Source organism: Prosthecobacter fusiformis (assembly GCF_004364345.1).
Taxonomy (GTDB): domain Bacteria; phylum Verrucomicrobiota; class Verrucomicrobiia; order Verrucomicrobiales; family Verrucomicrobiaceae; genus Prosthecobacter; species Prosthecobacter fusiformis.
Map to the genome: position 1 here is coordinate 1,038,086 of NZ_SOCA01000001.1, position 115,343 is coordinate 1,153,428.

At 56.2% G+C, this 115,343-nt stretch carries 105 protein-coding genes (2 of these 105 running past the window's edge); 58 read left to right on the forward strand and 47 right to left on the reverse strand.

Annotated elements, in window-relative coordinates:
* The 5 genes from EI77_RS04040 to EI77_RS04060 all read left to right on the forward strand — a co-directional run.
* Positions 1–2,205, forward strand: partial view of an ABC transporter permease gene (locus tag EI77_RS04040; RefSeq protein ID WP_133793458.1) — the 3' portion only. The gene continues 1,002 nt to the left of window position 1, outside the view; only the last 2,205 of its 3,207 coding nucleotides appear in the window; its start codon lies off the left edge, out of view; it ends in the stop codon at positions 2,203–2,205.
* A gap of 132 nt (positions 2,206–2,337) precedes the next feature.
* Positions 2,338–3,675 (forward strand): glycosyl hydrolase family 28-related protein, encoded by a 1,338-nt coding sequence (locus EI77_RS04045; protein WP_133793459.1) that lies wholly within the window; start codon positions 2,338–2,340, stop codon positions 3,673–3,675.
* Positions 3,676–3,985: 310 nt separating this feature from the next.
* On the forward strand, positions 3,986–4,546 hold the full coding sequence (locus EI77_RS04050; protein ID WP_133793460.1) for a hypothetical protein: 561 nt from the start codon (positions 3,986–3,988) through the stop codon (positions 4,544–4,546).
* Positions 4,539–5,126 carry a hypothetical protein gene (locus EI77_RS04055; RefSeq protein ID WP_133793461.1) on the forward strand — a complete coding sequence of 196 codons (588 nt, stop codon included), beginning with the start codon at positions 4,539–4,541 and terminating at the stop codon, positions 5,124–5,126. The genes EI77_RS04050 and EI77_RS04055 overlap by 8 nt, the downstream gene beginning before the upstream one ends.
* A gap of 497 nt (positions 5,127–5,623) precedes the next feature.
* Entirely contained in the window at positions 5,624–6,838 is a 1,215-nt protein-coding gene (locus tag EI77_RS04060; protein WP_133793462.1) for a S1C family serine protease, read from the forward strand.
* 99 nt (positions 6,839–6,937) lie between these two features.
* On the opposite strand, the gene EI77_RS04065 is transcribed toward EI77_RS04060, so the two are convergent.
* The 5 genes from EI77_RS04065 to hisC all read right to left on the reverse strand — a co-directional run bounded on the left by EI77_RS04065 (position 6,938) and on the right by hisC (position 11,889).
* Positions 6,938–7,891 (reverse strand): PEP-CTERM sorting domain-containing protein, encoded by a 954-nt coding sequence (locus tag EI77_RS04065; RefSeq protein ID WP_208300257.1) that lies wholly within the window; start codon positions 7,889–7,891, stop codon positions 6,938–6,940.
* Between the two features lie 451 nt (positions 7,892–8,342).
* Entirely contained in the window at positions 8,343–8,621 is a 279-nt protein-coding gene (locus EI77_RS04070; RefSeq protein WP_133793464.1) for a hypothetical protein, read from the reverse strand.
* A gap of 94 nt (positions 8,622–8,715) precedes the next feature.
* Entirely contained in the window at positions 8,716–10,101 is a 1,386-nt protein-coding gene (locus tag EI77_RS04075) for an MFS transporter (protein ID WP_133793465.1), read from the reverse strand.
* Between the two features lie 164 nt (positions 10,102–10,265).
* Complete coding sequence (locus EI77_RS04080) at positions 10,266–10,754, reverse strand: Uma2 family endonuclease (protein ID WP_133793466.1); 489 nt, start codon at positions 10,752–10,754, stop codon at positions 10,266–10,268.
* Positions 10,755–10,794: 40 nt separating this feature from the next.
* Positions 10,795–11,889, reverse strand: coding sequence for a histidinol-phosphate transaminase (gene hisC / locus EI77_RS04085; protein WP_133793467.1), 1,095 nt, complete (start codon positions 11,887–11,889; stop codon positions 10,795–10,797).
* 107 nt (positions 11,890–11,996) lie between these two features.
* On the opposite strand from hisC, the gene EI77_RS04090 reads away from it, so the two are divergent.
* Entirely contained in the window at positions 11,997–12,938 is a 942-nt protein-coding gene (locus tag EI77_RS04090) for an NYN domain-containing protein (RefSeq protein ID WP_133793468.1), read from the forward strand.
* A 26-nt stretch (positions 12,939–12,964) separates the two neighbouring features.
* On the opposite strand, the gene EI77_RS04095 is transcribed toward EI77_RS04090, so the two are convergent.
* Entirely contained in the window at positions 12,965–13,792 is an 828-nt protein-coding gene (locus EI77_RS04095; RefSeq protein ID WP_133793469.1) for a hypothetical protein, read from the reverse strand.
* 229 nt (positions 13,793–14,021) lie between these two features.
* Between EI77_RS04095 and gnd the strand changes: the two genes are divergently transcribed.
* From gnd to EI77_RS04115, 4 genes are all read left to right on the forward strand, one after another.
* Positions 14,022–15,464 (forward strand): decarboxylating NADP(+)-dependent phosphogluconate dehydrogenase, encoded by a 1,443-nt coding sequence (gnd, locus tag EI77_RS04100; protein ID WP_133793470.1) that lies wholly within the window; start codon positions 14,022–14,024, stop codon positions 15,462–15,464.
* A 171-nt stretch (positions 15,465–15,635) separates the two neighbouring features.
* Entirely contained in the window at positions 15,636–16,376 is a 741-nt protein-coding gene (locus tag EI77_RS04105; RefSeq protein WP_133793471.1) for an RNA ligase family protein, read from the forward strand.
* Positions 16,373–17,491, forward strand: a complete 1,119-nt coding sequence (locus EI77_RS04110; RefSeq protein WP_133793472.1) for an AAA family ATPase — start codon at positions 16,373–16,375, stop codon at positions 17,489–17,491. The genes EI77_RS04105 and EI77_RS04110 overlap by 4 nt, the downstream gene beginning before the upstream one ends.
* A 251-nt stretch (positions 17,492–17,742) precedes the next feature.
* The gene (locus EI77_RS04115; protein WP_208300258.1) at positions 17,743–18,117 is read left to right on the forward strand and encodes a hypothetical protein; all 375 of its coding nucleotides are present in this window, start codon (positions 17,743–17,745) and stop codon (positions 18,115–18,117) included.
* 2 nt (positions 18,118–18,119) lie between these two features.
* Here the strand turns inward: EI77_RS04115 and EI77_RS04120 are convergent, their stop codons facing one another.
* Entirely contained in the window at positions 18,120–25,151 is a 7,032-nt protein-coding gene (locus EI77_RS04120) for a beta strand repeat-containing protein (protein ID WP_166647018.1), read from the reverse strand.
* Positions 25,152–25,582: 431 nt separating this feature from the next.
* Here EI77_RS04120 and EI77_RS04125 point away from each other — a divergent pair, with 431 nt between their 5' ends.
* From EI77_RS04125 to pheA, 3 genes are all read left to right on the forward strand, one after another.
* The gene (locus EI77_RS04125; RefSeq protein ID WP_133793475.1) at positions 25,583–26,311 is read left to right on the forward strand and encodes a hypothetical protein; all 729 of its coding nucleotides are present in this window, start codon (positions 25,583–25,585) and stop codon (positions 26,309–26,311) included.
* A 127-nt stretch (positions 26,312–26,438) separates the two neighbouring features.
* The gene (gene scpB, locus EI77_RS04130) at positions 26,439–27,128 is read left to right on the forward strand and encodes an SMC-Scp complex subunit ScpB (protein WP_133793476.1); all 690 of its coding nucleotides are present in this window, start codon (positions 26,439–26,441) and stop codon (positions 27,126–27,128) included.
* A 7-nt stretch (positions 27,129–27,135) separates the two neighbouring features.
* A complete protein-coding gene (gene pheA / locus EI77_RS04135; RefSeq protein ID WP_133793477.1) occupies positions 27,136–28,224 on the forward strand; it encodes a chorismate mutase in 1,089 nt (362 codons plus the stop codon).
* An 8-nt stretch (positions 28,225–28,232) separates the two neighbouring features.
* Here the strand turns inward: pheA and EI77_RS04140 are convergent, their stop codons facing one another.
* The 3 genes from EI77_RS04140 to serS are packed head-to-tail and all read right to left on the reverse strand — an operon-like array spanning position 28,233 to position 30,604.
* Complete coding sequence (locus EI77_RS04140) at positions 28,233–28,943, reverse strand: MOSC domain-containing protein (RefSeq protein WP_243838658.1); 711 nt, start codon at positions 28,941–28,943, stop codon at positions 28,233–28,235.
* The gene (locus EI77_RS04145; RefSeq protein ID WP_133793478.1) at positions 28,940–29,320 is read right to left on the reverse strand and encodes a hypothetical protein; all 381 of its coding nucleotides are present in this window, start codon (positions 29,318–29,320) and stop codon (positions 28,940–28,942) included. The genes EI77_RS04140 and EI77_RS04145 overlap by 4 nt, the downstream gene beginning before the upstream one ends.
* A 12-nt stretch (positions 29,321–29,332) precedes the next feature.
* Positions 29,333–30,604, reverse strand: a complete 1,272-nt coding sequence (gene serS, locus EI77_RS04150; RefSeq protein ID WP_133793479.1) for a serine--tRNA ligase — start codon at positions 30,602–30,604, stop codon at positions 29,333–29,335.
* A gap of 425 nt (positions 30,605–31,029) precedes the next feature.
* Here serS and EI77_RS23255 point away from each other — a divergent pair, with 425 nt between their 5' ends.
* From EI77_RS23255 to EI77_RS04170, 5 genes are all read left to right on the forward strand, one after another.
* A complete protein-coding gene (locus EI77_RS23255) occupies positions 31,030–32,301 on the forward strand; it encodes a hypothetical protein (protein ID WP_166647019.1) in 1,272 nt (423 codons plus the stop codon).
* A gap of 37 nt (positions 32,302–32,338) precedes the next feature.
* Positions 32,339–33,715, forward strand: coding sequence for a surface lipoprotein assembly modifier (locus tag EI77_RS04155; protein ID WP_166647020.1), 1,377 nt, complete (start codon positions 32,339–32,341; stop codon positions 33,713–33,715).
* A 26-nt stretch (positions 33,716–33,741) separates the two neighbouring features.
* Positions 33,742–34,014 (forward strand): hypothetical protein, encoded by a 273-nt coding sequence (locus tag EI77_RS04160; protein ID WP_133793481.1) that lies wholly within the window; start codon positions 33,742–33,744, stop codon positions 34,012–34,014.
* Between the two features lie 63 nt (positions 34,015–34,077).
* Entirely contained in the window at positions 34,078–34,746 is a 669-nt protein-coding gene (locus tag EI77_RS04165; protein ID WP_166647021.1) for a hypothetical protein, read from the forward strand.
* A gap of 57 nt (positions 34,747–34,803) precedes the next feature.
* Complete coding sequence (locus EI77_RS04170; protein ID WP_243838659.1) at positions 34,804–35,316, forward strand: peroxiredoxin; 513 nt, start codon at positions 34,804–34,806, stop codon at positions 35,314–35,316.
* Positions 35,317–35,450: 134 nt separating this feature from the next.
* Here the strand turns inward: EI77_RS04170 and EI77_RS04175 are convergent, their stop codons facing one another.
* A complete protein-coding gene (locus EI77_RS04175; RefSeq protein ID WP_133793484.1) occupies positions 35,451–36,902 on the reverse strand; it encodes a Gfo/Idh/MocA family protein in 1,452 nt (483 codons plus the stop codon).
* A gap of 159 nt (positions 36,903–37,061) precedes the next feature.
* On the opposite strand from EI77_RS04175, the gene EI77_RS04180 reads away from it, so the two are divergent.
* From EI77_RS04180 to metX, 5 genes are all read left to right on the forward strand, one after another.
* Positions 37,062–39,194, forward strand: coding sequence for a tetratricopeptide repeat protein (locus EI77_RS04180; RefSeq protein ID WP_133793485.1), 2,133 nt, complete (start codon positions 37,062–37,064; stop codon positions 39,192–39,194).
* A 58-nt stretch (positions 39,195–39,252) separates the two neighbouring features.
* Complete coding sequence (locus tag EI77_RS04185; RefSeq protein ID WP_243838660.1) at positions 39,253–39,960, forward strand: DUF1003 domain-containing protein; 708 nt, start codon at positions 39,253–39,255, stop codon at positions 39,958–39,960.
* 47 nt (positions 39,961–40,007) lie between these two features.
* Entirely contained in the window at positions 40,008–42,551 is a 2,544-nt protein-coding gene (locus tag EI77_RS04190; RefSeq protein WP_166647022.1) for a phosphatidylglycerol lysyltransferase domain-containing protein, read from the forward strand.
* A 57-nt stretch (positions 42,552–42,608) separates the two neighbouring features.
* Positions 42,609–43,625, forward strand: a complete 1,017-nt coding sequence (locus tag EI77_RS04195; RefSeq protein ID WP_133793487.1) for an A/G-specific adenine glycosylase — start codon at positions 42,609–42,611, stop codon at positions 43,623–43,625.
* A gap of 62 nt (positions 43,626–43,687) precedes the next feature.
* Entirely contained in the window at positions 43,688–44,893 is a 1,206-nt protein-coding gene (metX, locus tag EI77_RS04200; RefSeq protein WP_133793488.1) for a homoserine O-acetyltransferase MetX, read from the forward strand.
* Between the two features lies 1 nt (position 44,894).
* Here metX and EI77_RS04205 read toward each other — a convergent pair whose 3' ends face one another.
* The 10 genes from EI77_RS04205 to EI77_RS04250 form a co-directional block, all read right to left on the reverse strand.
* Complete coding sequence (locus tag EI77_RS04205; protein WP_133793489.1) at positions 44,895–45,320, reverse strand: type II toxin-antitoxin system VapC family toxin; 426 nt, start codon at positions 45,318–45,320, stop codon at positions 44,895–44,897.
* Positions 45,321–45,562: 242 nt separating this feature from the next.
* Positions 45,563–47,869, reverse strand: coding sequence for a UDP-N-acetylmuramate--L-alanine ligase (gene murC / locus EI77_RS04210; RefSeq protein WP_133793490.1), 2,307 nt, complete (start codon positions 47,867–47,869; stop codon positions 45,563–45,565).
* A gap of 75 nt (positions 47,870–47,944) precedes the next feature.
* Complete coding sequence (locus EI77_RS04215) at positions 47,945–48,349, reverse strand: HNH endonuclease (RefSeq protein WP_133793491.1); 405 nt, start codon at positions 48,347–48,349, stop codon at positions 47,945–47,947.
* Positions 48,346–48,609: a hypothetical protein gene (locus EI77_RS04220; protein ID WP_133793492.1), complete on the reverse strand. Its 264-nt coding sequence runs from the start codon at positions 48,607–48,609 to the stop codon at positions 48,346–48,348. Before EI77_RS04220 ends, EI77_RS04215 begins: the two co-directional genes overlap by 4 nt.
* A 98-nt stretch (positions 48,610–48,707) precedes the next feature.
* On the reverse strand, positions 48,708–49,031 hold the full coding sequence (locus EI77_RS04225; protein WP_208300259.1) for a Smr/MutS family protein: 324 nt from the start codon (positions 49,029–49,031) through the stop codon (positions 48,708–48,710).
* Positions 48,997–49,746, reverse strand: a complete 750-nt coding sequence (locus EI77_RS04230; protein ID WP_133793493.1) for a sulfite exporter TauE/SafE family protein — start codon at positions 49,744–49,746, stop codon at positions 48,997–48,999. Before EI77_RS04230 ends, EI77_RS04225 begins: the two co-directional genes overlap by 35 nt.
* Positions 49,743–50,276 (reverse strand): rhodanese-like domain-containing protein, encoded by a 534-nt coding sequence (locus EI77_RS04235; RefSeq protein WP_133793494.1) that lies wholly within the window; start codon positions 50,274–50,276, stop codon positions 49,743–49,745. Before EI77_RS04235 ends, EI77_RS04230 begins: the two co-directional genes overlap by 4 nt.
* Before the next feature lie 12 nt (positions 50,277–50,288).
* The gene (locus tag EI77_RS04240; protein WP_166647023.1) at positions 50,289–50,717 is read right to left on the reverse strand and encodes a DsrE family protein; all 429 of its coding nucleotides are present in this window, start codon (positions 50,715–50,717) and stop codon (positions 50,289–50,291) included.
* An 84-nt stretch (positions 50,718–50,801) separates the two neighbouring features.
* Positions 50,802–52,253, reverse strand: a complete 1,452-nt coding sequence (locus EI77_RS04245; protein WP_166647024.1) for an MBL fold metallo-hydrolase — start codon at positions 52,251–52,253, stop codon at positions 50,802–50,804.
* Positions 52,254–52,288: 35 nt separating this feature from the next.
* On the reverse strand, positions 52,289–52,843 hold the full coding sequence (locus EI77_RS04250; protein WP_133793497.1) for a rhodanese-like domain-containing protein: 555 nt from the start codon (positions 52,841–52,843) through the stop codon (positions 52,289–52,291).
* A gap of 83 nt (positions 52,844–52,926) precedes the next feature.
* Between EI77_RS04250 and EI77_RS04255 the strand changes: the two genes are divergently transcribed.
* Genes EI77_RS04255 through EI77_RS04270 form a run of 4 tightly spaced genes read left to right on the forward strand, consistent with a single transcriptional unit; the run spans position 52,927 to position 55,882 of the window.
* The gene (locus EI77_RS04255; protein ID WP_208300260.1) at positions 52,927–53,292 is read left to right on the forward strand and encodes an ArsR/SmtB family transcription factor; all 366 of its coding nucleotides are present in this window, start codon (positions 52,927–52,929) and stop codon (positions 53,290–53,292) included.
* A gap of 13 nt (positions 53,293–53,305) precedes the next feature.
* A complete protein-coding gene (gene queG, locus EI77_RS04260; protein ID WP_133793498.1) occupies positions 53,306–54,373 on the forward strand; it encodes a tRNA epoxyqueuosine(34) reductase QueG in 1,068 nt (355 codons plus the stop codon).
* A 43-nt stretch (positions 54,374–54,416) separates the two neighbouring features.
* Entirely contained in the window at positions 54,417–54,671 is a 255-nt protein-coding gene (locus EI77_RS04265) for an acyl carrier protein (protein ID WP_133793499.1), read from the forward strand.
* Positions 54,668–55,882, forward strand: a complete 1,215-nt coding sequence (locus EI77_RS04270; protein ID WP_133793500.1) for an FAD-dependent oxidoreductase — start codon at positions 54,668–54,670, stop codon at positions 55,880–55,882. The genes EI77_RS04265 and EI77_RS04270 overlap by 4 nt, the downstream gene beginning before the upstream one ends.
* Positions 55,883–55,910: 28 nt before the next feature.
* On the opposite strand, the gene ggt is transcribed toward EI77_RS04270, so the two are convergent.
* Positions 55,911–57,581 (reverse strand): gamma-glutamyltransferase, encoded by a 1,671-nt coding sequence (ggt, locus tag EI77_RS04275; protein WP_133793501.1) that lies wholly within the window; start codon positions 57,579–57,581, stop codon positions 55,911–55,913.
* Positions 57,582–57,631: 50 nt separating this feature from the next.
* Here ggt and EI77_RS04280 point away from each other — a divergent pair, with 50 nt between their 5' ends.
* On the forward strand, positions 57,632–58,402 hold the full coding sequence (locus EI77_RS04280; protein WP_133793502.1) for a DUF3313 family protein: 771 nt from the start codon (positions 57,632–57,634) through the stop codon (positions 58,400–58,402).
* Here the strand turns inward: EI77_RS04280 and EI77_RS04285 are convergent, their stop codons facing one another.
* From EI77_RS04285 to EI77_RS04295, 3 genes are all read right to left on the reverse strand, one after another.
* Positions 58,403–58,627 carry a PEP-CTERM sorting domain-containing protein gene (locus tag EI77_RS04285; RefSeq protein ID WP_166647025.1) on the reverse strand — a complete coding sequence of 75 codons (225 nt, stop codon included), beginning with the start codon at positions 58,625–58,627 and terminating at the stop codon, positions 58,403–58,405.
* 90 nt (positions 58,628–58,717) lie between these two features.
* Positions 58,718–60,250: an OpgD/OpgG family glucan biosynthesis protein gene (locus EI77_RS04290; RefSeq protein WP_133793504.1), complete on the reverse strand. Its 1,533-nt coding sequence runs from the start codon at positions 60,248–60,250 to the stop codon at positions 58,718–58,720.
* A gap of 68 nt (positions 60,251–60,318) precedes the next feature.
* Entirely contained in the window at positions 60,319–60,996 is a 678-nt protein-coding gene (locus EI77_RS04295) for a YceH family protein (RefSeq protein WP_133793505.1), read from the reverse strand.
* Between the two features lie 164 nt (positions 60,997–61,160).
* Here EI77_RS04295 and EI77_RS04300 point away from each other — a divergent pair, with 164 nt between their 5' ends.
* Positions 61,161–61,454, forward strand: a complete 294-nt coding sequence (locus tag EI77_RS04300; RefSeq protein ID WP_133793506.1) for an FmdB family zinc ribbon protein — start codon at positions 61,161–61,163, stop codon at positions 61,452–61,454.
* Between the two features lie 6 nt (positions 61,455–61,460).
* Here EI77_RS04300 and EI77_RS04305 read toward each other — a convergent pair whose 3' ends face one another.
* From EI77_RS04305 to mtnP, 3 genes are all read right to left on the reverse strand, one after another.
* The gene (locus tag EI77_RS04305; RefSeq protein ID WP_133793507.1) at positions 61,461–61,946 is read right to left on the reverse strand and encodes an 8-oxo-dGTP diphosphatase; all 486 of its coding nucleotides are present in this window, start codon (positions 61,944–61,946) and stop codon (positions 61,461–61,463) included.
* Between the two features lie 62 nt (positions 61,947–62,008).
* Positions 62,009–62,869 (reverse strand): D-hexose-6-phosphate mutarotase, encoded by an 861-nt coding sequence (locus EI77_RS04310; protein ID WP_133793508.1) that lies wholly within the window; start codon positions 62,867–62,869, stop codon positions 62,009–62,011.
* A 10-nt stretch (positions 62,870–62,879) separates the two neighbouring features.
* Positions 62,880–63,752, reverse strand: coding sequence for an S-methyl-5'-thioadenosine phosphorylase (gene mtnP, locus EI77_RS04315; protein WP_133793509.1), 873 nt, complete (start codon positions 63,750–63,752; stop codon positions 62,880–62,882).
* A gap of 94 nt (positions 63,753–63,846) precedes the next feature.
* Between mtnP and EI77_RS04320 the strand changes: the two genes are divergently transcribed.
* Together EI77_RS04320 and EI77_RS04325 are read left to right on the forward strand one after the other, a co-directional pair.
* Positions 63,847–64,251 carry a DUF2721 domain-containing protein gene (locus EI77_RS04320; RefSeq protein ID WP_133793510.1) on the forward strand — a complete coding sequence of 135 codons (405 nt, stop codon included), beginning with the start codon at positions 63,847–63,849 and terminating at the stop codon, positions 64,249–64,251.
* A gap of 102 nt (positions 64,252–64,353) precedes the next feature.
* Positions 64,354–64,815: a DUF3592 domain-containing protein gene (locus EI77_RS04325; RefSeq protein WP_133793511.1), complete on the forward strand. Its 462-nt coding sequence runs from the start codon at positions 64,354–64,356 to the stop codon at positions 64,813–64,815.
* Here the strand turns inward: EI77_RS04325 and EI77_RS04330 are convergent.
* Positions 64,812–67,481 carry a DEAD/DEAH box helicase gene (locus EI77_RS04330; RefSeq protein WP_133793512.1) on the reverse strand — a complete coding sequence of 890 codons (2,670 nt, stop codon included), beginning with the start codon at positions 67,479–67,481 and terminating at the stop codon, positions 64,812–64,814. The genes EI77_RS04325 and EI77_RS04330 overlap by 4 nt on opposite strands.
* A 269-nt stretch (positions 67,482–67,750) precedes the next feature.
* Between EI77_RS04330 and EI77_RS04335 the strand changes: the two genes are divergently transcribed.
* From EI77_RS04335 to EI77_RS04410, 15 genes are all read left to right on the forward strand, one after another.
* Positions 67,751–68,995, forward strand: a complete 1,245-nt coding sequence (locus EI77_RS04335; RefSeq protein WP_133793513.1) for an argininosuccinate synthase — start codon at positions 67,751–67,753, stop codon at positions 68,993–68,995.
* Positions 68,996–69,315: 320 nt separating this feature from the next.
* Positions 69,316–70,125 (forward strand): TIR domain-containing protein, encoded by an 810-nt coding sequence (locus EI77_RS04340; protein WP_133793514.1) that lies wholly within the window; start codon positions 69,316–69,318, stop codon positions 70,123–70,125.
* Positions 70,126–70,249: 124 nt separating this feature from the next.
* Entirely contained in the window at positions 70,250–70,531 is a 282-nt protein-coding gene (locus EI77_RS04345; RefSeq protein ID WP_133793515.1) for a hypothetical protein, read from the forward strand.
* 58 nt (positions 70,532–70,589) lie between these two features.
* Positions 70,590–71,258: a DUF6348 family protein gene (locus tag EI77_RS04350; protein ID WP_133793516.1), complete on the forward strand. Its 669-nt coding sequence runs from the start codon at positions 70,590–70,592 to the stop codon at positions 71,256–71,258.
* 594 nt (positions 71,259–71,852) lie between these two features.
* Positions 71,853–72,407, forward strand: a complete 555-nt coding sequence (locus EI77_RS04355; RefSeq protein ID WP_133793517.1) for a hypothetical protein — start codon at positions 71,853–71,855, stop codon at positions 72,405–72,407.
* Between the two features lie 152 nt (positions 72,408–72,559).
* Complete coding sequence (locus EI77_RS04360) at positions 72,560–73,060, forward strand: hypothetical protein (RefSeq protein WP_133793518.1); 501 nt, start codon at positions 72,560–72,562, stop codon at positions 73,058–73,060.
* A gap of 56 nt (positions 73,061–73,116) precedes the next feature.
* Positions 73,117–73,623, forward strand: coding sequence for a hypothetical protein (locus tag EI77_RS04365; RefSeq protein ID WP_133793519.1), 507 nt, complete (start codon positions 73,117–73,119; stop codon positions 73,621–73,623).
* A 61-nt stretch (positions 73,624–73,684) separates the two neighbouring features.
* Positions 73,685–73,978 carry a hypothetical protein gene (locus EI77_RS04370; RefSeq protein ID WP_133793520.1) on the forward strand — a complete coding sequence of 98 codons (294 nt, stop codon included), beginning with the start codon at positions 73,685–73,687 and terminating at the stop codon, positions 73,976–73,978.
* Positions 73,975–74,367 (forward strand): hypothetical protein, encoded by a 393-nt coding sequence (locus EI77_RS04375; protein WP_133793521.1) that lies wholly within the window; start codon positions 73,975–73,977, stop codon positions 74,365–74,367. The genes EI77_RS04370 and EI77_RS04375 overlap by 4 nt, the downstream gene beginning before the upstream one ends.
* Positions 74,368–74,657: 290 nt before the next feature.
* The gene (locus EI77_RS04380; protein WP_133793522.1) at positions 74,658–74,873 is read left to right on the forward strand and encodes a hypothetical protein; all 216 of its coding nucleotides are present in this window, start codon (positions 74,658–74,660) and stop codon (positions 74,871–74,873) included.
* Positions 74,874–74,897: 24 nt separating this feature from the next.
* Complete coding sequence (locus EI77_RS04385; protein WP_133793523.1) at positions 74,898–75,473, forward strand: DUF4303 domain-containing protein; 576 nt, start codon at positions 74,898–74,900, stop codon at positions 75,471–75,473.
* 32 nt (positions 75,474–75,505) lie between these two features.
* Complete coding sequence (locus EI77_RS04390; RefSeq protein WP_133793524.1) at positions 75,506–75,859, forward strand: DUF2200 domain-containing protein; 354 nt, start codon at positions 75,506–75,508, stop codon at positions 75,857–75,859.
* Between the two features lie 35 nt (positions 75,860–75,894).
* Positions 75,895–76,401 (forward strand): GNAT family N-acetyltransferase, encoded by a 507-nt coding sequence (locus EI77_RS04395; protein ID WP_133793525.1) that lies wholly within the window; start codon positions 75,895–75,897, stop codon positions 76,399–76,401.
* Between the two features lie 195 nt (positions 76,402–76,596).
* Complete coding sequence (locus EI77_RS04400; RefSeq protein ID WP_133793526.1) at positions 76,597–78,222, forward strand: FAD-dependent oxidoreductase; 1,626 nt, start codon at positions 76,597–76,599, stop codon at positions 78,220–78,222.
* Positions 78,223–79,268: 1,046 nt separating this feature from the next.
* Complete coding sequence (locus tag EI77_RS04410; protein ID WP_166647026.1) at positions 79,269–79,799, forward strand: DUF1801 domain-containing protein; 531 nt, start codon at positions 79,269–79,271, stop codon at positions 79,797–79,799.
* 6 nt (positions 79,800–79,805) lie between these two features.
* On the opposite strand, the gene EI77_RS04415 is transcribed toward EI77_RS04410, so the two are convergent.
* Genes EI77_RS04415 through EI77_RS04445 form a run of 7 tightly spaced genes read right to left on the reverse strand, consistent with a single transcriptional unit; the run spans position 79,806 to position 87,542 of the window.
* Positions 79,806–81,896, reverse strand: a complete 2,091-nt coding sequence (locus EI77_RS04415; RefSeq protein WP_166647027.1) for a BamA/OMP85 family outer membrane protein — start codon at positions 81,894–81,896, stop codon at positions 79,806–79,808.
* A complete protein-coding gene (locus EI77_RS04420) occupies positions 81,886–82,926 on the reverse strand; it encodes an ABC transporter ATP-binding protein (RefSeq protein ID WP_208300261.1) in 1,041 nt (346 codons plus the stop codon). The genes EI77_RS04415 and EI77_RS04420 overlap by 11 nt, the downstream gene beginning before the upstream one ends.
* A complete protein-coding gene (locus EI77_RS04425) occupies positions 82,904–84,649 on the reverse strand; it encodes a hypothetical protein (RefSeq protein WP_133793529.1) in 1,746 nt (581 codons plus the stop codon). The genes EI77_RS04420 and EI77_RS04425 overlap by 23 nt, the downstream gene beginning before the upstream one ends.
* Complete coding sequence (locus EI77_RS04430; RefSeq protein ID WP_133793530.1) at positions 84,646–85,662, reverse strand: AAA family ATPase; 1,017 nt, start codon at positions 85,660–85,662, stop codon at positions 84,646–84,648. Before EI77_RS04430 ends, EI77_RS04425 begins: the two co-directional genes overlap by 4 nt.
* Positions 85,663–85,714: 52 nt before the next feature.
* Entirely contained in the window at positions 85,715–86,452 is a 738-nt protein-coding gene (locus EI77_RS04435) for an ATPase (protein WP_133793531.1), read from the reverse strand.
* Positions 86,453–86,506: 54 nt separating this feature from the next.
* Entirely contained in the window at positions 86,507–87,079 is a 573-nt protein-coding gene (gene rlmB / locus EI77_RS04440) for a 23S rRNA (guanosine(2251)-2'-O)-methyltransferase RlmB (RefSeq protein ID WP_133793532.1), read from the reverse strand.
* A gap of 58 nt (positions 87,080–87,137) precedes the next feature.
* Positions 87,138–87,542 carry a Dabb family protein gene (locus tag EI77_RS04445; protein WP_133793533.1) on the reverse strand — a complete coding sequence of 135 codons (405 nt, stop codon included), beginning with the start codon at positions 87,540–87,542 and terminating at the stop codon, positions 87,138–87,140.
* A gap of 77 nt (positions 87,543–87,619) precedes the next feature.
* Between EI77_RS04445 and EI77_RS04450 the strand changes: the two genes are divergently transcribed.
* The 5 genes from EI77_RS04450 to EI77_RS04470 all read left to right on the forward strand — a co-directional run bounded on the left by EI77_RS04450 (position 87,620) and on the right by EI77_RS04470 (position 93,697).
* Complete coding sequence (locus EI77_RS04450) at positions 87,620–89,056, forward strand: outer membrane protein assembly factor BamB family protein (RefSeq protein WP_166647028.1); 1,437 nt, start codon at positions 87,620–87,622, stop codon at positions 89,054–89,056.
* A 158-nt stretch (positions 89,057–89,214) separates the two neighbouring features.
* A complete protein-coding gene (locus EI77_RS04455; RefSeq protein ID WP_133793535.1) occupies positions 89,215–89,952 on the forward strand; it encodes an RNA polymerase sigma factor in 738 nt (245 codons plus the stop codon).
* Positions 89,953–90,016: 64 nt separating this feature from the next.
* Entirely contained in the window at positions 90,017–90,619 is a 603-nt protein-coding gene (gene msrB, locus EI77_RS04460) for a peptide-methionine (R)-S-oxide reductase MsrB (protein WP_133793536.1), read from the forward strand.
* Between the two features lie 39 nt (positions 90,620–90,658).
* Positions 90,659–91,294, forward strand: a complete 636-nt coding sequence (locus EI77_RS04465) for a tetratricopeptide repeat protein (protein ID WP_133793537.1) — start codon at positions 90,659–90,661, stop codon at positions 91,292–91,294.
* An 84-nt stretch (positions 91,295–91,378) separates the two neighbouring features.
* Positions 91,379–93,697 (forward strand): ComEC/Rec2 family competence protein, encoded by a 2,319-nt coding sequence (locus EI77_RS04470; RefSeq protein ID WP_166647029.1) that lies wholly within the window; start codon positions 91,379–91,381, stop codon positions 93,695–93,697.
* A 16-nt stretch (positions 93,698–93,713) separates the two neighbouring features.
* Here EI77_RS04470 and EI77_RS04475 read toward each other — a convergent pair whose 3' ends face one another.
* The gene (locus tag EI77_RS04475) at positions 93,714–95,141 is read right to left on the reverse strand and encodes a pectate lyase (protein WP_166647030.1); all 1,428 of its coding nucleotides are present in this window, start codon (positions 95,139–95,141) and stop codon (positions 93,714–93,716) included.
* 209 nt (positions 95,142–95,350) lie between these two features.
* A complete protein-coding gene (locus tag EI77_RS04480; RefSeq protein ID WP_133793540.1) occupies positions 95,351–96,673 on the reverse strand; it encodes a Gfo/Idh/MocA family protein in 1,323 nt (440 codons plus the stop codon).
* 115 nt (positions 96,674–96,788) lie between these two features.
* On the opposite strand from EI77_RS04480, the gene EI77_RS23260 reads away from it, so the two are divergent.
* Genes EI77_RS23260 through EI77_RS04490 form a run of 4 tightly spaced genes read left to right on the forward strand, consistent with a single transcriptional unit; the run spans position 96,789 to position 100,109 of the window.
* A complete protein-coding gene (locus tag EI77_RS23260; RefSeq protein ID WP_166647031.1) occupies positions 96,789–96,938 on the forward strand; it encodes a hypothetical protein in 150 nt (49 codons plus the stop codon).
* Positions 96,939–96,944: 6 nt separating this feature from the next.
* Positions 96,945–99,332 (forward strand): cytochrome-c oxidase, cbb3-type subunit I, encoded by a 2,388-nt coding sequence (gene ccoN, locus EI77_RS04485; protein ID WP_133793541.1) that lies wholly within the window; start codon positions 96,945–96,947, stop codon positions 99,330–99,332.
* A 10-nt stretch (positions 99,333–99,342) separates the two neighbouring features.
* Positions 99,343–99,498 (forward strand): hypothetical protein, encoded by a 156-nt coding sequence (locus tag EI77_RS23265; protein WP_166647032.1) that lies wholly within the window; start codon positions 99,343–99,345, stop codon positions 99,496–99,498.
* A gap of 14 nt (positions 99,499–99,512) precedes the next feature.
* Complete coding sequence (locus EI77_RS04490; RefSeq protein WP_133793542.1) at positions 99,513–100,109, forward strand: cbb3-type cytochrome c oxidase N-terminal domain-containing protein; 597 nt, start codon at positions 99,513–99,515, stop codon at positions 100,107–100,109.
* Positions 100,110–100,221: 112 nt separating this feature from the next.
* Here EI77_RS04490 and EI77_RS04495 read toward each other — a convergent pair whose 3' ends face one another.
* Positions 100,222–100,455: a hypothetical protein gene (locus EI77_RS04495; protein ID WP_133793543.1), complete on the reverse strand. Its 234-nt coding sequence runs from the start codon at positions 100,453–100,455 to the stop codon at positions 100,222–100,224.
* A 213-nt stretch (positions 100,456–100,668) separates the two neighbouring features.
* On the opposite strand from EI77_RS04495, the gene ccsA reads away from it, so the two are divergent.
* Positions 100,669–101,445, forward strand: coding sequence for a cytochrome c biogenesis protein CcsA (gene ccsA / locus EI77_RS04500; RefSeq protein WP_133793544.1), 777 nt, complete (start codon positions 100,669–100,671; stop codon positions 101,443–101,445).
* 2 nt (positions 101,446–101,447) lie between these two features.
* Positions 101,448–102,527: a glutamyl-tRNA reductase gene (gene hemA, locus EI77_RS04505; protein ID WP_133793545.1), complete on the forward strand. Its 1,080-nt coding sequence runs from the start codon at positions 101,448–101,450 to the stop codon at positions 102,525–102,527.
* Between the two features lie 146 nt (positions 102,528–102,673).
* Here hemA and EI77_RS04510 read toward each other — a convergent pair whose 3' ends face one another.
* From EI77_RS04510 to EI77_RS04540, 7 genes are all read right to left on the reverse strand, one after another.
* Positions 102,674–103,588: a diacylglycerol/lipid kinase family protein gene (locus EI77_RS04510; protein ID WP_133793546.1), complete on the reverse strand. Its 915-nt coding sequence runs from the start codon at positions 103,586–103,588 to the stop codon at positions 102,674–102,676.
* A gap of 69 nt (positions 103,589–103,657) precedes the next feature.
* Positions 103,658–104,158: an NADH-quinone oxidoreductase subunit NuoE family protein gene (locus EI77_RS04515; protein ID WP_133793547.1), complete on the reverse strand. Its 501-nt coding sequence runs from the start codon at positions 104,156–104,158 to the stop codon at positions 103,658–103,660.
* A gap of 48 nt (positions 104,159–104,206) precedes the next feature.
* The gene (nuoD, locus tag EI77_RS04520; RefSeq protein WP_133793548.1) at positions 104,207–105,466 is read right to left on the reverse strand and encodes an NADH dehydrogenase (quinone) subunit D; all 1,260 of its coding nucleotides are present in this window, start codon (positions 105,464–105,466) and stop codon (positions 104,207–104,209) included.
* Between the two features lie 268 nt (positions 105,467–105,734).
* A complete protein-coding gene (rpsU, locus tag EI77_RS04525; RefSeq protein ID WP_133793549.1) occupies positions 105,735–105,965 on the reverse strand; it encodes a 30S ribosomal protein S21 in 231 nt (76 codons plus the stop codon).
* A gap of 294 nt (positions 105,966–106,259) precedes the next feature.
* Positions 106,260–106,691: a hypothetical protein gene (locus EI77_RS04530; protein WP_133793550.1), complete on the reverse strand. Its 432-nt coding sequence runs from the start codon at positions 106,689–106,691 to the stop codon at positions 106,260–106,262.
* 261 nt (positions 106,692–106,952) lie between these two features.
* A complete protein-coding gene (locus tag EI77_RS04535) occupies positions 106,953–108,449 on the reverse strand; it encodes an ATP-binding protein (protein WP_166647033.1) in 1,497 nt (498 codons plus the stop codon).
* A complete protein-coding gene (locus EI77_RS04540) occupies positions 108,436–112,578 on the reverse strand; it encodes an N-6 DNA methylase (RefSeq protein ID WP_133793552.1) in 4,143 nt (1,380 codons plus the stop codon). Before EI77_RS04540 ends, EI77_RS04535 begins: the two co-directional genes overlap by 14 nt.
* 92 nt (positions 112,579–112,670) lie before the next feature.
* On the opposite strand from EI77_RS04540, the gene EI77_RS04545 reads away from it, so the two are divergent.
* Positions 112,671–113,624: a LysR family transcriptional regulator gene (locus EI77_RS04545; protein WP_133793553.1), complete on the forward strand. Its 954-nt coding sequence runs from the start codon at positions 112,671–112,673 to the stop codon at positions 113,622–113,624.
* A gap of 542 nt (positions 113,625–114,166) precedes the next feature.
* On the opposite strand, the gene accC is transcribed toward EI77_RS04545, so the two are convergent.
* Positions 114,167–115,343, reverse strand: the 3' portion of a protein-coding gene (gene accC / locus EI77_RS04550) for an acetyl-CoA carboxylase biotin carboxylase subunit (protein ID WP_133793554.1). Its footprint extends 185 nt past the window's final position; the window shows 1,177 of its 1,362 coding nt (coding positions 186–1,362); its start codon lies beyond the right edge, outside the window; the stop codon is at positions 114,167–114,169.

The window sequence follows — 115,343 nt, forward strand, 5'->3', positions numbered from 1 at the left end:
ATTTACTACGTCGTCGGCATTGGTCGTGAGCTCAAGGAGCAGACCGCCACCTTCACCGTCAGCGGTATCCTGCCCATGGACGATCCCAACGTCACCCGCGCCTGGACACCCGATTTCCCCGGCGTCTCCGATGTGGATAACTGCCGCGACTGGGATCCCGGCATTCCCATGGATACCAAGAAGATCCGTGACAAGGACGAGAAGTATTGGGACGACTACAAAGGCACTCCCAAAGGCTTCATTAGCCTGGAAGATGGCAAAAAACTCTGGGCAAACCGCTTCGGAAATTTGACCTCCATTCGTTTTCCCAATTCCGGCCAGGATGAAGCCGCCCTCCAGGCAGAAGTCGTCTCCAGACTTGCCCTTGCCGATATCGGCCTCACCCCCACGGACTTCAAAGGTCAGGCCACCGCCGCTGCCAAAGGCAGCGTGGACTTCGGCGGTCTCTTCATCGGCCTCAGCATGTTCCTCATCGCCGCCGCCCTCATCTTCGCCGCCCTGCTTTTCCTCTTCACCTTGGAGCGCCGCTCCGCCCAGGTCGGCCTGCTTCTCGCCATGGGCTGGACCTCCAAAATGGTACGACGCTCCCTGTTAGGCGAAGCCGGTGTCCTCGCCATTATCGGGGCCGTCCTCGGCGTCTTCGGCGGCGAGCTTTATACCAAGCTCGCTCTCAAAGGCCTCAGCGGAGCCTGGTCCGGTGCCTCCCAGGGTCTCCCCCTCATTTATTCCGGCAGCGCCGCCACCAAGGCCGGTGCCGGCGTCGGAGCCGTCATCGTCGTCCTGCTCACCCTCTGGTGGGCCAGCCGACGTCTTTTCAAGCAGCAGGCCCGCGATCTTCTCGGCTCATGGAGCGCCGATGATGCTGCCGCAGGCCAGGCCTCCAAACAGCCCCTCTGGAGAAAGCTCATGCCCTTCCTCTGGCTCGGCGGAGCCGCCGCCCTCATGGCCGCAGGCACCCAGGCCACCGCGCCGGAAGCTGTCGCTGGCATGTTCTTCGGCAGTGGTTTCCTCCTCCTCATGGGCGGCCTCTCCCTCGCCCGCCGTTGGATGCTCCGTTCCTCCGGCCTCGCCCACAGCCTCTGGCAGATCGGCGTCCGCAACGTCACCCGCCGCCCATCCCGCAGCCTCGCTGTCATGGGCATGATGGCTGGCGGCATCTTCCTCGTCACCGCTGTCAATGCCTTCCGCATGAGCGCTGGCGATGTCTCCAATCCCGCCTCCGGCACGGGCGGCTTCGCCCTCATTGGCGAGTCCTCCCTGCCCATCTATGAAGACCTCAACACCCCCGCTGGCCGTGATGCCTTCGGTCTCGATGAAGAGCTTCTCAAAGGCGTCACCATCGTCCCCTTCCGCGTTCGCCAGGGGGATGACGCCAGTTGCCTCAACCTCAACCGCGCCCAAAAACCCGTCCTTGTCGGTGTCGATCCCGCTAAGCTCGAAGGCCGCTTCAGCTTCGCTGGCCAAGGCGCCTGGACCGGCCTCAACGAACCCCTCCAGGCAGTAGCCGATCAAGCCACCGCCATGTGGGGCCTCGGCCTTGGCATTGGCGGCTCCCTCGATTACCTCGACTCCTCCGGCAACCCCATTCAGGTCAAGCTCCACGCCATGCTCGCCGGATCCGTGCTCCAGGGAAAAATGATCATCAGTGAGCAAGCCTTCCTCACCACCTACCCCGACGTCGCCGGTTACCGCTCCTTCCTCATTGATGCCCCCGCTGATAAGAGGGACGAAGTCAGCGCCCACCTCACCCGCCAGTTAGAGCCTCGCGGTCTCGCCCTCCAGCCCGCCAAGGACCGGCTCGAAACCTTCATGTCCGTGCAGAACACCTACATCGGCATCTTCACCGTCCTCGGCGGCCTCGGTGTCCTGTTAGGCACCGCCGGCCTCGGCATCCTCGTCGCCCGCCACGTCCTCGAGCGTCGCGGCGAGCTCGGCCTCATGCAAGCCGTCGGCTTCCAGCCCGCCTCCCTCCGCCGCCTCGTTCTGGGTGAGCACGTTGTACTCCTCATCGTCGGTGTCCTGTTAGGCGTCCTCAGCGCCCTCCTCGCCGTCTGGCCCAGCCTCCAGCAAGGCGGCACCTCACTGCCACTCCCCTTCCTCACCGCCCTCATCACCACCATCATCCTCTTCGGCATCCTCATCTGCTGGATCGCTGTTTCCAGCGCGGTGAAAGGCAAGCTCATCGAGTCCATCCGGAGAGAATAATTCAGCGCTCTGTAGTCCCGGCTTCAGCCGGAATGCCTCGCCCCCCGGCCTGCGAACAGGGCACAAGCCGTTAGGATTCGCGGAAGAGCACCGCTTAAACCGCCGTTTGTTTAACTCTCTCCTCCTCCCACCATGCTTCGCTTCAAGCCACCTCACTTTCTTACTCAATCCTTGTGCTGCACTTGGGCAGCACTGGCGGTAGGTTTCTTATCTGGCCCTGTCCAGAGCGCAGAGAAGAACGCCGAAAAAATCGTCAATGTTCGTGATACAGGGGCCAAGGGAGATGGCTTGGCCGATGACACGGAAGCTATCCAGAGAGCCCTTGATGGAGGTGGACGCACGGTGGTGATTCCTGCAGGCACTTACAAGATCAGCGCGGCGCTGCTGCTGGACTCGGCCACGACCCTCAAGTCCGACGATAAAGCCGTTATCCGGCTAGCCGATCACGCAGGCAATGATGTGGACCTGTTTCTCCTGACCAACCGCGACCGCACCCAAGGGAACAAGGACATCACCGTGGAAGGCGGCATCTGGGATGGCAACAACGAGCACAACACGCGCGGGTTGAAAGAACAGATGCCTTGTTATACCGGGGTTGCGATCAACTTCATCCGGGTAAGCGGGCTCGTGCTGCGAAACCTTGTTGTACGCAATCCGGACGCCTATGCCATCCGTGCCTGCCACCTGGAGGACTTTGTCATGGAGAACCTCGGCTTTGACTTCAGCAGCCTGCGCATGAACCAGGACGGAGTACATCTGGATGGCTTTTGCCAGCGTGGGGTCATCCGCCATCTCAAGGCTCTTTCGCCCTTCGCCACCAATGATGACATGGTGGCGCTGAATGCCGACGACGGTAGCGCCACCGAGTATGTCATCCAGCAAGGCATGGTGCCTGGCCCCATTCGCGACATCAGGGTGGAGCACCTGCGAGCGGAAAGCGCCTTCACGTTTGTGCGAATTCTCAGCCACAAGGAACTGATTGAGAATGTCACCATCAGCGATGTGGTCGGCGGCTGCCGTTTTTACGCCATTAACATGGACCGCTGGCGCTTCCCCGAAGGCGGAGGCAACATCAGAAATGTCACTCTCCGTGACTTCACCATCCGCAAGATGCCGGATGACTTTAGCGAGCAGCGTGGTGCTGGCCAGCGCCCGCTGATCCACATTGAAACAGCGGTCAAAAACCTTCGCATCGAAAATTTCAACCGCCCTCCGCAGGATGAACAAACCGCCCCCACTCTGGTGCTCGACACAGAAAGGGAGAACCGCGTGCGGCTCGAAGGACTGACCGCCCAACAGGCGGCCGAATTGAAAGCACTTTCTCCCGCCCTCACACCGGACATGTTTGCGAACGATGATGAAAAAGCAGGCAAAGCAAACCACACTCTTCAGCTGAAGGCCACGGATGCCAAGGTGACCCTGCCGGGCGGCGGATTCTCGCGGCTGCATGTGGATGACACGGGCGCATGACCACTCCAGCCTCCCTGTCCCCCGGCCCAAATCCCCCTTTCAAGCCACCACCTGCCCCACCATGGATGATTTCCTCTTCGCCCTCATCCGCCTCATGACCTGACCCTACTGTGCCTGGAAAACCTCTCTCGAAAACTCGCGCATCGGCATCTCCCAATCAGACCGAGACACTCTCCGTTTCTGGAAGTATTTCGCCATCTTCGGAACCTTGTTCATCCTGCTCTGTATGGTCGGCCTCATCGCCTTCCTCATCCTCAACGCCTGAAACCAGCCACGCCTCCACAACTAGAAGGCACCACCTCCGTCGAGAATGAACGACCGTTTGACACTCGCCCCACCTACGATGCCGACAAGGCTGTTGATGGGCTTTTGTTGCCTGTTCATTATCACCTTTGGATGCAGTTTCGCCGCCCTTCCGCTGTGGCACATCATCCATGAAGGGCTTATCGGCAAAATCCCCTGGCCACTCGTCGCCTTTGCCACGCCCGCCGCTTTCCTCGGTCTTTTGATAATCTGGGCAGGATGCCGATTACGCGTCTGGATCCTACCCTACTGTTTCACCGTTGACCGTCAGGCTATGATTTGCGGTTATCTGTGGAAGGAAAACTGGGTGGGCAAGATCTCTCTCAACGGAATCCAAGCTTTGACAGCGGAACCAGGATGGTCTCGGCGATCTTGGCCGTGGGTCCTTTACGCGAGATTCGCAAATGGAAAAAAACGCCAATGCATCTTAAACTCCCTCTCACATCATGGAACGGAACGGGCGGCCTATGAGGAATGCATAAAAATCAGCCAAAAAATAGCCCACCATCTTTCCGTAAATCTTGAAATGGCCGCTTGGTCGGACAAGCTGCACCCTCCCCATGCATAACTTTGGCTTCGCCCTCTTCCCTGAGACCATTGCGGATGTTCGTGCGTGGCTGGACCCATTGATCAAGCCTTACTGGTGTGAGTTGGAGGTCCCAGAATACAAGAGGTTCTGGTCAGACAAACAGGCGCTTTTGACCGCAAAACATCGTGGGGCCGGGGACGATCTGCAAAAATTGGTTAGCATCCTGCATGCGGCGGGTGAAACCGACTGTGGCCTGGAGGACGGACGTTTTTATCAACTGTCCACCTACAATCCCAACGCCCATTGGGATTACCGTCTCATCGGCGGGGGTTATGACCGGCGGATTTTTCATGAAGAAACCGCCCAGTTAGGTAAACAAAAAGGCTGGGATGAAGACATCTGCGAAAACATCTGCCGTGTCCAACTGCTCCCGGAAAATGTGCACGCCTCCATCATTATCACGCCGGACGGACAATGGCACACCAGCGAGAATTTCGGCTGCTGGTTGCTAGAGGGTCCAGAATACGACAGGGCTTGGAGTGCTTGGCTGGCTCATGCACAGTCCTTGCTCATCCAATATCCCACCTACATCGCGCTAGGGCTGGACATTCATTCCTAGTTTACAGTCTGGCCATGAGCCGCTGAACATCCCAAAACGGTTTCCCAACAAAAAAACCGACTTAGCCCAAGTCAGGGCCTCACCTGCTTGCGCCACCCATTCAAACACACATAAAGTTAACCCGGCACTCTCATCTGCCAATGCCAGCAATCCCCATATACCTTACATTGAATAACATCCGTAAACATCATTCTGTAAACTCTCAAACAGGGCCTGTATTTGGCCTTCATCCCGCTATTCCTATGACCCATCACATTTCCCCAATCCTTCCCCATGGGGAGCCTATGGGGATGCATGGGGAAACGCTTCCCCATGCGCAATCCATTGATCCTCAGAACATTAACCCCCAAATCCCCTCCATGGGGAAAAATTACATTTCCATCCCCATCCCCCTTTGCTCCTCACGGAACACATTCCCAAACCCTTCATAGGCCTCAGCAGATTCCGCTCACTATTCGTTTGACGATCACCTTTTCATCTAGGAATAAAACCATACCATGTCCCTGTCCCGACGGCTCTTCATTTTAACCCTGATGATGGTGGGCTTGAATGCCCAACTCGCTGCCCGACAATGGGCGAGCTCGGATGGCCGACGCACATTCGAGGGGGAATTGGTGAAATATACTCCACCTTATGTCACGGTAAAAAAGCCCAATGACGAGCTCATCACCTTTCAAGATACTATCCTCAGCAGCAGAGACCTTGAATACTGTCAATTCGCCAGCCGAATACTCAAAGAGGCGGCCTATGACACGACCTTAAGCGTCTTGGACTTTTATGACGGCGGCATGGTCTGCCAGACATTCTCAAAACCATTTGAGCACAAAGAGCATATCTTTGTATGGGGGAAGGGCTTTCAGAGCCAACTGAGGAAAGGACAGAGCATCCAAACGACCCTCTTTCGCTCAGGCATCTGCACGATTAACGATGGCACCCGCCGCAGGGACGTGCGGGCTTATTCTCTGGAGCTGGACGAAGCCATTCTCCGTTCTCCAAGCCTGAACTCGAAACCCGAGTTCATGAATACTCCCACCCAACCCTCACCTGAACGCCGCGCCCCGCCACCAGCGGATACGCCTGATTCCGAGAAGGGCCCAAAGGGATTTGGCACAGGGTTCGCCATTACCAGCAACGGCTGGGTGGTGACCAATGAGCACGTCATCCATGGTCATACCCATGTGACCCTGCTCCACAATGACAACGTCTACCAGGCCAGGGTGGCGGTCGTTGATGCCGAAAATGATCTGGCCCTGCTCAAAACAGAGGCAACGACCATTCCCCTAGCGCTTGCCTTTACACAAACACCCAGCCTGGGAGATGAGGTCACAGTCGGGGGATTCCCCAACCCAGAAATTCAAGGCAGGAGTCTAAAACTCACCCGGGGCATTATCAGCAGCCTCAACGGTTATTTAGACGATGAGCGTCTTTATCAAATGGATGCTGCCATCCAGCCAGGAAATTCTGGCGGCCCGGTCATTGATCATCATGGCCGTGTCGTCGGCGTCGTCACAGCATCGCTAGTCGATAACCCCGAGCTTGGAATTCGTGCTCAAAACGTTAACTACTCGATCAAGCTCCCTCTTCTCATCACATTGATGGGTAAAGTGGAAGGCCTCGTTCCGATGGTGAGGGACGTTGATGCATCCTCCTCCAGCGGGAAGCTTGGCGATCTCCTCCAAGATAGTACCTATCTCATCATTGTTGGCCTTTGAGTGATCCCGTCTGAAAGGATGCAGAGCACCCGCGATGTAAGTGTATAAACAAAAGGCCCAGGCTGGCAGCCTGGGCCCTCCGTCAATTGTTACTAGTTTTTAGATCCGACAAAACCTCCGGCGACGTGTCAACATGATAAAGCCCACAGAAGCCAGAGCCAGGCTTCCGGGCTCCGGCACGGGGGCCACCGAGAAGTTTGAAAACTCCATCACCGTCTGATTACCACTGATACCGCCGAGCAATTGGACATTGGCGATGGTATCCGCATCAAAGACAAAGGTCAGCTCATCCGCACCTCCTACCGGCGCATAGAACTCGAAGGCAATGCTCGTCGTTGAACCCCCTATACCAATCAGATCCAGCAGGTTCAAAGTTTCCACCGAGTTGATGTTTTCTATCGCCACCCCTCCGCTCAAAAGCGAAAAGTTGGCAGAGCTCAATGCATTGAGATTCAGACCCGCACCAGTCGCCACATTAAAGCTGGCTGAATACAGGACCCCTTCGCTTAAACTGATCCCGGAGACATCAGCCACAGAATTCCACTGGTTGATGGCACTGGCACCGACCACATTGCTCACCACTCCGTTAACCAGAGCATTGTATCCGCCCAGCAGGGTATTCACATTCAGTTCCCGTCCAAAGACCAATGTATTGCCTTGGGTGGCTGTGTATGCAGCCAGGGACACGTCGGCGATTTGGGTTTCAATAAACAGAATGTCCACACGCAAGCCTGCTTGGACGAGTCCCTGTGCTGTATGCGTCCAGGAAACATTTCCCGCTGTCTGGGTAGGCACTGCATTTTGGAATTGGGTGCTCGTATCGACCTGCAAGTTTAATAGATCGCTACCCGCAGTGCCTCGCGCTTCAAAATCAGGATTAAAGAAACTAGGTGAGGATATCAGACTTTGGGCCTGGGAAGACCCAGGATGGCAAGCGATCACCGCCACCAAGATCATTGAACGCCAAGGTCCAACCAACGTATCAACTGTCATTTTCATATTTTTCATAGGTGTATTGGATTTAATTCGCAATCGATTCGCGAATTCCTCCAACTAAAACCCTAGTACTTTTTGTACTAAATCATGAAAATGTAAGCATTGTGTTAATGTTTATGTACAATACATACTTATTGCTATTGACATAAAACGGAAAAACAAATTATTCGCTGATTTTACGACTCGTACGAGGAACAATGATATTTCTCTTTTTTATCGTACGAATCACAATGTAACGCCTGTCATTTGGCGCGTAAGAATTACCTGCTTAATCAAGACTTTACTGCGATTTACATAAGCATACAAACTGTACGCCAACCCCTAACCTGGGTTTAAAATCTTGTATTAAACACTATTTAATGATAAATCCCAAGGTGTCTTAATTTCGCAACAACTGCGGACACCGACTTGAAGGCTTTGCGAAGATACCTTTTCAGATATCCATCAATGCCTGGATGCAGAACTTCATATCTTACCTGAGCCAAGCAACCCGGCTCACATGCCGAACTCAGAGAACCGCAAGTGCGATCTCCTCCCAAAGCACATCAATGTCCTTGGGCCCGTGAGAGGGTTTCTTTGCTTTCGTAAACCAATAGTCCGCGTTCCATTGGTCACCCTCAATGACATGCAGCAGGGCATGGATCCAAGAGCCCATCGCCGTATGAATGTCCTGCGCGATGTTATGGGCCTCCTCCCAGTTTCCCTGCTTCGTATGCCACAGCGCCTGTGCCTCCGCACTCAGATGAGAAGGAAGCACAGGGGCGGCGGCGAGTTCAGCGGGCGTCATGATCCTTGAAGGATTCCAAGAAACCCCGGTCTGGCAAATACAAAGGGCCCAGACCTATGAAAGCCTGAGCCCTTTGAGATGAGATAATCCAGGATCAATCCTCTGGCAATGGCTGTCCTTTGGTCTCAGGAGCAAATGGAAGAACCAAAATGCCCATGATGAAAATAGCACACATCGTCATGGCTGCATATCGCAACGGTAAAGCTGGATCTTGAGCAGCAAATTTTCCGTAAACCCCAGAGGTTAATGTTGCTGAAAAGAAACTTCCCCCGGCAGCTGCAAAGCGACCTAAGTTGTAACAGAAACTGGTCCCAGTGCTGCGGAGTTTGTTTGGGAAAATTTCTGGCAAGTAAATCGCGAAGCCTGCAAAGACGCTTAATTGTACCATACCCATCAAGAACATCATCCACCTTGCAGCAATCGGGTCACTCATTTTCCAATACACCAAAAACGTGACCACCAAAGCCGCACTAAAACCAATGAAAAAAGCTGGGCGACGGCCAATTTTAGCAATGTTGGTAAACAAGGTCATTCCCACAGCCGCTCCAAGCATGTTGAAGAGATAAGCCACCGAAATCGCATTGTTTACCTCTGCCGGAATCAGGTCGGCTGCGATACCTGCTTTTTCAAAGTGCTGTTTGAATACCACTTTTTGCAAATCCACGGCATATTCTCCAATAGCCCAAAGACCTATCACTCCGGTGCTAGCAATGATTGCACCCACTATCAAATTCTTCCTCCAGCGAGAATTAGCCAACAGACTAGCATACGGTGCAAAAATGCTGCCCTTGGGAAGCTGCCCCATATCTTTAAGCCGCTGCCAAGATTCAGGCTCTTTCAAATATCCGCGTGTGAAAATGATAAGCAAAGCAGGCAATGCACCAATGAGGAACATCCAACGCCAACCTGAGCCAGCCGTGATCGTCTGGTTTGCCTCTAATGCATCGATACCCATTTTGGCGAATCCCGCCGTCAAATTCCCAATCGTTGACAGAATCTGTAGAAGGCCAAGACACTGGATGCGCGCGCCACTCGGCACAGTTTCTGCAATAAGAGAAACTGCCAACCCAAAGACACCACCCACACCAATCCCTGTCAAAAAGCGAAAAATGGTAAAATCAGTTTGTGTCTGGCTGAAAAAGCTTAGCCCTGTGAACGCCGAATAAATTAGGATCGTCAGCGTTAGCATTCTCGCTCGCCCATACTTATCTCCTAACGCACCGAATATCATACCACCAATCCCCCAGCCGATGAGGAAGCAAGCAGTCACCACCTTACCAAAAGATTGCAATGATGGATCCGACGGCGGGAGTTTCATCAGCTCCACGAGTGCTGGAACACGAGCAAGGGAAAACAAACGCTGGTCAAGGCAGTCAAAAAACCATGCAGCAGAGGCCACAATAAGAACAAACCAATGATACCTATTCATTTGTTTGTACCACGGGGCGGTCGAATCAGGAGGAGAGGCAGGAAGGCTCATGGGCGCGCAGAGTGAAGCACACACGCCAGTGAGGCAAACAGGAAATTCTACCCTCACGGCAATCCACCGGGTTTTCAGTGCCTTTGCAGCGTGAGATCACAGGTTTCGATACTCACGGACATGTTTGTCCAAAAAAGCCAGGCCTCGCCTGATGAACTCATCCATCATTCCCAGCCGATCTTTAAAGGAAAATCCGGGCAGAGGCGGGATTTGGCCACAGGGCCTTCTGAGTCATGCAGGAAAAACTCCATGTTTCCCTGGTCATCGCACAGCCATACTTCTTGGGCTCCTTGGGCAAAGTAGAGCTGCATTTTGCCTTGAATTTCATACTTCCGATTCCCAGGGGAAACAACCTCCACACAGACTTCAGGAGCCACCGGAAGATATGAAGCGCGACGATATGGACGAAAACGTTCAAGGCTAATCCACGCAGCATCAGGCACTTTTACTCCATCTGTGGTCTGCACCGCCACCTCGCTTAACGCACGCCCATCCGGCATCAGTTTCCGCAGGAGAAAGGCGATCTCACTTTGATAATCACTGTGCCAATTGTTTGCAGGACTCATAACGATCTGATCAAACCGGTTCGTCTCGATCTTATAGGGCAAGTCTTGCAAAGACTTGTCAGCGCAGATGTCAGCCCAGGATCTCATAGTAAAAGTTAATCGTCCCGCAGCCCGCTGGCAAGCGGGCTTATTTCCCTAACACGCCCTTCAGCTCGGCGATGCACTTCTGGTTTTGCTCCATTGTGCCGACGGAGATGCGCACCCATTCAGGCAGCTTGTAGGAGGCCATGGCGCGCAGGATGATGCCCTTTTGCATCATGGCTTTGAAGACCGCATTGCCATCTCCCACCTTCACCAGCACAAAATTGGCGTAGCTGGGGATGTATTCCAGGCCCATGGCTTCAAACTGCGCCTGGAGATAGGCGCGGCCTTCATCGGTGATCGCCTTCGTTTTATCCTGGTGCTCCTGGTCGAGCAGTCCAGCCAGCGCACCTGCCTGGGCGATGGAATTGATATTGAATGGCTGCCGTGTGCGCTGCAGCACATCAATGAGTTCCTTATTGCCGATGCCGTAGCCTACGCGAGTACCGGCGAGTCCCTGGATTTTTGAGAACGTCCGCAGCACCACCACATTGCGACCTTCACGCACGTACTTCAGCGTATCTGGCGGGTTGTCCAAGAACTCATAGTACGCCTCATCAAAGACCACCACCACATGCGGGGGTACCTGGTCCATAAAACGGTCGATGGCCTCCTGGGTCACCAGTGTCCCGGTGGGATTATTTGGGTTGGCGATGAAGATCTTTTTTGTCTTTGGCGTCACTGCCGCAGCCATGGCATCCAGATCATGGACGTACCCAGGATCATCCACCTCGATGGTCTCTGCACCGAAGACCTTGGCCATCAGCTTATAGACCAAAAAGGCATGTTTGGCGGTGATGATGTTATCCCCTGGCTGCAAGAATGCGTGGCCGATGAATTCGATGATCTCATTGCTGCCACAGCCGATGATGATATTTCCCATTTCCAGGTCAAATTTCTTCGCCAGAGCTTCGCGCAGTCTGTAGGAAGCTCCGTCTGGATAAATATGTACGTCCTTCACTGCCTCCTGCATGGCTGTGATTGCTTTTGGCGAAGGCCCCAGAGGGTTCTCATTGGAGGCCATCTTGATGATGTCCTCCGGCTTCAGACCTAGCTCCCGTGCCACATCCTCGATGGGCTTCCCAGGTTCATAGGCGACGAGGTCTTTAAGCTGCGGGTTGGCGTAGTTCCAGATGGACATGGTAGGCGGAAAAGGGAGGCAGTTCTTCGCCCGAAATACGTCAGCTGGCAAGTCTTGGTCACAATGACGCGCCTTGACCTTTGCCCCACCCACCCTGACGCTGAGCGATGCGCAACCCTGACCGCACCCACACCATGGCCGTCTTCTGTGACTTTGAGAACCTGGCCATCGGCGTCCGGGACGCCAACTATGACAAGTTTGACATGGGCAAAGTCCTCGAGCGACTGCTCGTCAAGGGCAGCATCGTGGTCAAAAAGGCCTACTGTGACTGGGACAGGTATCGCGACTTCAAAAAAGCCATGCATGAGGCCGCCTTTGAGCTCATCGAAATTCCCCATGTGCGCATGTCCGGTAAAAACAGTGCGGATATCCGCATGGTCGTGGATGCTCTGGACCTTTGTTATACCAAGGCGCACGTAGACACCTTTGTCGTGGTCAGCGGTGATTCCGATTTCTCCCCGCTCGTCAGCAAACTGCGTGAAAACAATAAAACCGTCATTGGCGTCGGCGTTAAAAATTCCACCAGCGATCTGTTCATCGGCAACTGCGATGAGTTCATCTTTTACGATGACCTCGTCCGCGAGCAGCAGAAACGCCGGTCCGCCCGTCTTCCTCGTGCCCCTATTGCCGGAAATCCAGCGCCTGAGGCCAAAAATGAGCCCAAGGCCACCGGCAGAAATGGCTCGGCCAAATCCTCATCAACCGCCCCTGTCTCGGCCGAAGCTCCCAAACCCGCCCCTGTCAACGACCCCAAACCGGCTGGCGACCCGGAAAAAGCCATCGAAATGCTGATGGAAACCGTGGACGCGCTCATTGGTGAACAAGGTGGGGACCAGGGGGTCTGGGGTTGGAAGGTCAAGGAAACCATCAAGCGCCGCGCCCCTCAATTCAGCGAGCGCTTCCATGGCTTCCGGTCCTTCAACGCCCTCCTGGAGGCCGCAGGCAAACGCGGTCTCCTGGACTTGGTCTTTGACGAACGATCCGGCGGCTATCGCCTGCGACCTGGTGCCGTCATTGAAGCGGGCGAGGTGGCCTTGGGTGAAGAATAGAAAATGCCGGGTTCATCGGGCAGTTGTCATTTCTTGTCAGCTGCACGTCTGTGCAGCGCAAGCCCACCCAGAATCATTCCAACAGGGAGTAGAAATTTAAGCAGCTCGGCCGATTTTTCTATAATGGCGAGGAGATTTCCCTTCCATTCAAAACGAGCACCTTCCGGGGTGCTCATGTAAAGATGGTTTCCACGGTTTCTAACCAGATCTGCCATTCCGGGGTGTGGTCCGTAATACTTTTTTAGCAAGGTTTCATCTTCCGCCAATTCGTTGAGGCTGAGTACTTTGCCCGTGGCATTGACAGGAATGATCTCAAGGTCGGGGTCATAGAGATGCCAGTCATTGTCATACCAGGCCTCCATGACAACGTGGCCTTGCAGCCCCACGTGGCGTGCTTTGATGTCATGTGCCAAGGCCAGATGCAGAAGCAGGTAGGAGGACTGATCGCAAAGAAGGGAGTATCCTTGAGAGACAAAGCGATCCGGATTCCACATGTGCCGAAAGGTGGGGTGGAGAAATCCGGCGGTGTAGAGGATCCAATTGCTGGCCAGATTATGCTGCGCTTCGTTGTGCGTGAAGCGGTTGACGATGAGGTCATACATGACCTGCATTTTCGCAGCTTCGGTGACAGGTTGACCGGCCATCTTGGCATCGACGGTTTTCACCAAAGTATCATAATCCTGGACCTGGGTGACGAGGCCGGGTTCGAAATGCTCCCAATCCCGCTTGGGGTCGCTGGCACCATTGCCAAAGGAAGTCCAGTGCCCGAGAGAGGCGATGCCTAACAGCAGCACACCCATCATGGCGGAGACGGAACCGATGATGCGGTGTGATTTGCGGGAGCAAGCTGGCATTTTGCAAATCTAAGGCGGCGGAAAGAGTGGACGAGTAAAAATTGCGTAAATCACAAGAGCAGGAAAAGGCTTTATTTGCACTGCCACAGGCCTCCGAGGACGGTGCGGAGTACCCTCTATCAGCAGCATTCATGCAAGGCATGAACAAAATCCCCTTTGCGAACAGCCCCCTTGGCAGGTATGACTTCCGCCCCCGCCCAGGCGGCCTAACTTACCTTACAGACTGAAAATGAGCCAAAAAAGTGACTTCGGATTGATCGGCCTTGCCGTGATGGGCCAAAACCTTGTGTTGAACGTGGAAAGCCGTGGCTTCCAGGTTTCTGTTTTTAACCGCACCACCGCTACCACGGATGAGTTCATCGCCAAGCACCCTGGCAAGAAGCTCGTCGGAGCCAAGACCCTGGAAGAATTCGTCCAGTCCCTGGCCACTCCCCGGAAGATCCAGATCATGGTGAAATCCAACGCCGTCAAAGACAGCGACCGTGACGCCGTGGACGCCGTGATCGAGCAGCTCATCCCTCTCCTGGAGAAGGACGATATCGTCATTGACGGTGGCAACAGCTACTATTTGACCACCGAGCGCCGTGACAAATACTTGGCCGAAAAAGGCCTGCGCTTCATCGGCGCTGGTGTTTCCGGTGGTGAAGAAGGCGCCCGCAAAGGCCCCTCCATCATGCCTGGTGGCCCTGCCAGCACCTGGGAAGTGATGAAGCCGATTTTTGAAAGCATCTCCGCCAAAGTGGACGGCGAGCCTTGCGTGATCCACATCGGCACCGGTGGCGCTGGCCACTACGTGAAGATGATCCACAACGGCATCGAATACGGCGACATGCAGCTCATCTGCGAAGCCTATAACATCTTCAAGGCCGCAGGTTTCACCACCGACGAGATGGCCAAGGTCTTCAACGACTGGAACGAAGGCGACATGCAGAGCTACCTGATCCAGATCACTGGCAAGGCGCTCGAGCAGAAGGACCCTGAGACTGGCAAGTCCATCGTGGAACTCATCGTGGACAAGGCTGGCCAGAAAGGCACTGGCCAGTGGACACTTCTCAACGCCGCTGAAAACGCCGTCGTCATCAGCACGATCAACGCTGCTGTGGAAGCCCGCATCCTTTCTTCCAAGAAGAAGGCCCGCGTCGCCGCCAGCAAAGAATTGACCGGCCCAACAGTGAACATCACCACGGAGAAAGCCGAGCTGGTGAAGAAGGTGCATGACGCCCTCTACGCCTCCAAGGTCATCTCCTACGCTCAGGGCCTGGACCTGATCAAGACCATGGGCGAAGCGAAGAACTGGGGCCTGGACCTCGGTCGCATCGCCTCCATCTGGCGCGGCGGTTGCATCATCCGTGCCCGCTTCCTCAACAAGATCACCGATGCTTATCGTGAAAACGCTGAGCTGAGCAACCTCATGCTGGCCCCCTTCTTCAAGGACCTGCTGAGCAAGACCCAGCAGAACTGGCGCGAGATCGTCTCCCTGGCTACCCTCAACGGCATCCCGGTCCCGGCTTTCTCCGCCTCCCTGGGCTACTACGACAGCTACCGCGCAGAGCGCCTGCCAGCTAACCTGCTGCAGGCCCAGCGCGACTTCTTCGGCGCCCACACCTACGAGCGCACCGACAAGCCTGAAGGTGAATTCTTCCACACGGAATGGCCTGAGGTGATCGGGTAAGTTCGAATCATCTAAAGCGTGAAGGCGTTCCGCCCTCACCATGAGGCCAGGATGGCCTCACTCCTTGAAGGCGGCTGAGGCAACTCAGCCGCCTTCTTGCTGTCGTGATTAGACGTGCGCCGATGTTTTCTAAGAAAGACCGGCTCCATCCGTTCTGCTCTTCCCTCAGCCATGGGTGCTTCACATGACAGTTTTATCAAATATCCGCGCACCCCGCACCTCTTTGGTTCGAAGGGTACGGAGGACGACCGTCATCTGGGTGCAAAGGCATCGGCGGCTTTCATTGCTAATCCATCGCTGATCGTGGAAGAGAAGCTGGACGGCACGAATGTGGGCATCCATTTCACCACCCAAGGACGCATGGTGCTGCAATGCCGGGGACATGAGATCACCGAGGGCATGCATCCGCAGTATGACCTGTTCAAACAATGGACGGCCTACAAGAGGCCGGTCTTGGAGCAGATGCTTTCATCGCGTTACATTTTGTTCGGGGAATGGCTGTATGCCCGCCACAGCGTGGCTTATCTCTCCCTGCCGCATTACTTCTTCGAGTTCGATATTTATGACAAGGAAGAGTCGTGCTTCCTATCGCTGGCACGGCGTCTGGAGATGCTCGAAGGAACCGGGGTGCACACTGTTCCCGTGGTTCATCAGGGCGCAGCCAAGCCTGAGGTCCTGCTAGAAATGATCCAGGAATCTGCCTTTGAAGCTGTCTTTGACAATCCGCTGACGGGCAGGCCTGATGCACGAATGGAAGGTCTGTACCTGCGCATCGAAGCCGAAGGAAAAGCCATCGGACGCGCCAAAATCGTGCGGCCTGAATTTGTGGAAAAGGTCAAACAAAGCGAACATTGGCAGCATCAAAAAATGGTGCCCAATGAGCTGGCCGAGGGGGCGGACATCTGGTTATGAGATCGTGGGCAAACATTGAAAAGGCATCCAATGCTGAAATCATTGCCTGGGCGGAAGAGCAGCCCTGGGCAGGGCCAATGCGCCTATGCGGGCAGGATGCCGGATGGCATGCTGAAGGGGATGTGTGGACTCACACCCTCATGGTGTACGAACAGGTAGAACAACTGGAGGTTTACTGTGAACTGCCACGGGCAGACCAATTGAAACTTCTGTTCACCGCCCTGCTTCATGATGCCGGAAAACCGGCGACCACAGTCCTGGATCCCGAGACGCGCCGGACGCGCTCGCCCCGACATTCGATCATCGGCGCGGCCATGGCACGCGAGGTCTTGAGGGAGCTGGGCTGTCCACTGGCCATGCGTGAGCACATCGTCAATCTGGTGCGCTACCATGGGCGACCGCCTTTCCTGCTGGAGCAGAAGGAGCCGGAACATGAAGTGATCCGCCTTTCCTGCCTGCTTTCAAACAAGCTGCTTTATCTTTTTGCACTCGCCGATACCCGAGGGAGGAAAACGGCTGAAGTGACGCGGCCAGAAGACCGTCTTCACCTCTGGCGCGACCTGTCCATGGAGCACGGTTGTTTTGTGGATGCCTATCCTTTCATCAATGCCCATGCGAGATTTCTGCTGTTCCGCCGGACGCTGAGCAACCTGCACTATGCACCCCATGAGCAGTACCGCTGCACGGTCACGCTGATGAGCGGGCTGCCGGGAGCAGGCAAAGACACTTGGCTGAAAAGTCACAGATCCGAATTACCGGTCGTCTCACTGGATGGCATCCGCGAAGATCTCAAAATCGATGCCACAGACAATCAGGGTCAGGTCATCCAAGCAGCCCGGGAGCAGTGCAGGGAACATCTTCGGGCCGGACGTGATTTTGCTTTCAACGCGACTAACATCACGGCCCAGATGCGCCAGCGCTGGGTGGACCTGTTCGCAGATTATGAAGCAAGGGTGGAGATGATCTATGTCGAGCCGCCCATGGCCACGATTCTCCGCCAGAACAAAGAACGCACCGACGCCATCCCTGAGAGCGTCATTCATCGCTTGCTGAGCAAAATTGAGGTGCCCACGCTCGCAGAGGCTCATCAGGTGAGCCTGGTAGGAGTTGAGTAAATTCATGCCACAACCCTTGCATTTGACTAGATATAGAAGGGGCATCGGGACTCTACCTTTTCTGGCATTTTGCCATTCATTGAAATGAGCCACCCGGCATCTTGCAAGCAGGGTAGCCACTCGGAAAAGGCATCTACCCAGGTAGAAGCTCGTTTAAACGGTTGGCACAACGATTGCACAGGAGGAATCCGAATTCCCACTGCGCCATGATTACCCCAGCAACACTCCCTACCCTTCAGAATTTTCTGTTCATGCTGCCTGCCACCACGACATCGTCCGAACAGGAAGTCATTGTTAACCTGGCGCGTCGTCTGACGACACTGGGCTATGTTTACATCGCCAGTGCTCATGAGCGGACGATGGAAGATCGGGAAGACATTCGGTTCATGCCTTTTCATCAGGATTTGCTTCCTTCATTTGGCGTGATGGCCGGAGTGTTTGTTGTGCGGGATCAAAACATTGCCTCCGCTGCGCGCGAAGCTTATCCTGAAGCTCATGTGCTGGTGATCGACCCGGACCGAGTGGAAGAAGATCTGCCTGATTTTGAGCCTGAGGTGATCCGCTCCTGGCCTGTGCCACAAGCTTCACGTCCTGCTCTTCTGCGCGACTTGGCCGTTGCAGCCTGATCTTATTCCCGCCGCCGACGGCGGAATAACAGACCCATCATTCCACCCAAAAGCAGCAATGCACGGGAAGGCTCAGGGATGATGGTGACAGATAGGATACCACTGCTGTTAAAAAGGGTGGTATCCCATTTCAGGCCGTCCGCCAGTATGGCATTGCTGAAGTCGAGATTATTGACCCAGTTGGTATCGCTGAGAGCACCGAGACTGGTCCAATCAAAGAGATCAAAGATGTCACCTTCTTCCGCAGCGTAATTCAAAAGAATGCGCAGGCTGGCATTGGAATCGATGGTTAGAATATTGAAGACGAGCTTGTCATTGCTGCCATCGGCGGTGAGGCGGAAATCGGTCTTGCTACCATTTTCCAACCGGGTCTGGCCAGTGAAAGTCAGGGTGCCCCTAGCTGCGGCGGTGCCGCCCTGGAGCGTGGCACCGCTGCGCAGGGTGGTATCCCCGGAAATGCTGCCAGTGCCCATGAGCCTGCCACCGCTGCCGATGACCACTTGCCCACTGCCCGTACCGCTTCCAGTGGTATTGGCGATGATGAGGGTGCCTGCGTTGATGAGGGTGCCGCCTTGATAACTGTTAGCACCTCCTGTCAGCAACAGAGTCCCGGGACCTTTTTTGGTTAGGCCACCGACACCGGTGACATTGCCCGTGAAGGAGATGGTGCCGTTAATGGCCTCGGTACTGATGAGGGTGCTGGCACTGTTCAGGACGACTTCTTTGTCAAAAGCGCTCGTAAACACTTCGGGGGCATCTTCGACTCCCGCATTGTATTGGCGAAGGACTCCCTCGCCGCCACCATCTCCATTGAAGGTAAACTTACCGTTGGTGGCCAAGGTCCAGGTGCCAGCCACATCGTCATTGATGATGAGCTGAGCACCGCTCTGGATGGTCATGTTTGTGGCTCTGGGAAGAACATTTCCAGTGAGCAGCAAGGAACCTTCGCGGATGTCGATGCTCCCAGCAAAAGCAGAAGTGCTGGAACTGACTTGAAGCCTTCCGCTGCCGATCTTGATCAAGTCACCTGAACCCGCGAAGCCGTTGCCGCCGAAGGTCTGGTTCACCCGGAAGTCCAACGTGCCACCAGATGCACCGATGGTGATGGTCCGCCCAGTGGCAGTGTTGTTGACATTGCCAAGAGTGCTGGCTGTGAGCTGCAGGGTACCTCCATTGATGAGGACATCTGCGGCTGCATTGCCCAGGGCGGTGGTGGACGCCACAGAAACGGTGCCGCTGTTGATGATGGTGAGGCCGGTGAAGGTATTCACCCCTCTGAGGAAGAGGGTGCCGCTGCCATCCATCTGCAGAGGCCGGGTGGCCGCTCCGCTGATGATTCCGGATAATGTGACATCACCGCTGCCGATGATCTGGATGGAGCCTGGTGCGCTGGATGAAGCACTGGTATTGGCAGTCACACTGATGGCACCTGAATGCGTGACGGCATCCGAACGATTGAAGATCAAAGCGCCGCCGCTAAGAGTCACCGGGCTGGTGATGCTGCCAGTGGTGCCTCCAGCTCCCAGTTGAAGTTTACCTGCACTCACGGTGGTGGCCCCTGTGTAGTCATTGTCCGTGGTCAGGGTAAGTGTGCCTGTGCCGGATTTGGCAAGGGTAGTCAAGCCTGTTATCTTGCCGGCACCACCGAAGGTATAACTGGATGTTGAATTAACAAAGACGCTGCCCGGAAGGAGCGCGGAGGTCAGGTTAACATTGAAAGTGGAAGCGGTGTCTGTGAAATAAACGACGTCCGTGGAAACAAAATTTGTGGAGGCCAGACTCGTATTGGTGATCCAGTTTTGCGTGCCGCCCACATTCACAGCCGTGCCAGCATCCCAATCCCCACTGACCGCGCCCGTCCAGCGGATGTCCTCTCCCTTCGTAATGGTGGCGGTAATCTGCGTATTGGCGGTGTCATAGTTCAGCGTTCCTGTATAACGCCCTGCGACCTGCAAGGTATAACCGGAAGTGATGGCAGTGCCAGCATAGTCCAGAAGCCGGTAAACGCCATTGGCTAACACGCTGTTGTTGGTCAGGTAAAGAAGGGTATCACTCATGCCGGTGCGAGTGAGTCCGTTACTGCCAGTGACGCTGATCAAAGGGATGGTTGGCAGGGTGCTTGAATTGAGTTCAAAAGCCAGGGTGGAGCCTCCAGCGAGGGTGAGGGTGGGCACGGACAAGGAGGTGATGACGGCGTCGCTGTTGACGGCCAGCATGGTTCCATTTGAAAGGCTTAGCGAGCTGGCAACTGCAGTCGGCTTGAGACGCAGAGTGCCACCTGTGACGGATAGAGAACCCGTGGAGTTGAAGGCACCATTGATGTTCAACGTGCCGGCGCCAGATTTGATCAGCGGCCCAGTCCCGGAGACAGCACCTGTGAAAGTGAGGGCGTTCCCGGATTCCACAATGTCCACCCGTCCACCACCTGCGGCAACGGTGATGCCACGGGAGGTGGATGAAGTGCCTGTGCCCTGGATCTGTAGTGTGCCCTGGGTGGTTGCTGTACCAAACTCGATCTTGGCCAGTACACCTGTGGTGAAGGTGGTGCCGGTGGCTGGCACGGAAGATGACTGCATGGCCAGGATGCCTTCACGAATTTGCACAGGCATTGAGGAACCAAACGTGGTGCCGCTGCCGACGGTGACAGTGCCGGAGGTTGTTTTGGCCAGCACACCACCGCCACCCTGGCTCAGAGCACCACCCGTACCCGATGCTGTGAGAGAACCGGAACGGAGGTCAAAAATAATATCTCCCACATTGGCCGCAGTGCCGCCGCTGTTAGCGCTCGAAGCACGATACTCCCCGCCATTGAGAATGAAGCCGCCATAAGATTCACCCGTGAAGATTTCGAAAAGGCCACCGGTGTTAATGGTAATGAATGTGCTGGTGGGCAGGTCTGGATTGGCATCGGGACCAAAGATAAACGTGCCCCCATTATTCACGACAATGGAGACGGCATCGATATCCCCCGCAGCGCCACGGTCGGTGAGCTGAACAATGCCACCATTGATGTTCAGCGTGCCTGTAAAGTTGTGGTTCCCCAGTAGGGTGAGCTGACCTGTACCATTTTTGTTGATGATCCCACTCCCTGTGATGCCACCGACCATATCCAGAGTGCCGGTGCCATCAAAGGTGAGCGTATTCAGCCCAAGGGCCAGGGTTGAATTCAACCTAACCGTGCCCGCCCCGTTCTGCCGGATGGTATTGGAACCGGTCAGTGTCACCGCATTGGCAAAGGTGATGTCGTCCGAGCGATTAAATGTCAGCGTACTGTTGGTTAGGGAAAGTGCACCTGCGATGCTGCCCTGAGTGCCTCCATTCCCCAATTGCAAGGAGCCACCCGTCACGGTTGTACCGCCGGTGTAGTCGTTGTTGGTGGCTAGAACCAGTGTGCCAACCCCCGATTTGGTGAGGGAGGTGCTGCCGCTTATTTTCCCCGTGCCGACGAACTGATATTCAGAGGCCGTATTCACGGTGACCGACAACGGCTGCACGGCAACGTCCAACTGCACAGTTCGATTGGCAGCCGTATCGTCAAAAAGGACGGTATCCCTGACGATGTAATTGGTGGCCGTGCCGCCAGTATTGAGCTTCCAGTTTTGAGTGCCTCCCACATTGGCCTCTGTGCCCTCATCCCAGGTACTGTTGACCGCGCCGGTCCATTTGATGGTATCCGTGCCGGTGACATTCATCTGAATTTGGGTGTCAGCCGTGTTATAGATCAGAGTCGCTGCGGTGCGGCCAGCCAGCCTCAAATCAAATCCGCTGGTGATGCTGCTGCCCGCATAATCAATCAGGGTATAAAGACCGTTGGCAAATGGCTGCGAATTGGTCACGCGCAGGGTCACGTCCCCTGCAAGGGTCAACCCGTCGGTGCCTGTGACATTAGCTAGAGTCACACCAGGCAGGGTGGAAGAAGCCAGCTCCAGTTGAAGGGTAGAGCCATCGGCCAAGTCAAGCGCAGGCACATTCAAAGTGACCGCCAGAGAACCATTTCCAACTGCCAGGACACCCGATCCCGAGGCACCCAAAGCACCGGTGACGGTGCCCGGCTTGATGCGCAGGATGCCTTCATTCACTGTGGTGAGGCCCGTGGAACCCAGACTACCGGTTAGGCTCAGAGTACCCGCACCCGTTTTGGTCAATGTTCCGCTACCGGTGATTGCGCCACTGAATGTCAGCGCGGTGGCAGCTTCCACCACATCCACGCGGCCTCCGCCTAAGGCGACAGAGATGTTGCGCGAACTGGTTGCACTGCCAGCACTGTGAATCTGCAAGGTACCTTCCGTGGTAGCGGTGCCGAAAACAATATTGGCAAGAGGCGTTCCTGTACCGTCCACCACCGTGCCAGTGGTCGGCACTGAGACTGTCGGCATGGAAAGTGTCCCTTCGCGGATCTGCAATGCTAGTGCAGAGTGAATCGCGGCCGTGCCTGTGAGTGTCACTGTTCCTGATGTGGTCTTTGCAAGCACCCCGCCGCCGCCTTGGACTAAAGCTCCCGTGGCCGTTCCGGTAAGTTCTGTGGTGATCGTGCCGGAACGCAGATCAAAAACGACATCCCCTATCGCAGCCGCCTCACCCGTGGAATTAACAGCAGCGGATGCCGAAGTGATGCGATATTCACCACCATTGAGGATGAAGCCACCGTAACTTTCACCCGTGCGCATGTTATAAAGACCGCCTGCATTCACCGTGACGACGGTCGTCGTAGGAAGGTCAGGATTACCGCTGCCGCCGAAGATGAAAGTGCCGCCATTATTAACCACAATGGACTTGGCATCGAGATCCCCTCCTGCCCCGTCATCGGTGAGTTGAAGAATGCCGCCATTGATGTTGAGCGTACCGGTAAAGCCAACGTCACCGAGGAGATTGAGCTGACCGGTGCCGTTTTTATTGATCGTGCCAGTGCCACTGATAGGCCCCATGATGTCAATGATACCACTGCCATCAAAAGTAAGTGTGTTGCTTCCAACAGACAGGCGGGAATTTAGAGTCACCGTGCCTGTTCCATTTTGCCGGATGGTATTGGAATTGGTTAGGTTGACCACATTGTCAAAAGTGAAGTCCGCAGAACGGTTGAATGCGAGAGTGCTGGCTGTGAGTGAAAGTGCGCTGGTGAAGCTGCCTTGTGTACCGCCGTCTCCAAGTTGCAGGGTGCCCGCAGTCACACTGGTCGCTCCGGTGTAGTCATTATCCGTGGCGAGGATGAGTGTGCCAGTGCCGAGCTTGCGCAAAAGGGTGCTGCCACTGATTTTTCCAGTGCCGCTAAAGCTGTATTCCGCAGCAGTATCCACCGTGATCGAAAAAGGCAGAACGGTGCCTGCGATCTGAACGGATTTATTTGCGGCTGTGTCATCAAAGCGCACTGTGTCTGTGCTGATGAAATTTGTGGCCGTGCCACCTGTGACGAGCTGCCAGTTTTGAGTGCCGCCCACATTGGCCGCGCTGCCGGTATCCCAGGCGCTGCTGACAGCACCGCTCCATTTGAGCGTATCCGTTCCGGTGATGGCCATCTGGATACGGGTATTCTCGGTATCATAAATGAGGCTGCCGAGTGTGCGGCCTGCCAGGTGCAGGTTGAGGCCCGATTCGATGGGCGAACCACTTTCATAATCGAGGAGTGTGTAAGTCCCGTTTGCAAAATTCTGCGCATTTGTCACGCGGATGGTGGCACCATCGGAAAAGGTGAAAGCGCTAGAATTACGCACTGTGACCAATGAGTTCGAGGGAACGCTGGCCGTATTCAGTTCCAGCAAAAGCGTGCCTGTGCTCAATGAAAGTGTGGGGACGCTGAACTCACTGCTGACGCTGCCTGCATTGACGGCCAGGGTAGTGCCGGAATTCAAGAAAAAGCCGCCCATTGCTGTCCCCGGATTCACTCGCAATGTTCCTTCGGAAACAAGCGTGAAGCCAGTACCACTCAGCGTGCCGGTCAGATTCAAAGTCCCTGGACCCGTCTTCGTCAAGGACCCGGATCCAGTCTGATTTCCCGATAGAGTCAGGATGGTCGTCGGCTGGGTGACTTTCACAAAACCGCTTCCACCCGAGGCGCGGGTCAAAGCGCCCGTTTGGCTGCCTGTGCCGCCCTGGTATTCCAAAGTCCCTGTTGTACCGCTGCCGCCCAGGGAAAGAGGAGCGTTCGCCAGGTTGGTCGCATGGGACATGATCACGGTGCCTTCCATGATGTTCAGCCCACCTTGATTCGTCATGGCGACTGCACCGCTGATGGTAACAGTTCCAGATGTCGTCTTATTGATCGGGGCTGTGCCGGCCATGTTGTAAATGGTGCCCGTGTAAGCATTGCCAGTGACATTGCCATGGGTCCAAGACTGGGCAGCCAACCCGTTCGCCGTAGCCGTACCGGAAGTCAGAGAAAGCGTTCCGCCAAGCAAATGAAAGCCACCAAAGGTCTGCGTCTCCTGCCAACTGACCAGACCGCCTTCATTGGCGGTGATGTAGGTGGATATCGGCAGGTCGGGATTACCCGCTCCAATATTCCCAAACTGATAAGTACCGCCGTTGTTAACGATGATGGCAGCCGGAGTGAAATTGGTAACCGTGTTGGTTTCAGAGCGGTTCATAAACCTGCCCTCGTTGATGATCAGCGTGCCTGTGAAATCCGCATTTAAGCTGTCGTGAATAAAAGTACCTGACCCCGTTTTGGTGATCGTGGCATTGCCAGCTAGGAGGCCAGTGAATAGAGCAGTGCCCGTGATGTCCAACGTGGGATTAGCCCCGGCAAAGGTCAGTGTGTTGCCTGTGGAAGCGGCCAGAGTTAGCGTACCATTGCCGGTGTTGTTCACCGTCAGCCGGTTGAGTGTGAACGGCCCCAAGTTGTTGGTGGAGACGTAGGAGCCAGTGGCATTGAACTTCAGATGAAGGTCATTTGCGCTGACCGGCAGGGTGGCTGGCAACCAGTTTGCAGCCACATTCCAGTTGCCAGTGGTGACATTCCAGACGGACTGGGCATTCAAAAAGCTTCCTGAAAGCTGGAGTCCGAAGACCAGGATAGCAAAGCGGGATATCAGTTTCATTTGGGGGGGACCGCCCCATAATTCACCGCTCCCTCCTCGTCCGGCCCTGTAGTGCGACAAGATCGTCGCGCACATAAGGACATTCCTTGGATGCAACAAAGTGAGAGCGCAGGAGCCGCTAAAGCTCATCCTGAACTGCTATCCCCTTAATAACTTGCATCAATGACCGGGTGCTCACTCTCCGAAATGGGAGGTTTTCTTCATTTGCTCGTGAAGTGAAGGTGTTTCCCTCGGGGTAACATAGTGGGGAGGAAATGATTGCTAATACAAGTATAGGGATAGTCGTTTCGGGAGTAAAAGCTCTGTATCTCAATCTTCGCATGAGAGCATCGCGTTGACGTCAATCGGTTTGAGTAGTATGCTTTCAAAGTCGTGAATTCGAAAAAAAAGGCACCCAAGCAAACACTCTCCAAGGAAGTGACCAAAACCATTTGCTTGAGACCTTTTGCGACAGATTACGCCACCTTTGTCCTGAGAACTTCACAAGTTCTGGGCGACAATGGTCCAGCCTCGCGCAAATCCAAGCCCAACAGGCGCTTGTTACAGCTAGCGAACTTGGACTTTTAATTAAAGCCGACGTTACCTGGGACCGCTTTAAGCACGACAATTCAGATCTCCATTACGGGACAGAGCATGTCGTTGAATCGACTGAATCCGGTGACTGGGTGGCAAAGATCACCATACTTCCTGCCTTTGGTCTTGCTCCCCGACTGATCGCGCACCCCAACGTCAATCTCCGAGACGACCCAACAGTGCCGTCTTATCGTCAGGCCATTGAATTCCTTCCGGCCACTCCAATTGAATACTTACAGCGTTGGATTGCAGCCAAGGAGGTTTTCGAAGATGCAGTGCGGCTAACTTCGGTCGTTCAATGGGCCGATGGACTGGTTTCTTTCGGAATCAGTCAGCCACAATATCACGGCGAAGCTGCGTCTCCCCGCGACATTGATCGTTACTTCGAAGCATCAGGCTGGACTCGTGTACGAGACCCGGGCGAATCTGGCCATGTCCTGTATTTCAATTATGCTTTTCAGGTCTTGGCGATTGATGCCTTGCCGAGAAATTGCTATCTTCATGATGATGAATTGCTGCCTTTCGATGTCATTTTGAGCCGACCGGATGAGAGCCTTGAAAAGTTTCTTCAATTATATCCCGACTGACGTCGGCTAAGAGGACAGGAATTAGACACAGGGACAAAGTGTTGCTTAGCCGACCCTGGATGCCTCGGCAGGCTCCTGAAGCCCGGCTTGACTCCCCCCTCTGCCTCGCTTGGATACATAGCCCGTCATGGAACTGTCCGCCATTGTTGAATCCCTGCTTTTTGCGACCCAGGAGCCCCTGCCCCTGACGCAGATGGTCACGGCGATCAAGGATACGGCAAAGGACATCCGGGAAGCCACACCTGAGGGAGAAACGGCACCCGAATGGGTGGAGCCCCTCCTGACGATTGACGAACTAAATGTGCGCGAGGCGATTGATGAACTGGTGGCCCATTACGAAAAAGATGGCCGCGCCTTCACCATCGTGGAGCGCACCCATGGCTGGCGGCTCTGCGCCAAGGCCGATTACGTAGAATGGTGCCGTGCCCTGTATCCGGGGAAAAAGGTGCAGCGCCTCAGCCAGCCTGCGCTGGAGACGCTGGCTATCATCGCCTATCGCCAGCCCATCACCAAAGCCGGGGTGGAGGCGGTGCGAGGAGTGAGTGTGGATGCCATGGTGCAACAACTTGTGGACCGGGGGCTGGTGAAGATTGAAGGCCGTGCTGACCTGCCCGGGCGGCCGCTCCTCTACGGCACAACGGATGCTTTCCTGGACCACTTCAGCGTGCGCACGCTGGATGAACTGCCCAATGCCGCCGAACTGCGCCGAGTAAAACTGCCGACGCCAGATTCTGAACAACCGGGGGCCGCGCAACCTGAGGAAACTCAGCTTTCCCTGGCCCCGGCCGAACCCGCCGCCCCGGCAGCCTCCGAGTAAAATTTCCATGTCGCTCGACGAAACACGCATCAAGATTGACGCCATCGATCAACAACTGATCCGGTTGCTGAATGAACGCGCCGAGATGGTGCATGTGATCGGCGAGATCAAGAAGAAGGATGGCCTGGACATTTATGTGCCGGGCCGTGAAGAAAAGCTCCTGCGCAAGCTGTGCGAACTGAATGCCGCCCAACAGGGTTTGCTCACAGAAAAGGCGATTCGGGCCATTTTCCGTGAGATCATGAGTGCGGCGCTGGCACTGGAAAACAGTCTGAGCATTGCCTACCTGGGCCCGGCAGGATCCTGGACACATCAGGTGGCGATCAATAAATTCGGCAACAGCGTCTCCTATGCCGCGGAGGCCAGCACGGAGGGCGTCTTTGCCCGGGTGGCCAGCCAGGGTGTGGACTATGGGGTGCTGCCCATTGAGCATTCCACCGAAGGCGCCGTCCACCATACGCTGGATCATCTGGTGGACTCGGATCTGCAAATCTATGCAGAGATCCTTTGGAAAGTGGAAACGGTGGTGATGGCCAAAGGAGATGCGGATTCCATCCACGTCATCTACGGCCTGCCGCAGATGCTGGCGCAGTGCCGCCCGTGGCTGACGCAGTGTTTTCCCAAAGCCTCCCTGGCTGCGAGCGCCTCCTCCAGCCTGGCAGCTACCCATGCAGAAAATGAGCCGGGGGCGGCCGCCATCGGCACTCCCCTGGGGGCGGAGTTGCATGGACTCCGAGTCCTCTCCACGTCTCCCCCAGAGCATGCCTCCCGTGCCCGTTTCATCATCCTGGGCAGACGCAGTGGTGCCCCGACCGGGCATGACAATACCATGCTCATGGTCCATGCGCGCGACCGTGTGGGTGCGCTGCTAGAGGTACTGCAGGTTTTTGCGAGCCGGAATGTCAATGTACGCCAGATTGAAAATCGCCCCGTACCAGGCGACCTAACGGGTGAGCAGGCGCGGTTTTTCCTGGAGATCAGCGGCCATCATGAGGAGCCAGCTTTACAGGAGGCCATTCGTGATCTCACCGGCCAAGGTGCCAAGGTCAAAGTGCTGGGCAGCTACCCGGCTCCTGGCTGGGTGGAAGAAAGATAAACAGCGAATCAAGCGGCATTGTCCGTGCGCAGTTTCTTCGCCATCTCCTGTTCCTCACTGGAAACGATGCTGCGTGACCATAACGAATCCTTCCAGCTTGCGGAAAGCAAGGGACAGTCGGCCAGTTCACGGGCCGCAGCTTTATCGGCACGCCGATGATGCATGATTTCATTCGCCAGGGCGATGGTCCACTGTGGGAACGAGCGCTCCATCAAGGTGAATTCACTCCCCACATGCACTGTTCCGTGCCGTAGCACACGAAAGTAAAAACCTGTGTAGCCCGTGCGCTCTACCTGAGCCGTCAGATCCTTGATCTGCCAGCGGCGGGCCAGCTTCCAGCAAGGCTGGCGCGGCTGCGAGACCTGCAGCAACGCACCTCCCAACGAATAGACATCGCCGATGCAGACGCCCTTTTCCAAAAGCCCCTCGGTGGTGAAATTTTCCCCAAAAGCCCCGTGAGGCATCTCTGCCAGACCCAGCTTTTCCTGCCAGTAAGGGTAGTGCTCGACCCCATAGACACAGACAGCTTTTTCAGAACCGCCATGATAGCGGCGATCCGCCTGCTGATCCCCTTTCAGCCCCTCATAGCCTAACCAAAGGGGCTGCAAAACAGACTGCTTATAAAAGCCAGTGCTCCAGGGTTTGTCCCACCAGGAACCGGTTTCGCTAGAGGGGATGTCCTGAATCGCCGAAATCTGGATGGAAAGCAGTTTCATCATGAAATTATGCCGACTTGCTCAGCCTCATTCATCCGCTCATGTTCTAGCTGTAGACGTGATGTGAACCAATCGGGAATTTCCGGTTCGTCAAGCCTCGACAGCACCCATTGATGACGCTTGGCGTCACGGATCACGAGCTTTCCATCACAGAAATGGTACACATACGACTGCGGTTGATCTTGAAACCTTAGCCTCAATTGAAAGGTCTCGCCAGTATCCTCTTGAAGCCAATAACGAATGGCCATGCGCTGTCCCACCACCAATCCATGAGGGGTAAAGGTGACCACCCTTCCCCTGTCATGAAAATGATAATAATCCAAGGTATCCGGCATCCAGGGAGAAGGACACGCCCAGAGACCTTGGAGTTCCAGATTCATGACATGCGAGACTTATCCGATTTTATCGGCACCAAAATGACCGCGCAGCGCTGTAGGAATGAGGATGCTGCCATCCGCCTGCTGATACGTCTCCACCAGGGCGACGAAGAGGCGGGCGAGGGCGGTGCCCGAACCATTTAAGGTATGAGGAACTCGGTTTTTACCGTTCTCGTCCTTATAGCGCAAGTTCATGCGGCGGGCCTGATAATCGCCAAAGTTCGAGCAGCTCGAAACTTCCAGATAGGTGCCCTGACCCGGTGCCCAGACCTCAATGTCATAGGTCTTGGCCGAGCCAAAACCGATGTCGCCAGTGCAGAGCTCGATGACGCGATAATGCAGGCCTAACAACTGAAGTACTTTTTCCGCATTGGCGGTCAGGCTTTCCAGTTCGGTCATGCTGGTCTCCGGCGTGGTGATTTTCACCAGTTCCACTTTATCAAACTGATGCATGCGGATCAACCCGCGGGTGCCAAGACCGGCGCTGCCAGCCTCACGGCGGAAACAGGGAGTGTAGGCGGCATAATTCACGGGTAACTGCTCCATCTTCAAAATCTCATCGCGATGCAGGTTTGTGACCGGCACTTCAGCGGTGGGAATGAGGTAAAGATTGTCTTCTGGGCTGTGGTAAACCTGATCCCCAAATTTCGGGAGCTGGCCTGTGCCAACTAAGCACTCGGGCTTCACCAGCAAAGGCGGGCTGATCTCTTCATAACCGTGCAAGGTGGTGTGAAGATCCAGCAAAAAGCTGATGAGACAACGCTCCAGACGGGCACCCTGACCGCGATAGACCACAAAGGCACTGCCTGTGATCTTGGCCCCGGCTTCAAAATCCAGCATGCCAAGCTGCTGTCCGAGGATGGTGTGGTCCTTGGGTTCAAATTCAAATTTAGGCTTGGCACCCCAAACACGGACCTCAGGATTCTCCTCGGCACTGTGCCCGACGGGGCAGGCATCATGGGGCAGGTTAGGCAGGCCGAGCAGAAGCTCGCGCTGACGGATGTCCGCAGCATCGGCATCCTGGCCAATTTGCTCGATGCGCTCATTGATGCCGCGTACTTCGGCCTCAATAGCACCCGTGTCCTGGCCATTCTTTTTGGCGATGCCGATCTCCTTACTGATGCGGTTGCGGTCCCCCTGGAGCTTTTGCCGTTCAGTCTCAGCCGTGCGGCGGGCAGTATCAATGGACAGGACTTCATCCACCACGGACGCATAGTCACCACTGCGAGTGGCGAGGCGTTCTTTGACCAGATCAGGGTTGTCGCGGATGAGGCGGATATCGAGCATAGGGCGCGGAGATTAGCGGGAGAATGCCCGTTGTCGAGTCCGTGGGCGACTTTGTCAGTGCTGCTGGACTCTCAATTCAAATGTCATCTTTAGCTTCAGCGTGCGTTAATCGTGCAAAAATCCTTATCTACTAATAAAGATTTACAAAACTACGGCTCTCTTTCATCTTTAGTGCCATGAATGCTGAACCGATTTCATGCACAGCGGTAGTATCAGCATGGCCTCAAGGCCGTCCTCTTAGTTTTTTCAAGCGTTTCCTGGCCACCCGATGGCTGGCAATCATCCTGTTGGGTGCCATTAACCCACTGTCCGCAGCACCCTCTGAGCGCGGAGATCAATTATTGATCACGCCAACGCCGCCGCCTCGTACGGTCACGCCCCCCAGGCCGGAGCCCAAACGCCCTTTCGAGGTCCGCCCTCCCGATATGCGGACGCCTGGTGCGCCGCTAAAACCTAATCAACCCAAGACCTTCGACAAAAACAAGGTCCGCTCTATTTTCGACAAAGCCAAAGATTCTCCAGAGCCGCCACCGAGGAAGAAAAAAGCCGCATCGTCTGTTGGCACCCAGACAGCCCAGGGAACCAGCAAGCCGCCTCAACAAAGGAACGAAACGGTAACCGTCCCGCCAGCGGATGAGGAAGCCAAAGGTAAAACGGCGGAGATGGAAGTGATCAAAGAAGGTCTGCCTACCATCACCGCCGATGAAGCGATCTTGGCTCCCCAGAGAGAATTCAGAACGTTAGACCCGAAAATTTACCAAGAACTGCCGGACCGGCCGGGCGTGGAACTGCCGAAGGGAGGTGCTCAATTACCAGGCACGGGGCTCCCGGGAAAAGATGGCATTGGTGGTCTGAGAGGAGGGCTCCAAGGCGGATTGACCCGGCCAGAGATCGGCCATGATACCGGGGAAGAAGCCTATCAAGACGCTGCTCCTGGAGGTTACAATCCAGCCACGGATCCATCCGGGGCGATGGGAGAGGCAGGCGGCTGGCTGGGCACCGCAGGTCAGGCTTACGGAGGCAAGGGCGGCAAAACCATGGAACAAATTGGCGGCATCATGCAATCCGGCAGCGGAGGCGAGGCGGCTGGAAAAGGTGCGGATATTTTGCTGCCCGGCAGTGGTAAATTTGTCGAAGCGGCAGTGGGCGGTGACACGGCAGGAATGGTGAATGCGGGGGCTACTGCAGCAGGTCAGCTCGCTTCGGATCTTGTGATCGGACTGATCATTGGTTTTGCCGGTGGGGGGCTGATCGGCATGGCCGTGGGGTATGCATTGTCTGCCACAGGGGCAGGCAGGGCCATCGCAGACGGCGTCACGGCGGGCATCAAATGGATCGCGGAAAAAGTAGGCGTGGGTGGTAATCCCCCCCCGGAACCTCCGCCAGAGCCTGCTCCTTCACCCGACCCTGGCATGTATGACGAAAACCATTCGAAGAATAATGGTAAAAAAGGACCGTCCGTCATCAATGAAAACCAGATACGCCCGCTGCAGGATCAATTGAATGAAGATCTGCTGGGTGAAAACCGCGATAAGGAACAATTCGTGGACACTTCAGACACCCCAGCACCACGAAAAGTCGCCTTTGCCCAAGGTTGTGATCCAGATGAACTCGCTGGCAAAGGTGGTGGTTCCATCAATCTCAAAGACCCTTTCACCATCAAAGACATGGAGAAACCTGGCTACGACAAATATTGAATTCCCCATCCTTTTCCTGATTCCTCCTCCCATCTCTATGCGTCTTCACACCCTCGTATCTCCAGGTCTATTCTTATTCACGCTGGCCTCTGTTTCACCCGCTTTGGCACAGCTCAGCCCCACTCATCAAAAGCTGGCCTATGTGGTGCGGGAAGGCGACCCCATCCGGACCATCGACGCGGCAGATTCAGTTTTAAAACAAACTCCGGAAGACGTCACCGCTCTACGTGTAAAGGCCATTGCCCTGATGGACCAGGATCAATTGCCCGAAGCTATCTCCCTGCTGCGCCAAGCTGTGAAGATCGATCCTGAGAGCGTCGCTTGCCGCTACTACTTGGCGGAGGCATTGGCGACTAATGGCGAGCTCGCGGAGTCCCTGGTTTTGCTGGACCAGGTCAAGGTGCGCGCCCCTGATTCCGAGTATGCACGAAGGGCCGACATTGTGCTGCCGGAGCTGCGTGAAATGGTCGTTCAGACTGGTGCGACCTATGATGAGACCATCGGCTCCGCCATGGTCCAGGTGACAACGGAGCCTCCAAAACGATTCAAGGCACAGATACGTGCGGCACTGGAATACGACGATAACGTCGCTGCCCGGTCCGATGATTCCTCGTTTTCAGGCCCGGAATCCTCCGGCCGCGGAGTGCTGGGTTGGGCGCTGGACTTCACCCCGCTGCAGCAGCAATTGGATGAATCGCCACTAACTCTCGGCCTAACTTACGATGGTTATCAGAGCTGGCATGAGCGCGGTCGCCTAACCGCTTTTGACGTGAATCAGAATATCCTGGGCGCTTACCTGGACCGCCAGGGGGAGCTGGCAGGCCTCCCCTACCGTGCGAGGCTGGGTGGAGCCTGGGAATACACTCAAGTTGGAGATGAATTCTTTAATTACGCACTGGGTTTACGTGCCCAATTTGACCTGCAATGGAAGCCATGGACCCTGACATCTCTGCGCTATGATTATGATTACAAAAACTTCAGTGAGGATACGATCCTGCCTGCCACCTTTTCACGCGATGGATCTTATCACCATGCTGGAGTGGACCAGTATTTCTATCTTTGCCAAAACCGTCTGATCTTGGGCGTGGGGTATGCTTATCGCTGGGCCGATACAACGGGAAAGCAATTTGAGACCAGTGCGCACACCGCCAACATTTCAATGCAGGTCGAACTGCCAGCGAAAATCACCTGGCGCGCGTCCGTCAACTACGCCAGCGAAGACTTCAACCAATACACTCCGGATCCCCAGCGTTTTGACAATGCCTGGATGTTTTCCACCTCGCTCTCCAGACCCATTTTCACCGATAACTTGAGCGTGGAACTCAGTTACAATTACACCATTGCCGACTCATCCGTCGCATTTGCCGAATACCAGCGGCAAGTCCTGGGTCTTGGTCTGCGCTACCGCTATTAATTCAATCACCGGATACCTTTATGAAAATGACACTTTCTATCCTGGCCGTCGCGGCTGTGTTTCTCAGCACCATTCCGGCACAGGCTGGCACGGTGAAATCCGAGGAAGAATTCGACCGGGCTGCGGGCCTCTTCAAACGCACCTTGAAGCCAGCGGTCAAGCCTCCACAGATCCGCTTTTCCACACCTACTCCACCACAGGTCCGCCCGGTGCTGCCGCCTTGGTCACAGCAGCCGAAGGGCTCGCAGTTGGTGCCTGTCACAACAGGAATCTTCGACTACACTATTCCTGTTGTTTAACCGCCTGTGATGGCCTGGAAGACCGCAGGGCGACACCAAGTGATTTATGGTCCGCTCATTGGGATGCTGCTCACTGCCTGTGGCAGCAACCCCCTGGAGCATTCCCCGCCACGTGAAACCATCCGTCGCAGTGAGGTCATCCAACGAGCTGAAGTGTATGCGCAGCACCGTTGGCGACCGACATCCGCCAATGTCCGCCACGGTAGGGATGCCCAGGCCATTCAAGTGGACACGCCGGATGTAGGCTACGCTAAGTGCGGCTGGTGGAGGCCCGGCAGATGGAACCAGGGTATGCCCTACCAGTGGGGCGGATTTGACACCCCGACAGAATTTGACCAGAAGGTGAGGAGTGGCCTCGCTGCCGGGGACGTCTATACCGCAGCCAAGCGGGCAGGACTGGATGCAGCGGTGAGCCGGGAGGCGGCTGGCATTGACTGCTCTGGTTTGATTTCACGCTGCTGGCAGCTTGAACGCTCCTACTCCACGCGGGAACTGCCCAGTCTATGCGTGCCACTGAGCAGTTATGACGAACTGCGACCCGGTGACATTCTGAATACGCACAATGCCCATGTGCTGCTGTTTGCAGACTGGGGGAATACCGCTGGCACTCAAATGTGGGTTTATGAGGCTGGCAGCTATCCTACGTGGAAGGTGCTGCGCAGGCAGGTGGACTGTTCTGCTTTGCGGGAAAAGGGCTACCTGCCTTTCCGTTATCGGCACATACTTGAGTGAATTTGAATCCGGCCAGGATTTTAGGACGAATAGATCCACACCCCAATGAAACACACCATGCGCCTGCTTACCGCCATTTTCACCGGTCTTTTCGGCAGTTCATGCGATGCCAAAGACACCCGCGTGGGCCAACCAGCGCCCCAAGTATCCGGTATCAACCAAGAAGGAAAGACGGTGGATTTTAACGATCTTTACCAAAAGGGGCCGACTGTGGTTTTCTTTTATCCCAAAGCCAGCACACCCGGCTGCACCGCCCAGGCCTGCTCGCTGAGGGATGCCTTTGCCGACCTAACCAAAGAAGGAGTGCAGGTCATCGGTGTTTCCCTGGACACCGTGGAAGCACAGAAAAAATTCAAGACTGATCGCAAGCTGCCCTATGACCTCATCGCCGATACGGAGGGCAAAGTTTTGGAGGCATTCAAAGTGGGCAAAGTCATGGGTGGACTTCTCTCCATGGCCCAACGCCAGTGCTTTCTGATCAAAGACAGCAAGATCGTCTGGCACGATGAAAGCGCCTCCACCAGCAGTCAGGCAAATGACATCAAGAAGGCGCTGGCGAGTTTGGAGTAAAACGCACCAGAATTCTTTGTCTGGCAATAACATCAAAGTTGATGCTGGCAGCGCAGGAGTTAGCCAAAAAAGAATCCCCAGGCCCGCCGGAGCGGACCTGGGGATTTGGGTATTTAACGGATCAACGAGTGTGATCAGGCTTTCCAGCCGTCACGGTAGGCAGGGCGGGAGACGAACTTGTTCGGAGCTTCCACATTGCTGACTTTCATGCCTTGCTTGTCCCACTGGACGCTCTGCTGAGCACGCACGGCCAGGTTGCCCAGAAGCACGAACTCCGTCAGCGGGCAGCTGTAGTCGAAGTTGGAGCTTGGCAGACCGCCGTTGACGATGTGGTGAGCCCACTCGCCCTGCGGGTTGTTCGGCATCACGCTGCGGGTTTCGGTCTTCTTGATTTTGCCGGCCTTCATGTCGAGGCGCACCTGGGTGTAGCGCTCCTCGTTGTAGATGACGGGGCTGCCGCAATAGGCTTCACCTTCAAAGATGGTTCCTTCAGTGCCGATGAACATCATGCCGCTGCTGGCTTTATCGAAAGCTTTTTTGGCCAGCTCACTGGTCATGTGCGGGGAGATTTCAGGCTTGTTAGGCTTGCCGTCCTTGGAGCCATCCTGCCAGGAGACTTTCATGGCAGCGTGTTTGCCAGCAGGCATGTGATAAACAAGGTCCGACCACACAGGGGCGCAGGTATCGGAAATAGGGCTGCTGGTAGCATCGATCTTCTCAGGGATGAGCTGACCGAGGATGCTGAAGGTAGCGTCCATGATGTGGCAACCCATGTCACCCAGGGCACCGGAGCCGAACTGCCACCAGCCACGCCAGTTGAAGGGGTGGATGCTGTTGCCGCGCTTGGCGCTCATGCCTTCAGGGATTTCAAATTCGAAATAAGGCTCGGTGGCTTCGCTGGAAAGCCAGAGGTCCCAATCGAGGCCAGCTGGCACTTCGGCAGCTTTTTTCACCAGCGGACCCTGAGGCCAGATGGGGCGGTTGGTCCACAGGCGGATTTCCTTGAGAGTACCGATGGCACCCTGCTCGACCCATTCTTTGGCCATGCGCTGGCCTTCCATGGTGCGGCCCTGGTTGCCCATCTGGGTAGTGATTTTTGCATCTGCGGCAGCTTTGTGCAGCTCGCGCACTTCACCGATGTAGTTGCACAAAGGCTTCTGAACGCAAACGTGCTTGTTATGCTTGATGGCATGCATGGCAGCCACGTAGTGCGTGTGGTCAGGAGTGGAGACGATGACGCCATCGATCTCGTTGGCCATTTCATCGAACATCTTGCGGAAGTCCTGATACAGCTTTGGCGCGGCAGGAGCCTGCTGGCCGGACTTCAAGTGGTGGTCTTCGCGCTTTTTGGCCGCTTCGTTGAGGCGGTTCATGTCCACGTCCACGAGGGCGACGATGTTGTGGTCCAGGGTCACGCCCTGGGTGTCGGACTGGCCTTTGCCGTTGGCACCGATGATGGCGAGGTTCAGCTTCTTACCAGCCGTATTCTGGCCACGGAGGAGAAGGTTAGGGCCTGCGAAGGCTCCTGCTGCGAGGCCGGCCGTGCGGCCGAGGAAATGACGGCGTGAGATGATGTTAAGACCCATGGGGTTGGTATTTTTGGTTGAGTTGGGGGAATCGAGATAAACGCGCTGATTTTCCCGAAATTACGCCCAGATGCTAGCAACCATGCGGTTTCCCGTCCAGCGGGCAATGTTGCACGGCTATTTACAAAGGAATGTATTTCCGCTAAATTGCCCCTCCCCATGAAGAAAAGCCGCCTTGCCACCCTGGCCTCCCTTGGTCTCGCTCTGATCTTTTCCCCCTTTGCAACCGCACAGGTGGATGATGCTGCCGAGCAGTTTTTCCGGGGTTACGTCATGAAAAAGGATGCTGAAAAGATGGAGGCTGATGGCAATTACGCCGGCGCTTTGCAGGTCTATCAGCAAATGGGGCAGCTTTTTGACACAGTGGCCCAGAGCAATCCCGAGTGGCAGCCCGGCATGCTGGCCAATCGGCGAGGACTCACTCAGCAGGCCATCACCCGGGTGCAGGCCCGTCTTTCCCAGCCCGCTGCCGCAGCAGCCACGCCTGCACCGGCAGCTCCAGCAGCCGCGCTCCCCGCCCAGGCCCCGGCTCCCTCCATGCCCGTCTTCAGTGGCAGTACGGAGGCTCCGCCGCCAGGCATCCTGGCGGCTCCGGCAGGCACGATGCCCAGCCTGAGTGACGTGCTCTCCCAGTGGGAGCAGACTTACAGGCAGCGCATGCTGGCTCTGGAAACGCAGAATAACCAGATGCAGATGGATCTGACCAAGTGGCAGCAATGGTACCAGTGGGCCTCTGGTGAAATCAATTCCGCGCGCAGCGAGAAAGACGCGCTGGCCGGAAAAAGCGCCGCCCTGGAGCAGGCGATCGAAACCATGAAGCAGGAAGTGGCTGCTGGCCGTGCGAACAGTGGCCAAATGGATGCCCTGCTAAAGGAAAAACTAAATCTCGAAGTGGAATATCGCAAGGTCTCCCAACGCCTGAAGGCAGCAGACGTCGCGGCCAAAGATGCTTCTCAAAAACTGGCAGATTCTTCCCTGCGTATCACCTCGTTAGAAAAAGAGCGCAATGAACTGCTGGCTGAGCGTGATGCCACCATCAAACAACGGGATGAAGCCATCGCCTCCCGCGATACGGCCATGCAGGAGCGTGACAAGCTGAGTGCCCAAAACCTGGGCATGCAGACAGAAATCGAGGCCATGAAAAAACGCGCACCGGCCAGTGATGAGGTCAAGACCATCATGGCTGAAAACGAGCGGCTGAAAACAGAACTGGCTACTGCGCAAAAACAGGTGGCCACCCTCCAGGCGGATGCCACCCGGAAGGACCAGGAGATCGCCCAGCTACGTGGTCAGCTCACAACTTTGCAGACTGAGATGACAGCTCTGCGCCAGCAGAGCGCCAGCTATCAGACCCAGGTCGCGGAGCTGACACTGCAAATGAAGAACCTCCAGGAGGGCAAGCCGGATGCCATGACGCCGGAACTGGCCAAAGAAAATGAACTGCTACGGGAAATCGTGATGCGTCAACTCCGCAGCCAGTATCGCCAGCAGCAGGCTAAAGACCTGGTCCTGGCGGAATTGCAGAAAATGGAAGGTGTTTCCTCCCGGTTAATCGAGCAGGTGGAGGAGCTGCGTGGCAGCCGAATGACCCTTTCCCCAGAGGAAGAAAAACTGTTCTCCGATCCCTCCGTGCGTGAAATGCTGGGCGGTGACAGCATCCAGGGCACGCTCATCGCCAAAGTCTCTAAATCTGATGAGCCAGCTCCTGCTGAAAAGCCGGTAAACACCCTGCTGGACAAAGCCAACACGGCCTTCAGTGCGCAAAAATTTGCCGAAGCAGCCGCACTCTATGAAGATGCCCTCCGCACCGATCCAAAAAACACCACTGCCTTGGTCGGCCTGGGTTATTCACGCCAGCGCGAAAACAAACTCGGAGAAGCCGAGGCCGCTCTGAAGAAATGCCTGACCTATGACCCAGGCAATGAACTGGCCGCATTCCACCTCGGGGTCACCCACTTCAAACAACAGCGCTGGAATGACGCCACAGGTGCCTTTGAAAAGGGGCTCGCCAAGAACCCGAAAAATGCCCGCGCTCGCCACTACCTGGGCATCATCTCGACCAAGCTGAATCTCCTGGACCGCGCCGAACGCGAATTCAAAACTGCTCTCGCCATTGACCCGGCTTACGGCGAAGCCCATTTCAATCTGGCCGTCCTGTATGCCACCTGGAATCCTCCCCAGTGGGACAAAGCCAAGAGCGAGTATGATCTTGCGTTGAAAAAAGGCGTCAATCCGGACGAAGCCCTGGAAAAACTGCTCAAAGGCAACGGCAAATCGGTTTCCGCCCGGTGAGGCAGGCGGGTGCAGAAGGCACCCTTGTGATTCCCCGTATCCGCATCATGCTGTGCGCATGACTCATACTTGCGCGGTGACCGGCAGGCAGCATGGCAGCGGAAAATTGTGCCCCTTGGCGGCGCTGCCTCCTCAAATAGCCGATCTCATCCGGGCCCGGTCACCCCACCTGGATGACAGTTCCTTGATTGGCCCTGATGTGCTAAACGAGGCACGGCTGGACTACGTGCGCCAGTTACTGCAAAACCAGTTAGGTGAGCTTTCTCATCTGGATGAAGAAGTGCTGCAAAGCCTGCACCGGCATGAAGTGCTCAGCGAGCATCCGGAGAAAGAGGAGGACATTGAAAACTCTACACTGACCGTGGGCCAGAAGCTGTCTGACAAGCTCGCTGAATTTGGCGGCAGTTGGACTTTCATCATGTCCTTCGGCGGCTTTATGGCCGTCTGGATCTTGCTCAATGTCATCTTCCTGGCCAATCGTGGCTACGATCCTTATCCGTTCATTCTGCTGAACCTCATCCTTTCCTGTCTGGCATCCCTGCAGGCTCCCGTGATCATGATGAGCCAGAACCGCCAGGAAGCCCGTGACCGCAAGCGTGCCGAAGGAGACTACAAGATCAATCTCAAGGCGGAACTCGAGATCCGCCATTTGCATGATAAGATGGACTACATGCTCCACCATCACGCCACGCGCCTGATGGAAGTGCAGCAAATCCAGTTAGAACTTTTGAGGGAGATGGCCAAAACAAGGACGCAGGGTGAATGATCGTGAAAAATGACAGCTGGCAGATGACGTTTCTTCCCTTACCTCCCATGCCTCCCCAGGTCCTCCGGCTGATTTTCCTCCTGTCTTTTTCGCTGATCATCTCTGCGCACGCACAAGACGCCGATGATGATGGCCCCACACCCAAGGCGAGCGTACAGCTCACTCATGGAATGGCCAAAATCCGCCTCTATGAGCCGGATGAAATCCCGCCGCGCGCCATTGTCATTTTTGGTTCCGGTGATGGTGGCTGGTCACCTTGGGAAGATTCCGTGGCCCATTGGCTACGCGGTCATGGTGCCTATGTAGTTGGATTTGACCTGCGGGCTTATGCCACCAAGGATTATGATCAAAGAACGTTAGGCCTAGACATGGCCGCCCTGGCGGCTGAAGCAACCCGGCGCTGCGAGGGGGCGGAGGTGCCGATCATTTACAGCGGCTGGAGCATGGGAGCCGTCCAGGCTGTGGCTGCTGCCGGTGGCAAAGAACGGCCCGCCAGTCTGGCCGGGCTGCTGCTCTTCAGCGCAGACAGCCGTGGGCGCTATGGATTGCGGGAAAAAGATGAACTGGGCATCACCCCCCAGGGGCCGGGGACGTTCGGCCTGTCAGAGTTCAATGCGGCCATGAAAAATCTGCGCGTGGCCCAGTTCCATGGCGGTGCGGATTTCATGGCTTCTACCGCCTGGGTGCAGAGCCTCAAATCCCCCAAAGCCCTGTATCTGGTGCCTGGGGCCAATCATGGTTTTGATGGTCCGGACGATTCCTTTGAAGAATGGGTGGCCAGGGGATTTAACTGGGTGCTGGGGGACAATGGAGCTTCATCCGCACCACCGGTGCATGACAGCAGCCTGCCGTGGGGACTTTCCCCTCTCTGGCCGGCAGCGGCCCTGGCCATAGTGCTGTCGCTCATTTTCATTTTCTCGCGCAAGCATTCTCTGCGGATTTTAGTCTGGGCCGTCACCATCATGGCCTGGCTGAATTTGCTGGAGGCCATGACGGTCAAGCCTCCCGAAGCCCTGGACTGGATGGACAACTGGCTGCCGCTGGGCATCAGCGACAATAGCCGCATTCTCCTGCTTTTTTCCGGTATCGGTCTTCTAGCCCTGGCCCGTGGCTTGCGAAGGCACAAGCACATGGCCTGGCTGCTGGCGGTGATCATGCTTTGTGTCTCGGTGATCGTCCATTTGACACGCGCTTTCCAATGGCACCACGCGCTGGCTGCGATGGTCCTGCTGGCCCCACTCATCCGCTGGCGCTCAACCTTCCTTGCACGGTCTGATGCACCATCTCTTCGTTTTGCCTTCATTAGCGTGCCTGTGCTTGCCCTGAGCCTGCTGATTTATGGAGTGACCGGCCTGCGCCAATTCAGTGAACGGGGGGAATTCGGCGAGGCTCTGAGCTGGACAGACTGCGTGAACGGCACCGCCTCCGCCATCATCCTGCAAAAGAGCAATCTGGACACGGATGGCAGCCGCAATGTGCGGATCTTTCTCTCCAACGTCCGTGGTGGCAGTCTGCTCAGCGCCCTGGCGGTGGTGATTCTCATGCTCAGGCCAGTCTTGAAAAAACGCATGCCCGAGGCCACCGCTGAGGAAAGGGACCGCGTCGCCCGTCTCATTGACCAGCATGGGAAGGATCCCATGGACAGCTTTGCCCTGCTGGAGGACAAGCGGTATTTTTTCAGCCAGGATTCTTCAGGCTTCATCGCCTATGCCCTTTGGCGAAAATATGCCGTCGCCCTGGCAGACCCTGTTTGTGCCCAAGACATGCGGCCCGCGCTCATCATCGAATTTACCACCTACTGCGCCCGCCAGGATTGGGAACCCTTGTTTTACTGCGCCCATGTCAGCAACCGCCAGCTGTATGAAGAGGCTGGATTTGTCACCGTCAAAGTGGGTGAAGACGCCCGGCTGGAGACCGCTGATTTCAAGCTGGAGGGCGGCAAATTTCAGAACCTGCGCACGGCCCGCAACAAGGCTCGTAAAAACGGCCTGACCTACCAGTGGTATGATGCACGACCGGCACCGGATCACGGCCTGGAGGCTCAGTTGCAACTGCTCTCCCAAGACTGGCTGGAAAACAAACATGGCGGAGAAATGACCTTCGACCTGGGCAGCTTTGACATCCCGACCCTGCGCACCCATGGAGTCTCAATCGTGCGCAACCCGGAGGGCCGCATTGAGGCCTTCGCCACGTGGTGGCCTTACGCCCAGGGTAAAGGTCGCTGTCTGGATCTGATGCGCGGACGTGACGAGGTGCGGGATGTGATGGACTTCCTCATTGTGGAGGCCATTGATCATTTTAAAACCCTCGGCGTAGAACAGGTCAGCCTGGGGAATGCTCCCCTCGCCAACATTGATGCCACCCAGGAAGATGCGAGCCTGAGCCGGGAGGAGAGGGCCGTAAAATTTCTTTTCGACAACTTTGACCGCTTCTATGGCTATAAGAGCCTGTTCAATTTCAAAAAGAAGTACCAGCCAGAATGGCAAGGCCGCTATCTGGCCTATCAACCCCGCACCCGCCTGGCCATGGTGGCTCTGGCAGTCGCAGGTGTCCACCTGCCCCGGGGTTTCAAAGGACTCATCGGATCGTGAGATCAAATCCACAAAAAGGCGCCTTGTCAGGGGCGGGTTCGTAAGCTCAGGATTCACGTGCCCGCTTCCTCTCTAGCCGCTGATCTCGTCTCCTGGTTCCACCAGACCGGGCGCGTGTATCCCTGGCGGCAGACACGTGATCCCTATGCGATTCTGGTCTCGGAAGTCATGCTGCAGCAGACCCAGATCAGCACCGTACTAGGCCGTGGATACTATGCCCGGTGGCTGTTGCGCTTTCCAGATTTCGCCACGCTGGCGGCTGCCTCGGAGAGCGATATCCTCACGGCCTGGGAAGGGCTGGGGTATTATCGTCGCGCACGGAATTTGCAGAAACTGGCTCAGGTGGTGATGGCAGAGCATGCTGGCATTTTCCCCCAGGAGCCTGCCGCCATTCTGGCTCTACCAGGCATCGGTCCTTATACGGCGGGGGCTATTTCGAGTTTTGCCTTCGGTCTGAATGAACCCATCGTGGATGGCAATGTGGCCCGGGTTTTGTCTCGTCTGGACAATGATGCGACGCCCATTGATTCCACAGCCGGGAGCAAGCGCCTTTGGGAACGGGCCACGGAACTGGTCCGCGCTACGGATGATCCTCGTGCCTTAAATTCTGCCCTCATGGAACTGGGGCAGACGATCTGCAAACCAGCACTGCCCCAGTGTCCTGACTGCCCGGTAAAGAAACATTGCCACGCCATTGATCCCTCCGGCCTGCCGGTCAAATCTAACAAGACCCAGATCACGGAAGTGACTGAACGGGTGATCTTTCTCCAGACTCCTCAAGGCGTGCTGCTGGAACAGGAAACTGGGGCACGGCGCACCGGCCTCTGGAAGCTGCCTGCGCTGCCGGAGGATGCCGAGCCAACGCCTCCCCTGCTGCTAAAGACCACCTATGGCATCACCCGCTACAAGGTGACCCTGTGGGTTCATGAGGCCCCGCCTAACCAAATGCATGAATGGCCAGCCTCTCATCGCCTCATTCCCCATGCTGAACTGGCAACGACGGCCATGCCCAGCCCGTATCGCCGGGCGCTGGAGAAGCTGCTGAAAAATTCCCTGTTCCGCCTGGAGTCCTGACGTCTCCCCAGGGCCACCTTGCACCTTGAATCAAGCCCTGCCTGCTGCTACTTCCTCTCCTTATGTCAAAAGGTCAGGGCAAAACCGCCACGCATTTCTTCCATCTCGGCTCCGAATCAGAGCCCTTCCTCTTTGCCAATGGCGATTCGCTGCCTGGCATCACGGTGGCCTATGAGATGTATGGCAAGCTGAATGCCAAAAAGAACAACGCCATCCTGCTCTTTCACGCCCTCTCCGGCAGCCAGCATGCCGCCGGCCGCACCGAAGAGATCGAAGGTCTCGGGGAACGATGGACCGATGACGTCAAGCCCGGCTGGTGGGACCTTTTTATCGGACCTGGCAAGGCACTGGATACCACCCGTTACTGCATCATTTGTGCGAATTACCTCGGCGGCTGTTACGGCAGCAGCGGCCCCACTTCCATCAATCCCGCCACTGGAAAACCCTATGGCAAGAGTTTCCCCCCCGTGCTTTCCAGCGATGTCGTGCGCAGCCAGATCGCCCTGCTGGACCATCTGGGCATCAGCCAGTTGCACGCAGTTATCGGGGCGAGCGTGGGCGGACTCCTGGCGCTGAATCTGGCCACATTATACCCTGAGCGGGTGCGCATCATCATCCCGGTGGCCACCGGCTTGAAGACCACCGTGCTTACCCGGCTGACCTTGTTTGAACAGGTCATGGCCATTGAAAACGACCCCCATTTCCATGGCGGAGATTATTACGAAGGTCCCGCCCCCGAATACGGCCTAGCCCTGGCACGCATGATCTCTCACAAGACATTTGTCCACCTGGACGCCATTGAAAAGCGGGCCAAAACCACGGTCAGCCAGCCCAATGGCCAGCTCTCCTGGTATAAGGTGGGCCATAATGTGGAAAGCTACATGCTGCATCAGGGAAAAAAATTCGTGAAGCGCTTCGATGCCAACAGCTATCTGCGCATCATTAACATGTGGCTGCGCTTTGACCCGCTGCGGGATGCCGGAGTGGACAGTTATGAGCAGCTCTTCGCCCGCAGCACCGCTGCAGGACATCATTACTTGGTCTTCAGCATTGATTCTGATTTCTGCTTTTATCCTGAGGAGCAGGCCGAAATGGTCTCCGCCCTGGAAAGGGCGGAAGTATCCTCCATGCACATCACCGTGCACTCCACCAAAGGTCACGATTCTTTCCTCCTGGAGCCTGAACTTTATACCCCCCACCTCGTCTATACACTCGAAGGCCGCTGGCAGAAAAGCTCGCTGGATGGCGAGGTGCAGGAGGTGGAGTGAATTATTCTAACCAGTTTTCAAATCGGAGATTAGGCACCTGAATAAAGTCTCGCTTGTTGGCAGTAAGTAACAAAGCATTATTTACCAAGGCTATAGAAGCCATTTTCAAGTCCATAGATCCAACGCGGAGCTTTTGACCGCGCAGGGACTCGAAGCGGGAAGCTGCAAGATCATCAAAATCCACAACATTCCACCTGGCAAAAAAGCGGGAAATCCCGGCTAGCTCATGGTATGCTGACACTTGACGAGAAATCTGAGACGTCCTGGCGATCAATCCCAACCAGCCTCTCATTTGTTCCTCGAAGGCAATCACCGTTGTGCCGATGCCTTCATCGGCATGCTCTTTCAACCGTTTAGATAATGAAAGACAGCGTGGATGTTCACGATACTTCAAAACCGCCAAGTGATTCGAATCAAGCAGTATCACATTCCACTCAGTTCATGTTTTGTTTGTTCACGCCTTAAGCGTGCACCCTCAGCATCGATTTCCTTCATCAATTCATCTCCACTGAACATGCCTATGGTGCTCATCCAAGCCCTTGGGTCAGGCTTGCTACTACCTCCCACATTAGTCTCCCAATCGGCGGCTTCGGCCGCAGGGCTAACCATTGTTGGGAAAGTGCTATCCATGTAGAAAAATATGGCGTTTTTGTCCAAAATCAACCCTGATTACAGCCCCATGGGCTGGTCTTCACCGATGACTTTGACCTCCATCTCCAGTTGCACCCCACGCTCACGCTGGGCGATTTCCTGGATCTCGGCCACAAGGTCTAAAACTTCCCGGGCGGTAGCACCACCGGAGTTGACAATGAAGTTGCCATGGATGTCAGAAACTATGGCCTTGCCCACGCTGCGGCCTTTGAGTCCCAGTTCATCAATGAGTTTGCCTGCACCGCAGACCTCAGGGTTTTTGAAAGCGCAACCTGCACTGGCCCCCACGGGCTGGCTGGTGCGACGTTTTTGGTGGGAAGCGGCGAGCTTGATATCAATCTCATCCTGAGGAGCAGGAGTGCCCTTGAGAACCGCAGAGACGATGTAACGCTCTTCAAACTCCGGCACGTTACGATAATGGTGCTCGATCTCGGCCAGGGGCTTTTCCTGGATCTGTCCATCGGTATCAATGAACCGTATGCTGACGATCTGATCAAAAGTCTCCGTTCCCATGGCACCGGCATTCATGCGGATGGCACCACCGAGATTTCCCGGCACGCCTTCCATCCATTCAAAGCCGCCTAACCCTGCATTGCGGGCACTGCTGGCGATCTTTTTCAACCGTGCACCGACGCCTACAACAAGCGTCTCGCCTTCCACCCGCACGTCTTCAAATTCCCCCTTTGCAGGATGAATGACTGCGCCACGAATGCCGCCATCCCGGACCAGCAGATTGGAGCCACGACCAATGACCCGGATGGGGACGGTATGGCTGCGCAGGTAGCGCACTACTTCAGCGAAACCTTCCACGCTGCGCGGCTCCACCCAATACTGAGCTGGCCCGCCAATGAGGAAGGTGGTGTGGCGATTCATCGGCTCATACAGCCGGGCTGTACCGCCGCCGTGGGCCTCAAGAAGAGAACAGAGTTTTTCTAAAACAGGCAGGTCACGGGCGATGCAACGCCCCACTTCATGCACGTTACCAGCACCGAGTGTGATAAGGAGATCTCCAGGCCGCAGCGCATTTCCAACCTTGTCTCGGGAGAGCAGCAGTGTCGGGGTGGACTGGGCCTTGGTCGCAGATTGGGCCATCACTTCCTCCACGATGGTTTCGCCACTCACACCTGGCAGTGGCTTCTCACTGGCGGCATAGACATCCGTCACGAAAAGTTCATCCACGTCCCCAAAACTGGCTCCGAATTCCTTCTTCAGGAGCTGAGTTCGGCTATACCGGTGCGGCTGAAAAAGACAGACGATACGCTTGGGTTGCAGCCCCTTCGCCGTGGCTAGGGTGGCGGCAATTTCGCTGGGGTGATGACCGTAGTCATCCACCACGGTGAAGAGCTCCCCGCTGTGTCGGATCTCAAACCGGCGCTTCGCCCCACGGAAACTTTTCAGGGCATGCTGGATGTTTTCAAAGGGAACACCCAGCTTCGTTGCCAGGGCGATGGCGGCGAGGGCATTGGAAACATTGTGTTTTCCTGGAATACCCAAGGTGGCCACGCCTAACAAACGATCCTTCTGATAGACTTCGAAATCGGAACGGTCTGGCTTCATGGCCAGGATGTTGGCCGAGAAATCAAAGTCCTGGGACCAGCCGTAGCTCACCCCTTGCGGACCGGAGCAGACCTCCCGCGCCACGGGGTCTTCGGCGCAATGCACCCAATGGCCTGGTGTCTGGGACAGAAGCTGGCGGAACACGGTTTTGATCGCCTCAATGCCATCGTAGAAATCCAGGTGCTCCGCCTCAATGTTCAGGATGATGGAATGCTCCGGATGGAAGTTCACCAGGGTCCCGTCGCTTTCATCCCCTTCAGCCACAAAAAGCTCCCCCTCCGCATCCCAATGCGCATTCGCACCCAGGATGGGGATTTCTGCGCCGACGTAGTGGCTGGGCTTCAGCCCCCCCTGGCGCAGGACGTGAGCCGTGAGTGCGGAGGTGGTTGTCTTGCCGTGCGTTCCCCCGACTACGACCCCCTTTTTGTTGGCCATGACAGCTGCCAGTGCCTCTGCCCGGCGCACCAGCGGGATGCCCTGCTTATAAGCGGCTTCATAGGCGACATTTCCTGGCTTGATGGCACTGGAGTAGATGACCATGTCGCATTCCTCCACTTCCTTTTCGGAGTGGGGGGAAAAAAACTGCAGCCCCAGTTTGACCAAGCGGTCCGTCTCCAGGGTAGTGACCTTGTCTGACCCACTGACCCGGTGACCCAGTGCCAGCAGCAGCGAAGCCAGCCCGCTCATCCCTGACCCGGCAACGCCGATGAGGTCAATGCGCATGGGGTGACGGCTTTCTTTGAGGAGGCTGAGGACGGCGTGGGACATGGAGTTGACCACGGTACGCGGAAGCGCAGCCTGGGCAAGGGGGAGCACGCACTGTTGCGGGCAATGGGAAGAGGCTCAGTCCCAGTCGCCATCCTGAATCAAAATCTGCCGCAGCTCCACACGACGTGGGGCGTTCATCTGTAACAGCCAAACAGTCGTCCTTCCGATTGCGGTCATTCCCAAGATTCGAGGGCCATCCATGGTAAAGTGATCTTCCCAGCGCTGATCGCGGGGATGAAAGAGCATTTCAACGATTCCAGTATCGGGGTCGCGCGAGGTCAAATTGGGGCCTTTGAACGCGTTGCACTTTCCGCATGAAAGAGCCAAATTTTGCAAAAGGCTCTCTCCGCGATGCTGGAGCGCAATAATATGCTCTATATGAAAACTCTGGGCGGTTTCGTGCTCCTGCTTCAGGCGGCAGTATTCACAACGACCTACCGCCCTCTGCACGACAAGTTGGCGAGTTCGTGAATCAATCACAACTTTCCAGCTTTACGCAGCACACGGCGAGCGTGGGCCTGCATTAGAGAAATCATTGCCACAGTGTCAGCATAAGATTCGTACTGGCGCTGCTCCTGGTCAGTCAACTGGCCTTCGCGCGATTTGTGTGCCATCACTTCGGCCAGCTCCTGCATTTCAGGTGAAGACCGCAGGCCTAAAATCGCCTGCGCGGCATCCTCGTTCATCATGCCAGCAAACGGATCAAGCAGACCTTCTTGGGGTTCAGTGATCGTTGTCATGAGAGAATGTTAAACGGAAGATGATCGCAAGGCAAGCTGGCTTTAAGGCCCACTCCTCCTCGTAAAACAACCAGATCCTAGTTTGATTACTGATACAGTTACCCCTTCAGCCGCACCCACGTGGCACCCCAGCCGCCGGATCTTTCCCCTGCGGGCCAGGCGAAGGATTCGACCATTTTCATGCGGGATAAAGCGGCATGCACTCCTGTGCGCAGGGTGCCGGTGCCTTTGCCATGGATGACGCGAACATTCAAAATGCCTAGTTTCTGGCACTCCTCGAGGTAGTCCACAAGCAGGTCCCCGACCTCGTTAGGGCGGAATGTGTGCAGGTCCAGTTCATCCGTGATAGGAATGCGGACAGGCTCCTCCTCTTCTTCCATCTTTCCATTAAACCATGGACTGCCAGCTTTGCCAGAGGACATAGGTTCCTGTGGCCAAAACCAGGAGTGCAAAACCCTGCTGCAATCTTTTTACCGGTAGGCGGCTGGACAAATAGCTGCCCGCCAGAACACCGGCAATCGCGATGGAGGCAAAAAGCAGGGCCAGAGGCCAGCGAGGCGGGGCCTCACCAAGGTGACTGAGGAAACCTGCGGCTGAATTAAAAGCGATGACCGCCAACGAGGTGCCTGTGGCCATACGCAGTGGCAGCCGACCAAATTTGATCAACGCGGGCACCAGCAAAAATCCGCCACCTACGCCGATGAAACCTGTCAGCACCCCCACACCCAGGCCGGCCAACAGGCAGCGGTATGGACGGCACTCTACAGGCAGGACAAGCTCCCGCCTTGCCCCTAACAATAAATTTAAAGCCACCGCCACCATCAGCACAGCAAAAAGGATCATCAGGATAGGCGCAGGTACGAGCGGGGTCAGGCGCGCGCCGCCTACCGCCCCGGCCATGCCAGATAAAGCAAACATCAGGGCTGCGGGTAGGTGAAAATCCCCGGCACGCCCCCTCTGCACAGCCCCTACCAGCGATGCTGTGCCGACGACGAAAAGACTGATGCCCACCGCTTCACGGGCAGGCAGACCTGCCAGATAAACCAGCACTGGCAGTGTGATGATGCTGCCACCCGCACCCGTGAGTCCCAGGGACAGGCCGATAAAAATTGCGCCAAAAAGGCTGAGCATGTTCATGGCTGACGGCGCTCCCGCTTCAATAGACGGGAAAAAAGGCGGTGATAAGAATGGACGGCCTGCACTGCTTGGCCATCACGCTGCACGGGGTGTCCAGCATTTGCCCAAGCGAAGATGCCGCCTTCCAGATTAGTCACCTGAGGAATGCCCGCCTGATGCAACCGACGGGCAAGATTGCAAGCACGGTATCCGGCGGAGCAATAAACCACGTATTGCTGCTGCGGGTCCCATTTTCTTAATGCCTCATCCTCCACCGTTTCAGCGTCCACATGCAGGGCTCCTGCCAGATGACTAACGGCATATTCTTCATCCGAACGTGCATCCACCAGCACCGGAACTGCACGTGCCTCATCCGTCAGCCATTCTCGAAGCCCGGTCGGTGATACTTGGGCCACATCGGGAAAACGGTCACGGATGACCGATACGGCCCATGCAGTCCCCCGGCGGTGATCCATCAGCCACCAAAGCAGGGCAAGTCCTGCGGCGAGACCGAGAAATGCATAAAGGGCGAATGGCAGCCAGGCTCGCATGAAAGGATTTCACTACTCAAACTTGATGTAGGCGTGCCCCAACAGTTGCAGGTCCACCAGCCTTGGAAATGCACCCACTACCAGCTTCACACCAGGCATCAGTTCTGTGGATTTAACGCCTTTTTGCTGCATCGTATTTTCACATAGTTCGATCTGGACTCCACGCCCCACCAGCTCGGCCAAAATTTCCCCATTGGGATTATCGGCAGTTTCTGCTTTTAGCCGGGCACGTGCGGCAGGATTCACCACGGCATGAAGCCCCGTGCCATGATAGACCAGATGCAGTTTCACCTGATCCGCTGTGATACCCTGCTTTTCATACGTGTTGATGAGCTTGCGGGCATAAAATAGGCCCTTGTTGACGCCTTCGTACTGAAGGTCATCCGTCACCTGATAAACAATGCGCAAATTCTCCCGAATCTGGATTGGGATGACCGACACAGCAGCGTCCTCAGCTTGTAGCCATGAAGAACTAAATGCGACGAATAAGACCAGGGGGAAAAGGAGTGCACGCATCATAGAAGATTAAAATTTGGCTTTGGCAGTGGTTTTCAAAGAGCTGGCGATTTTCTCAAAAGCACCGTCCACCAAGACGACATCGCGTCCCTGCTGAGCCAGATACGCCGTGGCCAAACTGGCCCGTAGTCCGCTGCCACAGTGGACATAAAGACGCCGATCCGCAGACAGCTCTTGGATGCGAGCCGCCAGGCGGGTATGGGGGATGTTTAAGGCTCCCTCCACATGCCTTTCGGCGTATTCATCCGCTCCGCGTACATCCAGCACCTGCGCCTCGGGCTGAGTGTCCAGCGCCTCATGAAGCTGGTCCGTCGTGATGTATGCCTGCGTGGTCATCAGAGCATCACTGGCCTCTTGGATTTCCGCCAGCGTCATCCATGCCGCCACATCATCCAGACCGATGCGGATCAACTGACGCACCGCCGCCCCTACCTCCGAGGGGTCATGCACAATCAACAGGATCTGTGCTCCCTCTTCTACATAGGACCCAGCCGCAATGGGTAGCTTGCCCCCTGCCAGGGGTGCCAGCAGAGCCCCTTTTACATGCCTTTGCATGAAGGCGGTTCGATCCGAGCGCAAATCCAGAACCACCGACTTCACCCCACCAAGAAAGACGGACAATTCGGCCACCGAAAGATGCTTCGGCTGCGGCAGCTTACCTTCCGGGAGGAGGACCGGTCCGGCTCTGTTATCCCGCTTCATCCGCGCAAAGTAGAGGGGCGGCGCGGGTTGCCCCGCCAGGATGTCCTTCACAAATTCGTCTTCCCCCTCGGTCAGCGCCTTTTTGAAAGCCGGGTTAAAGAGGCGCTCATAACCCATCACACTATTGGGGATGGCCCCCAAAGATTTGCCACAGGCACTCCCTGCACCATGCGCAGGCAGGATCTGCAAATGTTCTGGAAGGTCCTCCGTAGCGCGTAAGTTGGCATAAAGGACTCGTGCGCTTGATTCCATCACCCCTTTCTGGCCCGCCGCGCTTTCCAAAAGGTCTGGACGCCCCACACCCCCCACAAAGATAAAGTCTCCACTCAGCAGGCCCATCGGCAATGTCGCCCCGCCGCCGTGATCGGTCACCAGATAGCTCAGATGTTCCGGCGTATGTCCGGCGGTCAGCAGCGCTTTGAACTCGATCTTGCCCACATGAAAAGAATCCCCGTCGCGGAGGAAATGCGCCTTGGGATTCCCATGCGCCCATTCAAACTGCCAGTCCGGGCCACCTTCTGCGGAAAGATAGGCCTCCACTCCATGATGTGTGACCAGCTCCCGCGCACCGCTGAGGTAATCCGCATGAATGTGCGTTTCGGCAACGGCAGTGATGCGCAGGTCATTTTCTGCCGCCAGCTTTAAATAGCGGTCCACATCACGCTCAGGATCCACGATTACAGCTTCGCCGGTGCGCTGGCAGCCGATGAGGTAAGCATTTTGAGCCAGGGATGAATCAGTGATCTGTCGAAGAAACATGGTTGTGGAGGGGTAAAATTTGAAGAGTGCGAAGGTCAGGCCGAACAATTCTTTGCGGAGCCGCAGCTCTGTCCAGACACACGATTCCATGGCATTTTAGAAAGCAGGATGGCCAGTCCGCACCATCCCGTGCTACCGGCCAGCATCAGTCCCGCTCCAAAAAAAGCGCTCAGGAACACCCAATAAGGATGCACCGTCAGTGACAAGGCTGCGCCGGTCAGCACGCCTGTGCCGATGGTTAATTGAACCTGTTGCATGAGAGGAAAGACCTTTTTGTCCGCACTCGCCACGGGCAGTCCCGCTGCCTTCCAGGCTTCAATGCCGCCTTCCAAATTTTGCACTTGGTCAAAGCCGAGCTGCTTCAGTTTCTCCTGGGCCTTTGTACCGCGTTTACCGCTTTTGCAGTGAATGACCAAGGATTTATCTTTGGGGAGCTCGGACGCGCGTTTTTCCAATTCGCCCAAGGGGATGAGCCGGGCGGCGCTGATGTGTTCCTCGGCATGCTCGACTGGCTCGCGCACATCCACCAAGTGGCAGCGCCCCTCGGTGATGAGCTGTTTCAGTTCCGCAGGGGTGATTTGGGTTTGCATTGCGATGAAAAGTTATGGGGTTAAACTCCTTATGCTCATCAATACCATATTGCTATATAGCGATATATAAATATGTTTGTTTCATGCTCCGCAAAAAAGAATCTGAATCCCCGCCGACATTGATGTCTGACATGGCGCTGGAGTTGATCGCATTCCGTTTTCGAGCTCTGTCCGAACCGATGCGGTTGAAGCTGCTAAACCTGCTAATGCAGGGTGAACGCACCGTCGGACAGCTTGTGGAAGCTTCTGGCTCCGGTCAGGCAAACGTCTCCAAACATCTGGCTGTGTTGCGAGATGCGGGGATGATTGGCATGCGTAAAGAAGGGCTGTCCACATACTGTTATATCGCCGACGCGATGGTGAATGAGCTCTGCGAAATGATGTGCCGCCGTCTGCGTGAAGAAATGGAGGCCCGGGCCAGAGCGCTGGCCTTTGATCCCAAGATCTGATCTCTTTGACTGCATGATGGAACTCAAAACTCTGCTCATCGCCAAAGCTCACGAGCTGGGATTTGCCGACTGCCGCATCGCGCCTGCAAAACCAGCCGCGCATCGGGAGCTTTATGAGCAATGGGTGGCGGAGGGCAAGTATGGGGACATGGCCTGGATGGCGCGAAACATGGACCGCCGCACAGATCCCACCATCGTCCAGCCGGGGGCGAAAACCGTCATCGTCCTGGCCATGAATTACTTCCAGGGGCCCGCGCCTGCGACCGCTGCGGGGGGGTACAGGATCGCCCGTTATGCCTGGAATGAGGACTACCATGACCTCATTGTAAAAAAGCTCAAAGACCTGGATGCCTTCCTCATCCAGCAGGGCGGCACGCAGCGGTACTATGTGGACACCGGCCCGGTGCTTGAGCGGGACTTCGCCAGTGAGGCCGGCCTGGGCTGGGGCGGGAAAAGCACCATGCAGATCCACCGCCAGTTAGGCACCTGGTTCTTCCTGGCGGAACTCATCACCACCCTGGATCTGCCCGTGGACACACCCGCCAGGGATCTCTGTGGTAAATGCACCCGCTGCATGGTGGCCTGCCCCACACAGGCCATCACCGCGCCCCGGCGCATGGATGCGCGCCGCTGTGTGAGCTACCTCACCATCGAAAGCAAAGGCCCCATCCCGCTCGAATTCCGCCGGGCCATGGGGGACCGCATCTATGGTTGCGATGACTGCCTGAGCGCCTGCCCCTGGAACAAGTTTGCCCAGGTTTCCCATGAGGCCACTTTTCAAGCCAGGGAATCCGTCTTTAACAAAAAGCTGTCCGATTTTCTGACGCTCACGGATGAGGACTTCCGCACCCTCTTTGCCAAATCACCCATCAAACGCATCAAGCGACCAGCCTTCATCCGCAATGTCTGTGTGGCCCTGGGCAATGTCGGCAACCTGGAGGATCTGCCCTTGCTGGAAGCCGCCACTCATGATGAACATCCCCTCATCTCCGAGCACGCCCTCTGGGCAGTGGAAGAAATCCATCGGCGTCATGCGGAGAGTCTAACAGCGTCGGCTGCCGTCGGCGACACGGCTTTTTAAGCAATCCTAATTGCTCTAGAGCGGAGGCTTTTCACTGTAGGCCATGCCTGATATTTCACCTGACGCGGTTATTGCTCTCATTTTAGAGCATCACATCGTGGAAACAAATGAACCTCTAACACCCGATTCAGACCTGTTTTCAAGAGGTCTGGATTCACTGGCCATGATGCAGTTGATGCTGCAATTGGAGCGCCAGTTCGGCGTACGCATTTCGCCTTCTGAAATGACACGCAATCATTTTGCCACGGCGACGGTACTGGCCACCTGGCTATCGCATCCTAACCGTTCCATGTCATGAACATGCGGGCGGACGTGATCGTCGCAGGAGGAGGCAGCGCAGGTCTGGCCGCCGCGTTGGCCGCAGCCCGGAAAGGCGCCCGGACCGTACTCCTGGAGCGGCAGACAAAACTGGGCGGCATGGGCACCAATGCCCTTGTGCATACCTTTTGTGGGCTTTTCCACCCCGATGCGAGCCAGCCCTGGGCCTGGTTAAATCCTGGTATTCCCACAGAGATTGGCCAGTCCATGATGGAGCGCACCAGCCAGACGGCCCCGGACCTGATGGGAAAGGTGTATGTGCTGCGGCAGCACCCGTCCCTCTACGCTCGGATCGCCGATGAGATGTGCCTTGCAGAGCCTCAGTTAACGGTCCTTAGCGGAACCGAATGGACCGGGCTGAAACAAGGAGAAGCCGGATGGGAATTAGACATCATCACCCGTGGCAACTGCCAAGAGCTGAATGCAAAAGCCCTGGTGGACACGACGGGCGATGCCACAGGAGCCCGCCTCCTGAACCCGGTCTGGTGTGAGCAAACCGAAGGGGCACGTTTATACAGGCCCGCCTATATTTGCGCCTTCCACGGAATGACCGGCACCCACGATGACGGGTGGCGCTTGCAAGTGGGAGCTCTCATCGTCAGGGCGGTGCGCGATGGCTTGCTACCCGTCGCATCCATGGGGGCCGGATTTCGTGATTCGCCCTTCCCAGGAGAAACCTTTCTCACCGTGGATCTTGAGGCCGGCCAGGGTGAATGGGACCCCTTTGACCCAGTGAAGCGAGCACGTGTGGAGCAGGAAGGAAGGGAAATAGCCATGGCACTGTGGTCTTTCCTGCGCAGCAAACACGCAGATTTTAGCGAATGTCCGCCACCCATGCTCCCGACAAAAGCAGGCATCCGGGAGACTGCCCGCTACATTGGAGACTATGTGATCACCGGAGATGATCTGGCGACCAGCCGCAGGTTCGACGATGACATCGCCCTAGCCGGATGGCCGATGGAAAAGCGGGAAAATGCCCGTGGCCCGAAGTTCCGCTTTTTTGATGAAGCCAAGCCCGCCGGCATCCCTGCCCGCTGTCTTTTCCGCCAGGATGTCCCCGGCCTATACTTCGCCGGGCGCTGCATGTCTGCGGACCATGAAGCCCTGGCGTCCCTGCGGGTCATGGGCACCTGCATGGCCACTGGGCAGTCAGCGGGAGAATTGGCAGCAAAACATGCCAGTCAGCACTGAAGAAAGACCAGGAGATTTTGCTCCGCCATCATAGCCCAGATGCCTTGCCTGGTACACGGGGATCATGTGCTGGCACCAGCAGCTTCCTTTGGTCATCCCACATCACTGCCTGGCAGGCACCGAATCCTGGGGACTCACTCAGTTTGTGCCCCAGCGCCTCCACCCGCTTGCGAGTACTGCGATCAAATTGAGTTTCGATTTTCAGTTCGTCCGGGCTCCATTGATGATGAAAGCGTGGCTCTGCCAGGGCGGCGTTGGGCTCCATCCCATCGTCAATCACATGACTGATCAGTAGCAAAGTCTGCGTTATGATCGTCGGCCCTCCTGCCGCCCCCACCGATAGCATCGGCTGCCCCTCTTTAAAGACCAGCGTGGGACTCATGCTGGAAAGCGGACGCTTGCCCGGCGCGATGGAATTGGCCTCAGCTCCCACCAGCTTAAAAGCATTCGGCACCCCTGGCTGCACGGCAAAATCATCCATCTCATTGTTTAGCAGCACGCCCGTGCCCGGAATCACCACCTTGCTGCCAAATGCCGTATTGATTGTCTGATTCAAGGCCACCCAGTTACCCTCCGCATCCGCTGTGGAAAGATGCGTGGTGTGCTTCCCGAAGATGTCGCCTTCCCAACGCGGCGGGGTATTGTGACCAGGCACAGAGGTGGCGTGATCCAGATCAATTTTACGGCTCAGTTCCGCTGCGTATTCCTTGTCCACCAGTCCTTTGGGCACCTGGGCAAAGTCGGGGTCTCCCAGCCAGTGTGCGCGGTCAGCAAAGGCCAGTTTCATAGCCTCCGTCACGACATGGATCCGGCTGCTGGCGCGGAAATGGCGGATGGGAAAATGCTCCAGGATGTTCAAGATCTGCGCCACATGCACCCCGCCGCTGCTCGGCGGCGGCATGCAGACGATTTCGTATCCGCGGTAACTGGAGCGGATGGGTTCACGCTCCACCGCTTTATAATTCCGAAAGTCCTCCACGGTGGCGATCCCTCCATTTTCCTTCATCCACTCCTCGGTCTTGCGTGCGAACTCTCCTCCGTAAAACCATTCGAGACCATGCTCGGCAATGGCGCGATAGGTTTTTGCGAGGTCTTTTTGCACCAGCGTATCCCCTTCTTTGAATGCGGAACCATCTGCTTTTAAAAAGATGGACGCTGAGGCTGGAAAAAGACGCAATTTGTCAGCCGTGGCCTCCAGTTTGCGAGCATACACCGCATCCATCTGAAATCCCTTTTCGGCCAATTCAGCCGCAGTTTTCAAGTGATCTGCCAGAGTCAGTCGGCCATGTTTTTTTAATGCCAGATCATAGGCCTTCAAAACACCAGGGATGCCGGATGCCAGCGCCCCGGTCTTGCTAGCTTCATCATCAAGTTTGCCCGCCTTAAGATACATGTCACGATGGGCCTTTGCAGGAGCCATTTCCCGGCCATCAATGGCGGTCAGACTGCCATTGGCCGCACGGATGACCAAAAAACAGCCACCGCCAATTCCAGAATTATGTCCGTCCACGATGCCCAACGTCAGCCCCGCCGCCACCGCAGCATCCACGGCATTCCCCCCTTTGGCATAAGCAGCGCTGGCAGCATCTGTCGCAAGTGGATGCACAGTAGCCGCAGCAAATTTGGCATACCCCGCCTCCTCCGCCAAAGCGTTGACTGACAACAATCCGACGAAAATAAAACAAAACAGCGATTTCATCGGTCTCTAAATAGCTATTTTCTGCATCCGCGTCCATCACTCCCCATGAAATGATTTATCGTCTATTTCTCTGCCTTCTGCTCCTGCCGTGGCTCATCTCATGCAGTTCCTTGCAGCGACTGGCCAAAGCCGGTGCAGCCAAACCTTCGCCTTTCCTCGCCCACGCTGGGGAACTGAAAAAGACCCAGGCAAAGCATGACCCCTTTTTGCGGGTCTGGCGCAATTCATCCCGCAAAGTCTGGGAAGAGGCTGAAAAGAAAAAGAATCTCTACATCGCCCCTGTCTCCCTGGAGCATCTGCGGCCCATGACCAAGCCTCTTTCACGTGTCGAGGTGCGGGAAAAAACACGCCAGAAGGAAGCCCGCGAAATGGGCGAATACGCGCGGGAACAATTTGCCAAAGCCTTCCGGGCCTCCGCCAACCCCCATTATCAAATCGTGGATGCTCCTGCAAAAGACGCTTTGAATTTGGAACTCGCGATCATCGAATTCAATCCCAATGCCATCAGTGCAGGCCTCACCCGCCGTGCCATCAACATCCTGGCGGTACCAGGGGCAGAATCACTGGTCGGGCGCCCTCTCAAAGGAAACATCGCAATTGAAGGCCGGGTATGGGACCCTCACCAGAAAGAGAGCCTGTATGAATTTGCCGATGCGGAGCATAACCGCTCCGCCTTGATCCTTTCCATCCACGACTACAATCCATACAGCGCTGCCCGCAAAATCATTCGCGAATGGGCATCGCAGTTTGAGCAAATCACCCGCACCCCAGCTGGGGGCCGGGTAAAAGACAGCCCGGCGTTCACGATTTGGCTGTGGTAATCAGTCCTTACGTTTCAAATTGATCCAGGCCTTCCGGTAGGTGAACGCAATGGCCATGATCCCAATTCCCAGCAATACGGCTCGGGAAGGTTCAGGCACAGGAAGAGCATTCAGTTGAGAAGCTGGGGTCCACAATATTTCAGCAGCGTCATCACCCTGCTCTGAAGCACCCGCAGCCAGTACGGCAATCGCGAGTGAAGTCAGCCAGTAGAAAAATTTGCGCATAAGATCGGAGGAAAAATCTATGGGCTTCATCCAACCAAAAAAGGCCTGTCATGACAAGGCAAAAACCGTCATGACGCCCACGCACCCCACTCAGCGCCGCCACTGGTACATCCAGCGCTCAGAGATCACTTTATCCCCGTCTTTCATTTCACACATCATCTCCAGGAGATTGGTCTTAGGCGGAACATCCAGCTTGAAGAAGGCCCGCCAGCCACCTGTTTCGCGGTTATGCATCACGCGCTTGTCCAGAATTTTGGCGTCTCCATTGCTGATCACCACTTCCAGTTCAGGCACCCAGTCCTGCGGCTTTTTCAGATTCAGCCCGCCTTTGGTGAAATCCACCACATATTCGTGATCCTCCTTTTTCATCACAAACCCGCGTCGGGTGGAAATGACTTTGCAAAGCAGACCGGGGAGTTGTTCCTCCAGCCAGGCCAGGCGATACTCCACATTGAGTGGCTCTTCAGGTGACTTGGGCAGTTCCGCGGGTCTCCACATGGCCACAATGTTATCCCAAGTCTCTTCCCCTGTAGAAAGCTCAACAAGGACGACCGAGCCCTTTGTGAATCCTTTGATCGGCTCCACCCACACAGCCGGGCGGTTATGATACATGGCTTCCAAGTCCTGGAAATTGTTGAAGTCACGATCCCGCTCACCCAGGCCAAAGCCTTTCAGCTTGTCGGTTTCGAAAATGCTCAGTCGCAGGTCACGGCTGACATCCAGCGGACGCCAGATAGAGGGACCATCGGCGATCTCAATCTGCAAGCCATCACTGTCATGTACTTCAGGACGGAAATCGTAAGGCTTGGGATGGCTGTTTTCGCCGAACCAAAACATGCTGGAAAACGGGGCGATGCCCAGCATTTCCACCGGCTGCCGCAGATGCAGCGTTGCCTTCACCAGCATGTCCGTTGTCTTCCCGGGGGAAGTATCGAACTGATAAGCCCCAGTGATGCTGGGACCATTCAGCAGAGCCAGGATGCGAAAGTATTTTTCACCGGGCTTAGGCTGCTGAAACCAGAAGTGCGTGAAGTCTGGAAATTCCTCAGGCTTGCCGCCGATGGTATTGACCGCTACACCACGGGCACTGATGCCGTAGCCAAGTTCCGTCGTCACCGCACGGTAGTAGCTGGCACCCATGAAGACCATGAATTCAAACCGCTTATCCATCAGCGAATGCGGTGCCAAAACGCGAAAACCTGCATACCCCTCTGGCTTCTTGAAATTTTCCGGCAGTTTTAGATCTGCGTAGTCAAAGAGTTCGGGATTAAACGGCACGGGCGTGCTGGCAGCACCGTCCACACGATAGAATTCTACCGGCTTTTTGAACATCCAGCCTGGGTGAAAAAACTGGACGCGGTAAGATTCCTTGTCCTCCGAATAAAGAGCTTTCTCTTCCCGAAACCGGATCTTCCGGTGGCCGTCGTATTTAAGGGATTCAAAAAATGGATCCAACTGCTGCGAAGGTGCCTCATAGGGTTTCAGCGCCAACTGGGCAGCCAGCTTCTGCAACGACTCAAAGTCCGTTACATCCGCCAATGTCAAATCAGCGGCATGGGTGGCAAGACAGGCGGCTGTACAAAGAGACAGAATCAGGGACCCTGAGGAACGGGGAGCAATCATAGAGAACGCTGGGGAGCGGCGCTAGAATGCTCTCTGGCTACGAGCAGTCAACAAAGGGATGCAAGTTATCAATCTTCTACACCTAGACTGGCCTTCAAACGGGCCATCTGGGATTTCAGAAGCTGGATTTCAATTTCCATGCGTTCTTTCCACTCCTGATCCTCAGTCGAGGGTGGGGACGCCGGAGCAGCCGGAACGATGATCTCCTCCTGCGGTGCGATCCCTCCAGGTTCACCTGTTAAGAGCTGAGCATACAATGCTACCCGGCGGCCAGGCCCCGCTGGCAGGCAGGCTACCACCGGACCCTCTGGATAACTGATGAGGCCTGTTAGCTCCGCCTCCACACTTTCCAGGTCTGGAAAAGTCTGCAAGCGGTCCGTGCGCTGGCGCAATTCACCCACCGTCTGGGCTCCGCGCAGCATCAGCACGGCCAGGAGGGCGGTGGCGGGCTTCTCCAGCCGGGGCAGCTTGCCCTTCAAGTTATGTCGGAATTTTTGCACCCGCGCCCCTGCCACAGTCACCTGGAAGACCCACCCACGGGTTTTCAGGTTTTCCAGCGCACGCTGTACCGTGGATTCATCCAGGCTCATCACCGGATCCCGGTTGGTGGACTGATTGCAGGCTGAAACCAGGGAATTAAGGGTCAGCGGGTAATAATCCGGGAGCGTGATCTCTTTTTCGACCAGACAGCCGAGGATGCGAGCCTCGACAGGCGTGAGTTGGGGAGGAGTGGCGGTTGTTTCCATGTCATATCCTGGCCCGCGATTCCATCCCCTGCAAGACTCCGGGCGATTCTCTCCCTCGTAACGAAACGAATTTCCCTTTGCACCAGGGCGGCGTATCCCGCATACATCCTCCCCCTCACATCTAACCAGCAAACCCCGGTTCGATTCTCAAGGAGCCCAACCCTATGCCTACCTACGAATACGAATGCCAGACTTGTGGCCATCAATTCGAAACACGCCAGTCCATGAAGGACCCACATTTGACGGATTGCCCCGTCGAAGCATGCGCGGGTCCGGTGAAACGCAAAATCGGCCTCGGTTCCGGCCTGATTTTCAAAGGCAGTGGTTTTTACATCACCGACTACCGCAGTGACTCCTACAAGGCCGCCGCGAAAAAGGATTCCGCTGCCTCCAGTACTTCCAGCACCCCGGCAGCAGCCCCCAGCACCCCTGCCCCGCCGAAACCTTCAGGAGCGTAAGCCCCCTCAGGGCCATTCGATTTCATTCGTCAGCATCGAATCATCATCGAAGAGAAATCTGCCGATGAAGTCCTTCTTTTCGATGAGCAGTTCCGCGAGCCAAAAGCGGTCATCCGCCCACATTTCCTCAAAAGGCAGCGCATGGAGTGACGTCCACAGCGGCACCGCCTCCGGTGTCTCAATGGCCTCCCCTTGCCATTCCGTGGCCCGGTAAACATCCACATGGAGGGCCAGCCCGTCCACAAACTGGAACCATAGTTCCCCGTGCTTGACGGGATTGAGGGCCGTAACGCCGAGTTCCTCCTGGGTTTCCCGGATGGCGCACTCAATGGAAGTTTCCCCAGGATCCATTTTTCCCCCTGGCCCATTGATTTTACCTGCGCCCAGACCCCTCTTTTTGCGAATGAGGAGCACTTGTTCCCTGGCCTCATCCACGATGAACATGAGGGTGGCGCGGATGCCAGGTTGCCAGTGGGTCCAGTCAGGGGTCATAAGGGAGCGCGGAGGATGGCATGCTGCGGACAGAATGCCACCCTGGATGTCCTGGGCGGATATCAAAGACTGATCACGGTCTGGAGCGTATTTGCGGCACCGGGTGCAATGCGAACAACCGCCTCACCAGCATTTGCGGCTTCGACACAAAGAAACTGAAGGTAGGCCTCATCTGGCAGGTCCCCTAACCGTTTGGATTTTTCGATCCAGGGATTCCACACCACCGTCGTCTGACTCCCAGCTTTTTCGATGCTCAGCGTACGGCCCAGTGCAGGGTCTTCCACCTTCACAGTGCCTGTGCTGACGTATTGGCGGTCCACTTCACGGTCAAATGTGATGTCCCCCGTCTGATGCCGCATCGTCCGCTCACCGACGGTGTCCAGGTACTCCGCGTCTGCGAGTCCCTTCACGGTCACTTGGCCGATATCTCCCACCGTGAGGTAAGTATGCAACGCGTCCGCCACCAGAAGCTCCGTTCCGCTTTTGTTGATGGTTTGAAGAGAAACATCCAGCTTGGCTCCCAGAATCACGGTCACATGAGCTTCGAATTCATGCGGCCAGAGTTCATGCGTGCTCGGATCGCTGCAAAGGACAAAGGACATCTTCACCCCTTCCTCAGATTCGCTGGCTTCCATCAGCTTCCAGGGACGCGTGCGCGCAAAGCCATGCATTGGCTTGCTCTCATCGGAAGGATGCGGGCCGAACCAAGGCCAGCAGACCGGAATGCCCCCACGGATGGGTTTTCCCGGCTCCAACAAGGCCTGTGGGCTGAGGTAAAGCACCGGGGAATGACCGGACGGTGCCCACTCCATCACGTGCGCACCATGGAGGGCGATACGGGCCGTACAGGCGGGGTGTTGAATCACAAAGACCGGATAATCCGGAATAGCTTCCGAAAGGATGATGGAGGCAGGGAGCGACATAAGGGGCAGTTTAAATGAAACGTTGAAGAAGCGGCTTCAGGCTTTGGACGATTTTCTCTGGCCACAGCTTGCGGTCAGTCATGATGGCACCATCCAGTGCCCGATGCTCGGGCCATTTAGGTTCCAGGGGAATACGTGGGATGACTTTCGCAATGATTGCCTTGGCCATCGCCGCATTGGCGGAGACATGGGCCATCACCGCATCGGCAGTGACATGAGCTTCATCCGTTTTCCAGCAGTCGTAGTCAGTGATCATGGCCAGGGTGGCCAGAGAGATCTCAGCCTCGCGGGCCAGCTTGGCTTCCGGCAGGTTGGTCATGCCGATGACATCGAAGCCGAGCTGCCGGTTGGCATTGGACTCTGCCCGAGTAGAAAAAGCCGGCCCATCCATGTTCACATACGTGCCGCCATTGTGCACCGTGGCACCAGCTGCCCGCGCCTCCTGGGCCAGCAGATTGCGTAAACCCGCGCTGATGGGATCCGCAAAAGCCACATGTGCAACCAACCCACGACCAAAAAAAGTATGGTGCTCGCGGCGGCTGGTACGATCATAAAACTGGTCCGGCAGCAGCACGTCACGGGGTTTATACTCCTCCTTGAGACTGCCCACGGCCGTCACAGCGATGATCCAGCGCACATTCAGGGAGCGCATGGCCCAGATGTTCGCCCGGTGGTTGAGCTCCGTCGGGAGTATGCGGTGGCCTTTGGCATGGCGCGGCAGGAAATAGACCCGGCGACCAGCAAAGGTGCCGCTGACGATTTTGTCCGAAGGGGTGCCGTAGGGAGTAATGACCTCGATTTCCCGGCATCCTTCGAACCCATCGAAATCATATAGGCCGGAGCCGCCAATGATGCCGATTGCTGGGGTAAAGGGATCTGACATGCCTGTTATCATAGGGTTTAGGGAGACTGGGTTCAAGGACACGCCAAGGAAAAGACTTCGTTTCCTTGCTCCTTCGCCTGCTTTAGTATGGAGAATGACGCTGTCCGAGATCCCTATTTCCACCCCGTCGCTTCTGTTTCCGGCCATTTCGCTGCTCATGCTGGCCTATACCAACCGCTTCCTGGCCCTGGCGACCATCATCCGCAATCTCCACGCTTCCTGGCGTGAGAACCACGACCCTCTGCTGGAAGCCCAGATCAGCAATCTGCGCCGTCGCATCGTCCTCATCCGCAACATGCAGACCGCTGGCGTCGTCAGCCTCATCGCCTGCACCATCAGCATGGTGTTCCTGTTTTTTAGCCATCAGCTTGGCGGACAGGTGTTCTTCTTCATCAGCCTGATTTTCATGATTGTCTCCCTCAGTCTCACTTTAAACGAAGTGGTCATTTCTGGACGGGCGTTGGATATGCAGTTGAGTGATATGGAGCCAAAGGCGTGAAAGGTGAATATTGGATTTTTCACCTATGCAATCATTCCGGAATGATTATTCGGCTTGATATCAAAACGGCGTCTGGATAAAAACGCCCCTCATTCCAAAAATATGATTCAGAAATCCACCCAGGCCAAAATCGTTGCCGTTGTCCTTGTCATCGCGGGTCCCCTCATTGCCTATCAGGGTTACCAGGACGGTCAACGCCTGGATAAAATCGAAAAAGAAGGCATCACGGTGGATGGAAACATCAACGGCGGTGAGTCGAAGCGCTCTGGCAAACGTTCCCGCAGTTATAATTTCAACGCCACCTTCACTCCTCAGGGCGGTTCTCCGGTGACAAAAGATTTCCAGGTCACCTCCAGTTTCTTTTCTTCACGCACCAGCGAGGACTCCATCACAGATCCTGCCATCCAGGTCCGCTACCTCGCCGCTGATGTTGAGAATAGCGCCATCATCGTCGGTGGCTCCAAGGACATGAAGATCAATGTGAAGATCGGCATCGGTACCTTGGTCGTCGGCCTCGGCATCTTCCTTTATTTCCTCATTCGCAAAAGCTCGGTGGCAGGCTAACCCAGCGCCGCGTTCACATCCAGCGAAACAAAGTGCAGCAGTTCCTCCGTGCTCATTTCGGTGAGAAGGGACTCTGCACTGCCCTCTTGGGAAAGCAGCGCGTCTGAAAGGGCGGTCTTCTTTTCCAGGAGGGCATCAATGCGCTGTTCAATGGTGCCCTGGCAGATGAACTTGTGCACCAGCACATTCTTCTTCTGGCCGATGCGGAAGGCACGGTCTGTGGCTTGGTTTTCAATCGCCGGATTCCACCAGCGGTCGAAGTGAATGACATGGCTCGCCGCCGTGAGCGTGAGTCCCGTGCCCCCGGCCTTGACACTGATGACCATGAACGGCGGTCCATCCGGCTGCTGAAAGGCGTCCACCAATTGAGGACGCTTTTTCACGGGCGTACCTCCATGTAAAACCAACCCTTCCCGGCCAAACACCCGCGCCAGGAAACGGGCCAGCGGATCACAGGTTTCCTGAAACTGAGTGAACACCAGCACCCGCTCCCGACGCTCCGCGATCTGGCTGCAAATTTCCGCCAGCCGATTAAATTTGCCGCTGTCCTCCCCTCCCCAGACCCCGTCACCATTCCAGTGACTGGGATGATTGCAGACCTGTTTAAACTGAATCAGGAAACTGAGCACCAACCCTTGTCGGCGGATGGGATCCATCGTGGCATCCGCCATCAGTTTGGCCATCTGGTCCACCAGCTTCGCATAAATAGTGGTCTGCCTTTTGGTTAGGCCACACCAAGCCTTCACCTCCGTCTTTTCCGGCAAGTCAGTGATGACGGATTTGTCCGTCTTCATTCGCCGCAGGATGTACGGCTGCACCAGACGACGCAGCGGAGCGTATCCGTCACGGCCTGTGGCGCACTGTTTCACCACCTGGGCAAAAACGGAAGCCGGGCCTAACAATCCCGGATTGAGGAAATCGAAGAGACTCCAAAGATCCCCTGGCCGATTCTCGATCGGCGTGCCCGTGAGCGCGATGCGGCATGGAGCCTGCAGACGTTTCACCGCCTGCGTGCTGCCACTCGCAGGATTCTTGATGGCCTGGGCCTCATCCAAAATAACGAGGCTCCAGGGATGCATCTGCCAGCTCTCTGTTCGCTGTAAAAAAGTATAGGTGGTCAGCATCACATCGCAGCCTTTGAGCATAGCCGCAGGAGACCTCACCAGACGGTCCAGATCTTGACGCTCCATCACCGACGGATGCGCCACCCGCAGTTTCAAATCCGGCGCAAATTTCGCGACTTCTCCCTGCCAGTTTCCCACCAGCGATGCAGGCACCACCAGCAAAGCCGGTTCCTTCACCTGCCCTTGTCGCAACAGCAGCAGCGCGATCACCTGCAATGTTTTACCCAGGCCCATGTCATCCGCCAGACACGCCCCTAACCCCAAGCGTGTCATGAAATGCAGCCAAGCCAGACCTTTCTGCTGATACGGCCGCAGCGTCGCACGCAGGTTCGCCGGAGGCTCCACCTGGGCAGGATCCAGCATCTTTTCCAGCACCTCCGCCAGGCCCTTCCCCGCCACGATGTCCGACCAATCATAGAGCGTCTCCGCATCGGCAGCCTCCTCAGCCGTGGCCTTCGGCACATACCGCGCCAGCAGCCGCATCCCATCCAGAAAGCCGATCAGCCCCTCCCCCACCGCATTCTGCACCCGCGTCCAATGCTCGATCACCTGCTGCAGCTTCGCCCCCTGCACCTCCACCCACTGACCGCGCAGTGAAACCAGACCCGTTTCAGCACTCAGCAGCTTTTCCCATTCCGCCTCCGTCAGCGGACTGCCCTGCAGCGCCTTATCCACTCGGAAAGAAAGCATTCCCCCCGCATGCAGCCCGCCGCCCTCTTGCGGAGCATCAATGGTCACCTGCACCGTCGGTCGCGTCCCCTTCCCCTCACGCCACCAGTTAGGCAGCTTCACCACGATGCCACTTTCCTGGAAAAGATGGCTGTCACGCAGCCAGCGGTAGGCCTCCTGAGGATCCAGCGCCAGTGGTTGAAACAGCCGCCGCGTTTCCAGCCACTCCCTCAGCAGCGCACTCTGCGCCGCCGCCGTGCGCACCGGCTCCAGCAGCGCCTGCATCGCCGCCTGGTCCTTCTGCCCGGAATACATCTGCAAAGCCCGCGCCAAAGGGAGATGCTGCACCTGACCACTGGCGCTCAGCTTCTCCGTAAAAGTCGCCAAAAACGCAAAAGGCCTCTGCGGGTCCGTCTTGTTTTCCGCCAGGTGAAACGTCACCCGCCCCACCACATGCCATGCCGGATTCGCCTCCTTCAGCCAACCTTCCAGCCCCCCAGCATGCCCCGCCATCTTTTGCGCCACATACCCCGCCATCCCCAGCCACCACTGCTCCAGCATCTCAGGCGAAAGAGACTCCACGCCAGGAAAAGGCGGCACCTTGGCCATCATTCCCCGCCGCTGCTCCACCTCCGGCACCGGCATCATCCGGACATCCTTCGTCTGGCAGAGTCGAGTCAGAAAAAGCTGGGCCCAACTGCGTAGCCACCGCCAGGGCATCTCCACTTCCGCCAGCAAAAGCCCCGTCCCCAGCCCAATCAAAAGCGCCCCCGGCCCTTCCCGGCTCAGCGCCAAAATCTGCCTCTCCTCCCCAGTCACCGCCTCCCCCTCCGTGAGGAGAAGACCATCTGGAGTCAGCACTGGTTGCAGCATGCCGCCTAGTGCCTGAAAAAAGATCTGCGGGCAAGCAAGCACGTAACTCCATTTTTTCCAAATTCCGTCCTATTCCCTCAATCATCAGTGCTCCAGCTCTGAGACTGAAACACGGATCCTATGACCAGGAATTTTGTCAAAAAGATGCTGGGTAAAAAATGAACTCATGATCTTTTACCAACCATCTTTTTGACACTCCCCCCGCCCCCTCTTCTCTCCATTCGACATTCCCGCCGGACCGCTTATCCTCCGCGCTCCTTTCCCCACACATGAAAAAGAAAATCGTCCTCGCTTATTCCGGCGGCCTCGACACCTCCGTCCTGCTCTCCTGGATCAAAGAAACCTATGATGCCGAAGTCATCGCCTTCTGCGCCAACATCGGTCAGGACGACGAGCTCAAAGGCCTCAACGCCAAAGCCAAAAAAACCGGCGCTCTCAAAATCTATGTGGACGACCTCCAGGAGGAGTTCGCCAAAGACTTCATCTTCCCCATGATGCAGGCCGGGGCCATCTATGAAGGCCAGTACTTCCTCGGCACCTCCATCGCCCGCCCCCTCATCGCCAAGCGCATGGTCGAGATCGCCAAGCTCGAAGGTGCCTCCGCCATCGGCCACGGTGCCACCGGCAAAGGCAACGACCAGGTCCGCTTCGAGCTCACCACCGCCGCCCTCGCCCCGGATCTCGAAATCATCGCGCCTTGGCGTGACGAGCGTTTCCGCACCCAGTTCCCTGGCCGTGCCGAAATGATCGCCTACTGCGAAGAGAAAAACATCCCCATCCAGGCCAGCGCCAAAAAGCCCTTCTCCATGGACCGCAACCTCCTGCACATCAGCTATGAGGCCGGCATCCTAGAGGACCCCTGGTTCAACGCCGGCGACGTCAAATACCGCGACTACTTCACCACCCTCTCCGTCTTCCCTGAAGACGCCCCGGACAAATCCGAATACGTCGTGCTCGACTTCGACAAAGGCAATTGCGTCGCCGTCAACAGCAAACCCATGAACCCCCTCCAGGTCATGAAAGCCCTGAACAAACTCGGCGGCAAGCACGGCGTCGGCCGCGTGGACATGGTGGAAAACCGCTTCGTCGGCATGAAGAGCCGCGGCGTCTATGAGACCCCCGGCGGAGCCATCCTCCACTTCGCCCATCGCCAGATCGAGTCCCTCACCATGGACCGCGAAGTCATGCACCTCCGCGACAGCCTCATCCCCGAGTACGCCAAGCTCGTGTACAACGGCTTCTGGTACGCCCCCGAGCGCCTCGCCCTCCAGGCCCTCGTCACCGAGAGCCAAAAGAACGTCTCCGGCACCGTCCGTGTGAAGCTGTACAAAGGCGGCATCCACGCCGCCGGCCGCCAGAGCCAGTTCAGCATGTACAACCCCCACATCGCCACCATGGAAGCCGACCCAACGAAAGCCTACAACCAAGACGACGCCACCGGCTTCATCCGCCTCAACGGCCTCCGTCTGCGCGTGAATTCGCAGGTCAATGGTGCAGCGAACATCGGCGGTTAAAATTAAACAATTTCCCAAATCCTCACCAGCCCGGACGCCGCAAGGTTTCCGGGCTTTTTTATTATGGTATTCTTCAAATCAAGTGCACTTGTGGTCGTGGATGCCTCTTTCAAACAATCCTTTTGAGCTGCCTCCCTATTTTTCATCAGCACATACATCGTAATCTTGATGGTTAGCCTAGAAAGTTCCGCTCTGAAAGGAATGCCGATCCGCAGCTTGACTCTTAGGCGTGATTTCCGCAATATTGATTTTTTGTGGAAGAGCGTTAAATATATAATATATTAAATGTCTTATATAAGAACTACATAACTTCGGTAAAAATGAAAAAAGACGAAATAATCGAAGAACTTAAAACTCTTAAAGCCCGGCTTCGCGGCGAAGTGGTCAACGCCTACAAGGAACGGGGGGCTGCGTTTGGTGACGAACGCTTTAATGCTTGGCGAAGAAAATTAACCTCATTTTTGTCTGATCATCTTCCTCGCGAGGTTTCAGTTCTCAATGAGAAGCTGACGCACAATGTTTTTTCGATTAATCCTCATGATTCCGATGTTACGGCATTTTGGAACTTGGACGGCGAGAATATGAACTCTTATCTGGAATCACTGATCTTGGATATTCAAAACGATGAGCATGATTTTCGAGAAATGCCCGTTGAACCGGAACCAGACAAGAAGAAAATAAAAGACACTTCCAAAGTCTTTATTGTTCATGGACATGACGGAGAGGCCAAAGAACGGACGGCGCGCTTCATCGAGAAGTTGGGCTTTGCCGCAATCATTCTTCATGAACAGCCCAACCAGGGGCGAACTATCATAGAAAAGATTGAAGAGTTCTCAAATGTAGGGTTTGGAATCGTACTTTACACACCAGATGATTTAGGAAATGTCAAAACTGAAGCGAGCATTGGTAACCTCCGGCCTCGTGCGCGACAAAATGTTGTATTCGAGCACGGCTATTTAATGGCGAAGATTGGTAGAAATAACGTGGCAGCTTTAGTAACAGCGGACATCGAGCTGCCAAATGATATCAGTGGAGTTGTTTACATTTCAGATAAAGATTGGCAGGTGGACATAGCGAAAGAGATGAAAGCTTCCGGTTACGCAATTGACTTTAATGTAATATTACAATAAAACATATAAGCAAGAACAGGTTAGATCACCGCCTTTGATTTGTTTCAGCAATTAACGTCCCTATAATCTAAATTTGCCCTTAATGGCCTGAATGTTAATATTGTTTGAAACTACATAAAATCTTATGTCTCGCCACAATTCACGCAAAGAAGAAGATAAACGTTTCGCTATGGAACGTAAAAGGGAGAAAGATACAGTCTATTTTTTGGAATTTACACCGAAAAATGGTGGGGCAGCTGGATACTCTACTCTTTTAGACAACCCTTGGTGTGTTCGGCTTTGGAAGAATTCAATGGGTGATGCCGATCTTAAGGAAGCGATCCGAACTTTTGAAACCAGGCATGGCGTCGATCTGTGGACCGAAGTGGCTTCAGGCTACAAGGTCAATAGCTTCTGGTATTCTTAATTACCAAAATAAGATTCCAAGTGAATTATAACTGAAAACTCCTGTTGAACAAAAAACCATGAATACGAAAGCCAGCCAGTTCGCTCATGCGTTTTGCGAGGTGTTAAACGATTTGATGCCCGGCTGGTCGGTCTTTGACGAAGCTATTTTCGGCCCTGATGATGCGGTGATTCGCTTTTCCGAACAACACAAAGTTGATTCCGATGGCCATGTAGATGTCGCTTTTAGCTTCCAGGATTCCGATCCTAGCGGCTTGATACTCTGGGATTGCGTGAGTGGCTTTGGTGAGAGCACCGCAGATTGCGCATCTTCAGCAGCCCAACTCTGGGGAGGCACGAGCGCCGCAGCGCTACTGGAACTTAAGTACTCCCGAAGCGGTCAGTTTGCTGACCACTTGCACGGCCATGAAGAAGGGGGGATGACGGGGTGGCATTGCATATGCAGCCCAATCATGGGTTACGGTCTCGGGGAAAGTGGAAATGCACTTCAGGATTGGTGGCTATCGCGACAGACCGTTTTACCCGCCATTTCGACATCCCTCTCTGATCTGCAAGATGGAGTTCCTCACGCCATCAAGATTTTCTTTGGTGGACTCAATATCGCCGAAGTCCGGGTGGACGGAGAAATACATGAGCGCGCGTCCTCCACTCTTCTATCCCTCGATTGGCCACGGATTGAACCTTTCGGATTCCTCCGAGTTTTTGTCATCGCACTCCACCGAGAATGAACCGCTTCTAATATCATGGGCACCTGGGAAAAAAGATGCCAGGCTAAATATAGCGATAATTCACTAAAACATTGTGTCATTCATCTCAGCCCGCGTTGAGTTGCGCGACCAAGGGGACAGCGCCCTTTTCCCGCTTCAGATCAGCCCCAACGGGGCGAAACAACAAAGCCCAGGGCAACGCCCTGGGTAGCCGGACACCCCTTCTCAGATTCCTCAAGTCCTGAAAGGACGAGACACCACATGTCCGTTCATCGCTTCCGTGTCCCCACCTCCAAATCTCTGCGCCAGACCTGAAGTCCTGATGGGTGATTTTTCCCGTCTTCACCGCCCCGGATGCCAGAGGCATCCCAGCCAGTAGCTAGGCGGTAAGGGAGCCTCAGCAACCGCACCCCTGGTCACACGCGAAACGGAACTAGCCCATCAACGCCGCATCCTGGAGAATGCCAGTGGTGCCACATCTTATAGCCGCGAAGATGCACGTACAAAGTCCCATGCCATTCAGCGGCTTGGACCCCGCTTGATTTTTCCCCTGTTTCAGCTACTCTCGCCCATAAGGGAGTGTAAAAATTAAGGGCAACAGCTTGAAGCGACATCATGAGTAACAGGGGCATTTCTTGGGTTGGCACGATCTCCGAGGATTTGGCCGACAGAGGTCCAGCGGCATTTGCGCGACGGAAACTTGAAAAACAGGACCACCTATTCGCTCATCGATCCGCACTTTTTTATACTCCGACAGAAAATATCCCTGCCAAACATGTTGGGAGCGGCCCTCTGGATGTCATGTTGCCGATAACTTCGCCCGATTATACGGACCTTGCAGAAATTCGTGCGTATGGCAGTCCTCGTTTCTGGGTGGATCTGATTCAGCGACAAACTGGCAAATTGCGCTGGACACCAATATCACCCGCTCGGGTAGTCTTTATCCGTTACGATAGTTTTACCATTCGCCAGGACCACCTCGCCATAGGCACGAAAGGGCTTCTCGATGCCCTTAAACTGCGCACCACGGGGAGGCGTGATCGACTTTATCTACATTATTTTGGCGCGATTCTCGATGATGGTCCTGGTTTCGTGGACATAACATGGGAACAGGAAATTGTGGCCCATCCCAAAGATGCGGGAGTAAGGATTCAAGTGGTGCAAAAATGAAACCGACAATAAACATTAAAACCTGCTATTTATGCGGTTCAGCTAATCCAACAACGAGAGACCATGTTCCTCCAAGGGGTTTCTTTCCCGAGCCTCGTCCGTCTAACCTTATTACTTTGCCATGCTGCGATGCATGCAATCACTCATACTCCATGGATGATGAAGCCATGCGTGTGCTCCTCGCGATGGGCCTTGGTCATACGGATGCAGCAAAGTGGATTATTCAGAACAAGGTGTTTCCGGGAACGCTGACACGAAGTGTCGCGCTTCGGGTTGAGATCCGCAAGTCAATGGAGAATGTGATAATCACAGATGAAGACGGGCAACCCATGGAGGTTGTAAAATACTCCATGGATCGCGCACGGACTGAGCGCTTTATCATCCGGGTTACCAAAGGTCTCCTACGCCATTACTATCCTCATTACGATGCTTCCGAAGATCGATGGACGGCAATTCACATGGGACTTGAATTAGCAGAGCTAGCCAAAATCGAGACACTCAAAGATCAGCTTCCTCACTTTGATGAGCGAGGAAACGGCGTTGTCTGCTATAAATTCGGTTTCACGCAGGAGGGACTGACGGGTATTTGGCTGGTACTTTTCTATGGAACAACTTTATTTTTAGTGACCCACACACACGGCAGCACGATCTAGCGCTATCTAACATCCTGCCCAGACCAACTTTGATCCCAAAAAGTCCAAATCTACCCATGAAATTACACCTGTTCGCAGCAGTGACGTTTGTCATGAGCCTGCTTCAAATGGCAGAAGCTTTTGAGCCACCAATCCCAAGCTCTGCCATTTTCAATTTCGACGACGAAAAAAGGTCCACCTTGGAGTCCTACAATCAAAAGCACCTTCAAGGGCACGGACTTTATAAAAACATCCCCCTCAATGAGGAAGACGCCAGCTTTGGCGACGAGCTAACCGTAAAGGGATTGGATGTCCTGACCGGTTACAAAACCGCCTGTGCAGCCTTCATCCCCAAGAAGTTTCAACACGCCCTGCAACTGCCCAAGAAAGACGGAGAGCTGACATTCGCCAAGTTCGCCGAACAGGATCCGTTCACCTCCATGACCGTGAAGGCCAAATACTTCAAAATAGATCTGCTGGAGTCAGTCGAAATCACCGTGAGTCAGGAAGGCGGGGATCACATCATCACCATTGAAATTGTTGACGGCGGCATCAGAATCCGCTGCATGTCTTCTCTGCCCTGAGAGGGCCGCAACCAAAGCTGGAAGCCCCGAGAAACTCGCTCAAATATCACCGCTGACTCTAATGATTTCCAGCGAACATCATGCGAGGTTTGAGCAGGCACTAGGGAGCCTTGATCCGGCAGCTAGGATGTACCAGCTAGCAACCACCTTGCGTGACGAAGGCGTGTCGCAGATTGATTTGTACACGCTGTTCTCACACTATCTGCAGAAGACCTCTGGCAAGGACCCTCTTTACGATGCTATTGCAGATCCTATGGACATCATCCATGGAGGACCCTGGGCCAAGGGCCAGGATCTTTACCCAGAGCCGTTGACCGAAGAAATCATTAAATCGGAAAGAAAAGTCTACCTATGACCAGAGATGAACTCACCAAAAAGGTTAGCCAAATAGCCAGTGCAGTTGTCATGGACAGGCGCTGGAATAACCAAGCCCTGGAGGTTTCGATTCTTGGAATGCTGCTCTACGGTTATGCCTTGGCGGTGGGTCGAATCGTCATGCTCCTTGAACTTGAAGACATTGAAGCCGCCGTCCTTCAGACCATGATACGCACTGTGGGCTCCGCAGAGAAATGGAGCGCAGGGCTGGTCGCGGACGCGAGCAAGTCAGCGTTCGATAAGGCTCACCACCCTGGCCAGCATGAACTCATCGGCGTTGGTCATTCCTACTTTGGTGCCAAAGATCAGGCTGTGATAGTAGAAAACATCTTTGTAAATTTTGCCCGTTTTCGTGACCAGGCTCGCTAACCCTGCTCCCACCCAACACCGCAGCGTATAGAAGACCGCAGAGGTGAACAAAAAGATATTCTCTGCAGTGTTAAACTCCCCCTGATGCCGTCCTCCCGCCCCCGGATGCCGGAGACATCCCAGCCGGTAGCCAAGCGGTCAGGGAGCCCCAGCGACCGCACCCCTGGTTAGGCGAAATGGAAATAACTCATCCATCCACATCCTGGAAGGATGCCAGCGGTGCCACTACTCCCACCCGTAAAGATGCCCGGATAAGATTCCACGTCCTCCACCGTTCCCCATCCATCGCCATGACCTACGCCGAATTTAGAACCCACATCCAGCGTCATCTGGAAAAGCAATCCCGCGGAGCCACCTGGCAGGAACTTCGGGACACCCTCAAGCTGCCTTATGAGCGGCCCTGTCCAGAATGGACACGCAGGCTAGAAGAAGAGATCGGGCTGGTCAGGCGCAAAGGCCACGGCCGCAGTCTTCACTGGACGCTCGCTTCATTCAACCATTCCTAAATCGCACGTTTGACCTTGTCCAAGATGCAAATCGAGCCTGCTCACTTTTCCGACCAAGTCTATGCTGCCCTGAAGGCAGCCTTTTCTGAACTCCTGCAAGCCAATCCGGACCAGAGCTTTTACGCGTTTGCCCTGTTCACCGACGATTCACTTCAGTTCCTGCACGCCGTTGCCAATAGCGAGGAGGGACTGACCTCGACGGTCAAGCACTATAGAAAGACCGTGGATCCGAAATACGGGACCACCTCCACCCGGTCCGGAATGCGCTGGTCTTATGGCGACTGGAGCTTCTTTCCTGAAGTCGGCGCAGCACATTTTGGGGAAATCAATGAGGCCCTTCGTGCAAACTTTGACAATGATGAGGAGACCTTTAACCAGGTGACAGAGTCGCTTTGGCCCGCGATTCTGAAAGCTTTTCAGCGGTTGGAAGACGAACACTTTTTCGATGCAGGCCCCGCGCGAACCAAGATCACGTTGCTGCCAGTCGGCGACCTTCCGTCTGAATTGATAGACCACTGGGTACTGACCCTGAACCCCCCGGACGTTGCACACCGCTTCATTCATTGGGACACTGAGGCCATGGATGATACGTCCGTGTGAAATGCCGCACCCTAACTCTGCCTCCCACCCCCATGCCCACCAAACACCGCATCTTCACCACCCCCTTCGCGGACGTCTATCCCCACTACATCGCCAAGGCGGAAAAGAAGGGCCGCACCCAAGCCGAGGTGGATGCCATCATCCGCTGGCTAACGGGCTACACCCAGCAGGATCTAGAAGCCCAGTTGGAAAACCAGACCGACTTTGAAACCTTCTTCCAGCAAGCCCCCAAGATGCATCCTTCCCGGACCCTGATCAAAGGCACCATCTGCGGCATCCGCGTGGAAGACATCCAAGACCCCACCATGCAAGAAATCCGTTACCTGGACAAACTCGTCGATGAACTCGCCAAGGGAAAACCCATGGACAAGATTTTGCGCGCCTGACCGTGGGCTCCACACTCCCCGTCCTGTTTCCAACTATGTCCCTACCCTCACTGGTATTTGCGGAGATCAGTCCTGAGAGCGAAGGCGAGGCTGTCGCCAGCTTCCTGTCATGCCACACATGGCCCTTTCACGCGCGCAGCACGCTGACCGTAGACCTTGCGCGAAAGATCAAGCTTGGTCCTGCCGCGGAGGTGCGCGCCTTCTGGATCAACGAGCACGGTTCACCCGTCGGAATCGTGCGCATCATGGATCTCGATGATTCCGACGATGGCAGCGTAATGTTCGATCTCCGACTGGCGGGCGGGAGCAGAGGCCGCGGTATCGGCCGCGCCGCCGTGGCCTGGCTGGTGGTCTGGCTCTTTGCCGAATACCCCGCCCTGTTTCGCATCGAGGCAGCCACGCGCATCGACAACCACGCCATGCGACGCGTCCTTGAGCTCAACCACTTTGTTCTTGAAGGACAGCTCCGCCAGACCTGGCGTAGTGAAGAGGGAATTCGCCATGACACCGCTCTCTATGGGCGCCTTCGCCATGACGCCTGACACTCAGGATCCCCCCAGCGACCGCAAGATCACTCGAAAAGCAACCTAACCTCTCTGGGATGACCCGTCTCGTCATCCTTCACTTTCAATCCAAAAAGAACCGTCGGAGTCCGAGAAGCTTGTCGCCCCGAAGAGGCGTCATCACCGCCTGCTTCATCTTGCTGCCGAGGTGATCTTTTGCTTCACTGGCTTTTAATGAATCGAAGAACTCTAGCTTTCTACACCTGCGCGGCGGCCGCTCTGTCACTCACCTTGGCTCCATCCAGGGTTGCTGCGGACACTCACGAGGCCGATATCGTCGTCTATGGCGGCGTTCCCTGCGGCATCGCAGCGGCCATCACCGCAGCCCGGGAAGGCGTGAAGGTCATACTCATCGAGCCGACCAAACACGTCGGCGGACTCAGCACCAGCGGCATCAACACGGCCGAGAGCGAGCACATGCTGAAGTGGACCATCGGCGGTTTTGCCGATGAGTTTTATCGCCGACTCGGTGATCACTATGGCAGCGGCAAGCCTGAGTATTACTTCGAATCATCCGTGGCCGAAAAGGTGTATCTCGAAATGCTCCAGGAAGCCAAGGTGGACGTACGCTATGGCGCGAGTGTAGAAGCAGTAACCAAGGATGGAACCAAGATCACCGCCATCACGCTGACCGATGGCACCCAGCTTACGGCTAAGGTCTTTGTAGACGCTGGTTATGAGGGCGATCTCATGGCCCGCGCGGGAGTGAAGTATGCTGTGGGCCGCGAGTCGAAAGCCGAGTTTGGCGAGGAAGCCGCCGGCATCCGTTTCGACAAGGAGCCGCGCAAGGCACGCACCGTGGATGCAGAGGGCAAGCTGCTCCCCGGCATCAGCGCCTGGGCAAAGGACCTCAAAGAAGGCAACGCCCACCGCGCGCCTATGAACTACAACTTCCGCTTCACCGTGGCGAAGGATCCCGCTCTACAGGTACCCATCCCGAAGCCCAAGCATTACGATGCTTCACGTTATGCTCTCTTGGGCGGCTGGCTGCGCAACCAGACAGCCCAGGGGAAGGAGGTCAAGCTGAAGGACATTGTGGATCCCTACAAACGGCGGAACGGTAAGTTTGAGCTGAATAACAAACAGTCCGCCATCTTTTCACTCGGCCATTTCGGCGGTCAGTTTGACTGGCCGGATGCCAGCTACGCCGAGCGCGCACGCATTTATGAGGATCACATGGATTACACCCTGGGCCTGCTGCATTACCTGGCTCATGACGAAGCCGTGCCACCCAATGTGCAGGAGGAAATGAAAGGCCTGGGATTGCACAAGGATGAATTCGCAGACAACGGCCACCTTCCCTATCAACTCTACGTTCGCGAAGCCCGCCGCATGCGCGGTGTCTATGTGATGAAGCAGCAGGATGTGCAGACCGATCTGCGCAAGCCAGACAGCATCGGCATGAGCAGCCACTTCATTGACTGCCATCACGTGCAGCGCGTGGCACTCAATGAGGACGAGTTCGTCAATGAAGGCCGCATCTGGCGCATGGGTTATGCGAACGAAATCCCCTATCGTGCCCTCACGCCTCAGCCCACCGAATGCACCAACCTGCTGGTCCCCGGAGCCGCCAGCTATACTCACGTCGCCTTCTGCACCCTGCGACTGGAAAGCGTCTGGATGATCACCGGCCATGCCGCAGGCATCGCCTCAGCCATGGCCGCAAAGGAGAACAGCGAAGTCCAAAAAGTAAACGTCCCCGCCCTCCAGGAAAAACTCCGCGCCCAAAACCAAGTCGTCAACTTCATCCCCGGCCTCCCCGAAAAGTGCGAACACCTGAACGGCCCCCCCGAATTTTGATCCTCAATCAACTCAGTTCAGCCCATCGTAGGGCGGGTTTGTCCGGCGTCATCGAGCATCGTTATCTTGCGCATTACCCCGCCGGATAACCCGCCTTTCCCTGAAGGCACGGAGTCCATAAAGACATCCCCCACCTCCCAACCAACCCTTGCCAACCATGCATCCATAACGGATATTTTACACCATCCTTTATCATCCCATACGTCCTTCTTTGCCTGGTATCTGATCACACGCCCTCACCTTCTCCCATCCCCCAAATTTCCCCATGGGGAAATGCATCCCCATGAAATCCCCATCGTAACCCCCTGAAAATCAATCCATTACCCGCCAAATCCCCAAATGGGGAAAAATTAAAAACCATTCCCCATCCCCATCAAAGCGGCGCAAAACCGCCTTGGCAGAAAATCGCCCTCCTCTAACCTTCACAGCGAACCCACACGCAGGAAGCTATGAAATCCAAAAATTCCAATTCCGCTGAGACAAGCCTTGCTTCTACGTCGTCCCTGCTAAGCAGCAATCAACCTTCACAAGCAGGCCCGAAATCCGGGGAAAAGGTTAAATGGCAGATCTACTGTGTGAACTGTGGTCGTGTAATCTCCGCTCCAGTTGAGGAATTGCCAGTTTCTTGGCAGGTCAGTGAAAAATGTGAGGTCTCACTTGTTCCAAAAGGACAGTTTTGGCGAGTCCATAATTTCTGGGACTCGACCCCTGATGGAGTGATCGTAGTACATAGGAAGGATGTCCTGGATTTAAATAAGCACCCCGATTCCAATCGCCATGCGGGATGCTGTGGAGAAGGTGGATATCAAGGTCCTAATCTGGTATGCCCGTGCGGAAATGAAGTTGCTACGGAGGTTTCTGATTGCTGCACCCCACACTTCATTCACTTTCTCCCCGAGGCCACTGATATAGAACATCAACCTTTGCAACGCAATGACCTGGAGGCTGACAAATGAGACCCCTCAAATATCAGGCTTAGACTAATGAGTTCGGCAAACAACAGCCAACCGCTCTAACCTTCACAGCGAACCCAACCGCCGGAAGCCATGAAATCCAAAAATTCCAATTCCGCAAAAGACCTCCCCGCCCCCAAGGCGGCAATGAAAAAAACGACGTGCCCCATTAAACCTGCGACCCAAGCCCCGGCAAAAAAGTTGCAGAAAAACGAGCAAGGCATCGTACTCCTTTCCGGCGGCAATCCGCAGATCGCCAAGGCGGATGGTGATGCGCCCGTGCAGGCCTACATCGCCGCCATGCCCGGCTGGAAAAGCGATCTTGGCAAGCGCCTGGATGCCATCATCACCCGCACCGTGCCCAACGTGCGCAAAGCCGTGAAATGGAACTCTCCCTTTTATGGCAGCGCAGATCAGGGCTGGTTCGTGTCCTTCCACGTGCTCACCCGTTACGTCAAAGTCACCTTCTTCGATGGCACCTCACTAGATCCCATTCCGCCCGGCGGCACTCCAAAGAGTAAAGAAGCCCGCTGGCTGGACATCTATGAAGACGATGTGCTTGACGAAGCCCAAATGACATCCTGGGTCAAACAAGCTGCTTCACTTCCTGGTTGGCTGCCCTAACCATGCTCAAAACGCAAAGCCGACGGTCACGTGCAGCATACCGCTTTTTTCTCCCTCACGCGCATCCAAGTTATGACCGTAGTCGATACGGATGGGGCCAAAGGGAAGTTTATACCTCAGGCCCGCTCCCACAGCGGTTCTGAAGTCGGAAGAATAGTCAAACGGGCTGCCATTGTTAGCCCCGGCCAGGCTGCCGAAATCGGTAAACAGAGCCAATTCCAGGTTAGGATAGATTTCATAACTGAACTCTGCATTGGCAAAGATAGCCGCCGTGCCGCCCAAGGGGGTATTCCCATTGGTTACCGGTCCCAGTTCACGCTCAGCAAAGGAACGAACCGTATTCGGGCCACCGTTGAAGACTCGCGAATCAATCGGCAGTTCCTCGGTCGAGGCACCCTGAATACTGAGCAATCCGCCCCCCGCCGCAAAGCGAAACTTCTTCGTAATCGGCTTATACCAGGCCCCGCGCAGATCCGTCCGCACGAAGCTCACATCACCACCCGTCAATTCCAAACGGCCACTGAGGAACCAGCCTTTCCGAGGCAATACCGGACTGTCCCGATAGTCCAGCATCAGGCTGCCACCAATACTGCCCAGAAGGTATGTATCTGGTCCTATTTCCGCTTCGGTAAGCACATCGGTCGAGACAGTATTCGCGGAGACCCCAGTAAAGACCGTATAGGAGAAGCCTTTGCTGACGCGCCGGGAGAGTTCCAGATTCAGGCTCGTGCCATTGCGGGAGTATTCAAACAGGCTGAAGTTCTCGACAGCGATCTGTATAGAGGCCGCATACCCCGAGTTAAAGATAGCCGGATCCGTCAGTTTGATGGAACCGAGGGGCCCCGCAACACTCCAGTTCAGTTCAGCGGCCAGGGTCGTCCCCCAGTCGCGGAAGTTTGTATTGCGGTAGTTCACCCCGGCCTGGGCACCCAGAAAGGTATCGAAGCCGAGTTCAAACCCCAGGGTCTTAGGCTGGGTCTCCTCCCCCGAAATGAGCAAATCCGCCGTGGCTGGGGACACCCCCGGCCGCAATTGAGGGTCCACATCCAGCCGGGCAAACATGCCCGTGTCCAGGGCACGCTTGAACATGATGTCCAGGTCCTCAGCCTGATAATACTTCCCCTCCGCCTCCCGAAAGCCAGCGGTGAGCACCCGCTTGGAGCCACGACTAAAACCCTCATGCGGCTGCACTCGCGCCACCATCACACGCTCCCCCGCCGTCATCACGATCACCACATCCACCGTGCCGCCTAACTGACCAAGTGTGTAATCTGAGACCGTAACCGCATTCAGCCAGCCACGTTCCTTGGCCATGCTGGTGAGCTGTCCCTCCAATTGCTGGACCCGTGCTTCATTAAAAGGCTCTCCCGGAGTCTGGGCGATCCGGGTTCTCATCAGCGCATCCAGTTCGACCGGGGCACCGCTAAACTCGACGCTGCCAAAGGTGAACCGAGGGCCCGCCGTGACCTCCAAAGTCAGGTCGCGCAGACCATCGGGATGAATATCAGGCGAAGGGGTCAGGACCGTGACAGCCTGTAAATAACCCTCCGCACGCAGACGGCGCTGGACCAGCCCGGAGCCGCTTTCGAGCTCCTTGTTCACCCATACTGGATTCGCCTTATCGGAGCCCTCTCTTTCGATGCTGGGACGCAGAAGGAACTTCCGCATTTCTTCTTCAGGCAAGATCAACTCACCTTTCCAAAAGATCTCTCCCACGCGAATCTGCATTCCCGAGACGATCTCCAGGGAGATGACATCACCTTTAAGATCCCAGCGCACCTCAGCATTTGGCCAGCCTTCCCGGATGTATTCCTGCCGGGTAAAAAAGGCCAGATCATCGGCCAGGGGTTCCGTGGGATTACTGTTACCCGAAAGGGTAAGCTGATCCCTGAGCATACTCCTCAGATCATCCCAGGCCGTCGCTTCTATACCGGAGACCGTAACGGTGATTCCTCCCTCGCGTAGGGTATAGGGTGATGCCTCCTCCTGGGCAATGGATATACCTGGGGCTATACAAAGAAGGGCGGCCACGCATAGCCACCATCCCGGATACGTCCGCAGACGGTCCGGCAGCGCTCTGGTGACATCACTCCACATGCGAAGGCGTTTCGCCTTTGAACGTGCCTTTGTCAATCTGACCCAGCATGTCGATAAAGGCGTCTTCAAGGCGGCGTTCTTCGCGGTGATAATCGGTGACCTGCAATCCATCGGTAATCATTCGGCGCAGAACCCCTGCCAGCGTGGATTCATCTTTGGATAAGATCCGCAACCGCGCACCGCGTTTGGTTTCCTCGACAATCTCGATCATCGGTGCCGTCAGCGCCCATTGCACCAGTTGGCCGGGTTCCCCCACCACCTGGACATTGACCAGGGTCGTTTCCGTGGCTGTGCCCTGGGTCATGGATTCCGCGTTGCCGTGATGGACGATCCTGCCTTTGTCGATGAAGAGTAGGCTGTCGCACATTTCCCCCAGTTCACTCAGGATGTGGGAGCTGATGAGGATGGTTTTTCCCTCCTCCGCCAGGATGCGGATGAGTTGCTTCAGTTCCACGCGGGCCTTGGGATCGAGGCCCGCCGCAGGTTCATCCATGATGAGGATCTGCGGATCATGCAAAAGAGCACGTCCCAGGCACAGGCGCTGGGTCTGGCCCTTGGACATCTTGTTGCTCATCCGATCAGCCAAAGGCGTCAGGTCGGTAAAATCCATCACCTCCTGGATGCGCTGCAGGCGCTCCTGTCCTTTGTAACCAAGAGCACGGGCGTAAAAGTCCAGGTATTCCAGCACGGTCATGTGCTCATAAGTGCCAAAGCTGTCTGGCATCCAGCCCAGCAGGCGGCGGACTTTGGCCGGGTAATGCACGACATTGTGCCCGCCAATTTTGACCGTACCCTCATTGGGATAATCCAGGGTGGCCAGGATGCGCATCGTGGTGGTCTTACCAGCACCATTGGCCCCGACAAAACCGACCACCTGGCCATGAGCGATGCTGAAGGAGACCCCCTGAACTGCCTGGAGGCTACCAAAGGAACGCTGCAGATTTTCCACCACGATAGCGGGCTGGCTGCGGTCCATTTCCGGGAGAATTTGCGCGGGCTGGTGCATGTCAGGGAGGGGTGACGCTGCCATGGACAATGATCTTGTCCTCCTGCCAGCGGATGGATGAAAGAGTATCCTGGGTGAAATCTGGGGCGGACTGGGCCGCCGCAAAGAACTCATTTTGCGGCGTCACCACCAGTTCCTGCAAACCTGCGATTTTGACAGCTTTCTGGTGGGCTTTCCACCATGTCCGCAGTTGCTCCGGCTCCGCTTTGCTCAGTGCGGCTTTTTGACCCGTGGCCAAGGGAGAGGCGAGCGTCCAAAGGCCACCATTGGCGTCTGCATAGTACATTTCCTGCACTGTAAAACCGAGGGCAGAAACCACGCTGGGCGCTTCATCGGGTGAAGGAGCGGGAGTTACCTCCAGGCGGGCACGGGTGGAAATGACCGCGCGGATGAGCTGCCCCTGCTCCGTGCGGCTCTGGAAAAAATTACCGCCGCGAGATGCCCCATTGTGAGTCAGGTTCACGGGCTGTGCATCATGGGTGTTTTTCAGCTTCACCCATTCTGAATCCGGCAGTGTCAGCGGCTCAATGAGGGAAGGCTGGCGGGCGTCAAAACCTGCTCCCAAAAGCACCCCTGTGCGACTCACCTGCTTTTGTGTCACATAAGCTGCCGCCTCTTCCGGCTCCAACTCAATAAAGACAGAGCGGGCACCTGTGCCGCCGATGCCGTCCTGAAATAAAATGATGCCCACCATCACCACACTAGCACCCAGGGAGAGCAAAGGAGTCGTGACAAAAAGGCGGTGCCGCCGCCCCGCTGGTGCCAGGACAAAAAGATTTACGGGCCCCACCAGAATGCCAAAGATGGCCAGGAAAACAATGACCTGCCAAGAGTTAAAGCTGCGCTTCCCCAGTGCCTGCAAGAGCGGCCAATCACTGTAAGTGGTGTGCTCACTGAAGAGTGCTTGGAGGCGCTGGGAGCCATTCCAGTAGCGTGACACCGTTTCTGAAGCAGGCATTTTGCTGCCATTCCAACGGAAGGTTTCAATCTTACCCAGCCCATAAGCCGGACTGTCAGCCGGGAGATTGCCCGGCTTTTCGGACTTGCAGTAAAAGTGGAGCCGCCCGCCCAGTCTCGTCCATTGTAGAAGGGCATTGCGGGAACCGGGTTTCATCACCTGCCAGTCGGTGTCCGTCAGCATCACATAATCAAATCCGCTGACCCCCAGCCAGTCCTCCGGCACTTCTTCAGGCAGGAAACGGCTGCCAAAGACGTTCGCGCCGCTGCTATAACCGCTCTTCGTCTTATTCTTTTGTTCCACCTCATCGTTCAGGCCGTCCAGACTGTTGTCCGCCAGCGTTTTGCTCAGTGCAATGGCCGGGAAATCAATGGTGCGGTTACTATGCTCGGAGAAACTTCTCTGAGCGGGTCCATTCAGAGTGATCTGCAATTGATGTGCACTATTACGATAGGTAGTCGTGGAGCCATAATCTGGAGCCAGCGGGACCAAAAACAGGGCAGACTGAGTCGAGCGAGCCGGAACGGGCAGGTTTAAACGGCTGGTATGCAAGTTGTTACGCCGATAATCCTGGGTCTCCGAACCAAAAGTAAAATCCCACAGCCCATCCTGCAGGGAACCGTTCGTTGCCACGATTCGCATTGGCGCATAACCGGAAGGCGGCAGGGGATCGAACACACTGCGGATCTCCAGCCGCGTGCCATCGGCCTCATTTAGAACTTCGTCCGTGATGCTCTTCTGCGCCTGGGCCTGGGAGGCGAAAATCACTAAAAGCAGCAGTCTTTTCATGCAGCCTCCTTCAGGGTGCGGGGTGTTGAAAGTTTTTGCACGGGCACCTCAGCCAGGATAGCCCGCACGATGCTGGCACTGCTGCGGCCATCCATGCGGGCTGCATAATCCAGCAGCACGCGATGGTTCAGCACGGCAGGTGCCAGGGCCTGTACATCCTCAAAACTCGCATTGGGGCGTCCATGCATCAGAGCACGTGCTTTGGCTGCGGAAGCCAGGCTTAAGGCAGCACGCGGGCTGGCCCCATAACGCACTCCTTCAGCAGCCTTGGACTGCCCAGGATGCGTGGCATCCACGATGCGGGCGATGTAATCCGCCACGATGTCCGGAAGATAGATGCGGCGGGCAGTTTCCTGAATATGGGCAAATTCTTCCCTGGTTGTGATGGCGGGCACCTGCGGCTCCACGCCTAACTCACGATGAGTCACGATTTTCGCCAGGGTCTCTGCACTGTTGCGCAGGACTTCCAGCTTGAAGAGAAAGCGGTCCACCTGGGCCTCAGGCAGCGGGTAAGTTCCCTCCAGCTCGATAGGATTCTGAGTGGCGAGAACAAAGAACGGATCCGGCAGTGTATGGGTATGCCCCAGCACGGTTACTCGCCTTTCTTGCATGGCCTCCAGCAGGGCTGACTGCGTTTTGGGTGAGGCACGGTTGATTTCATCCGCGAGCAGCAAGTTCGTGAAAATAGGTCCTGGCTGGAAGACGAACTCCCTGCGTCCATCCACTTCTTGCAGCACCGGGTTCCCGGTGATGTCACCTGGCAGAAGATCTGGCGTGAACTGCACGCGACGAGTGGTGAGGTTTAGTGCCTTAGACAGCCCTTTCACCAGTTCCGTTTTACCCAGGCCGGGCAGACCTTCTAATAAAACATGCCCACGGGCAATGACTCCACAGAGTACCAGATCAATCAGTTCCTCCTGACCGAACAGCACCTCATTCAGCGCCTGTCGTAAAGCGGCGATAGGTTTCGTCGCGGACTGCAGTTCGGCATCAATCGCGTAGGGTTCAGACATTGCGCCGGAGTTAAGCAGGGAGGAGGCCGCTCAGTCGAGAGGAAAGATCAGGTTATTTTCTCACAGGGGCAGCCTTGCGCGTCCTAGGCTTGCGCTCAGGAGCCAGGGTCATTTCCGGAGTGACCTTGATGCCCATACGCTTGTAGAAGTCCACCATCTTAGCCGTTGCGCGCTGATGCGCTTCGAGGGCGATACGGGTCGGCTCCAAGATGGTGCGTGGGGGAGTTTCCATGAGATGAATCTCGTTAAACCATTGACGGGCAGTTTCAGGAGAATCCTGCAATGAATTGGCAATCTCCACCGATGGAGGTTGGGTATTGTTCCACAAATGCCATTCATCAGCAAGCGGCAGATAGTCTGCGATGAAATGGCGGTGACTGCGTGAAAAACGGCGTTCAACATCCCCATCCGGCACGTGATGTCCACCCAGCCCCACACGCAGACGCACCCGCTGAATGGCCTGGGCCGGGGAATGAATAGTCAGGTAGTGCAGGATAAAGTGGTAACCCAGCTCCTTTGCCCGGCGGATGAGTGAAACGTAAGTCCGGCCACTGAGGGTGGATTCAATGGCGAAGCTGGATCTGGCAGCTAAAAGAACCTCCACTTCCTCCAGCAACAAGCGCCCTGCCTTGAAAGCCACCAGAGTGGGATCCAGCGGTGAAAGCCCTTTGGCAATTTCATCTGCATTGAGGAAACGCTTTACCCCGAGGGCAGGCAGGAGTTCGCGTGAAAAGGTGGTCTTGCCAGCTCCGTTGCAGCCGCCAATGATGCAGAGGATGGGAGGGTTCATGATGAGATTGCACGACCTGAAAATGCCCGGCCCCGGCAGAGGAGATGCCTGCGCCTACTTCTTCCCTTGACGCTGGCGCACTACCTCAAAGAGGGAGACACCGGTGGCGACGGAGACGTTTAGACAAGGCACCCGGCCGATCATGGGGATGCGCACCAGGAAATCGCAGTGCTCCCCAGTGAGGCGGCGCATGCCGTCGCCCTCGGCTCCCATGACAATGGCGGTCGGCCCTTTCATATCCATATCGTAGATGGACTTCGTCGTTTCATCCGCAGTGCCGATGATCCAGATGCCCAGCTTTTTCAGCTTGTCCATGGCCCTGGCAAGGTTGGTCACGCGTACCAATGGGATGTTTTCCGCTCCACCGCAAGAAACACGGATGACCGTATCTGAGATGGGAGCGGATTTATCCTTGGGCATGACCACGCAGTCACAGCCGGCTGCGTCCGCCGTACGCAGGCAGGCCCCCAGGTTATGCGGATCCTGGATACAGTCCAAAATGAGGACCAGCGGATTTTCCTTTCCCTCCAGCAGCGTCGAAAGATCGTCCTCATCATACACGGGCACATGCCCGGTGGTGGGTGAGGAGTGACGGTTCTGGCGGGCGACTGGAGCTGGCTTGGGCATTCAACAGTGATGAAATGCTGTCGCCTGGGCCGCAAGGGCTTTGAGAGATAAATGCAGCTTATTCCGTCACCACGTCATAAACGAGCAGCTTCTTCGCCAGCGGCTTCAGGGTATCCGTCACGGCCTGGGTGTGCACAGGATGCTTCTCATACACGCTCAGATCCGCTTGGTTGGCAAAACGGATGACCATGCCCACATCGAAGCTGTCATCCACCACGGGACGGTCGCTGGGGAGGGGCTGGCCCACGCTCAGGTGCTGGATCTGGGGAATCTCCGCCTGGAATTTCTTCGCGGCAGCTACCACTGCTGCGCGGTCCTTCGCATCGCCGGGTTTTTTCAGCCAGATGAGGACGACATGCTCCACCTTCCCCTGCGCAGTCGTTTTATGCCCCAGAGGGCAGCTTGTGCAGGAGGCGAGGAGACTCAAAGCGGCGAAGGTAAAGAAGGCGATGGCTTTTTGCATAGCGGTCTTTAATCTGCGAGTTCATGAAGCAAGCGTCGAGACTGTTTTTCTGCCTGGGACTGTTTTCTGGAAGCGTGATGGCCCAAGCACCCGCCCCCTTTGACAGGCTGACTTTTCATGCCCCCCCGAAACCTCTGGCAGTGGGAGCCAAGACCAGTGACTGGCCGCGCGTGCTGGGACCAACGGATGACGCATCCTCCCCTGAATCACCGTTACTCAAAAAATGGCCTGAGAGCGGCCCGAAAGCGGTGTGGGAAGTCGCCACTGGCGAAGCTTATACCTCCCCGGCCATCAGCGGAGAATTCTGCGTCCTTTTTCATGCCCTTGATGGCAAAGAAACCATCGAATGCCTGAACCGGGAAACTGGTCAACGTTATTGGAGCCAGTCCTACGCCATTGAATATCAGGACCGATACGGTTTTGGCAATGGCCCCCGTGGTAGCCCGGTCATCGCCAATGGTATCGTGGTGACGCTTGGCGTGACTTCCATGCTCCATGCCTTCGATCTGAAAACTGGCGCGGAGCTTTGGAAGCAGGATCTTCGCAAAGAATACCATGTACCTCAGGACTTCTTTGGCGCAGGCTCTTCCCCGCTGATTCTGGAGGGTCAGGTGATCGTCAATGTCGGCGGGAAAGCGGAGGCTTTTGACGGATTCGAAGACCGCCGTGACCGCGCAGAAAAACTGGCCACCAAAGGGGTGACCGTGGCCGCTTTTGACCTGAAGGCTGGAACCGTGAAATGGAAGGTGGAGGACCAATGGGGGGCCAGCTATGCCTCCCCCATCCCGGCGAAATTGCATGGGCAGGTGAAAATCCTCATCTATGCCGGGGGTGAGAGCAATCCTGCCATCGGCGGGCTGCTCTGCATTGACCCTGCCACCGGCACCGTCCATGACCGCTTCGCCTGGCGGGATGAGGAATACATCCAGGCCACTGGCAGCAGCCCTGTGGCCATCCCGGAAAAAAATCGGGCTTTCATCACTACCTGTTACCCGAAGAATAAGCCGTTAGGCGGCGTGATGGTGGAGTATGACGAAAGCTTCAAAGCCCGGGAAGTCTGGCAGTCGAAAAAAATCGGGGTTCACTGGATGACTCCTGTTTATCACGACGGTCATCTTTATGCCATTGATGGCGAACGTGAAAACAACTCACGCCTCGTCTGCGTCAATGCAGAGACCGGGGCGGAAGTCTGGGGAAAAAACATTGAGTGGGAAGACGCGGCTTTTGCCACCGCCCAGGGCCGTAGCAAACCCGTCACTCTGAGTATCCTGCGCGCCAGCCTGCTGCGTGTGGATGGCGCCTTTCTCTGCCTGGGTGAGACTGGCAGTCTGCATTGGTTGAATCTGACGCCTCAGGGCTGTGAGGAAACCGCACGCACTCAATTGTTCTACGCCTTGAATACCTGGAGCCTGCCAGCCCTGAGTCACGGTCTGCTGTATGTGCATCAGCAGGCCGAGTCCCTGGATCGCAAAAGCGGTACACGCATCGTTTGTTATGATCTGCGGGGTGAATAAGGCCTGAGTTCACACCCACATGGAAAAGAATTCATCGGCTCAAGCTGTTAAACACTGCTGAATATCAAGGAGTTAAAAGAGGGCTTAGGCTGCCATGGCTTGTTCAAAGGAGCAGTCGCTTGAGGATTGGGGCAGCCAGGTTATCCTGTGGTCCCCCCATGAGTGAAACTTCCACGGAAAGCCACCTGCCAGCGACCCAGTGGACGCTCATCGCACAGTTGCGGCATGGCACCGAACTGGAAGCTCAGCGTGCCTTGGATGAGCTCATTCTCCAATATCGCTACCCTCTCTATTGTTACCTTCGCAGGCGCGGTTACAGCCACCACGATGCCGATGACATCTTGCAGGATTTCCTGATGAAGCTGCTGCGCAATGAAAGCTTCGCGGCTGCCGATGCCACCAAGGGCAGGCTACGGTGCATGCTTCAGGTCAGCCTGGATCGCTTTGTCATCAACTGGGAAAGGCAGCACCAGCATCGCCGCAGGGAGGTCAACCTGGAGGCAGAGATGCCCGGCAGCCAGTCGGAGGTGGAAAGACGCTATCAGCATGAGCACTTTCAGTCCCATGAAACCCCCGAACAAATTTTCGGCCGCAAATGGACCCTGACGCTTCTTGGTTCCGCCCTCAACCGCGTGGGTGAGCTTTACAAGGCCCGGGGGAAAGAGAACCTTTTCAAAATCTTGCGCCCTGTCCTTATGGATGCTGGCAGCCTGAGGGGTGAAAACGGCCCGCGAATGGCACAGGAAGCCGGGATGGCGTATGGGGCCTTTCGCACAGCGCTCATGCGCATGCTGGCGGATTACCAGGAGGCGCTGCTCCAGGAGATTCTTCACACGGTGGAGGACCCTGCTGCCGCCGCCGAGGAGCTGGCCCAGCTTCGCCAGAGTGTTTCATGACAGCAACTTTACGGGAATAAGCAATCAACGGGCTTTCTCGCACGTTTGAATCCATACATCCATCATGAACAAGAACACGTTACTTTTCATAGCCCTGTCCAGCCTGTCCCTCGTCGCCTGCGCCGAAGACAAACCCAAAACCGATCCGACCATGCCCAAGCCCGAAGTCACCCTCACAGAAGCTGAATGGAAAAAACGCCTCACTTCTGAGCAATACGCCGTCACCCGCCAGGCAGGCACAGAGCGCCCCTATGGTGCCATTTATGAGGAATTCGAAAAGCAGGGAGAGGGCACTTATTACTGCGTGTGCTGCGGGGTGGAGCTCTTCACATCGAAAGAAAAATTTCACTCCGGCTGTGGCTGGCCTTCCTTCTATGATGCCTCCACGGCGAAGAACGTACTGGAGCGGGCGGACAATGCCCACGGCATGGTCCGCACAGAAACGCTGTGCAAACGCTGCGGAGCCCATCTGGGGCATGTCTTTGAGGGAGAAAGCGTCTCCGCCAAGACCCCCACGAAGCGCCGCTTTTGCATCAATGGCGTGGCTTTGAACTATGTCCCCAAAGGTGGAGCCGCCCCCAAGCTGCTGGAGCTCACCGATGCGGCCGTGGACAAAAAGAAAGAAGAGGTGGCCAAGGAAGCTGGCGTGGAAGTACAGAAACCTTGAGGCTTGCCAAGACCGGTCTGGCCTCGCTAAACTGAGGCCATGAACCGCACGCTGATCATCCGCCTGGGTCTCATCGCTTTGTTTATCCTGCTGATCCGGATTGGCTGGGAAAAAGTGAAGGGGGATGATGGGCTGGCGCTTGTGTTTTTCGTCGCCATCGGATTTATCCTGGGCTTGGTGGTAGTCTTCTACGCCTTGCCTTGGTTTGGAGACCTGATAGGAACCATTGTCTATTCATCCGGCGAAAAAGTGCAGGTGAATGAAGGGCTGAAAGCTGCCGCCAAACTGGCCCAGGGTGACTACGAAGGTGCCATCGCTGAGCATGAGAAGGCGCTGGCAGCCGATCCATCGCAGAGCTTTCCCATTGCGGAAATTGCCAAAATTTGTGCGGACAGGCTTAAAGATCCTGTGCGTGCTATGGGCATCCTGAAGCAGCACCTGGCCGCGCGTGAGTGGCCGGAGGATGATGCCACGTTTCTGCGTTTCCGCATTGTGGACCTGCAACTGGCGCACTTTCATGACTTTGCCGCCGCACGCAGTCTACTGGAGGGAATCATCGCCGACTTCCCCAACACGCGCCACAGCGCTAATGCCCGCCACAAACTAAACGAGCTGGAACAGGCCGAATATAAGTCCATCGTAGAGCAACGCGCCAAGGCAGCGGGGAAACCGTAAGCTTAGCGGCGCAAGATTCCCCCAGCACATTCTGCGATGCCTTCCCCCTCATGCCTCCAACCATGGCTGAGGAAACATCCCCTGTTGGTCCTGTCCGTCCCCGCAGCAGCCGGCATCCTCCTGGCCGACGGACAAACCTGGCAGCCCCAGTGGCCGCTGATTCTGATCACACTTTTGGTTTGGCTACCCTTCCTTTACCGGCGGCGCTTATGGACAGCCGCGCCTGCCTTGATGCTGACTTTTGGATTCCTGCATTCCCTGCGGCTGGCTGACACCTTCGAGCATCCGCTGCGTACCCAGCTCCTCGCGACGGCGGATCATGCCATGGACGTCACGCTTCGCGGCCATCTTTATCCCTGGAACAAAGGGGCTGAGCTGGATGAAGACGCGGCTCTATGCAGCGTCACTGCAATCAGACCAGGACGTCATGGCAGCTTCCAGCCATTGAAGGCAAAGATCAAAGTGCGGCTCCCAGAAGGCTGGTCATTAACAGCACCGGGTGTCTATGAGATCAGCGGCCGCCTCTCCCTGCCCAGGCCGCCGATGAATCCAGGCCAGTTCGATTCAGTGAACTATGGTCTGCGTATGGGCTGGATCGCCCATTTGCGTGCCCAGGAAATCAACTTGGTAGAAGAGGATGCCATAGCCCTGCGATTCCATCTTTTACACGCAGCGGAGACCTCACGACAATGGATCACGAAGCAACTTTCGTTAGGCCTGGAAAAAGAGGACAAGGATGCCGCCGTGATATTAGCCATGGCCCTCGGAGCCTCAGACGCCGCAGGTGAAGACATCGAAGATGCGTTTCGTGACAGCGGCACTCTACATGTCTTTGCCGTCAGCGGCCTGCACGTGGTCATGCTGGCTCACATCGCATCCATGGGGCTGCGCTGGCTAGGCACCCAGCGCATGAGCCTGGCGATTATTCTGATCGTTTTTGCATATGCTTTTATCACTGGCTGGCAGCCATCCGCAGCACGGGCGGCCTTCATGCTGGCCATCGTGCTGACGGGCCCGTTGCTTTATCGCAGATCGCAGTTGCCCAACACGCTAGGTGCGGCGGCGCTTATTCTCTTATTTTTCGATTCGCATCAGCTTTTCCTGCCGGGGTTTCAGCTCTCGTTTGGTGTCCTTTTAGCCATCCTTTTCATGAGCGGAGGCATCGCTGAGCAAGCCCGGCCCTGGTGTGAACTGGACCCCTTTTTACCACCCGCCCTGGCCACTCCGTTTCAACGGTTAGGCGTGTGGGCGAAGCTAAAAATCGCCTCGCTTTTCTCCGTCACGGCGGCGGCGTGGGCGGGGAGCCTGCCGCTGATGATCCTGCATTTCGGCAGCATCACACCCGTGGCTTTGGTCTCGAATCTTTTCCTGGTACCTGCATCGGAACTTTGCCTGATTTTTTCATGCTTCAGCCTCTCTTTCGCCACGCTTCATTGCAGCGGCATGGCCATTTTCTTGAATGTTATCAATGCTCAACTGGCCAAAGGCATGGTGATGCTGGCCACCTGGTTTGCCAGCCTTCCGGCGGCCAATTACACCCTGGACCTCCGTTTTGAAAAGGCACCTCCGCCTGCTGAGATACGTGTCCTGCATGTCCCCTTCGGCGGTGGGGCCGGATACCTCCGCAGTGGGGAGGAACGCTGGCTGCTGGATACCGGCAATGACAATAACTGGCGCTATGTGCTGCGGCCATTCCTCCAGCATGATGGGATCAATAATCTGGATGGCCTTATTCTAAGCCATGGCGATATCTCTCATGTGGGTGCGGCTCCGCGGGTGCTGAAAATGCAAAAACATCCACGCATCCACACTAGCCTCCTGGAGCCCTGGCCTTCTGATCCTGCCACTGGCAGTCTCAAGACTTTGAGTCGTGCTATCCCGCCGGATGGCCCCATCTGGAAAAGGCATGGCCTGGGGGAACTGATTAACCTCCATTCCGGACATGGGATGCCCGTCACTGCTCAGGTGCTGCATCCAGGCCCTGCTGATCTGCATGAAAAGGCCAATGACCGGGGACTCGTCCTCCTCATCCAGGCAGGTCCATTCCGGGTCCTGTGGCTGAATGATGCCGGATTCATCACGGAAAAACGCCTGCTGGAGCGCCGTGCACCGGTGCAGTGTGACATCCTGGTGCGTCACCAGCACAACGCCGATTTCTCCGGCCTCACGGAACTGCTATTGGCCGCACAGCCCCGCGCCATCATCAGTTCTAACGATGCCTATCGTACCGAGGAAGCGCTACCGCAGCGCCTCCGCGACCATTGCCAGGCCCAGCAGATTCCGCTGTTCGACCTCGAGGCCAGCGGCAGTGTCGGCATCGAATTTTGGGACGAGTTCGTGGAATTGAAGGGCTATGGCAACGGCCAGTCGGTGAGGCTCAGCGCCTTGTCGGAACTGCGGTGATCAACCGTTGCCGATTTCACTTGGCCCGCATTTTGGCAAAAATGTCTCCGCCTTTTTTGGCCCCTTCCACATAGATGCTCATGGCGTTGAAGTGACGGACAAACTCACCTGCATCAATCTCCTCGTCATTTAGCCAGAAGCCTTCCGGTGCTTGGGCTTTCAATGCCTGGACTGTTTTATCAGCCACTCCCTTTGCTCGGCTGGCCCAGCTTTTTTCATTGTCAGGTCCGCTGCGTTTCGCCAGTATTTCTTCACGCGGTCTGGACATTATCTCACGGAGTTGTTTCAGGTCTTTTTGAATCCAGTCCAGCTTAAATCCATAATGTGTTGGCAGGTTGCTGTCGTCATAGACCAGCTCATAGGTGTCTTTGACAAAGTAGAGCGGCTTGTTCGTCTTCAGTTCATAGAAGCGAGCATGCTTGCCATCCGGGAGGACGGAGCGCTCATACCACGCAAAGGCCGCAGGCAGAGGCTTCATATACTTTTCATCTCCCGTCACCACATACAGATCATACAATGCCTTCATAGTGCTCAGGCTCTCGCCGCCACTCACACAAGGCGGCTCAAATTTACGCGCCCAAACGGGTTCCATCTGGTGATTGTATTGCTGTGCCCAACCGGGCTGTGGCTCGGGCATCTGCGCCAGGATGAAAAAATTTCCGGTCTTTTTTGCCGAGTTCAGATACCGCTCTTCTTTCGTCAGGTCATAGGCACGCAACAGCAGTTGGACAATCTTCTCCATGTTTCCATCATTGAGAGTATAAAAGTCCGTGTACTTTTCCTTTGGGAAGGTGCGCGGCCAATCTGCGGGATAGCGGGCCTTCAGGACCGGAATCGCGGGATCGGCAGGTTTTTCAAACTGCTGCGGCCAGGCTCCGTTCGGGTATTGAGCGCCTAACAAACTATCCATTCCGAATTTCAAACAATCCTGCAAAGCTTGGTCATCCTTGCTCTCCGGCAGACTTGCCAGCTCCAGCAAAAGCAACAGGGCGGACTGCGTCTTGTTGTCATCCAGCGTGCTGCGGAATTCGCGCTTGCCTGGCTCCGTATCCCCCGCCAGCACATGCTTGCGCAGATGATATTTCTTCTCATACGCACCGGAAAAGTCATACTCCGCCAGCCAGCCACCGCTGGCGAGCTGGCACTCGATCAAAGCCTTCGCTGCACCTCGGGCAGCCTCCAGAAACTGTGCATCCCCCGTGGCCTGGTACCCCTTCAACATGGCCAGCCCCACCGTTGTCGTTCCTGGCGGCTGCATGGAGATGATCTCCGTGCCCTTCTTTCCTTCCACAAACGCCATGCTCAGATCCTTCGTCCATGAGGAGGCATACCCTCCATGCACGGCCAGCTTCTCCGTGTAAAACGAGGTCGCCTTTTTCATCGCCGCCGTCACCTCCGCAGGATCTGGAAACGAATCCGCCGCCAGGGCGGAAAGAGGTAACATGAGGCAAAGCAATGATTTCATAAAGTCGGGAGATGCAGCCTGAACGCTCATCAAGCCTCTCATTCTTCACCAATGTTGCTTTTATCCCGGAGAAATCGCTGGCCGGGGGAAAGTTCCCCCTGAGCTTTAACTCGCAACCTGCCCGACCGCCCATTCTGTATCGAATGAGCGGGCTGTCGCATGCCCAGCTAAAGCTCTGGAATACTTTCTCATCCCAGCCCAGGCACCTTCCACCCGTCCCGATACTCCCGCTTCACCAGCTTGTTCGCGCCTTCGTGGTTGCTGATCTGGCAGGACTCGCGGTCGAATTCCAGCCATTGGCCGGGGAAGCGGTCGGTGATGGTGCCGACAAGCACAGTCTCCGTGAGCGGGCCGCCATGGCTGAAATCGGCACAGCTCTTGGTGCCGGCGAGGATGGCATCTACCCAGTCGTGATAGTGGTCTTGTCCCTTCAAACCTTTGGGATACTTCTCCGCAGGGAAGCTTTCCTCCGGCAGCACAAACGGACGCTGGCCATAGGGTTTAAAAATACTGCCTTCCGTGCCCACCCAGAACGTCCCGGAATGGGGAAACTTCGTCAGCACAGACGGCATCTTCACTTTGGTCATATCCGGGTCCATGCCGCCATCATTCCAGGTGACTCGCACGGTGTCTCCCTCTGTGTATTCGCTGCCGGGGAAGTCCAGTTCCACGATGCGCTTCTCTCCCCACAGTGGGCCGCTGCTGCCACCGCTGGTGAGGCGGGCACGTGTGGGAGCGGTGAGTTTCAGTGCATCAAAAGTCGCATCAAAATGGTGGCAACCCATGTCTCCCATTTCGCCACAGCCGAAGTCAAACCACGCACGCCAGTTCTGCGGATGATAGGTGTCGTTTAAAAAGGGCACTGGATTCCGCACCCCGCACCACAGATCCCAGTCCAGCCCTTCTGGAATGGCATCGCCCTGCGGACGAAGCTCCGTGTTTTTGGGCCACCAGCTCAGGGGTTTGTTCTCCCACATAATGACCTCCTTCACCTTGCCAATGGCCCCGCTCTGGATGAGCTGCACCGTCATCCGTGCCTCAATGCTGGAGCGCCCCTGATTGCCGAGCTGCGTCACCACACCGGCTTTCTTCGCCTCTTCCGTGATCACCCGGCACTCATGCAGCGTGGGTGCCATCGGCTTTTGAAGATAGACGTGCTTCTTCGCGCGCAAAGCTGTCACGCAGGGCCCGGCGTGGCTGTGATCTGGCGTGCCAATGGTCACCGCATCAAATTTGTCGCCATACTTCGCCATCACCTCGCGCCAGTCTTTATGCTGGCTGGCGTCTGGAAAGTCCTTGGCTGCCTGCGCCAGGTGCTTCGCATCCACATCGCAGATGCTGACGATCTTCACCTTCTCATGCCGGGCCACGCTGCGCATCGTGTTGCCGCCCATCCGTGCCACACCGATGCTGGCGACCTGGAGCATGGAATTGGGCGAGGCACTGCGTAAAATCGCAGGAAACCCAAGGGTGGAGGCAGCGGAGGTCTGGAGAAAGCGGCGACGGTTCATGGTGGACGGTAACAACGCTGTACCGAGCGCTGGTTTATCACCTCACAAGATCGGTGCACCTTCAAACAAGGCGCGCAGAGCAGCCCCCGCCCCCTTCGGCTTCCTTGGCGCCAGTATGGAAGTCTTCGCTGTCACCATTTTCATGAGCCTCGCCTTCGCGGTGCTCTTTGCCGTCCTTTTCTTCGCCGAGCGCTCCCAGCGGCAGCGCCGTTCCCTGGAGCAAATGTCCCTCCTCCCCCTGGAGTCTGACCATTCCGACCGCTGATCTTTCATGAACACCCTCGCTCAAAAACAGCTCATCACTTTCGATGACAAAGTCGTCCGCCAGTTCATGTGGGCCTCCATCATCTGGGGCATCGTCGGCATGCTGGTCGGTGTCATCATCGCCTCCCAGCTCAATTTTCATCAGCTCAATGTTACGCAGTGGCTGTCCTTTGGCCGCCTGCGTCCGCTGCATACCAATGCTGTCATCTTCGCCTTCGTGGGGAATATGATGTTCTCCGGCATTTACTACTCCACCCAGCGCCTGTGCAAGGCCCGCATGGCTTCGGACATCCTGTCCAAGATCCACTTCTGGGGATGGCAGGGCATCATTGTCGCCGCCGCCATCACCCTGCCATTAGGGTACACTCGCGGGCAGGAATACGCAGAACTCATCTGGCCCATCAACATCGCCGTCGCACTTATCTGGGTCGTCTTCGCGGTGAACTTCTTTTGGACCCTGGCCCGGCGTAACGAGCCCTCCCTGTATGTCGCCCTCTGGTTCTACATCGCCACCATCATCACAGTGGCGATGCTCTACATCGTCAATCACCTTTCCATCCCCACCAGTTGGACTCATAGTTATACCCTTTTCTCCGGGGTGCAAAACGCGCTGGTACAGTGGTGGTATGGGCACAACGCCGTCGCCTTTTTCCTCACGACTCCCATCCTGGGCATCATGTACTATTTCCTGCCGAAGGCAGTGGAGCGGCCCGTGTATTCCTACCGCCTTTCCATCGTCCACTTCTGGTCGCTCGTTTTTATTTACATCTGGGCCGGCCCCCACCACCTGCTGAATACCTCCCTGCCAAAGTGGCTGCAAATGCTGGGCATGTTCTTCAGCCTCATGCTCTGGGCCCCGAGCTGGGGTGGCATGCTCAACGGTCTGCTCACCCTGCGCGGTGCCTGGGACAAACTCCGGACCGACCCCGTCGTCAAATTTTTCATCGCCGCCGTCACCTTTTACGGCATGTCCACCTTTGAGGGCCCACTTCTCTCCATCCGCGCTGTCAATGCCCTCTCCCATTACTCAGACTGGACCATCGGCCACGTCCATAGCGGGGCACTAGGCTGGAACGGCCTCATGGCCGCAGGCATGTTTTATTGGCTCACCCCGCGTCTGTACGGCACCAAGCTACACTCCGTGCCGATGGCCAATTTCCACTTCTGGATCTCCATCGTGGGCATCCTCCTTTACGTCGCTGCCATGTGGGTCTCCGGCATCATGCAGGGGCTGATGCTAAATTCCACCAACGCCGCTGGCACAGCGCTGACTTATCCGAATTTCATCGAGACCCTCACCGCCATCCGCCCCATGATGGCCTTCCGCATCATCGGCGGCTCCATGTACCTCGTCGGCATGGGTCTCATGCTCTGGAATCTCTGGAAGACAGCCCGCAGCGGCCAGCCCGTCAATGAAACCCGCGAAGTCGCGATCCTTGAGCGCAACAGCGTGGATAACATGGGGGTCAAAGACACTTTTCTCTCTGACCCGGTCACGTACTTCTTCGGCGGTCTCTTCCTCCTCATGGGCTGGATCTTCCTGCCTAAAGGAGCGGACATCACCGCCCTGGTCTGTGCGCTTATCTTTGGTGCCATCGCCGTGAGGAAATTCACCACCTCCCATCACACCTGGTCACAGTGGTATGAACGTTTGTTAGAAAACTGGCTTCCCTTCACCATCCTCACCTTCATCGCCGTCGCCCTCGGCGGCCTCATCCAGATCATCCCCACCGTCATGGTGAACCGGGCCAAGAACATGGAGGACCGCATCCAGCAGGTTTACACCCCGCTGGAACTCACCGGCCGCGACATCTACGTCAGTGAAGGCTGCTACAACTGCCACAGTCAGATGATCCGCACCCTCCTGCCGGATGTGCTGCGCTATGGCGACTACAGCCGCCTGGGTGAAAGCATTTATGACCATCCCTTCCAATGGGGGTCCAAGCGCACCGGGCCAGACCTGGCCCGTGAAGGCAGCCGCTATCCCCATAGCTGGCATTTCAATCACATGATGGATCCGCGCAGCACCTCCGTGGGCTCCAACATGCCCGCCTATCCGCATCTCTTCACCACCAAGTTCGACCAGAAAACCCTGCCGAAAAAAATCGCCGCCATGGTCCGCCTCGGCGTCCCCTACCCTGCGATGACTGATCTGGAGATCAAAGAAAACGCCATCAAGCAAGGCATCGAAATTGTCGAAAAACTCAAGGAAGACAAACTCACAGCCGCACCGGATACCCAGATCGTCGCCCTCATCGCCTATCTGCAAAAGCTCGGCAAATACGACACCCTGGAGGTGGAGGACAAACTCCAAAAATATCCCACCGCCCCCGGCCTCATCCCCGGCCCGGTCAATCCTGACCAGAACCGCCCAGCCGCCAGCAGCCAAGAATAGCCTCACCTCCATGTACAAATACGTCATCTACGAAACCTGGCTGGATTGGGTGCCCTACGTCGCCTTCGGCGTCACCGCCCTCGTCTTCATCACCTTTTCCATCCACGCCCTCATCATGCGCAAAGACCGCGCGGACCACCTCTCCCACCTGCCCCTGGATAACTGAGCTTCTTTCCCTCCATGCCTCCCGATTCCCCTAACTCCGGCCCCACCCTGCGCCCACATGAATACGACGGCATCCAGGAATACGATCAAAAGCTGCCTAACTGGTGGTTGTTTAGCTGGTATATCACCATGGTGTTCTTCGTCATCGCCTGGGTGGCCTATTATCAGTTCGGCGTCGGCATGTCCGACGAAAAAAACATTGAGACCGCCATGGCCAAAATCGCCGACTTCCAAAAACGGGAGTTGGAGATGATCGATGACGACAAGCTCTGGGCCATGTCCAAGGATGAAAAGATCGTCACTGCCGGAGCCGCCACCTACAGCACCACCTGCATCGCCTGCCACGCAGCCGATCTCAGCGCCCACATCGCCGGGGCCAAACTGCCCGGACTTCCCCTCAACGACCAGGAATGGAAACACGGCGGACAGCCCACCCAGATCCTCACCATCGTCCGTAAAGGTGCCCCCGACCTCACCAAAGGCATGCCCCCCTGGGAACCCCAGCTCGGCCTCCAGCGCGTCGTCGAAGTCGTCGCCTACATCCTCAGCAAACACGAAAAAGGCGAACCCGCCACCCTCGCTGCCGATTCGCCTTTGGGGGCCCCGAAGTAAGCCTGGGCTTCACAGCTACAATTCTCCCAAATTCCTCACAGGTCTCAGATTTTTCGGTACGTCTGGCAGAAGTATATAGCTTCCTCAAGCGCCTCGGCCTCAAACCTAACGGTCATCGGCCGCTCTTCAATGAAGCGAGTACACTCGCATGAGATTCAGGGGCGGGGATCAGCTTGGAAGCACCCGTTCGAACATTTTCCATTCGCCCGGCAACAACCTCTAGTTGCTGTTTCAAGAAATCTTCAGATGGCGTACTTCGCTCCAAGATGGCTTCCACTAGCTCAGTTCGCGCTTCACTGGGCAGCAGCAACACTTCTTCAAAAAGGTGGCAAACGGCAGCGTTCATACAGTGCTAACTGTGTAAGTTCTGAAGGCCATTCAGCAAAGCAAAAGCTGCGGTAAGCATGGATAAACGAAATGTCAGGAGCGTTCCAGTTCCAGTCCCCCCGCTCCCAACCTTCACAAAATCTAAATTCTTTGCCTGATTTAGGTCACTTGTAAGCGTATTTAGCTTCTCAGTTGCAGTGGTGCCCGGCCACCGCGAAACTGTTCCCCCACCATGACCACCGACCGGCTCGCACTCGCCCTGTCCACCTTCGCCTTTCTGGCGGCGGTGGTGCCTGCCCTGGCCTGTCTGAAGTCAGGGGACTGGCGGCGAGGCCCGACCCAGGTCATCGCCATGACGGTCGGTTTTCTGCTCCAGACCGCCGCCATCTACCTGCGTGGGCAGGTCGTCGGCCAGTGCCCGATGAAGAGTGTCTCGGATATCCTCGTCTTTATCGCCTGGAGCATCGTGCTGCTCTACTTCCTCGTCGGCACCACCTACCGCGTTTCCCTCCTGGGCATGTTCACCGCACCGCTGGTGGTGGCCATGCATGCCCTCGCCTTTCTCCTGCCCGGTGCGTTTCCTGATTATCCTGCCAAGGCCAAAATTGATGCCTGGGTGGAGTTGCATGCCGCCCTGGCCCTCATCGCCTACGCCGCCTTCGCCCTGGCCTGCATCACTGGCGTCATGTACCTGCTGCAGGAGCGTTTCCTGAAAAAGCACCTCATCGGCGGCCTATTTTATCAGCTCCCGCCCATTCAAGGCCTGGCCAAAGCCATCCAGCGCCAGCTCCTGCTGGGCCTCATCCTCCTGAGCGCCAGCCTGGCCATCACCTTTAAACTGGACACCCCCATTACCAACCCCAAGCTCATCTTCGCCTGGGGTGTCTGGGGCCTTTATGCCGTCATGGGGTTCATCACCTGGCGGCACACCCTCTCCCCACGCCAGACTGCCTGGCTGGCCGCCGTGGGATTTGTCATCCCCTTCATTTCCCTGTGGCTGGTGACCTGACAATGACCTTCCCAACCACCACAAGTGAACATCTGGTCTGCCTGGGCCTGAATTATCGCACCACCCCCGTGGAGGTACGGGAGCGCGTCGCATTCCCGGAATCCAAAGTCCCGGATGCCGTCCAGGAAATCCGCCAGCTTCCTGGTTTCGAAGAAAGCGTCATCCTCAGCACCTGCAACCGGGTGGAGCTCTACGCCACCCATTCCCTGACGGACCCCCTCCAGGCCCACCAGACCCTGGTGGAATACCTCGTACGCCGCTTTGAGCTGCCCCCGGAGCAGGCCGAAGCCCTCGTCACATACCGGCTGCGCTCTGATGAAGCCGCCCGCCACCTTTTCCGCGTCGTCAGCGGCCTGGATAGCATGGTTCTCGGCGAGACCGAAATCTTCGGACAGGTCAAACAAGCGTATAAGGTTGCCCTGGAAACCGGCAGCACTGGCCGCTCACTCAACAAGCTTTTCCAACAGGCCTTCACGGTCGGAAAAAAAGTACGCCACGACACCACCATCCAGCGCGGCTCCACCAGCGTCGGCTCTGTCGCCGTAGATCTGGCGGAAAAAGTGCACGACCTCAAACAGTGCCGCGTCATGCTCGTCGGCGCTGGTGAAATGAGCCGCACCTGCGCCCAGAGCCTCCTCTCCCGCGGAGCCCAGAGCATCATCGTATCGAACCGCAGCTATGACCGCGCCGTCGAGCTGGCCACCGAGATGAAGGGCACCGCCATGAAATTCGATGAATGGGAACACGCCCTCCACGAGGTGGACGTCATCATCTCCAGCACCAGCGCACCGCATTTCGTCATCAAGCCGGAGCTCATCGACCAAGTCATGCGCAAGCGCCGCTGGGATCCCCTGCTCATCATTGACATCGCCGTCCCCCGCGACGTGGACCCCGCCGTCAACGAGATCGAAGGCGTTTATCTCTACGACATTGACGCCCTCCAGGCCATCGCCGACGACGGTCGCCGCGAGCGTGAGCGCCAGCTCAGCGCCTGTGAGCGCATCATTGAAGACCACCTGGAAAAATACGGCTTCACCCATCACGCCGTCCCGCTGGCAGCCAGCAGCCAGGTGGTCATTTAAACATTTGCCTCCCTCATTTGGGCTCATTCGTGTTTTACCGCAAAGGGGCGGAGGAGCAAAGAAGCGGCGGACGGATCTCATCTGATCCCGTTCATCCCTGATTTATTTCATACCTCTGCCACCTCCGCCTCTCTGCCCCACTGCGGCTAATCCAAACTACCCACAACCCCTCCCCCCGCCACCTGCATCTTAAACGGTGCCGCCTTAAACACAACGGGCGTGCCGAACCCGGCCAGCTCTCCATCTACCTCCACAGGTGCCAGCGGATCTGCCGTGACGGTAAACTCCCGCAACTGCACGTAATCCAGGTCCTCCGCCGGTTCATATCCGCCCTCCAGGATTCCACGCAGCATCTGCGCAAACTCCCAGCCGCCCAGCCCGCGAAAGATCAGCACATCCAGCAGCCCATCCTGATTGTTCGCCTTCGGGAAAACCTGCACCGGCCCTCCGTAGTGCTTGCCGCCTCCCACTAGCACGACAGAGCCATGCATGGCCGGGCGTCCCTCCACCGTCACGGTCAGCACGGGCGGTTTCCGGGTCAGCACCTGCATGGCGGACATCACATAACTCAGCGGTCCAAAGCGTTTTTTGCTCTCCCATGAAGTCTCCTGGATGATCTCCGCATCGAAGCCCACGCCGGCCAATTGTACAAAGTACTGCTCATTGGCCATCCACAAATCAAGCTCTCGCAGGCGTCCGCTGGAAATTTGCGCCCAGCATGCGGCGATGTCTGGACTGGGCAGCCCAAGCTCGAGTGAAAAGACATTCATCGTCCCTACGGGCAGCACGCCCAACGCGGTATGCGGCTCCCCTGGGGCACGCCCGGCATTCACCCGGCAGATGCCTTGGAGAATCTCATTCATCGTACCATCCCCGCCAGCAGCCACGATCAGCGGATGCCCTTCACGCGCCAGCTTTTCGGCAATCTCCGTGGCCTGTCCTGGATACTCGGTCAGGACCAGCTCTGGCTCGGGTGATAATGCACGCAGGGCCTTCTCACGTGCCGCCGCCTGCGTACTGCGGGCAGCGGGATTTAGAATAACGGGGATTCTCGCAGGCATGGGGGCTGTGCTTATCCCCCAAAACGGCCTGGATCACAAGCAACAGTTGCCAACGTAAAGTCGGCCTCTTCAGGCATACTTTGCCAGCAGCTCGCCCGCCTTGGAAGGCTCCACTTTCTCAAAGAAATCATCCTCCACCATGCACACGGGGCCGAAGCCGCAGCTAGCCAAGCATTCAGCAAATTCGATGCTGTATTTGCCATCTTCACTCACGGCGATGGGGTGATGATGGTCGCAATGGCTGCGGTCAATCTTCGCCTCTTTGCAGAGAGAATCCATCAGCTCATAGCTGCCTGTCATCGCACAGGAAAGCGTGCGGCAGACACGGATGTGATACTTCCCGGGAGCGCTCTGGCGGAAGCCTGGATAAAAGGTCACCACCTCCAGCACCTGGATCGGCTCTAGGCCCAGCTTGGCCGCCACCCAGGTGACGATGTCATCGCTGATGTAGCGGTAATGCTCCTGCATCAGATGCAGCAGGGGCAGAACGGCGCTGCGTTTGGACACCGGGTAATGCGTGATTACCTCGTCCATCTTGCTCTCCAACTCTGCGGGGACTGCGAATGCCATCTTGAAATTCAGGGGATAAAGGGTTGCTTCGTTCAGCGTCGGAGGATCCTAGCGGTCACATTCGCCCATCACAAAGTCCAGGCTGCCCAGCACGGAAGGAATGTCGCTGAGCATGTGGCCCGGCATGATTTTGGAAAGAATGCTCAAATTGATGAACGAGGGGCTGCGGATCTTCAGACGGTAAGGAACACCGCCGCCCTTGCTGTGGATATAAAAACCCAGCTCACCCTTCGGGTTTTCCGCGCCAAAATAAACCTCACCCGCCGGCGCATCAATGCCCTGAGTGGCAATGATGAAATGGTGGATCAGCTCCTCCATCTTCATCAGCACGCGATCCTTGTTCGGCAAAAGCCCCTTGGCATCCGCCACGTTGATGGGGCCACCAGGAAGATCGGCAAGCACTTGGCGCAGGATGCGCACACTCTGCCGCATCTCTTCCATGCGCACCAGATAGCGGTCAAAGCAGTCGCCTTTCGTCCCGATCGGGATGTCAAAATCGTACTTCTCGTAATCCAGGTAAGGATTCGTTTTCCGCAGATCATGCTCCACGCCGGAGCCGCGAAGATTCGGGCCGGAGATGCCGTAAGCGATGGCATCCGCCTTCGTGATCACACCAATATCCTGGGTACGCGCAATGAAAATGGCGTTGCGTGTCAGCAGCTTGTCCACTTCATCAATCACCGGCTCCAGTTCTGTGAGGAACTTCAGCACCGCATCCGTAAAACCAGGCGGCAGATCCCGCACCTGACCACCCACACGGGTATAGCTGGTGGTAAATCGAGCACCCGTAAGCTGCTCACAGAGGTTATAGATCTTCTCGCGCTCTGTGAAGGTATAGAGGAAGACGGTCATCGCCCCCACATCCATGGCGAAGACGCCCACGCCCAGCAGGTGGGCCGAAATACGAGCCAGCTCACAGCAGATCACCCGGATAGCACGGCCACGCTCCGGCACTTCCCAGCCCATCAGCTTTTCCACCGCCAGGGAATACGCCACGTTATTGGCCAGAGGAGCCAGGTAATCCAGACGGTCCGTATAGGGCACGAACTGGTTGTAGTGCATGTTCTCGGCGATCTTCTCATCGCCCCGGTGCAGGTAACCCACATCCGGCTCCGCCTTGGTGATCGTCTCACCGTCCAGTTCCAAGATCATCCGCAGCACGCCATGCGTCGCCGGATGGGAAGGTCCCATGTTCAGGACCAGCTTCTCACCCACGAGATCACTGGTCGTCTCTTCGAGGTTCTCCAGGTGCATCGCAGCCTTGGCGGCGGTGTCCGGGGTCTCGTATTCACGGGTAACGGCAGGCATAATGGGGTGAAGATGACTATTCTACGCCCCCCAAACAGCGGCAAGGCGAATTTGTGAAAAATTTCACAAGCTCCTCCAACCCTGCCTTCCAAATGCCTTTTCGCAAAGGGAAAGGTCAGAAGACTCCCAAGAAATTCAGGTGCAAAAAGTTTAACGCCAAACCCATTGTCCAGAGCTCCGGATCGTGGCTCCCCCTGGACGCAAAAAGGCTGCCTGATGAACAGACAGCCTTTGAGAGGTTGGAAATCCAGACAACGAGCCAGGAAATTTAAGCAGTCGGCGCAGGAGCACCTTCAGCCGTCTTTGGCAGAGTGAAGCGGAAGCGGATCTTACCACGCTTTGCGGCTGCACGAGCCTTGCGCTTGGTGCGCTCTTTCGGATTCTCATGAGCGCGCAGGCGGCGCATTTCTTCGAGGATGCCTTCCATCTCGAGCTTGGTTTTAAGACGCTTGAGAGCGCGGTCAACAGGCTCACCTTTGCGGATTTGGACTTCGGGCATACGTGTTCAGAGAAATGGTTTTGAAAAGGGGTGACGAGTCTATGGGCTGACAGCCATTCGTCAAACGGAAAGATGCATTGCTGAACGCTTTTACACCTCCACCAGGTTAGATTCAAGAGGACGACTGTAGCAAATTTGAAGGCTGACGGCCCCAGAACCCATCTGCATCCCCCAATTGGGTCTCCTTTAATCAGCCAATCAGCCTCGACATGGTTTTACCAACACACCTGGAGAGGAACAGGCTATCTCACAATGCTTGATAGCAGGCCAGCTAAAGCATTCCGACATAACGGTTTAGCTGCTGTTTCTGAAGCGATTCCCCCGGATGGCCAGCCATTCTTCTAGATGAGCAGGGCAAACATTGCGGACCTGAAATTTGCTGCCATACAGCCACCAGCCCAGAAATTCGTCTCTGACACCTTCGATGATGTCGATGGGCCTGGCTGACTTCCCCGCATCCACCGCCAGCAGGCGTTTGAAGAGGTCTTCGAGCGTGGTCTTTTCCACCGAAGTGTCAACCCGCCCAAGTTCGTCGATCCAGGCCTTGAGCCGCCGTTCTGCAATCTTGCGATCCGTGGTTTTGAGGGAGCGCTCCTTGCGTTTGCCCTCGACCTTCTTGATGCCCAGATACATGCCCGAGCGCGTGTTCCGATACAGTCCGGCGATGCCAGGGACTTTGATGAAATCGGGCGCGGGTGCAGATGATGAACTGGAGGCGGGAGGCATGTGACTCCCCTAGAAGTTGACAAAAGGGCCTCCAGGACGGCGGAAAATGACAGTTTTGTCAGCAGATGGCATAGCGTCAGCCTTTGAGTGCCAATCACCACGCAAGAGCCAGTCTTCAAAGCAAAAACCATGAAGTGCGTTGAACGAGTTTTTACCTTCCAGCCCACCATCTTCACCTGCGGGATGTAGCCATCCGGTATTTGTAGGAAATAAGGAAGATGAAGTTCATGGCTGGTTTGTCTGAACTCTTTTCCTACTGCATCAAACCAAGCCTACGGCACGCATCTCATTCACCAGCTCAACTGCTGATGCTGCCGTAGCAACAAGGAAGGCGGATGTCATATCCACGCCGTTCTGGTGGTTTTTGAAATCACCTGCCTCTTGGATGTGGGCGATCAATATGAAGTGCTTCCGGTTCGCCTTCTTCGGACTACTCTCCCATTTTCGGTCATCGGTCATGGCATCGAGTAACTCGACCAAGCCACTCCGATTCTCGGGCCAGCGGCGTTCGACCTTCAGCCATGGCGGCCCGCTTCTCAGAGCTGGGACCATGTGACTGGGCGATTCCACATCCCAAATGACATTCAGAGCCTCCTCTGCAATGTCACGGAATGCTCGTGATGCTTTGTCTGGTCGTTCCAGGGACTCGATGGCGTCGCGCACGTTCGAGACCAGTTCACATTCTTCGTCCATTTTGGGGCCAAGGCGCATGGCGAGCACCTGTTTCATCGAGTTCAAATATGATGCTTCGGTGCCGAACCATTCCTTAAGCAAAACGGTTCCCTTGGCTGCTCCGGCTCCAAAATCCTGCATGAGGCGACATGTGGGCTTCAGGTTGCCTCCAGCACTCGTGAGAAGGCCAAGACACTTCAGCTTCCGTGCACCATTGCTTGGAGTCGTTACATTGCCCGTGCGTCCAGCCGTGATGAAGACATCTCGCTCATCGGGATCAAGGTCCTGCCAGATGAGTTCCAGTTCCTCGGCACGTTCTTGGACGATGGCTTGGGCGGCAGCGTTGATGAGTTCCACTTCCAGAGGCACTGTATCAGCCAACTTTGAAGCCTCCTCGCACAATGCGATCACGAGGGAAGGATTTCCACCGGATGCACTGAGGAGGGCTGGCGCAACACCACTAGACCCCACGCCTCCTATTTGGAGTATCGCCATGATGTCCTCCACAGTCATTGGTTGGATGTCGATAGGGTTTTTGAAACGATCCGACATCAGGGAGTCACGCTTCTCACGGGTGTTGCAGAGTTCCCGAATCCGTTTCCGTGAAATGCAAAGGAATGTCACCGGCGCTCGTTCCACAAAGTTGCAGAGGAATGACCAAGCGGTCTGGAGTGACACAAAAGCATCATCAATGCCGTCGAGGATGAACAGCACTTTGTGCCCTGCGCTTTCCCAGTCATCCACCGTAGTGTTGAGCTTCTCCTCGACAGGTGATTCCAAATTAGGGTCCAACCATTCAGTGCTTGCCTCCGGCGGCAGTTGCTGGCGAATGTCCTGAATCAGAGCCTCATAAAACGTTTCGTCGCCATCAATGCCACGGCCTTTGAGTTCGCAGAACACGATGGCGTTGAACATCTGCTTCGTGACACTATGTGCCGCCAGCGCCCGCACCACACAGCTCTTTCCAGTGCCGCGAGGCCCCGTGAGACTGATGTTCCGACGGGCCAATTCGCGTTGAAGCTGGGTGATAAGAGCGGTCCTACCGAGGGCGGGCTGGGCTTTATAGCGATAGTCAGAGAAGGTCATGGTTGTCGGGAGATGATTCATCGCTCTCGGCGACTTCGGCGCAGACGGCGGCGAAATCCTGGTGACGACGCAACCAGAGGGCGAACAAAGGAACTTCAAAAGCGAGGTCTTCGACCTGATCGTTGATGGTGGAACTCAAGACATCTTGGTCTTTGAGCGCGTCGAGGTCGGCTTTGAGCTGTTGGAGGCTCTCGAAGCGGAGTCCGCTTTCCTCCGCCTGTTCTCGGAGCAGCACAGGGCGCACGGCCTGCTCATCGCGGGCCATTTGCTCCAAGACGAGCACCAGGGCCTGCCTTCGCGAGTTGCCGATATCATCCCAGAGACGGGCAAAGGTTTCAGAGTCCTCGATTTGTTCCTGGGCCGCCTCACGCACCATTTCCAGAGAAATCAGCACGGCGTGGCGATCCGTACTCATGTCAAACAACCGTCCGCAAAGAGTTTGGATCAGCAAGGGCTGACGTCCTGTAAGGCGAACGATCTCTGTCACTGCCTCGGGCGAATAGGCAAGATGCCCATGCACGGGTTGAGTGACAAGTTCAGCAGCCTCTGCTGGTTCCAGACCACGCAGTTGTAGGCTTTGGCCCAGGTTGAAGAGCACGTTCCAATACTGCTGACGCAGCCGCCTGATCTTCAGCGAGCCCGTCAGGATGGCAGCGAGCTGTGGGTGGTCCTGCAACAGGTTGCGAAAGTTTTCAGGCACCTGGCTGCCCGTCACACCTGAATCGATGCCTGACTGGATGAGGTCAAACTCATCAAACATGAAAAGCAGCCGCTTCTCACCCAAGACAGACAGTGCGGCTTCCAGAATATGGAGGAAACGTTCAAAGGGTGCGCCCTCGTTGAAGAATGTCTCCAGGTCCCTGAGCAGCAGGCGCTTAGTCTCTGTGGGCAGTCCGGCACTCACGTGGCCCAAACCGGCTATGGGAACGGCTAGTCCAGAATCGCTCGCGGCTTCCAGCACTTTCTTGGCGATGCCTTGAAAAATGCGCCGATCGGGGATGCCGGACGACTTGCTCTTGGTTCCGCCTGAGGCTCCAGGGAAGCGCTGAAAATTGATGTCCACGGGCAGCCATTTGGCGAGGTCCAGCCGGTGGGTGCGGTAGTATAGCAGCAGCGAGCTTTTTCCGATTCGGCGGTTTCCTTCGACGATCAGCACGGTCGTGCGATTGCCGCGTGAGAAGGCTTGGTCCATACGATGAAGCGCTTCTTTTCGGCCATAAAACATCTCATCCTTGCCACCCACCGGGCTGCCACCGTCCACATAGGGGTTCTGTTGCACGGCGGTGGAGGCCGTGCGCAGCGACACAACGTTCACTTGTTCCTCGATGACTCCATTGAATTCGCGACCATCCAAGGTGCGTGCCTTCCATTGCACCCGAATGGGCAGCGGCCCTGCATTCGTCGCATGAACAATCACGGGCAGTTTGAGGCCGTCTGCACAGGCAAGCATCTTGGCATGATTTCGGCCTTCGTTGACGGACACCATTACATCTTGAAGGGACAACGGTGACAGGTTTCCAAGTTCAACTGTGACTACCGTTTGTGTGGCTACGGTCACTTCCTGAGGTTCCAGTGTGACATGCAGTTTTACGGGCTGGCATTGCCGCCCAATCTCTGTAGCTGCCAGTTCGCCCATGCGTCGGAGCAGCGTTTTGCCTCGGTGAGTGATGCCGTCCTTTTGCAGTTCATCAGCGTTCGGAGCGGTGCTGTCTTCCAGCATTTGGGTGATCCTTTCCACAGCGCTGGCGAGTGCTTTTTCGCTCTCCAGAAACGCGTGCTGCCAGAATAGCAGCAGAGTAAGCCGGTCATAGCCTGGATTTGTTCGAAGCGCTTCGAGCAGTCGATGCACAAGCGCATCCACCTCGATCCACCAATCGTGCAGCCCACCCTTGGGAATGGCCTCATTGAAGCTGTCTTTCCATGTTTGCAGTGACCAGCTGAGTCTTCCCAGCCATGCTTCCACTGCCTTCGCGGACTCAGGCGCAAACGTCGCTCGCATCGCCTCGCATTCGCTGAAAAAGGCCAGTGTTGGGTCCTGGCGCAGACGGTCGTCAAAGACGCTGATGGCTGTCTCAAGTGGATGACCTTGAAGGAGGTGCTCGCCGATTGCATCCAGGATCTCGTCCGGGCCGTCAATCATGGGCATTGACTTCAAATCACGCAGTACTAGGTGCTGGATCACTGAGCCGGTGGCCAGCCCCTGCAGCCAAGCCATGCCCGCTTTGGATCTCAGGATGCCCACGATGTGGCGAATGGTTTTCTCCTCCATGCCCAATTTGGGACGGATGATGATGATCGAATGCGAGGCCACACAGCGGCGCTCTTCTTCAGCAAAGACACTGACCTTGTCCACCGTGCCGGTGCCGGAGAGCAGGATGTCCCACGGGCGCAGAAGCTGCCGCTCCCGCACCTCACTGGAGGCTTGCGGGGTGAGCAGCAGGGTTGGCGGCTGGCAGAGCGGCAGGGCGGCATCAGAGTCTACCTTCCGCGTCAAGTCACTCACACGGATGAGGCCCACGAGTTCATTTGGCTCACGTTCTCGCAGCTCAGCTGCACGGAGGGTCCGTTCCCTGGTGTAGGCAATGCCTTTGGAGCAATCCGCCACCTCTTCCAGGGTGGTGAGACGGAGTTGGGGCTTGGCGGCCACCAGGAGATGCAGCGAGCGCTTCAGATCCCCTTGCAGGTCTCTGGGCCAGGTGAACTCCACGTCATGTTCTTCCCAGGAGTCGCGAGGCACGATGCCTGTGCGCAGTTCGGAGAGGCGACCGATTTTCGGAGGTGGCGAACTCAGGTTTGCCAGCCCTCGGGCCAGGGCCAACATCTCAGCACGTTCCTCGGCATATGCTGGATTGACCTTCTTAGAGTCTTCCCGCAGAGCGGTGAGATCGGCATCATTGACCGCGCCCATGGCCGTCCGCAGCAGGAGGCTTAGTAGGTTTAGTTGTGGCTGCGTGGGGGCGAAATCAGCGTCCTCCAGGCAGCGTTTCACAAGCGGCTCACCCACAAACAAGCAAGCGTTGGCCGTGTGGCCTCGACTCAGCAGCAGCAGTAAGCTGGTCACACGGGTCGCAGTGCCAGTAGCAGTATCAGATGGCAGCTCCGCCACGGCATGAAGTTGCTGGTGATCCACCAGCCAGCGTCGCAGAGATTGGTCGGAACCGTTGCGGGCCAGGGAGCGTGGCATCCAGGCAATGAGTCGGCCCGTGGGTAAAAGCCCTGCGAGCGCCCGTTGGAGCACGACGCTCTCCACCCGGCGAGAAGGTACTGGCACATCCGTCTGATCCTCGGGCATCACGGCACCCCAGGGCGGTGCGGCGATCACCCAGTCATAGACCGGCTCGGGGTTCAGCAGATTCGGGGCCTCCAGAACCACGTCAGGCTGCTCCACCTCATGGGCCAACAGGAGGGCAAGTGCTTGTTCGGCAAAACTGGCGCTGCCGGTGCTCACGGTCACTCCATGCCGGGCCATATTCGTGAGTTGATTAGCAGGCGTGTAGCGGGCTAGTCGTGCCAGGCGATCCAGTAGCTCATTCAGCAAATGGATATTCTCCCCGCCAGCCAACAGCACGCGGTGATGCGGCTGGATGGCGGCGAGATCACGCAGCAGCAATTGCATGGGATAGCTGGCTAGGCTGAGCCCGTCGGAGCGATGCTCGCCGATGCCCCAGAGCAGGAGCCGGAAGTGCTCTTGAAACCACCCGGCAAAGGTTTGTTTCTGACTTGGTTTGAAGCACTGGATGACACGAGCCGCCAACGCCGTAGCTGACTCCAGCTGCACAGGCCAATGGCTGCGGAGGCTCATGCGCTGGCGAAGTGCCTGGGTGCGGGTGGGCCAATGGTGAACGCTAGCCTTGTAGCTATGCCACCAGGCATTCAACCCGGCGTATTGCTTCTCCTCCCAAGCCTGTGCCCAGGGCGGCACCGGCAGTTCTTCCCATGCCCTGCCCTCAAACTCCAGGCCCGCGATCTCCGAGGCATCCCGCTCCTCCAGCATGGTCAGCGAACCCAGGAGGGAAAACGCATGGACAAACTCCGCTGGACTCACGCCCTGCTGGCGCAGCACGCGCGTCCACTCGTCCGGGTCATCGGGCAGGCGCAGGGAAATAGAAGATAACGGAGGAACAGGCATGAAGGGCTAAAGACGAACAACGAAGGCTTCGCGGAGGACAGCGTGGATGCTAGCACAGTGGTAAAACTGGCCGGAAGTGAATACTGCCAACCTTGCACCGCTTTAGTGTTGCGCGCCAGTGGCTCGATGTCATGGTCCATAACTTTTCAGTTATGGATGATCTCTTCGCACAAGGTGGCCTTTCGCTAGAGCGGCTTCGGACGTTCTGCCTGATCGTCGAGCACGGAGGCTTTACGAGAGCGGCCCGTGGTGATGCGGCAAAACAACCCCTTTACAGCCGTCAGCTCAAGGAGCTGGAATCGTTCTTTGGCACTGAACTCGTGCGGAGGTCAGGAAAATCTTTTGCCCTGAATGATGAAGGCAGGCGGCTCTATGAGCTGGCACGGAGCTACTTCGGAGCATTGTCAGACTTCAAAAACGCCTGTTCCAACCGCTCCATTCACATTCACCTTGGTGCTGGAGACAGCATCATCCAGTGGCACATCCTTCCAAAACTGGCGGACATCAGAAACGCACTACCCAACACGGTGCTCAAGCTTCTCAACCTACCGACGGAACAGATTGTGGACCGGGTTGCCTCTGGCGACCTAGACCTTGGAGTCGTTCGTCAAACCGCAGTGAAAGGTGATTTGAAGTCACACGTTCTCGGCAAGTTGGAGTTTGCTCTTTTTGCCCCCATACGCTACGCCAACAACAACTGGGAATCGACTCTGAGAAGCTGTCCTTTGGTTTTGCTTGAAGGCTCAGGAGAGTTTCGGAAAGAGCTGGAGAAAGCCGCACTTAAGGAGCAATTCCAGCCACGAATCGAAGTAGAATGCGCTTCATTTCCTGCAGTGGCAACAGCAATGAAAAGCGCAGGTCTTGCAGGGATTCTTCCTCTTGCCGCCGCTGATGAGCTTGGAACTCGGAGCTTTGTTCGCCAAGAGGCATCCTGGCTGCAAAAGTTAGGAAGGCAGATGACACTGATTGCCAGTCGTCGTACTCTAACTCTGCGTCCTGACTTGGAAATGATTGCAAAAGAACTTGTAGGCCTGTTACGAGCCTAGTCCAGATCCCATTGTTGTACAATCACAATCCATGGACCACCCCCTCCCCCAAAATGACTCATTCTTCCCTAGCAGAGGGGGACTCTTAGGGGGGACTCGCTGCTTTTTGAGGCATGGAACCACCCTTAAATCCGTTGATTATCAACGGATTGAACGCTGAAACCTACCCCTTCAGGCCTTCCTGACGAACGAAGGGTTGAAGCCTTCGTGCGCAACTGTATGAACCTCTTCTAAACTGTTCACATCCAAGGATTTCCAAGGAAGAACATGCCGCCCAGACAGCCGCTCAGATTATACCTACCCACTTTACTCGAAGACTGAAATGGACTGGAAATTACCCTTATACCACCCGGAGGGGGGGCAAATCGGGGGGGGGGGGAAATTCATGGTGGGCGAAAGAGTTCCTAAATCTACATTGCGCAGTGGATTCAAAGTGACTCATTCCCCTTTGGCAGGGGGACTCCTCGGGGGAACCTTGTGTTTTTTGTGGGGATGGCCACCCTCTCAACATGTTGATTATCAACATCTTAAGTTGCCGGAAATCAGCCCTTCAAGCCTTCTTGCCGAAGAAAGTTTTCGACCCAGGTGATGTCGTATTGGCCGTTTTGGAAATCGCTGGTGGTGAGGACTTTGCTTTGGAGGGGGATCGTCGTTTTGATGCCTTCGACGACGAATTCACCGAGGGCGCGGCGCATGCGGCGGATGGCGATCTCGCGGGTGGCACCAGTGACGATGAGCTTGGCGATCATCGAATCATAATAAGGGGGTACTTCGTAGCCGGAGTATACGTGGCTGTCCACGCGGACGCCGCGGCCACCGGAGGTATACCACAGATTGATCTTGCCAGGGCTGGGGGCGAAGTTGCGGAAGGGGTCTTCGGCATTGATGCGGCACTCGATGGAGTGACCGCGAGGGACGGCATTGAGCACGTGCTCGCTCAAGGGCAGGCCGGCGGCGATGCGGATCTGTTCCTTGATGAGGTCGCAACCGTATACTTCTTCGGTGATGGGATGCTCCACCTGAATACGGGTATTCATTTCCATGAAGTAGAAGTCTTCACGGTTGTTATCGACGAGGAATTCGATGGTGCCGCAGTTTTCGTAACCGATCTCTTTGCAGATGCGGACGGTGGCATCGCCCATTTTCTTGCGAAGGGCCTCGGTCATCTTGGGGCTGGGGCACTCCTCAATGATCTTCTGGTTACGGCGCTGCATGGAGCAATCGCGTTCACCGAGGTGGACGACGTTGCCCTGGCTGTCGGCGACGATCTGGAACTCGATGTGATGGGGTTTTTCGACCAGCTTTTCCATGTACATGGAGCCGTCGCCGAAGCATTTGAGGGCTTCCATGGAGGCGGCCTGGAAGCTGGAGATGAGGGTGGCCTCATTGAGGACAGGACGCATGCCGCGGCCACCACCACCGGCGCTGGCCTTGATGATGACGGGGTAACCGATCTTGCGTGCCCACATGAGAGCTTCTTCCTCGTTATGAATGAGGCCGTCTGAACCGGGGGTGACGGGGACGCCAGCAGCGCGTGCAGTGGCACGGGCGACGTTTTTATCTCCCATCATGGAGATGACGCGGGAGCTGGGGCCGATGAACTTGATTTTGCACTGCTCGCAAACGTCGGCGAATTCAGCTTTCTCAGAAAGGAATCCGTAGCCGGGATGGATGGCATCGACGTTGGCGATCTCCGCAGCGCTGATGATGCGGCTGATC

Bases quoted from the DNA above. Each gene is read 5' to 3' on its own strand.
- EI77_RS04045 (WP_133793459.1), top strand. From the start codon at position 2,338: ATGCTTCGCTTCAAGCCACCTCACTTTCTTACTCAATCCTTGTGCTGC.
- EI77_RS04050 (WP_133793460.1), top strand. From the start codon at position 3,986: ATGAACGACCGTTTGACACTCGCCCCACCTACGATGCCGACAAGGCTG.
- EI77_RS04055 (WP_133793461.1), top strand. From the start codon at position 4,539: ATGCATAACTTTGGCTTCGCCCTCTTCCCTGAGACCATTGCGGATGTT.
- EI77_RS04060 (WP_133793462.1), top strand. From the start codon at position 5,624: ATGTCCCTGTCCCGACGGCTCTTCATTTTAACCCTGATGATGGTGGGC.
- EI77_RS04070 (WP_133793464.1), bottom strand. From the start codon at position 8,621: ATGACGCCCGCTGAACTCGCCGCCGCCCCTGTGCTTCCTTCTCATCTG.
- EI77_RS04075 (WP_133793465.1), bottom strand. From the start codon at position 10,101: ATGAGCCTTCCTGCCTCTCCTCCTGATTCGACCGCCCCGTGGTACAAA.
- EI77_RS04080 (WP_133793466.1), bottom strand. From the start codon at position 10,754: ATGAGATCCTGGGCTGACATCTGCGCTGACAAGTCTTTGCAAGACTTG.
- hisC (WP_133793467.1), bottom strand. From the start codon at position 11,889: ATGTCCATCTGGAACTACGCCAACCCGCAGCTTAAAGACCTCGTCGCC.
- EI77_RS04090 (WP_133793468.1), top strand. From the start codon at position 11,997: ATGCGCAACCCTGACCGCACCCACACCATGGCCGTCTTCTGTGACTTT.
- EI77_RS04095 (WP_133793469.1), bottom strand. From the start codon at position 13,792: ATGCCAGCTTGCTCCCGCAAATCACACCGCATCATCGGTTCCGTCTCC.
- gnd (WP_133793470.1), top strand. From the start codon at position 14,022: ATGAGCCAAAAAAGTGACTTCGGATTGATCGGCCTTGCCGTGATGGGC.
- EI77_RS04105 (WP_133793471.1), top strand. From the start codon at position 15,636: ATGGGTGCTTCACATGACAGTTTTATCAAATATCCGCGCACCCCGCAC.
- EI77_RS04110 (WP_133793472.1), top strand. From the start codon at position 16,373: ATGAGATCGTGGGCAAACATTGAAAAGGCATCCAATGCTGAAATCATT.
- EI77_RS04115 (WP_208300258.1), top strand. From the start codon at position 17,743: ATGCTGCCTGCCACCACGACATCGTCCGAACAGGAAGTCATTGTTAAC.
- EI77_RS04120 (WP_166647018.1), bottom strand. From the start codon at position 25,151: ATGAAACTGATATCCCGCTTTGCTATCCTGGTCTTCGGACTCCAGCTT.
- scpB (WP_133793476.1), top strand. From the start codon at position 26,439: ATGGAACTGTCCGCCATTGTTGAATCCCTGCTTTTTGCGACCCAGGAG.
- pheA (WP_133793477.1), top strand. From the start codon at position 27,136: ATGTCGCTCGACGAAACACGCATCAAGATTGACGCCATCGATCAACAA.
- EI77_RS04140 (WP_243838658.1), bottom strand. From the start codon at position 28,943: ATGATGAAACTGCTTTCCATCCAGATTTCGGCGATTCAGGACATCCCC.
- EI77_RS04145 (WP_133793478.1), bottom strand. From the start codon at position 29,320: ATGAATCTGGAACTCCAAGGTCTCTGGGCGTGTCCTTCTCCCTGGATG.
- serS (WP_133793479.1), bottom strand. From the start codon at position 30,604: ATGCTCGATATCCGCCTCATCCGCGACAACCCTGATCTGGTCAAAGAA.
- EI77_RS23255 (WP_166647019.1), top strand. From the start codon at position 31,030: ATGCGGACGCCTGGTGCGCCGCTAAAACCTAATCAACCCAAGACCTTC.
- EI77_RS04155 (WP_166647020.1), top strand. From the start codon at position 32,339: ATGCGTCTTCACACCCTCGTATCTCCAGGTCTATTCTTATTCACGCTG.
- EI77_RS04160 (WP_133793481.1), top strand. From the start codon at position 33,742: ATGACACTTTCTATCCTGGCCGTCGCGGCTGTGTTTCTCAGCACCATT.
- EI77_RS04165 (WP_166647021.1), top strand. From the start codon at position 34,078: ATGCTGCTCACTGCCTGTGGCAGCAACCCCCTGGAGCATTCCCCGCCA.
- EI77_RS04170 (WP_243838659.1), top strand. From the start codon at position 34,804: ATGCGCCTGCTTACCGCCATTTTCACCGGTCTTTTCGGCAGTTCATGC.
- EI77_RS04175 (WP_133793484.1), bottom strand. From the start codon at position 36,902: ATGGGTCTTAACATCATCTCACGCCGTCATTTCCTCGGCCGCACGGCC.
- EI77_RS04180 (WP_133793485.1), top strand. From the start codon at position 37,062: ATGAAGAAAAGCCGCCTTGCCACCCTGGCCTCCCTTGGTCTCGCTCTG.
- EI77_RS04185 (WP_243838660.1), top strand. From the start codon at position 39,253: ATGACTCATACTTGCGCGGTGACCGGCAGGCAGCATGGCAGCGGAAAA.
- EI77_RS04190 (WP_166647022.1), top strand. From the start codon at position 40,008: ATGCCTCCCCAGGTCCTCCGGCTGATTTTCCTCCTGTCTTTTTCGCTG.
- metX (WP_133793488.1), top strand. From the start codon at position 43,688: ATGTCAAAAGGTCAGGGCAAAACCGCCACGCATTTCTTCCATCTCGGC.
- murC (WP_133793490.1), bottom strand. From the start codon at position 47,869: ATGTCCCACGCCGTCCTCAGCCTCCTCAAAGAAAGCCGTCACCCCATG.
- EI77_RS04220 (WP_133793492.1), bottom strand. From the start codon at position 48,609: ATGACAACGATCACTGAACCCCAAGAAGGTCTGCTTGATCCGTTTGCT.
- EI77_RS04225 (WP_208300259.1), bottom strand. From the start codon at position 49,031: ATGTCCTCTGGCAAAGCTGGCAGTCCATGGTTTAATGGAAAGATGGAA.
- EI77_RS04230 (WP_133793493.1), bottom strand. From the start codon at position 49,746: ATGAACATGCTCAGCCTTTTTGGCGCAATTTTTATCGGCCTGTCCCTG.
- EI77_RS04235 (WP_133793494.1), bottom strand. From the start codon at position 50,276: ATGCGAGCCTGGCTGCCATTCGCCCTTTATGCATTTCTCGGTCTCGCC.
- EI77_RS04245 (WP_166647024.1), bottom strand. From the start codon at position 52,253: ATGTTTCTTCGACAGATCACTGATTCATCCCTGGCTCAAAATGCTTAC.
- EI77_RS04250 (WP_133793497.1), bottom strand. From the start codon at position 52,843: ATGCAAACCCAAATCACCCCTGCGGAACTGAAACAGCTCATCACCGAG.
- EI77_RS04255 (WP_208300260.1), top strand. From the start codon at position 52,927: ATGCTCCGCAAAAAAGAATCTGAATCCCCGCCGACATTGATGTCTGAC.
- queG (WP_133793498.1), top strand. From the start codon at position 53,306: ATGATGGAACTCAAAACTCTGCTCATCGCCAAAGCTCACGAGCTGGGA.
- EI77_RS04265 (WP_133793499.1), top strand. From the start codon at position 54,417: ATGCCTGATATTTCACCTGACGCGGTTATTGCTCTCATTTTAGAGCAT.
- EI77_RS04270 (WP_133793500.1), top strand. From the start codon at position 54,668: ATGAACATGCGGGCGGACGTGATCGTCGCAGGAGGAGGCAGCGCAGGT.
- ggt (WP_133793501.1), bottom strand. From the start codon at position 57,581: ATGAAATCGCTGTTTTGTTTTATTTTCGTCGGATTGTTGTCAGTCAAC.
- EI77_RS04280 (WP_133793502.1), top strand. From the start codon at position 57,632: ATGATTTATCGTCTATTTCTCTGCCTTCTGCTCCTGCCGTGGCTCATC.
- EI77_RS04285 (WP_166647025.1), bottom strand. From the start codon at position 58,627: ATGCGCAAATTTTTCTACTGGCTGACTTCACTCGCGATTGCCGTACTG.
- EI77_RS04290 (WP_133793504.1), bottom strand. From the start codon at position 60,250: ATGATTGCTCCCCGTTCCTCAGGGTCCCTGATTCTGTCTCTTTGTACA.
- EI77_RS04295 (WP_133793505.1), bottom strand. From the start codon at position 60,996: ATGGAAACAACCGCCACTCCTCCCCAACTCACGCCTGTCGAGGCTCGC.
- EI77_RS04300 (WP_133793506.1), top strand. From the start codon at position 61,161: ATGCCTACCTACGAATACGAATGCCAGACTTGTGGCCATCAATTCGAA.
- EI77_RS04305 (WP_133793507.1), bottom strand. From the start codon at position 61,946: ATGACCCCTGACTGGACCCACTGGCAACCTGGCATCCGCGCCACCCTC.
- EI77_RS04310 (WP_133793508.1), bottom strand. From the start codon at position 62,869: ATGTCGCTCCCTGCCTCCATCATCCTTTCGGAAGCTATTCCGGATTAT.
- mtnP (WP_133793509.1), bottom strand. From the start codon at position 63,752: ATGTCAGATCCCTTTACCCCAGCAATCGGCATCATTGGCGGCTCCGGC.
- EI77_RS04320 (WP_133793510.1), top strand. From the start codon at position 63,847: ATGACGCTGTCCGAGATCCCTATTTCCACCCCGTCGCTTCTGTTTCCG.
- EI77_RS04325 (WP_133793511.1), top strand. From the start codon at position 64,354: ATGATTCAGAAATCCACCCAGGCCAAAATCGTTGCCGTTGTCCTTGTC.
- EI77_RS04330 (WP_133793512.1), bottom strand. From the start codon at position 67,481: ATGCTGCAACCAGTGCTGACTCCAGATGGTCTTCTCCTCACGGAGGGG.
- EI77_RS04335 (WP_133793513.1), top strand. From the start codon at position 67,751: ATGAAAAAGAAAATCGTCCTCGCTTATTCCGGCGGCCTCGACACCTCC.
- EI77_RS04340 (WP_133793514.1), top strand. From the start codon at position 69,316: ATGAAAAAAGACGAAATAATCGAAGAACTTAAAACTCTTAAAGCCCGG.
- EI77_RS04345 (WP_133793515.1), top strand. From the start codon at position 70,250: ATGTCTCGCCACAATTCACGCAAAGAAGAAGATAAACGTTTCGCTATG.
- EI77_RS04350 (WP_133793516.1), top strand. From the start codon at position 70,590: ATGAATACGAAAGCCAGCCAGTTCGCTCATGCGTTTTGCGAGGTGTTA.
- EI77_RS04355 (WP_133793517.1), top strand. From the start codon at position 71,853: ATGAGTAACAGGGGCATTTCTTGGGTTGGCACGATCTCCGAGGATTTG.
- EI77_RS04360 (WP_133793518.1), top strand. From the start codon at position 72,560: ATGGATGATGAAGCCATGCGTGTGCTCCTCGCGATGGGCCTTGGTCAT.
- EI77_RS04365 (WP_133793519.1), top strand. From the start codon at position 73,117: ATGAAATTACACCTGTTCGCAGCAGTGACGTTTGTCATGAGCCTGCTT.
- EI77_RS04370 (WP_133793520.1), top strand. From the start codon at position 73,685: ATGATTTCCAGCGAACATCATGCGAGGTTTGAGCAGGCACTAGGGAGC.
- EI77_RS04375 (WP_133793521.1), top strand. From the start codon at position 73,975: ATGACCAGAGATGAACTCACCAAAAAGGTTAGCCAAATAGCCAGTGCA.
- EI77_RS04380 (WP_133793522.1), top strand. From the start codon at position 74,658: ATGACCTACGCCGAATTTAGAACCCACATCCAGCGTCATCTGGAAAAG.
- EI77_RS04385 (WP_133793523.1), top strand. From the start codon at position 74,898: ATGCAAATCGAGCCTGCTCACTTTTCCGACCAAGTCTATGCTGCCCTG.
- EI77_RS04390 (WP_133793524.1), top strand. From the start codon at position 75,506: ATGCCCACCAAACACCGCATCTTCACCACCCCCTTCGCGGACGTCTAT.
- EI77_RS04395 (WP_133793525.1), top strand. From the start codon at position 75,895: ATGTCCCTACCCTCACTGGTATTTGCGGAGATCAGTCCTGAGAGCGAA.
- EI77_RS04400 (WP_133793526.1), top strand. From the start codon at position 76,597: ATGAATCGAAGAACTCTAGCTTTCTACACCTGCGCGGCGGCCGCTCTG.
- EI77_RS04410 (WP_166647026.1), top strand. From the start codon at position 79,269: ATGAAATCCAAAAATTCCAATTCCGCAAAAGACCTCCCCGCCCCCAAG.
- EI77_RS04415 (WP_166647027.1), bottom strand. From the start codon at position 81,896: ATGTGGAGTGATGTCACCAGAGCGCTGCCGGACCGTCTGCGGACGTAT.
- EI77_RS04420 (WP_208300261.1), bottom strand. From the start codon at position 82,926: ATGGCAGCGTCACCCCTCCCTGACATGCACCAGCCCGCGCAAATTCTC.
- EI77_RS04425 (WP_133793529.1), bottom strand. From the start codon at position 84,649: ATGAAAAGACTGCTGCTTTTAGTGATTTTCGCCTCCCAGGCCCAGGCG.
- EI77_RS04430 (WP_133793530.1), bottom strand. From the start codon at position 85,662: ATGTCTGAACCCTACGCGATTGATGCCGAACTGCAGTCCGCGACGAAA.
- EI77_RS04435 (WP_133793531.1), bottom strand. From the start codon at position 86,452: ATGAACCCTCCCATCCTCTGCATCATTGGCGGCTGCAACGGAGCTGGC.
- rlmB (WP_133793532.1), bottom strand. From the start codon at position 87,079: ATGCCCAAGCCAGCTCCAGTCGCCCGCCAGAACCGTCACTCCTCACCC.
- EI77_RS04445 (WP_133793533.1), bottom strand. From the start codon at position 87,542: ATGCAAAAAGCCATCGCCTTCTTTACCTTCGCCGCTTTGAGTCTCCTC.
- EI77_RS04450 (WP_166647028.1), top strand. From the start codon at position 87,620: ATGGCCCAAGCACCCGCCCCCTTTGACAGGCTGACTTTTCATGCCCCC.
- EI77_RS04455 (WP_133793535.1), top strand. From the start codon at position 89,215: ATGAGTGAAACTTCCACGGAAAGCCACCTGCCAGCGACCCAGTGGACG.
- msrB (WP_133793536.1), top strand. From the start codon at position 90,017: ATGAACAAGAACACGTTACTTTTCATAGCCCTGTCCAGCCTGTCCCTC.
- EI77_RS04465 (WP_133793537.1), top strand. From the start codon at position 90,659: ATGAACCGCACGCTGATCATCCGCCTGGGTCTCATCGCTTTGTTTATC.
- EI77_RS04475 (WP_166647030.1), bottom strand. From the start codon at position 95,141: ATGTTACCTCTTTCCGCCCTGGCGGCGGATTCGTTTCCAGATCCTGCG.
- EI77_RS04480 (WP_133793540.1), bottom strand. From the start codon at position 96,673: ATGAACCGTCGCCGCTTTCTCCAGACCTCCGCTGCCTCCACCCTTGGG.
- EI77_RS23260 (WP_166647031.1), top strand. From the start codon at position 96,789: ATGGAAGTCTTCGCTGTCACCATTTTCATGAGCCTCGCCTTCGCGGTG.
- ccoN (WP_133793541.1), top strand. From the start codon at position 96,945: ATGAACACCCTCGCTCAAAAACAGCTCATCACTTTCGATGACAAAGTC.
- EI77_RS23265 (WP_166647032.1), top strand. From the start codon at position 99,343: ATGTACAAATACGTCATCTACGAAACCTGGCTGGATTGGGTGCCCTAC.
- EI77_RS04490 (WP_133793542.1), top strand. From the start codon at position 99,513: ATGCCTCCCGATTCCCCTAACTCCGGCCCCACCCTGCGCCCACATGAA.
- EI77_RS04495 (WP_133793543.1), bottom strand. From the start codon at position 100,455: ATGAACGCTGCCGTTTGCCACCTTTTTGAAGAAGTGTTGCTGCTGCCC.
- ccsA (WP_133793544.1), top strand. From the start codon at position 100,669: ATGACCACCGACCGGCTCGCACTCGCCCTGTCCACCTTCGCCTTTCTG.
- hemA (WP_133793545.1), top strand. From the start codon at position 101,448: ATGACCTTCCCAACCACCACAAGTGAACATCTGGTCTGCCTGGGCCTG.
- EI77_RS04510 (WP_133793546.1), bottom strand. From the start codon at position 103,588: ATGCCTGCGAGAATCCCCGTTATTCTAAATCCCGCTGCCCGCAGTACG.
- EI77_RS04515 (WP_133793547.1), bottom strand. From the start codon at position 104,158: ATGGCATTCGCAGTCCCCGCAGAGTTGGAGAGCAAGATGGACGAGGTA.
- nuoD (WP_133793548.1), bottom strand. From the start codon at position 105,466: ATGCCTGCCGTTACCCGTGAATACGAGACCCCGGACACCGCCGCCAAG.
- rpsU (WP_133793549.1), bottom strand. From the start codon at position 105,965: ATGCCCGAAGTCCAAATCCGCAAAGGTGAGCCTGTTGACCGCGCTCTC.
- EI77_RS04530 (WP_133793550.1), bottom strand. From the start codon at position 106,691: ATGCCTCCCGCCTCCAGTTCATCATCTGCACCCGCGCCCGATTTCATC.
- EI77_RS04535 (WP_166647033.1), bottom strand. From the start codon at position 108,449: ATGACCTTCTCTGACTATCGCTATAAAGCCCAGCCCGCCCTCGGTAGG.
- EI77_RS04540 (WP_133793552.1), bottom strand. From the start codon at position 112,578: ATGCCTGTTCCTCCGTTATCTTCTATTTCCCTGCGCCTGCCCGATGAC.